The following is a 111,907-nucleotide window of genomic DNA, read 5'->3' as shown; positions in this document are numbered from 1 at the left end:
GCCGGCCGTCGAGGCCGAGGCCACCGAGGCCGAGACCGCTGAGGTCGAGACCGCGGAGACCGAGGAGAAGAAGGAGGCCTGAGCCTCCCTCCGATCGATCGGCTCGTGCCGCACGAGGGCCCCGCACCGTTGGTGCGGGGCCCTCGTCGTCCCTACGGTGGTGCCATGATCCCGGTGGTGCTCCTGCACGGCTCACGGACGTCGTCGTCCATGTGGCGCCGCCAGCTCGTGGCGCTGGGCGCCGCAGGCGTGCCCGCGACGGCCGTCGACCTGCCCGGCCACGGCGCTCACCGCGACGTGCGCTTCACGCTCGACGGCGCGGTCCAGACGGTGCAGGACGCCGTGGCGGACGCCGGCGGGCGGGCCCTCGTCGTCGGGCTGTCGCTGGGCGGCTACGTCGCGATCGAGCACCGGGCGCGTCGCCCGGAGCAGAGCGCGGGCCTCGTCGCGGCGTCGTGCTGCACCAACCCCGACACCCCGCTGCGGACGGGTTGGTTGCGGCTGGCCCGGTGGATCGAGCGCTGGCCCGACAGCGGGGAGCGTCTCAACCGGACGATGGTGCGGGGGCTGCTCGACGAGGCGTCCGGGCAGGACCTCGCCGCCGGTGGGTTCGCGCTGGACGCGATGGGTGACGTGCTGCTCGAGCTCGGACGGACGAACACCCGGGGGGCGCTGGCGGCCGCCGCCAGCCCCGTGCGGCTCGTCAACGGTCAGTGGGACCACTTCCGCGGCCACGAACGGTCGATGCTGACCGCGGCGCGGTCCTCCGGCGCCGACGCCCGGATCGTCGTGATCCCGCGGGCGCGTCACCTGGTCAGTCTGGACGCCCCGGTCGCGTTCACCCGCGCCGTGCTGGAGGCGCACGCCACTGCCACTGCCACTGCAGGGGGCCGTCAGCCGGTCAGCAGGTCCCACGCCCGCACGCCGCCGGTGAGCGCGGCGGAGTTCGGTACGACGACGACGTCGTCACCCAGGCGGTCCAGCGCCGTGGGAGTGAGGCGGCGCGAGTTGCCGCCGCCCAGGTAGAGCCGGTCCCACCAGAAGACGGCCCGCAGGCCGTCGACCATCGTCACGACGCGCCGCGACCAGAGGGCGTCCCCGAGCCGACGGCGTTCCGGCTCGCCGATGTAGGCGTCGTACGTCGTGCTGCGGCGCACGGGTGCGCGCGACCACTCCAGGTGCGGGGCCAGGCGCCCGCCGTCGAACAGGGCCGAGCCGAGGCCCGTGCCGAGGGTGAGGACGAGCTCGACACCGGAGGACGCGACCACGCCCGCGCCGTGGACCTCGGCGTCGTTGAGGACGAGGGCGGGGATGCCGAGCCGTGCGCGCAGCGCCGCCCGTACGTCGAAGCTGCGCCACCGGTCCACCAGGTCGGTCTCGACGCGGGTGCGGGGACCGGCACGCGTCACGTAGTGCGGGGTGTGCACCACCACGCCGTGACGGATCATCCCGGGCATGCCCAGGGTGAGCCGGCCCGCGTCCGGCAGCCGGGCGGCGATGTCGGCCACGGTCTCCACGAGCCGTTCGGGCGGCAGGGGATAGGGCGTCGGGACGCGCACGGGGTCGGCGTGCGCGGTGCCTGCGTCGTCGAGCACGTTGGCCTTGATGCCGCTGCCACCGCAGTCGACGGCGAGCGTCAGGAGGTCTGCCACCCGTCCATCATCCGGGGACAATGGCCCGATGAGCACCACGACACCTGCTGTGCCCCGCCCGGACGACGACGTCGTGCGGGTGCGTCTCGATCTCGCGTACGCGGGCACGCACTTCGCGGGATGGGCCACGCAGCCGCGGCTGCGCACGGTCCAGGGGGTGCTGGAGGGGGCGCTCGCCACGGTGCTGCGGACCGGGGCCGAGGTCGCCGCCCCGCCACGCCTGACGGTGGCGGGCCGGACAGACGCGGGCGTCCACGCCCGTGGTCAGGTGGCGCACGTCGACGTGCCGCGCCACCTCTGGGCGGTGCTGCCGGGACGGTCCGACCGCGCACCGGGCGACGCGCTCCGCGACCGGCTGGCCGGGGTGCTCCCGCCGGACGTCGTCGTGCACGGTGCGGCTCCCGCTCCGGCGGGGTTCGACGCCCGCTTCTCGGCGCGCTCGCGCACCTACCGCTACCGCGTGGCGGACGAGCACCGGCGGCGGGACCCGCTCGCACGGGAGTGGGTGCTGTGGAACCGGCGGGCCCTCGACGTCGCGGCGATGGACGCGGCGGCACGGCCGCTGACGGGCCTGCACGACTTCGCGGCCTACTGCAAGCCGCGCGAGGGCGCCACGACGATCCGGGAGCTGACGTCGTTCACGTGGGAGCGGCCCACCAGCGGACCGGACGCCGGTCTGGTGGTGGCCACGGTGCAGGCGGACGCGTTCTGCCACTCGATGGTGCGGGCCCTGGTGGGGATGTCGTTGGCCGTGGGGGAGGGGCGGCGCCCTGTCACCTCGGCGGGCGAGGTGCTCGCGGGGCGGGTGCGGTCGGCGGCGGCGGCGGTCGCGCCGGCGCGGGGTCTGACCCTGGAGGCCGTGGACTACCCGCCGGACGACGAGCTGGCGGCCCGGGCGGAGCGCATCCGGGCCCGACGCTCCCCCGACGAGGTGGCCGGCCCGGCCGACCCACCGACCGCGAGGTAGCACGCCACCTCGCGGGGCGGGTGCGGCCTGCCGCTGTGCCGTGCCACGTCGCGGGGCGGGGCGCATGTCACCTCGCGGGGCGCGTGCCACCTCGCGGGGCGCGTGCCACCTCGTGGGGTAGGGGTCAGGGTTCCTCGACCCAGTGGACAGCCGCCTCCTCCGCGGACGCTCCGGCGCCGTCGATGCCGGCGTCGGAGCCGTACAGGTCGTTGTCGCGGCGTCCCTCCGAGCTCGGATCCGCGTCGGGGTCCTCGACGAGTCGCCCCGCGCGGGTGGTGTCGGGACCGGGGGCGGCGTCGTCCTCCCAGACCTCGGGGGTCTCGCTCGCGAGGCGCTGGTCGTGGGGTTCGCCGGCTGACTCCTCCCACGGGGTCTCGCCCCAGTGGTTCTTGCGGGGGCGCTCCGGCGGGGAGTAGCCCTCGTCGAGGGTGTCGCGGGTCCCGCGGTCGTCGAGGGAGTCCTCGACGGGCAGCTGGTCGCTCGTGCCCTCGGCCGCGGACTCGGGGTCGGGTCGTGTGCTGGAGGTGTCCTCGCTCATGCCTCTACCGTGCACCCGCACCGCCGGTCGTGCAGGTCGACGACCGGGCGAGCGCCGGGGAGAGTCGTCGAGGCGCAGCGCGGCGGGAGCGGGCACGGGGCGGCTGCAGAATGGGCGCGCAGCGGGGTGCAGGGGGGTGCAGGGCGGGCGCGCAGTGGGCACAGCGTGGGCACAGCGTGGGCACAGCGTGGGCACCGGGCCGGGGGCGTGACGGACGTCGCTTTGACCCTCCGAGAAACACCGCGCTACACTGGTCAGTCGTTGTGCTTTAGCTCCGGTGTCCGGTGTCGTCAGCGTACCCACCGCCTCGACGACGCAAGGCCAGGACGCCATCTCAGGAGCACCCGCGCACAACGACCTGACTCTTCGGGCGCCGCTTCTCGCCCGACGACACCGAACACGAGAAGGTTACGAACCGTGCGTACGTACACCCCAAAGCCCGGCGACGTCCAGAGCACCTGGCACGTCGTCGACGCTACCGACGTCGTCCTGGGCCGCCTGGCCACTCAGGTCGCCACGCTCCTGCGCGGGAAGCACAAGCCGACCTTCGCCCCGCACGTCGACGGCGGTGACTTCGTCATCGTCATCAACGCGGACAAGGTCGCCCTGTCCGGCAACAAGCGCGAGACGAAGATGGCTTACCGCCACTCCGGCTACCCGGGCGGCCTCCGCTCCGTGAGCTATGGCGACCTGCTGGACAAGAACCCGGAGCAGGCCGTCGAGAAGGCCGTTCGCGGCATGCTTCCCAAGAACACGCTCGGGCGCCAGCAGCTCACCAAGCTGAAGGTCTACCGCGGTGCGGAGCACCCGCACGCGGCACAGCAGCCCCAGCCGTTCGAGATCACCCAGGTTTCGCAGCAGGCCTGAGCCGCTGCCAGACGCCGAGCGAAGGAACCACAGTGGCTGACACCACCGTCGACACCGAGCTGGACGAGAACACGCCCAGCAACTACACCACCGAGACCGCTGCCCCCGTGGCAAACGGCGGTCAGTCCATCACTGCCCCCGGGCAGGCGCTGGGCCGTCGTAAGGAGGCCGTGGCGCGCGTTCGCCTCGTCCCCGGGACGGGCCAGTGGAAGATCAACGGGCGCACCCTCGAGGACTACTTCCCGAACAAGGTGCACCAGCAGCTCGTGAACGACCCGCTGAAGCTGGTCGAGGTCGAGGGACGTTTCGACGTCGTCGCCCGCATCACGGGCGGTGGCCCCTCGGGCCAGGCCGGTGCGCTGCGCCTCGGCATCTCCCGGGCGCTCAACGAGATCGACCGTGAGGCGAACCGTGCCGCTCTGAAGAAGGCCGGCTTCCTCACGCGCGACCCGCGTGCCGTGGAGAGCAAGAAGGCCGGTCTCAAGAAGGCCCGCAAGGCTCCGCAGTACTCCAAGCGCTGATCTGCAGCGCCGTGCGCACGGCCCCGTCGGTTCTCCGGCGGGGCCGTCCGCATGTCCGGGCGGCCGACCCCACGACGGCGCCGACCATCCGGCCTGAGGACGATCACGACGCACCGGTCGCGACGCACCGGGTGCTGGACGAGGAGGACATCTGATGGGACGACTTTTCGGCACGGACGGCGTGCGTGGCCTGGCGAACCGGGACGTGACCGCCGCCCTCGCGCTGGAGCTGGGCGGCGCCGCCGCCCACGTGCTCGGCGCCGGCGACGAGAGCGCGACGCACCGCCCGCGGGCGATCGTCGCGCGCGACCCCCGGGCCTCCGGCGAGTTCCTGTCGGCTGCTGTCGCGGCGGGGCTCGCGAGCGCGGGCGTCGACGTCGTCGACCTCGGCGTCGTCCCCACCCCGGCACTGGCCTACCTCGTGGGTGCCATGCACGCGGACATCGGCGTCATGATCTCCGCCTCCCACAACGCGATGCCGGACAACGGCATCAAGTTCTTCACCCGTGGTGGGCTCAAGCTCGACGACGGCCTCGAGGACCAGATCGAGGCCAACCTCGCCGCGGAGCGCGAGCTGCCGGTCGGCGCCGACGTCGGCCGCATGCGCACCGACGCCGGGATCGCCGCGCAGCAGTACGTCGACCACCTGACCGCCAGCATCGGCACGTCGCCGGACCACCGGCCGCTCGAGGGCTTGCGCATCGCCGTCGACGCCGCCAACGGTGCGGCCAGCCAGATCGGGCCGGAGGCGCTGCGCGCCGCCGGTGCCGACGTCGTCGTCATCAACGCCAGCCCGGACGGGCGCAACATCAACGAGAAGGCGGGATCCACCCACCCGGAGCAGCTCCAGGCGGTGGTCGTCGCGGCCGAGGCCGACTTCGGTGTCGCGTTCGACGGTGACGCCGACCGCTGCCTCGCCGTCGACCACGGGGGCGTGCTGGTGGACGGCGACCAGATCCTCGGCATCCTCGCCCAGGCCCTCAAGGACGAGGGGCGCCTGGCGTCGGACACCCTCGTGGTGACCGTCATGAGCAACCTCGGCCTGCTCCTGGCGATGAAGAAGGCCGGCATCCGGACCGTGCAGACCGGCGTCGGCGACCGGTACGTGCTGGAGGAGATGCGGGCCGGTGGCTACGGGCTCGGCGGCGAGCAGTCCGGCCACATCATCCTGGCCGAGCACGCCACCACCGGCGACGGCATCCTCACGGCGCTGCACCTGGCCGCGCGCGTCAAGGCCTCCGGCCGTCGGCTCGCCGACCTCGCCGCGGAGATCCCGCGGCTGCCGCAGACGCTGGTCAACGTCAAGGGTGTCGACCGTGCGCGCGCCGGCGACGACGAGGGTGTGCTCGAGGCCGTCGCGCACGCCGAGTCCCTCCTCGGGGACACCGGACGGGTGCTGCTGCGCCCGTCCGGGACCGAGCCGGTCGTGCGGGTCATGGTCGAGGCCGCCACCCAGAAGCAGGCGGACGGCGTCGCCGAGACGCTGGCCGCTGTCGTCCGGGAGCGGCTCGCGCTGTGACCGGATGGCCCGGCGTCCCGGACGTCGAGCTGGCCGACGCCGTCGCCGGCCTGCTCGACCTGGTCGCCACCCAGCCCGAGAATCCCGGGGTCCTGCCGATCGTGCAGGCCGGGGACCCGGTGCTGCGCACGCCAGCAGCGCCGTACACGGGCCAGCTCGGCGACGTGCTGCCCCGGCTGCTGGAGGCGATGCGACGCACGATGCGTGCGGCGCCCGGCGTCGGTCTCGCGGCGCCGCAGATCGGCATCGGTCTCGCGATCGCCGTCTGCGAGGACGTCGGCGTGCCCGACGACCTGCGCGAGCGTGCGCCGCTGCCGTACCGGGTGCTCGTCAACCCGCGGTGGACACCGGTGGAGGACGCGGGCGAGGTCGCGTTCTTCGAGGGGTGCCTGTCGGTCGCGGGCTGGCAGGCCGTCGTCGCGAGGCCCCGCAGCGTGCGCCTCACCTGCCAGGACGAGCACGGCGACCACGTCGACGAGGTGCTCACCGGGTGGCCCGCGCGGATCGTGCAGCACGAGTCCGACCATCTCGCGGGCCGGCTGTACCTCGATGCCGCCGAGTCGCGGTCGCTCACCTCGAACGACAACCTCGCACGGTTCTGGGGTGCGGGCCCGGACCCGGCGCCGGCGGCGAGCCGCCTCGGCTTCCCGCTGCCGTGAAGCCTCCGGGCCGCGTCGTCGAGTGGCGGTCGTGCCGGTCCGGCCGCCGTCGGGCGTGCGCCCGTGCCGTCGTCGTGCGGCCCGGGTGAAACGACTGTGAACGTCTGCGGATGAGGGGACGACCCGGGACATCCCCGATGCACGCGGGGGGCGTCGCCCTCTACGCTGGTGCACGGCACCGTACGGTGCCGCCCGCAGCCGGGTCCGTCCCGGCGGACGAACCGAGGGACCGAGGCCGGGAATGACAGCGATGCTCGACATGGTCGAGGCCTGGATCCTCGACGTCGCCGCGTCCCTGTGGATCTATCCCGCGATGTTCGCCTCCGCCTTCATCGACGGGTTCTTCCCCCCGATCCCCAGCGAGTCCGTCCTGGTGACCCTGGTGATCTCCGCCCAGGCGACGGGCGTGCCCTGGATCTGGCTCATCGCGCCCATCGCCGGCATCGGGGCGTGGCTGGGCGACCAGGTCGCCTACGTGCTCGGCCGCAAGCTCGGCACGGAACGCATCGGCATGCTGCGATCGCGTCGCGGCCGCAAGGCCGTGTCGTGGGCGCGTCGCGCACTGTCCCGGCGTGGCGCCGTCTTCATCATCGCCGCCCGCTACATCCCCGTGGGCCGGGTGGCCGTCAACATGACCGCCGGAGCCGTCGGGTACCCGCAGCGTCGGTTCATGACCTTCTCCGGGATCGCGGCCGTGCTCTGGGTCGCCTACTCCACGGCGATCGGGCTCGTGGCCGCCGAGGTCCTCGGGCACAACACCCTGCTGGCGATGGTCGTCGGGGTGATCGGTGGTGGCCTGCTCGGGCTCGTCGTGGACCGGGTCGTGCAGATCTTCACGCCCCGCGAGGAGGTGCTCGACGAGATGCGCGAGCACGCGCCGCTGCCCACGGAGAAGTCCCCGCCGGAGCCCGCCGTCGAGGACGCGGTCGGCGCTGCCCGCCAGGACACCACGCGCTAGAGGGACCCGGCCGTCACAGCTTGCGCAGGCGCACGCGCTGCACGGAGTGGTCCGTGCCCTTGGTCAGCACCAGCGTGGCGCGACCACGCGTCGGCAGCACGTTCTCCTCGAGGTTCGGGGCGTTGATGGACTCCCAGATCGACAGCGCCCGCTCGGTCGCCTGCGCGTCGGTGAGCTCGGCGTACCGGCGGAAGTACGACTCCGGCCGGCTGAAGGCCGTACGCCGCAGCTTGAGGAAACGGTCCACGTACCACTGCCGGATGTTGCGGGTCCGGGCGTCCACGTAGATCGAGAAGTCGAAGAAGTCGCTGACGGCCAACGTCGTGCCGTCCGACGTCACGGGGCGCGCCGGCTGCAGCACGTTCAACCCCTCCACGATGAGGACGTCCGGCTTGCGCACCACGGCCTCCTCGCCCGGGACGATGTCGTAGACGACGTGGGAGTACACGGGTGCGCGGACCTCAGCCTGACCCGCCTTGACCCTCGACAGGAAGCGGATCAGCGCGCGCCGGTCGTACGACTCGGGGAAGCCCTTGCGTTCCAGCAGGCCGCGACGTTGTAGCTCCGCGTTCGGGTACAGGAACCCGTCCGTGGTGATGAGCTCGACGTGGGGGGTCTCCGGCCAGCGGGCCATCATCTCGCGCAGCACCCGTGCCGTCGTCGACTTGCCGACCGCGACCGAACCCGCCACCCCGATGACGTACGGGGTGCGCGGCGGGTCGTCACCGAGGAACGTGGAGGTCGCCCGGTGCAGGCCGGCCGTCGCACCGACGTACAGGTTGAGGAGTCGCGACAGCGGCCGGTAGACGGCGTCCACCTCGGGCAGGTCGATCGGGTCCCCGAGGCCTCGCAGGTGCTCCACGTCGGCGTCGGTGAGGGGCAGCGGCGTCTGCTCCGACAGGCGGCTCCACGCCGCCCGGTCGAAGTCGACGTAGGGGGACGCGGCCGCGAACCTGTCGACCACGTCACCTGTCGGGTGCGTCGACGGCGTGCGCCCGACGTCGGACCCGGGGGTCTCGCTCGCGGTGGTCACCCGCCGATTGTGCCCGAGCACCGGGGGCGGAGCGCAAACGCGTGCCACCGAGCGGGCGGAGCGGCGGGCCGTGCCTCGGGTCTGCCGGGAGCCGGGCGGTCGACCGTGCCGCAGGTCTGCACGCCTCCGCGGGTAGACTCCGGCGCATGTGTGGCATCGTCGGATACGCGGGAACAGGGTCGCTCCGGACCGAGGACGGTCAGGACGGCACCGGGGGGTCGCACCGTCCGCTGCAGGTCGCCCTGGGCGGGCTGAAGCGGCTCGAGTACCGCGGCTACGACTCCGCCGGGGTGGCGCTCGTGGGACCGGGCCGGGACCGCGCGGCGTTCGCGAAGAAGGCGGGCAAGCTCGACAACCTCGTCACCGAGCTGGCGGAGCGCCCGCTGCCCGTGGCGACCGCCGCCGTCGGGCACACGCGCTGGGCCACCCACGGGGGACCCACCGACCTCAACGCCCACCCGCACCTCGCGGACGACGGACGCCTCGCGGTCATCCACAACGGCATCATCGAGAACTTCAGCGCGCTGCGCGACGAGCTCTCCGGCGACGGTGTCACGTTCCTGTCGGACACCGACACGGAGGTCGCCGGCCAGCTCCTCGCCCGCGAGTACCGGAGCACGGGTGACATCACGGCCGCCATGGCGGCCACCGCCCGGCGCCTGGAGGGGACCTTCACGCTGCTGGCCGTCCACGCCGACGCCCCGGACACCGTCGTCGGGGCTCGGCACGACTCGCCGCTCGTCGTCGGTCTGGGTGACGGTGAGAACTTCCTCGGGTCCGACGTCGCGGCGTTCGTCGAGCACACCAAGGAGGCCCTCGAGCTCGGCCAGGACCAGATCGTGACGATCACGCCGACGTCGGTGACGGTGTGCGACTTCGACGGCGGGCCCGCGGAGGGCAAGCGGTTCAGCGTCGACTGGGACGCGGCGGCCGCCGAGAAGGGCGGCTTCGACTCCTTCATGGACAAGGAGATCCACGACCAGCCGAAGGCCGTGGCCGACACGCTCCTGGGTCGCACCGACGCCTCCGGGCGGATCGTCCTGGACGACCTGCGCATCGACGAGTCGGTGCTGCGCAGCGTCCACAAGATCATCGTCGTGGCGTGCGGCACCGCCGCCTACGCGGGACACGTCGCGAAGTACGCGATCGAGCACTGGTGCCGCATCCCCGTCGAGATCGAGCTGGCCCACGAGTTCCGGTACCGCGACCCCATCGTCGACGAGCGCACCCTGGTGGTGGCGGTCTCCCAGTCCGGGGAGACCATGGACACCCTCATGGCGGTGCGGCACGCCCGCGAGCAGGGCGCCAAGGTGCTGGCCATCGTCAACACCAACGGTTCCACGATCCCGCGCGAGTCGGACGCCGTGCTGTACACGCACGCCGGCCCCGAGATCGCCGTGGCGTCCACCAAGGCGTTCCTCGCCCAGATCACCGCCGCGTACGTCCTCGGTCTGTACCTCGCCCAGCTGCGGGGCAACAAGTACCCCGACGAGGTCGCCCAGCTGATGGACGAGCTGCGCGACATGTCCCGCAAGGTGCAGACCGTCATCGAGCGCGGCGAGTACGTGCGGGCCACCGCGCGATCCATGAGGGACGCCGACAAGGTGCTGTTCCTCGGACGGCACGTCGGCTACCCGGTCGCCATGGAGGGTGCGCTCAAGCTCAAGGAGCTGGCCTACATCCACGCGGAGGGCTTCGCGGCCGGCGAGCTCAAGCACGGGCCCATCGCGCTGATCGACGCCGGCCAGCCGGTGTTCGTCGTCGTGCCGTCCCCGCGCGGCCGCGACCACCTGCACTCCAAGGTGGTCTCCAACATCCAGGAGATCCGTGCCCGCGGGGCGCGGACCCTGGTGATCGCCGAGGACGGCGACGACGAGGTGCGCAAGTACGCCGACGAGGTGTTCTGGATCCCGCAGGCACCGTCGCTGCTGCAGCCGCTGCTGGCCGTGGTGCCCCTGCAGATCTTCGCGATGGCGCTGGCGACCGCCAAGGGTCTCGACGTCGACCAGCCGCGCAACCTGGCCAAGTCGGTCACCGTCGAATGACCCCGTCCCCGGCGAGCATGCCCTGGCGGCCCGTCCGCTCCGGCGGACGGGCCGCCAGGGCATGCTCGACCGCTCAGAGGGCATGGTCGAGCGATGCGGACCGACGCGGGACGACGCTCGCGGTGCCGGCTGGCGAGGTCGGCACCTTCTGCGCTCCGACCGCACCGTCGTGGGGTCGTGGGGGCTGGCCGGACGTGGCGGGGGTGCACCGGTGATCATCGGGGTGGGGATCGACGTCGTCGACGTCGCCAGGTTCATGGCGACCCTCGAGCGCACGCCACGACTGCGCGAGAAGCTGTTCACCGAGGCCGAGCGTGACCTCCCGGCGTCGTCCTTGGCCGCACGGTTCGCCGCCAAGGAGGCCATCGCCAAGGCCCTCGGCGCCCCCGGAAACATGCGGTGGCACGACGCCACCGTGCACCGGGTCGTCGGGGGGCCGCCCCAGGTGGAGCTGCGTGGGACCGTGCTCGCCCGCGCCCAGGAGCTGGGTGTCGCGCACTGGCACCTGTCGATCTCGCACGACGCGGGGATCTCCTCGGCCATGGTGGTCGCCGAGGGCTGACCCGCCAGGGGGTCGCCGAGCATGCCGTGGCGGCCCGTCCGGCGGCACGGACGGGCCGCCAAGGCATGCTCGATCGTCCAGAGGGCATGGTGGGCCCCGAGCAGCGGTCGTTCACCTGGCGAGGGCGCTGCGGACCGTCGACGCGATCGTGCCGAGATCGCGACCGGTGAACCGCAGCAGATCGACCGCGCCGGAACCGGTGAACAGGTTCTGGCGCCGGCGGTCGGCGAAGACGGCGGTCGGCGCGCCGTGCACGTCGACACCGTCCATCTCGACCACCAACCATCGGTGCGGACCACGGCGCCAGCCCAGGTCGCCGCGGGCCAGCGTCCGGCCGTCGCGGTCCGACAGCGGCAGCTGGAGCGTGTCCGGAGGAACCCCGCCCTCGATGCACTCCCACCGGGCGAACGACTCCAGCGGAGACTCCGACCGGCCGTCGGCGAGCGACCACAGGAGGTGTCGGGTCGCGACGCCGCGTCGTCCTCGAGCGAGCTCGTGCGACCTCGTCAGTCCGGCCAGGTCGAGCGACGTCGAGTGCAGCGCCGCGTCGAGCACGGCCAGCCCGTGGCGCACGGGCAGCTCGGGCACGGCCTGGGCGAGCGCCCAGTCCAGCGTGGCCACCCGTCGACCATCGATCTGCACCCAGGACAGCCCGTCGTCGAACTGCCGCACCCGCGAACCGGGGCGGTCGCGGCGGTTCTGCGCGTCCGGCAGCGCGGCCTCGGAGCGGATCGACGTCGGCAGCCCGGCGATCCCGTGCAGCGCCAGCGCGCACGCGCCGACGGCTACCGCCTCGGGGCCGTAGGTGAGCAGGGCCAGCCAGGCGGACCGCCGTCGTCGGGCCGGGAGGTCCGACGACGACGGTGCGGCCGCGCGGATCTCCAGGACGCGGTGCGCGACCCGCCGCCATCGACCACGGTCGACGAGACCACGGACCGCCTTGCGGCTGAGACCTGCGGCGTGGCACTGGTCGACGTCGACGAGTCCGCACTGGGTCCGGGCGGTGTGCAGCAGGTCGAGGGGCTCGACGGTGCGCGGATGCATGCCGACATCGCAGCAGGGCCGGCAGCGTCGAGGGCACGGAGGGGTGCGCGACGGTGGACGGCGTGCGGCTGTGGACGACGCCCGGCGGTGGCAGGGCGCGCCGTCGACCATGCCACCTGAACCACCGAACATGCCCTGGCGGCCCGTCCGCCGGAGCGGACGGGCCGCCAGGGCATGTTCGGCGAGAAGGGAGGGTGGTGGGAGGGGGTCAGTCCTGGAGCTCGGGGATGACCTGGCGCTGGAAGAGCTCGATCTGGTCCCGGTCACCGGCGGCGTTCGCGAAGTAGGTGATCGCGTACGTCATGCCACGGGAGCGCAGGTCCGTCAGCTTCTCGACGATCTGCTCCGGGGTGCCCACCAGCGGCCCGGTGCGCCAGCTGCGCACCTCTCGCTCCCCGGGCTCGCCCGGGGCGTGCCGGGCGAAGTGCGCGTCGATCCACGCGAGCTTGTCGTCGACCTCGGCCTGGTTCTCGCCGATGACGACGTTGTAGTTGGCCGATCGTGTGATCGCCCCGAAGTCGGTCCCGACGTCGGCGCAGTGCTGCTCCAGGATCCGCGACTTGTGGTCGAACGTCTCCGGGTCACCGGCGAAGTTCGTGTACTGGGCGTGCTGGGCGGCGATGCGCAGCGTCTTCTTCTCCCCGCCGCCCGCGATCCACAGCGGGATGCTCGGCACCTCGGCACCGCCGGCCCCGACGGGCAGCGTCTGCAACGGCTGCGGGTGGCAGAGGGCGCCGTCGACCTGGTAGCGCTCGCCGTCGAACCGGCCCGACGACCCGGTGCGCCACATGTTCGCCATGATCTGGACGCCCTCGTCGAGCGCGCGCAGGCGGTCGCCCGCACCGGGGAAGCCGTAGCCGTAGGCGCGCCACTCGTGCTCGTACCACCCGGCACCGATGCCCATCTCGACGCGGCCCCCCGAGATCGCGTCCACCGTGGAGGCGACCTTGGCGAGGTAGGTGGGCTCCCGGTAGGCCATGCAGGTGCACATCTGGCCGAGGCGCACCCGCTGCGACGACGCCGCGAACGCCGCCATGAGCGACCAGGCCTCGTGCGTCGCCTCGGTGCTCGGCACCGGCACGGTGTGGAAGTGGTCGTACACCCACACGCTCTCCCACGCCCAGGCCCCGCCCGGGACCGCCTCCCCGGCGGCGGCGTTGTCGGCGTAGTGAAGGAGGGAGAGCATGGTCTGCCAGTGCTGCTCCGGGGGCACGTCGGTCAGCGACATGCGCCAGCCCTGCGGGATGAAGAGTCCGAATCGCATGGCCCGACCCTATTCCTCTGACTGCGACGACGCCCGTGGCACGGCAGGATGCGTGCATGATCCGTGCCTGGTCCGCCGCCGACGTCCGTGCCGCCGAGGAGCCCCTCCTGGCTGCGGGCGAACCCCTCATGGCCCGCGCCTCGGCGGCCCTGGCCCGCATCGTCCAGGGCGACGTCAGGGCCCGTCGGCGCTCGCACCGCGGTGCGCGGGTCGCGCTGCTGGTGGGGTCCGGGAACAACGGCGGCGACGCCCTCTTCGCGGGCGCCGAGCTGGCCCGCCGGGGAGCCGTGGTGACGGCGGTGGCCGTCACGGACCGGACGCACCCGGACGGCCTGCGCGCGCTGCACGACGCCGGGGGCGCCGTCGTCGACCTGGCGGCGACCCCGGAGCGGCTCGGGGCGGTGGCCGACGACGTCGCCCGCGCCGACGTCGTCCTGGACGGGCTCGTGGGGATCGGCGCCCGGGGCGCGCTGCGCGGCCTCGCGGCCGACCTCGTCACCGCCGTCGCCGCCGCCATGGGCACGGGCCCGGGCGCGGCCACCGGTACCAGCAGCGGCACCAGCACCAGCCCCACTACCGGCCCCGACGCGGTCGCCGCTCCCGGTCCTGCCCGGCGCGGCGCACGGCCCTGGGTGGTGGCCGTGGACGTGCCCTCCGGCATCGGGGTCGACGACGGGACCTTGCCGGGACCGGTGCTTCCCGCCGACCGCACCGTGACGTTCGGCGCGGCCAAGCCCGGGCTCCTGCTGCCCCCGGCGGCGCGCCTCGCGGGCGAGCTCACCGTCGTCGACATCGGGCTCGAGCTGCCCGGCCCGCCCGCCGTGCAGCGGCTCGGGGCGGCGGACGTCGCCGCGGACTGGCCGGTGCCCGGACCCGACGACCACAAGTACACGCGCGGTGTGGTCGCCGTCGTCGCCGGGACCGCGACGTTCCCCGGCGCTGCCGTCCTGGCGTCGTCGGCCGCGGTCCGCACCGGGGCGGGCATGGTCCGCTACCGGGGCCCGGACGCCGTGGGGCGGGCGGTGCTCGCCGTGCGCCCGGAGGTCGTCACGGCCCCGGGCCGGGTGCAGTCGTGGGTGGTCGGCCCGGGCGTGCCGGGGGAGGGGGACGACGACGGGCAGCACGAGCGGGGTCGCGGTGGACTCGGTGCGGCCCGCGGCGACCTGCGGGGCTTGTCCCAGGAGCCGACGCCCGCCGTCGTCGACGCCGGTGGTCTGGCGCTCGTCGAGGCGCCGTGCCCGCCCTGGTTCGTGCTCACGCCGCACGCGGGGGAGCTGACGACGCTGCTGCGCCACCACGGCGAGGACGTCCGCCGCAGGCAGGTCGAGGCGGAGCCGCTGCGCTGGGCGCGGCGCGCCCACGAGCTCACCGGAGCCACGGTGCTGCTCAAGGGCGGCGTCACGGTCGTCGTCGGCCCGGGCGGGACCTTCAGCCAGGCGGACGGACCCGGCTGGCTCGCCACGGCCGGCGCGGGGGACGTGCTGGCCGGGGTGCTCGGGACGATGCTCGCCGCCCGGTCCGACGACGTCGTCCACGACCCGGCGCTCGCGGCCCGGATCGCGGCCGCGGCGGCCCTGGTGCACGGTCTGGCGGCCGGGCGGGCGAACCCCGGGGGGCCCGTCGCCGCGCTGGACGTCGCCGAGGCCGTGCCTGCCACGGTCGCGGCGCTCCTGTCCGATCGACCGCGGCCCTGACCGGCCCTGACCGGACCTGACCGGCCCTGACCGGCCCTGACCGGCCCTGACCGGCCCTGACCGGCCCTGACCGGCCTAACCGGCGCAGGCGCACAGTGGCCGGCCCTGACCGGCGCAGAGCGGCGCCCTGCCTGCCCGGCACAGTGACCGGGGCCCGCGCCGGGACGGTCAGCGGGGCAGGTGCGCCTCGATGGTCTCCACGATCGCCGGCGCGTCGGGGACGGTGCGCGGCGAGTACCGTCGCACCTCGCCGCCCGGCAGCACGAGGAACTTCTCGAAGTTCCACCGGATGCGGCCGTCGTGCCCGCCGGCGTCGGGAGTCTTCGTCAGCTCGGCGTACAGCGGGTGGGCGTTCTTGCCGTTGACCTTGATCTTGGACACCACGGGGAAGCTCACGCCGTACGTCGTCGAGCAGAACTCGGAGATCTTCTCGTCCGTGGACAGCTCCTGCAGGAACTGGTTGCTGGGGAACCCCACGACCGTGAAGCCGCGCTCGCCGTAGGTGCGCTGGAGCGTCTCGAGCGCCTCGTACTGCGGGGTCAGGCCGCAGCGGGAGGCCACGTTCACCACCATGACCACGTCGTCGCGGTGCTCGGCCAGGGTCGCCGACGTGCCGTCCATGCGGTCGAAGGGGATGTCGTAGATGTCCATGCGCCCCATCATGCCCCGTGGTCGGTGCGCTGCCGGGTGCGTCGCCGCCACCAGCCGGTGCCGGCGACGGCGGCCAGGACCACGACGAGCACCACGAGCAGCCCGACCCAGCCGAGGCTCTCCGCCGCCGAGGCCAGCCAGCGCTGCACCGACGCCGCGGCCTCGACCACCGGGTCGGCACCCGCGCCGCCGGCCAGCACCCGCAGCTCCCAGAACCCGTACCAGGCCACGTACAACCCGGCGACCAGCAGGATGCCGCCGCCGATCCGGGCGAGCACGGGCCCGGCGCCACGCGCCCGTCTCACGACACCGGCCCCGGCGGTCGCGACCACGACGGCGGCCGTGCCCACCAGCAGCGCCATGCCGGCGGCGTACGTGGCGAACAGGGCCACGCCCTGCCACACCGACCCGGCGCGGAACGCCGTCACCACCACGGCCAGGAACGGCGCGATCGTGCAGGTCAGCGAGGCCAGCGCGTAGGAGGCGCCGAACCCGACCACGGACCACCAGCGGTCCGTCAGGGGTTTGCCGCGCCCGGTGCGCAGCACCCGCAGACCGGGTAGCTCGCGCCCGGCCAGCACCCACGCACCCGCGGCGGCCAGCACGATGCCGAGGACGAGGGTGAAGGCGGGCAGGTAGCGCTGGACCGAGCTCGCCACCGGGGCCACGACGAGCCCGAAGACGCCGAAGACGGTCACGAAGCCGAGGGTGAGCGCCGCGGTCGACCGCAGCGCACGTCCGACGGCGGCGGCCCGGCCGTCGTCGGGCCGTACCAGGGTGGCCAGGTAGGCGGGCAGCAGCGCGAACCCGCAGGGGTTCACCGCGGCCACCAGGCCCGCACCCAGCGCGAGCGCGAAGGCGCCGTCGCCGAGCACCCGCTCAGCCCGCGAGGTCGGCGACGACCGACTCGAGCTCGGCCTCCGGGACCGAGCCCTCGACGACGACCTCGCCGTCGGCGTCGAGCACCACGAACGTGCTCTGCGCCGTCATGCCGAAGTGCTGCCACACCTCGCCCGAGTCGTCCACGAGGTGCGTGATCCCGGCGATGTTCTCCTCGGCCATGTCGGAGATCGTGTCGGCGTCGTCCAGACCACCCACCCCGACCACCTCGACGGCGTCGCCGTACTCCTCGGCGATCCCCGTCACGGTGGGGATCTGGCTGATGCAGGTGGGGCACCAGGGTGCCCAGAACCACAGCACGGTGGGGGTGCCCGCCAGCGAGGAGCCCTCGAACGTCTCACCGTCGAGGGTGGTGGCGGTGAAGTCGTAGACCGGGGCGACGTCGCCGTCTTCCGCCGCCATGTCGTCGTCCGCCGCCATGTCGTCGTCCGTGGCGGAGGACTCCTCGTCCATCGGTTCCTCGGAGGACGGTGCGTCCGCCGTGCCCCCGGTGGTGCCGGCGGGCTCGGTGGTCTCGGCGTCGGCCGCGCACCCGGCCAGGGCCAGGGCGGCAGCGGCGGTCAGGGCCACGGCGATGTGGTGCAGTCGGCGGTTCATGGCCCCAGTATCGCCCGGGGACCCTGCCGGGGGACAGGGGCCGGGGGGAACCGGGCGGGACAATGGCGTCATGCCCGTCGACCGACCGTCCCGCGCGGCGCCCCGTCCACCGCGGCGCGGGCCCACCCGGCACACGCCGCCGCTGCCCGTGCGCGACGGCCTCAACCCCACACGCCTGGTGCTCCCGCACGACGACGCCACCGTGGCCCGGCACACCACCGCGCTGGACTACCTGCTGGCCCGGTTCGTCGACGACGGCGAGCGCCTGCGCGCGAAGGTCGCCGCGGGCGAGGTCGTCACCGGCGACGGCACGGTGGTCACCGAGGACACGCCGTACGAGCCGCGCGGGTTCCTCTACCTCTACCGGGACCCGCCCGACGAGCCGCCCGTGCCGGCGCTCGCCGACATCGAGGTGCTGCACCGCGACGACGACCTGCTGGTCGTCGACAAGCCGCACCTCGTGGCCACCACCCCACGGGGCCGCTGGGTCACCCAGACGCTGCTCACGCACCTGCGACGCACCTTCGACCTGCCGGACCTCGTGCCCGCGCACCGCCTCGACCGGCCCACGGCCGGGGTGCTCGTGCTCACCGTGCGGCCGACCGCCCGCGGCCCGTACCAGACGGTCTTCCAGGAGCGCCGCGCGCGGAAGGTCTACGAGGCGGTCGCCCCGCTGCCCGAGGACCCGGCCGCGTTCCCGCGGACCGTGCGCTCCCGGATCGTCAAGCGTCGCGGCGTCGTGCGCGCCGAGGAGGTGCCCGGCGAGGCGAACGCCGAGTCGTGGATCGAGCTGGTCGAGGCGGACCCCGCGCGCGGACTGGGCCTCTACCGACTCACCCCCCGCACCGGCAAGACGCACCAGCTGCGCCTGCACCTCGCCTCGCTCGGCCTGCCCATCCTGCACGACCCGTTCTGGCCCGAGGTCCGCCCCGACGGTCCCGACGACCCCTCCCGGCCCCTGCAGCTCCTGGCGCGCTCCCTGGCGTTCGACGACCCGCTCACCGGGGCGCCGCGGCGGTTCGACTCGTGCCGTCGCCTCGCCGAGTGGAGCTCGCCGAGCAGGGTGGACCCGGTGAGAGAATCGCAGACGTGACCCTCCCCGCCTTCGACGACGGCGCCCCGGCGCGTGCCGTCGTCGACCTCGACGCGATCCGTGACAACGTGCGCGCCCTGCGCGGCCACGCACCGTCGTCGGCGCTGATGGCCGTCGTCAAGGCCGACGGCTACGGCCACGGGATGCTGCCCGCGGCCCGGGCGGCGCTCGCGGGCGGTGCGACGTGGCTGGGGGTCGCGACGGCGGGGGAGGCGCTGGCGCTGCGCGCCGGGCTGGGGCGCGGCGACGTGCCCGTGCTCGTGTGGCTCCTGACGCCGGGCGCGCCGTTCGCCGAGCTCGTCGCGGCCGACGTCGACGTCACGGTGGCGGCGCCCTGGGCGGTCGAGGAGGTGGCGGCGGGCGCGCGGGCCGCCGGTCGCGTCGCGCGCGTGCACCTCAAGGTCGACACGGGGCTGTCCCGCAACGGCGTCGCGCACGGCGACCTGCCCGACGTTGTGCGTCGGCTGGCCGCGCTGCACGCCGAGGGCGTGCTGCAGGTGGTGGGGCTGTTCTCCCACCTGGCCTGCGCGGACGAGCCCGGCCACCCCTCGATCGACCGGCAGGCGGCCGCGTTCGCCGAGGCGACCGAGGTGCTCGGCGCGGCGGGGCTGCACCCGCAGGTGCGCCACCTGGCGAACTCGGCGGCCACGTTGACCCGGCCCGACCTGCACCTCGACCTGGTGCGCCCCGGCATCTCCGTGTACGGGTTCTCGCCGGGGCCGCTCCTGGGGGCGCCGGGACGGTACGGGCTGCGGCCGGCGATGACGTTCCAGGCCCGGCTCGGGGCGGTCAAGCAGGTCGCGGCCGGGCAGGGCGTGTCCTACGGCCACCTGTACACCACGACGCAGGACACCGTGGTGGGCCTCGTGCCGGTCGGGTACGGCGACGGCGTGCCGCGCCACGCCTCGGGCGGTTCGGCGGGGCCGGGCGGGCCGGTCGCCGTCGGGACGGGGGAGCGCGCCCGCGTGCTGCGGGTCGCGGGGCGCGTGTGCATGGACCAGCTCGTCCTCGACCTCGGGCCGGGGGCCCGGGAGTCGGCGGGGGACGTCGTGACGCTGTTCGGCCCGTCCGACGGCGTGGCGCACGGGTCCGCGGTGCCGAACGCCCAGGACTGGGCCGACGCCGCGGGCACCATCAGCTACGAGATCGTCACCCGGCTGGGCGCACGCGTCCCCCGGGTGCACCTGAGCCGAGAAGGAGACCTGTCGTGACCGACGACGTCGTGCACCTCGACCTGCCGCAGGCGGAGACGACGCAGGCGCTGGGGGCCGCGCTGGCGGGCCTGCTGCGTGCGGGGGACCTGGTGATCCTCACCGGCGACCTCGGCGCGGGCAAGACGACCCTGACCCAGGGGCTGGGCTCGGCCCTCGGCGTGCGGGGGCAGGTGGCCTCGCCGACGTTCATCGTGGCGCGCGAGCACCCGCCGCTGCCGCGTCCGGACGGCTCGTGCGGGCCCGCGCTGGTGCACGTGGACGCCTACCGGCTCGGCAGCCTGGGCGAGCTCGACGCCCTGGACCTGGACTCGTCGTTGGACGAGTCGGTCACGGTGGTCGAGTGGGGGCGCGGGCTGGCGGAGACCCTGACCGAGGACCGGATCGAGGTCGACCTGCAGCGACCCCGCGGGGGCGAGGTCGACGTCGACGACCCCGGGGCGGGGACGCGGCACGCGACCGTCCGCGCGGTGGGTCCGCGCTGGCAGGGCGTCGACCTCGGAGTCCTGGTCCCGCGGTAGTCGGTGCCGCGTGGGCCGCCCCGCCGGGCAGCACGGTCGCACCGGCGGACGGCCTACTCTGGTGTCGTGGCAGTTCTCGCACTCGACACCTCAGCGGCCGTGTCCGTGTCCCTGGTCGACGACGGCGGCGGCCGGCTCGCCGCCCGCAGCGTCGACGAGCGCCGACGGCACGCCGAGTCCCTCGCGCCGCTCGTCTCGCAGGTCCTGCAGGAGGCGGGCGTGCAGCGGTCCGACCTGACCGCCGTCGTCGGCGGGACCGGTCCGGCTCCCTTCACGGGGCTGCGGGTCGGGCTCGTCACCGCGCGCACCCTCGCCCTGAGCCTCGGGATCGACGTCCTCGGCGTGCCCAGCATCGACGTGCTGGCCGTGCAGGCGGTGGCGGACCTCGGGCTGGACCCGGACGACGAGGTGCTCGTCGCGACCGACGCCCGTCGCAAGGAGGTCTACTGGGCGCGCTACCGCGTCGTCGCGCACGAGGGCCCGCACGGCGTCCCCGTGGTGGAGCGGCTGCGCGGCCCCGAGGTCGCGCGGGCCGCCGAGGTGGCCGCGACGGCGCTCGACGCACCGCAGGCTCCCGGCGCCCGTCTCGCCGTCGTGGGGGAGGGGGCCGTGCTGTACGCCGAGCACCTGCCGGTCGACGACGACGCCCCCTCCCAGCCGGACGCCACGGTCCTGGCGCGGCTCGCCCTGGCTCGGCGCGCCGCCGGGCAGGACCTGCCCACCGAACCGCTGTACCTGCGCCGCCCGGACGTGCAGGAGCCCGCGGCGGCCAAGCGCGCCACCGGGGCGGCGCCGTGAGCGCCGGGACGACGCCGGTGCGGCTGCGCCCGCTGGAGTCGCGGGACTTCGACCGCGTGCTGGAGCTGGAGCGTGAGCTGTTCGGGCCCGGGGCGTGGACGTACGGGATGCTCGCCGACGAGCTCGCCGGTCTGGGCCGCTGGTACGTGGTCGCCGAGGCGACCGACGTGCTCCACGGGTTCGGCCGCCACCCGGTGGTGGGGTACGCGGGCCTGTGGTTCGACGGCGACGACGCCCAGGTCATGACGATCGGCACCGCGCGCAGCCATCAGCACCGCGGCGTCGGGCGCACCCTGCTGCAGGCGCTGGTGGACCGTGCCCGCGCCCTCAGGGCCGGAGCGCTGTTCCTGGAGGTGGCGGTCGACAACGCGCACGCGCTCGCGCTCTACGAGCAGTTCGGGTTCGTCCGGCTCGGGATCCGCAAGCGGTACTACCAGCCCGAGGACAAGGACGCCTTCACGATGCGGATGGACCTGCGTGCGGCGGCGGCGTTCGACGACGCTGCCCCCGGGACGTCAGATCGCACGGCGGATCGCACGGCGGATCACGCGTCCGACGGCACCGCGTCCGCGGCCCGGAGCGTGCCGCCGGGCAGCACCGGGCAGCGCAGCACCGGGCAGCGCAGCACCGGGCAGGGGGACGCGGCATGACCGACCCGCGCTCGTCCGTCCTGGTGGACGCCGGGACCCTCGCCGCCGACCTGCAGCTCGGCGGCCTCCAGGACCCGTTCGGCGGCGCGCCGGTGCTGCTCGACGTGCGGTGGGAGCTGGGGCGCGACGACGGTCGCGAACGCTACGAGGCGGGGCACCTGCCCGGCGCGGTCTACGTGGACCTGGAGACGGAGCTGGCGGCGACGCCGTCGGCCGCGGAAGGACGGCACCCGCTGCCGTCGGCCGCGGAGTTCCAGCAGTCCGCGCGTCGGTGGGGCGTGTCCGCGGACTCCCGGGTCGTCGTCTACGACGCGGTCGGCGGTGCGTCGGCCGCCCGGGCCTGGTGGCTCCTGCGCTGGTTCGGCCACCCCGGCGTGCACCTGCTCGACGGCGGGCTCGCGGCGTGGGTGCGCGCGGGCTACCCGCTGGAGACCGGGCTGATCGAGCGGGCGCCGGGCGACGTCGTCGTGCACCCCGGCCGCATGCCGGTGCTCGACGCGGACGACGTGGCCGACCTGCCCGGCGAGGGCGTGCTGCTGGACGCCCGGGCGGCCGAGAGGTACCGGGGCGAGGTGGAGCCGGTCGACCCGCAGGCCGGGCACGTGCCGGGCGCGCTGAGCGCGCCGACGGCCGGCAACCTCGCCGACGACGGGACCTTCCGCCCGGCGGACGAGCTGGCGGAGCGGTTCGCGGCCCTGGGGGCGACCGCCGGGCGGCCGGTGGGGGTCTACTGCGGGTCCGGGGTGACCGCGGCCCACGAGATCGCGGCGCTGGCGACGCTCGGCGTCGAGGCGGCCCTCTACCCGGGGTCGTGGTCGCAGTGGTCGAACGACCCGAACCGGCCGGTCGCCACGTCCGGCTGAGCCTCGGCGGTGACGACGAAGGGCCGGGTCCGCGACACGTGTCGCGGACCCGGCCCTTCGTCCTGGGAGCGGGTGGGGCGTCGTTCAGAGGGTCTCGGCGACCTGCTCGAACGCGAGGCGCGGGAAGCGGGGGTACGTGGTGCCCTCGCCGTCGAGGTGGCCGGCGCGCACGACGAGGAGCGACTTCCAGCCGGTCTCGCCGAAGAACTCGGCGTCGACGCCGGCGAAGTCCATGCCGTCCATGGGGCCTGCGCCGAGACCGGCGGCACGCAGCCCGACGACGAGGTAGCCCGCCTGGATCAGCGCGTTCTTGCGGGCCATCTGCTCGCGGACCTCGGCCACGGGGTCCAGGTTCTCGCGGACGCCGGGGACGACGGGGAACAGGGTGTCCATGTGCTGGTGGAACGTCGGGTCGGCGGCGAGGACGAGCGAGACGGGGGCGTTGCGCACGCGGTCCGCGTTGGAGTCCGCCATGTGGGTGGCCAGGCGCTCCTTGGCCTCGTCGGAGCGCACGACCAGCACGCGCAGCGGCAGCGAGTTCATCGCGGTGGGGCCGAACTTCGCCAGGTCCCAGGCCGCCTCGAGCTCGGCGTCGGTGACGGGTCGGTCGGTGAACGCCTGCGCGGTGCGGGCCGTGCGGAACAGGTGGTCGGCGACCTCGTCGGCGATGGCCAGCGGTGCGGTCGGGGAGAGCGTCTCAGTCATGCCCCGGGCAACCAGTTCATCCAGACGGATCATTCCGTACACCGGTGTGCGATGCGACACACACTCAGAGCTCGGCGAGGAGGTCGAAGTCGTAGCCGTCGGCCCGTGCGAGGTAGAGGCGCTGCTCGGCGTGGTTGCCGCGGAACAGCATGCGGCCCCGCGGCCCCTCGTACTCCAGGCCGTCCACGGTCCGGTCGGTGGCCGCCACCGACGGGCTGCCCGCCCGCTCCACGATCGTGCGCAGCGCGAAGATCCCCTCGTAGCAGGCCTCCGCGGCGGCACCGACGGCGGGGGCGCCGTGGCCGTGGTGGGCGAGGTAGCGCCCCACCAGGTCCAGGGCCTCACCCGTGGCGAGGGAGCGGAACCAGCCACCGGCGGAGAAGAGGTTCGTCGTGGCGCCGCCGCCCGATCCCATGAGCATGTTCTCCTCCATGAGGGTGCTCAGCCGCACCGTGCGCTCGTGCAGCCCGCGGCGCGCGAACGCCCGGTTGAAGCGCACCCCGTTCTGCCCGACCATCAGCACCAGCACGCCGTGGGCGGAGCTGCGCTCGAGCTCGTCCAGGACCGCCGCGAGCTGGGCCGGCGTCGCGCCCTGCTCCGGCAGGAACCGCCCGCCCACGAACTCCACCCCGAGGTCGGCGACCTGCCGGGCGAGCACCTCCGCGGTGCGTCGGGGCCAGGCGTAGTCGTCGCCGACGACGTACCACCGGCGCGCACCCACCTCGGTGCGCAGCCGGGCGATCGCCGGGAACAGCTGCGCCGAGGGCACCTCGCCGGTGACGTACAGGCCCGGCCTCGTCTCCGCGCCCTCGTACGCCGCCGGGTACACGTAGGGCACGCGACGCTGGACCAGCGGGACCACCGCGTTGCGCACGGCCGAGGTGTGCCAGCCGGTCAGGGCGTGGATGCGTCCGCCGTCCAGGGCTCGGCCGAGCTGGTGGCGCAGCGCGGGGCCCGGCAGCCCGGCGTCGAGCAGCTCCGCCCGCACGGGGCGCCCGAGGATGCCCCCGGTCGCGTTGAGCTCCGCGACCGCGAGCTCGGTGACGGCCTGGCAGGACGGGCCGTAGATCCCGCCAGGGCCTTGGAAGTGCAGTAGCGCACCGACCACGAATTCCGACATGACGCCTCGCCATTGGATAGCCCGTCCGGGCTCGGTCCTGCGTTGGCGGGTAGTCTACGAGCGGGCACAAGAGCCCCGGCGACCCGGACGGCAGGTGAGACGGATGACGACGCGCAGCACGACGGCACAGGACGTGTCGGGTGCGGTCGACGTCGCCATGCTGCGCGAGACGGTGCTCGCCGCGCGGCGTGCCGCCCGCGACGCCTCCGTCGTCCTGGCGCGCGAGGGCGCCACCCTCGACGAGTGGATGATCCTGGACGTCCTCGGCGACGAGGACGGGCTCACGATGTCCCAGCTGCGCGAGTCGGTCGGCGTCGACAAGGCGACGCTCGGGCGGCGTGTGGACGCTCTGGTCACCCGCGCCCTGGTGTACCGCGAGGTCGACGGCCTCGACCGCCGCGTCATCCGCGTGCACCTGTCCTCACGCGGGCGTGACGTCCTGGTCCGGCTCACCGCGCGACTGGCGGCGCAGCACCAGCAGGCCGACACCCCACACGGCGACCAGTAGCACCGTCAGCACGAGCCCGTACGGGTCGAGGTCCGCCGACACCCCGGGCAGCGCGGCCGCGGCCGGGACGTTCTCCGCGAGGGTCTGCACCAGCGTGATGACCGCGATCCCGATGGCGGCCAGCGCGGACGTCCCGGTGACGACGACGTCGTAGCGCATCCGCGAGCGGCGGGCCGGCTGCCTCGCCGTGCCCGTGTAGACCCGGCGGGCGACGGAGCCCTGCGCGGAGTCGAGGAACGACATGCCCGCGGTGAAGAGCAGCGCCAGGGGGACGGCGGCGTACCAGCTCTGCTGCTCGATCGTCACCGCGGCGGTGGTGGCCAGCAGGCCGATCGACGTCGCCGTGTCGAAGCCGAGGCCGAACAGCAGCCCGACGGCGTACATCCGGCGCGGCCGGTCGGTGGCCCACTCGAAACGGCGCAGCGCCCAGGAGACGGGTCCGCCCGCACCGGCGGCGCTCTCGCGGTCGCCGGTGACCTGGTCGGTGCGCAGGGCGCGGCGCAGCAGCACGACGTTGATCGCCCCGACGACCAGCAGGAAGGTGCTGGCCACCAGCGGTCCCCACACGCCGGTGATGCGGCGCAGCAACGACCCGTCGTCGTCCATCATCGGCACGAGGGCGACGACGCCGACGGCCAGCAGCACCGCGGCCCCCACCACGACGGTGGAGTGCCCGAGCGAGAACCACAGGCCGACGCCGTGCGGGTTGCGGCCGGTGCGGACCAGCCGCCGGGTCGTGTTGTCGATGGTGGCGATGTGGTCGGGGTCGAACGCGTGGCGCAGTCCGAGCCCGTACGCCGTCAGCGCCATGGCCCAGGTCAGCACCCCGGCACCGCCGGCGACGAACGTCGCGGCGAGCGCGACGAGCGCCACGACGTGCATGCCGACGACGACGGGGAGGGTGACCGAGCGGTGCGCGGTCGTGGTGGTGGCGGTCATGGTTCCTCCGGGTGGTGGGTGGCGAGGCCCGGTCGGTCGAGGGGGCTGGCGTGCGTGGCCCGCCCGAGCCAGCGCACCAGGACGCCCCCGCGCTCCAGGCGCAGGGTGCTGAGTCCCGGGTCCGGGACGGTCCCTGCCAGGGCAGACTCCGCCGGAGCCGGTTCCTCGTCGGTACGGGTGCAGGTGCAGGTGTGGGTGTCGGTGTGCTCGCCGGTGCCGTGCAGGTCGCTGACGGTGTCCAGGACGCGGTGAGGGCCCAGCACCCCCGGCACGGGGCGCGCGCCGTCGGCGGCGAGCTCCTCGACGAGCACCGGGCCGTCGTCGTCGTGCACGTCGGACCGGACGACGACCCGCCCGCCGTGCTCGCCGGAGCGGCCCAGGACGGTGGTCTCGCGGAGCACGACGCGAGACCCCGCCCCCAGGCGCACGGAGGTGGTGCGGGTCAGGTCGGCGCCCGTGGCGACCACGAGCGGCAGGCCCGCCCAGGTGAGCCGTGCACCGGCACCGAGTCGGATCTCGACGTCCCAGCGGCACGGGTGCCCGGCGCCGTCGTAGGCGACGGTCCCGCCGACGTCGAGGAGCGTGAGGTCGAGGCCGTCGTCGACGTCGACCGACACCACGACGTGGTCGCCCCCGAGCAGCAGGGCACCCTGGGCGACGAGCGCGACCGTCGCCGACGTGGTCCCGCGCGCGACGACCCGCGAGGCGAGCAGGCCGTCCGCTGCGCCGACGCGCACGGGGGCGCCGGGCACCGCCGCGGCCCGGACGTGCACCGACGTCCGCAGCGGCAGCGCCGTGGGGCGGAGCACGACGGCGTCCTCAGTGGGCGTGCGCCGGGGCGCCGTCGTCGTGGCTGTGCACGTAGCCGCCGCCCTCGGCGTCCTCGTCCGCGTGGAAGTGCGGCGCCATCGGGCCCGGGTCCTGGGCGACGTGCCGCCCGGTGCGGAACGACGCCAGCACCCCGAGCACCCAGGTGCGCAGCTCGGCCACGGACGAGGCGTCGGTGCGCGACAGCGCGACGACGCCTCGTCCGTCACGGGCAGCGGTGGCGTCGGCGACCATCCGCACGACGTCCACCCCGACGTAAGGTGCCAGGTCGGTCTTGTTGACCACCAGCAGGTCGGCGCGGCCGATGCCGGGACCGCCCTTGCGGGCCACGTCCCCGCCACCGGCGACGTCGAGCACGAAGATCTGGGCGTCGACGAGAGCGGGGAGAACGTGGCGGTGAGGTTGTCCCCGCCGGACTCGATGACCACCAGGTCCAGGGGGTCGAAGTCGCGCTCGAGGTCCTCGGCGGCCAGGAGGTTCGCGGTGACGTCGTCGCGGATCGCGGTGTGCGGGCAGGCGCCCGTCTCGACGGCGCGGATCCGTTCCGGGTCCAGGACGCCCTCCGAGCGCAGGAAGCGGGCGTCCTCGTCGGTGTAGATGTCGTTGGTGATGACGCCGATGGCGAGCTCGTCCGCCAGGGCGCGGCAGAGGGTCGCGATGAGGGACGACTTGCCGACGCCGACGGGACCGGCGATGCCGAGGCGCAGGGTGCGGCGCGTGGGCTGGATGGTGTCGGGCTGGATGGTGTCAGGCACGGAACAACCTCTGGTTCGTCAGGGCGTGGGCCTGCGCCCAGCCTTCGGTCTGTGGAGCGCCGGAGGCGGGGATCTCCTCCGGGGTGGTGCACGCCGCGACCCGGAGCACGTGCTCCTCGGCCGCGGCGCACGCGTCCAGCACCCATCGCGCGGGGGCGAGGGGGTCGCAGGGCGCGAGCTTGAGGTACGCCGACGCCGCGGTCTGGGCGTCGTCGTACACGGTGAGCCGGACGACGTCGGCGGGCGCCAGCCCGGTGGCGGCCGCGACCGCCCCGAGCACGACGGCGCGTGGCAGCGGCCCCCGTGCCGCCTCGTGGGCGACGAGCGTGCGCACCGCCGTCGCCGTCGGCCACAGGGTCCGGGCCACCCGCAGGTAGCCGCGCCCGAGCAGCCGGGCGGCGTCGCGCAGGGCGGGCGCCGGGGTGCGCGCGGCCCAGGCCTGCACGACCTCGGCCACCTCGGCGCCGTCCGTCGCGCCCGGGCCGCGCGAGGCTCGCGGAACGGTCAGGACCCGGGACGTGACGACGGCCGTCCCCGCCTCCACGAGGCTGACCGTCGTCGCACGCCCGACCATCCAGGCCGGCACGTCGCGCTCCGGCATGCCGCCGAGCAGCGCCGGTTCCAGGCTCGCCGAGTGGGCGTGACCGCCGCCGGGGAGGCGGGCGTCCGCCAGGAGCATGGCGACCGAGAGCGCGTGGGGGGACGTCACGGGCGGCCTAGAACATCGAGTAGAGCTGGGCGAGCGGCAGCCGCACCGCGGGCGCCGGCTCCACCAGGTCGCCGTCGATGCGGATCGCGAACGTCTCGGGCTCGATGTCGATGCGGGGCATCGCGTCGTTGTTGAGCATGTCCGCCTTGCCGACGTCGCGGGTGGGGGCCACGGGGGCGAGCCGACGTCGCAGCCCGAGCCGGTCCGCCAGCCCGCCCTCGATCGCGGCGGGCGCCACGAACGCCAGGGAGGTGTCCGCGGCCAGCGCGTCGCCGAAGGCGGGCCGCATCAGCACCGGCTGCGGCGTCGGGATGGACGCGTTGGGGTCGCCGAGCGCCGCCCACGCGATGACCCCGCCCTTGAGGACGACGTCGGGCCGTACCCCGAAGAACCGCGGGTCCCACAGCACGAGGTCGGCGAGCTTGCCGGCCTCGACCGAGCCGATCTCGGCGTCGACGCCGTGCCCGATCGCCGGGTTGATCGTGTACTTGGCGACGTAGCGGCGCGCGCGCTCGTTGTCGGCCGGCTCCGCGCTGCTCAACGGGCCGCGACGGTGCTTCATGACGTGCGCGACCTGCCAGGTGCGGGTCACGACCTCGCCGATGCGGCCCATCGCCTGCGCGTCCGACGACGTGATGGAGATGGCGCCCAGGTCGTGCAGCACGTCCTCCGCGGCGATCGTCGTGGCGCGGATGCGGGACTCGGCGAACGCGAGGTCCTCCGGGACGGCCGGGTTGAGGTGGTGGCAGACCATGAGCATGTCGAGGTGCTCCGCGACGGTGTTCACCGTGTGGGGCAGCGTGGGGTTGGTCGAGCCGGGGATGACGTGCGGCAGCGCCGCGATGGTGAGGATGTCGGGGGAGTGGCCCCCGCCGGCCCCCTCGACGTGGAAGGCGTGGATGGAGCGCCCGCCGATCGCGTCGATCGTGGAGTCCACGAACCCGGCCTCGTTGAGGGAGTCGGAGTGCAGCGCCACCTGCAGCCCCCACTCGCCGGCCGCCGTGAGCGCGGCGTCCAGCGCGGCGGGCGTCGAGCCCCAGTCCTCGTGCACCTTGTACCCCGCCGCCCCGGCCAGCGCCTGCTCCGCGAGGGACTCCGCGCTGACCGTGTTGCCCTTGCCGAGCAGCAGCACGTTGAGCGGGACGGAGTCCAGGGCGCGCAGCACCTGGCGCAGGTGCCAGGCGCCCGGCGTCACCGTCGTCGCCTTGGACCCCTCCGAGGGGCCGGTGCCGCCCCCGGCGATCGTCGTGATGCCGGTGGCGAGCGCCTCGTGCAGCGCCGAGGGGGACAGCAGGTGCACGTGCGGGTCGAACCCGCCCGCGGTGAGGATGCGGCCCTCGCCGGAGATGACGTCCGTGGACGGCCCGATGACGAGGTCGGGGTGGACGCCGTCGGCGACGTCGGGGTTGCCGGCGCGCCCGAGCGCGACGATCCGTCCGTCGCGCAGCCCGACGTCGGCCCGCACGACGCCCCACCAGTCCAGCACGACGACGTTGGTGACGACCGTGTCGAGCGCGCCCTGGGCGCGGGTGCGCGTCGACTGGGCCATCGACTCCCGGATCGACTTGCCGCCGCCGAACACGGCCTCCTCCCCGCCGACGGTGAGGTCCTCGGTGATCTCGATCCACAGGTCGGTGTCCCCGAGGCGGACCTGGTCGCCGACGGTCGGGCCGTACAGGGCCGCGTAGCGCTCGCGGTCGATGCGCACCATCAGCGGGCCTCGGGATCGACGGGGCCGAGCTCCCCGCCGTCGGTCCTGCCGCGCTGCAGGCCGGGCACGCGGCGCGCCCCGCGGATCGTCACGACGTCGACCTCGCGGCTGGCACCGGGCTCGAACCGCTCCGAGGTGCCGGCGGGGATGTCGAGCCGGAACCCGTGGGCGGCGTCGCGGTCGAGGGCGAGCGCGCCGTTCGCGTCCGGCAGGTGCAGGTGGGACCCGACCTGGACGGGGCGGTCGCCGGTGTTGACGACGACGAGGCGGCGCCGTTCGTGGGGCGGGCGGTCGTTGAGGTCGAGGTGCCCGGGGGCGACGCGGATCGCGCCGGGCCCGGTCGAGGCGTGTGCGGACACGGGGATGCTCCTTACTGGACCGGGTGGTGCAGGGTCACGAGCTTGCGACCGTCGGGGAACGTGGCCTCGACCTGGACGTCGACGATCATGTCGGCCACGCCGTCCATGACCTGGTCGCGGTCGAGGACGTCGCGGCCGGTCTGCATGAGGGTGGCGACGTCGGCGCCCTCGCGCGCACGCTCGATCACCCAGCAGGACAGCAGGGCGACGGTCTCGGGATGGTTGAGCCGGATCCCGCGCGCGAGGCGGTCGCGGGCGACCATGCCGGCGACCGCCAGGAGCAGCTTCTCGGTGTCGGCGGGAGTCAGGTGCACGGCGGCTCCTCGGGGTGGCCGGACGGCGTCGTCACGGGGATGGGGGCGTTCACAGGGCGAGCGCCCGGCGGACGTCGGCGGCGGTGTCGGGGTGGCCTCCCGCCCCGCGGTGCGCCACACGGCCCGAGGTGAGGACGGCGTACCGGGTCGCGTGCTCCGTCGCGAAGCCGACGTGCTGCTCCACGAGCAGGACGGACAGGTCCCCGGCGGCCATGAGCGTCGAGATCGCCGCGTAGATCTCCTGCACGACGTTCGGCTGGATGCCCTCGGCGGGCTCGTCCAGCACGAGCAGGCGCGGCCCGGTGACCAGGGCGCGGGCGATGGCGAGCTGCTGGCGCTGGCCGCCGGACAGCAGGCCGGCCTGGCGGCCCAGCAGGTCGGTGAGCGCGGGGAACAGGTCGAGGGCCTCGTCGGTGCGGCGTCGCCCCTCCCTGCCGTGTGCGTCCGCGACGACCTGCAGGTTCTCCCGGGCGCTGAGCTGACCGAACGCCTGCTGTCCCTGGGGGACGTAGGCGACCCCGCGCCGCACCCGCCGGTGCGGGGAAGGGCGGTCACGTCGTGACCGTCGAGCAGGATCGTGCCGGACCGGGTCGGCAGGAGCCCGAGGACGGCGCGCAGCAGCGTCGTCTTGCCGGCCCCGTTGTGCCCGAGCACGGCGGTGAGCTCGCCGTCGCCCACGGTGAGGTCGACGTCGTGCACCACGGCCGTGCGGCCGTACCCGGTGCTCACGGCGGTCAGCTCCAGCATCAGGCCTCTCCTTGCGGTGCGGGGGTCGTGGTGGCGGGGGTCGTGGTGACGGGTGCGCCGAGGTACACCTCGACCACGGCGGGGTCGTTCTGGACCTCGGTGACCGTGCCCTCGGCGAGCACGCGCCCCTGGTGCATCACGGTGACCGAGTCGGCGAAGGAGCGCAGGAACTCCATGTCGTGCTCCACCACCACGACGACGCGCTGCGTGCCGATGCGGCGCAGGAGGTCACCGGTCTGCTCGCGCTCCTCGTGGGTCATGCCCGCCACCGGTTCGTCGAGCAGCAGGAGGTGGGCGTCCTGGACGAGCAGCATGCCGATCTCCAGCCACTGCTTCTGGCCGTGGGCGAGGACGCCGGCCTGGACGTCGCGCTGCGCCGTCAGCCCGATGGTCTCCAGCGCCTGCTCGACCGCGTCGGGCGTGACCGCCCGGCTGCGCAGCAGGGAGAGCGGACGACGGCGTGCGCCGGCCGCGATGTCGAGGTTCTGCAGGACGGTGAGCTCGGAGAAGACGCTCGCCGTCTGGAAGGTGCGTCCCACGCCGGCGCGGGCGATGCGGTGGGTGGCCCGGCCGAGCAGCTCGGTGCGCCCGAACCGCGCGGACCCGGTGCCGCGCACCAGGCCGGTGACGGCGTCGATCAAGGTGGTCTTGCCGGCCCCGTTGGGTCCGATGAGGAACCGCAGGTCGCCCTGGGTGACGGTGAGGTCGACGTCGCGCACGGCCACGAAGCCGTCGAACTCGACGCGCAGCCCGCGGACCTCCAGGTAGTCCTGGCGGAAGCGGGTGGTGTCGGTGCCGAGCAGCTCGGCCGCCGCCTCGAGGTCCGGGCCGGCGGGCTTGTCGGTGAGGTCCTCGCTCATGCCCTGCTCCCCTCTGGTGCTGGTGCTGGTGCTGGTGCTGGTGCGGGATCCGGTTCGGGTTCGGGATCGGGGTCGGGGTCGGGATCGGACCGCCGTCGTCGTCGGACCAGCGAGGCCAGACCGCCCGGCAGGAACGCGACGACGAGGATGAACAGGGCGCCCTGGAAGTAGATCCAGCCCGAGGGGAACTGCTCGGAGATGGACGTCTGCGCCCAGCTGACGGCGATCGACCCGAGCACCGGGCCGAGCAGGCTGGCCCGGCCCCCGATCGCGACGCCGATGAGGAACCCGATGGACGGCACGACCCCGACGTCCGCGGGGGAGATGATCCCGACGATCGGCACGAACAGCGCACCGCCGATCGCCGCCATGACGGCCGCGACCACGTAGGCGACCGTCTTGATCGCGGCGGGGTTGTAGCCGAGGAACCGGACGCGGTCCTCGGCGTCACGCACCGCCACCAGCAGCTCGCCGAAGCGGGACCGGTTGAGCTGGCGCACCACGGCCACCATCGCCAGGAGCACGCCGGCGGCGACCAGGTAGAGCATCCGCTGGTTGGCGGGGTCGGCCAGGTCGTAGCCGAAGAACCCGCGGAACCCGTTGAGACCGTTGGTCCCGCCGGTGGTCTGCTGCTGGCCGACGAGCAGGATCGCGAACGCCGCCGCGAGCGCCTGGGACAGGATGGCGAAGTAGGCGCCGCGGACGCGCCGGGTGAACACGGCCCAGCCGAGCAGCGCGGCGAGGGCGGCGGGGACGAGCACGACGAGCAGGACCGCCGCGAGGGGCGAGCGCAGCGGCTCCCACCAGGAGGGCACCTCGCCGGTGCCGTACAGGAGCATGAAGTCCGGCACGCCGTCGGGGCCGGCGTCGGTGAGCTTGAGGTGCATCGCCATGAGGTAGGCGCCCAGTCCGAAGTAGACGCCCTGGCCGAGGGTGAGCAGTCCGCCGCGCCCCCAGGCGAGCCCGATGCCGACGGCGACCATGGCCAGGCACAGGAACTTGGCCAGCAGTCCCAGCCGGAACGGGCCGAGCAGGACGGGGGCGACGGCGAACAGCAGCACGGCGGCGAGGGCGAAGCCGGCCAGGGCGCGGGTGCGGCCCGGTGCGAGGAGCTTGTCGAGGACGGTCATGCGAGGCTCCTCGTCCGGACCGAGACCAGTCCTTGGGGTCGTACCTGCAGGAAGGCCACGACGGCGACGAACACGAGCACCTTGGCCACGGAGGCGGTGGTGGAGAACTCGAGGAACGCCTGCATCATGCCGAGCGACATCGCGGCGATGACGGTGCCCTTGATCTGGCCGATGCCTCCGGCGACGACCACGAGGAACGCGTCCACGATGTAGTTGGTCCCGAGGGTGGGGCCGATCGATCCGAGCAGGGTCAGGGCGACGCCGGCGATGCCGGCGAGCCCTGACCCCAGGAAGAACGTGATCCGGTCGGTGGTCCGGGAGGAGATCCCGGAGGCCTCGGCCAGGTCGCGGTTCTGGACGACGGCGCGGATGCGCCGTCCGAGGGGTGTCACCTTGAGCGCGACGCCCAGGGCGACGACGCAGACGACGGCGAGAACGAGGATGAACAGGCGGGTCCTGGGCAGTGCCAGGCCCCCGATCTCCACGGCCCCGGACAGCCAGGCGGGTGCCCGGACGTCCACGTTGGGTGCGCCGAACACGTCCCGGGCCACCTGCTGCAGGACGAGTGCGACGCCCCAGGTGACCAGCAGCGTGTCGAGCGGTCGGGTGTACATCCGGTGGATGAGCGTCGCCTCGAGCAGGAGCCCGAGGAGCCCGCCGACGACGAACCCGAGGGGGAGCGCCACCAGGAGGCTGAGGCCGGCGTTGCCGACCACGCCCTGCACCACGAACGCCGTGTACGCGCCGGCCATCATGAACTCGCCGTGGGCCATGTTGATCACGCCCATCTGACCGAACGTCAGGGCGAGGCCGAGGGCGGCGAGCAGGAGCACCGAGCCGAGACTGAGCCCGGCGAAGAGCTGGGAGAGGATGTCCATCGTCGTTCCCTCGCGTCAGGAGAGGCCGTCGGCCCAGTCGTAGCCCTCGAGGTAGGGGTCGGGCTCGATCGGCTCGCCCGAGCTCCACTCGGTGTGGATGAGGCCGTCGTCGCCGATCTTGCCGACGAGCGAGGTCTTGGAGATGTGGTGGTTGTCGCCGTCGACCACGACGGTGCCCTCGGGGGCGTCGAAGGTCACGCCGTCGGCGGCCGCCTGGACGTCGGCGACGGCGAACGACTCGGCCTTCTCGACCATGGCGCGCCACAGGTAGAGCGAGGTGTAGGCGGCCTCCATCGGGTCGGACGTCGGGCGGTCCTCGCCGTACTCGGCCTTGAACGCCTCGACGAACGCCGTGTTCTCGGGGCTCTCGACGGTCTCGTAGTAGTTCCAGGCGGTGAGCTGGCCGACGACGTTCTCGACCCCGATGCCGCCGATCTCCTCCTCGGCGATGGACACGGACAGCACGGGCATGTCCTCGGCCGTGATGCCGGCGTTGGTGTACTCCTTGAAGAACGCCACGTTGGAGTCGCCGTTGAGGGTGTTGAAGACGGCGTCGGCGTCCGCGGAGCGCACCTTGTTGGTGATCGTGGAGAAGTCGGTGTGGCCGAGCGGGGCGTACTCCTCGCCGACGACCTCGATGCCGTGCGCGTCGGCGTACGCGTTGATGATCTTGTTGGCGGTGCGCGGGAACACGTAGTCGGACCCGACGAGGAAGAGGGACTCGACCCCCTGCTCGACGAGGTAGTCCAGCGCGGGGACGATCTGCTGGTTGGTGGTGGCGCCGGTGTAGAAGATGTTCGGCGAGGACTCCAGGCCCTCGTACTGCACGGGGTAGAACAGCAGCGAGTCGTTCGACTCGAAGACGGGCAGCATCGCCTTGCGGGAGGCCGAGGTCCAGCCGCCGAAGACGGCGGCGACGCAGTCGCTGGTGATGAGCTTGGTGGCCTTCTCGGCGAAGATCGTCGGTTCGGACTGGCCGTCCTCGGTGACGATCTCGAGCTGCTTGCCCAGGACGCCGCCGTCGGCGTTGATCTCGCTCGCGGCGAGCTGGAGGGAGTCGTGGACGGTCTGCTCGGAGATCGCCATCGTGCCGGACAGGGAGCTGAGGAAGCCGATCTTGACGGTGTCGCCGGAGGTGTCGACGCAGCCGGCGGCCGCGGAGCCGCTGGCGCTCGTGCCGGGGGAGTCGACCTGCGCGCCGCAGGCGGCGAGGGTGACGACACAGAGCGCGGCGAGCGAGGGGACGGCGAGTCGCACCGGACGGCGCGACGTCGAGCGTGGACGCATGGGAAAGCTCCGTTCGTGTCCGGCCCCGGGGACCGGGGCGAGTTAGGTTCAGATGAACCTAAGTACGCCGACGTGTCCGGCGCGGACCGTGCGTGTAACCATCGTGTTTCCCTTTTGTCCCGTCTCACCAGGCGGGACGGTGCGCCGTGAGGTCGCGCGGTGACATCATGGACGCCATGACGAACGGTGACCCCCTGGTCCTCGGCATCGAGACGTCCTGCGACGAGACCGGCGTGGCGCTGGTCCGCGGCGACACCCTCCTCTTCGACGCCGTGGCCTCCTCCATGGACGAGCACGCCCGCTACGGCGGCATCATCCCCGAGGTCGCCAGTCGCGCCCACCTGGAGGCGATGGTCCCCACCATCCGTCGCGCGCTCGGCGAGGCCGACGTCGACCTCGGTGAGATCGACGCCGTCGCCGTCACCGCCGGACCCGGCCTCGTCGGCCCGCTGACGATCGGCGCCAGCGCCGCCAAGGCGCTCGCGATCGGCCTGGACAAGCCGCTGTACGGCGTCAACCACATCATCGGCCACGCCGCCGTCAACCAGCTCGTCGACGGGCCCTTCACCGAGCGCTCGATGGCCCTGGTGGTGTCCGGCGGCCACAGCTCGCTGCTGCTCGTCGACGACATCGCCACCGGCGTCACCGAGCTCGGGTCCACGCTCGACGACGCCGCCGGCGAGGCGTTCGACAAGGTCGGGCGCCTCCTCGGCCTGCCCTACCCGGGCGGGCCGCACATCGACCGCCTCGCCCGCGAGGGCGATCCCGAGGCCATCCGCTTCCCGCGCGGCCTCACCGCCCGCAAGGACCAGGCGAAGCACGCCTACGACTTCAGCTTCTCCGGCCTCAAGACGGCCGTGGCGCGCTGGGTCGAGAACTGCCAGGACTCCGGCCGCGAGGTGCCCGTGGCCGACGTCGCCGCGTCCTTCGCCGCCGCCGTCGTCGACGTGCTCACCGCCAAGACCATCGCCGCGTGCCACGAGCACGACGTCTCCACCCTCATCATCGGCGGCGGGTTCTCCGCCAACAGCCAGCTCCGCGAGATGGCTGCCGAGCGCTGCGCGGCGGCCGGCATCGACCTGCGCATCCCCCCGATCCGCTACTGCACCGACAACGGCGCGATGATCGCCGCGCTGGGCTCCGCCGTCGTGCGGGCCGGGCTGCCGCCGTCGGACCTGGACATCGGCGTGGACTCCTCGATGCCGCTGAGCACCATCACCGTCTGAGAGCCCTGGCGCTCAGGGGCCGGGGACGTGGGCTGGTTCGCCCGCGCGACCCCTGGGGTCGAGGTGCTGCTCCGACGCCGATGGATCGGTGGGAGCGACGACGCCCCGACGGCACCCGCACCTGCGCCTTGCGCTTCAGCTCCGACGACCGGCTCTCATCGGGTCGAGCGGCCGTCCGGCGTGCAGCTCCGCCACGAGTGCGCCCACCACGGCCTCCAGGCCGCGCTGCCCACCACCGTGCGCGGAGGCCACGGCCCGCTGGCGCTGGTAGGACGCCCCGCCGGTGAGGATCTCGCGGACGCTCGCCAGCTCGGCCGCGCACCCGAGCCGCTCGGCCACCGGGGCGAGCTCGTCCAGGAGGCGGTCGGTCGCGTCGGTGACGAGCTCCTCGTTGCCGTCGGCGTCGAGGATGATGATCGCCTCCAGCCCGTACCGGGCCGCCCGCCACTTGTTCTCGTGCACGTACCACCGCGGCATCACCGGCAGGGGACGGCCCTCGTCGAGGAGCGTGGAGAGGTGCTCGACGAGGCAGTGCACCAGGGCGCCGAGCGCCGCCAGCTCGCGCAGGTTCGACGTCCCGTCGCAGATGCGCACCTCGATGGTGCCGAAGTGCGGGGCGGGCCGCACGTCCCAGCGCACCTCGGTGAAGTCGTCGATGACGCCGGTCCTGAGCATGTCGTCGACGTAGCGTTCGAGCTCGGACCACTCGGCGAACTGGTACGGCAGGCCGGCGGTGGGGAGCTGCTGGAACAGCAGCGCCCGCATGGACGCGTAGCCCGTGTCGTCGGCGTCCCAGAAGGGCGAGGAGGCCGACAGCGCCTGCAGGTGCGCGACGTAGACCAGCAGGGAGCGCACGATCGGCAGCACCTTGGCGCGGTCCTCGACGCCGACGTGCACGTGCACGCCGTAGACGACCTGCTGGCGGCCCCACACCTGGGTGCGGTCGACGACGGTGGCGTAGCGCTGCTTGTCCGTCACCTGCTGCTGGGACCAGTGGGCGAACGGGTGGGTGCCCGCGCCCATCAGCTCGGCCCGCATGGGGGAGATGACCTCCTGGATCACCTCGACGCCGGCGGCGAGGTCCGCGACGGCGCCGGGCACCGTGCCGGACACCCCGGAGACGACCTCCAGGGTGTTGCGCAGGAACTCCGGCTTGACGAAGCGGGCGCGGGGATCGTCCCCGAGCGCCTCCATGGCGGCCGGCGCCACCTGGCGCAGGTTGCCCGAGTCGGCGTCGACGAGGGCGAGCTCCCACTCGAGGCCGACGCTCGACCGGGGTGACGTTGCGAACTCCAGGACCATGCGGTCATCGTTCCACGGGCGCGCGCCCGGTGCCGACCGCTCGGCCCGGCGCTCCGGCCGGGGAAGGGGGCAGGTCAGGCGCAGGTCAGACGGCGAGCGGCTCGACGACGAGGACGTGCTGGCGTCCGGCCACGCGGGTGAGGACGACGGTGGCCTCGGCGTCGCCCTTGAGGGCGAGCTGTGCGCGCAGCTGCTCGGGCGTGACGGCGGTGCCGCGCTTCTTCACGGTGAGCCGGCCGACCCCGCGCTCGCGCAGGTACGCCTTGAGCCTCTTGAGGTTGAACGGCATGGCGTCGACCACGCGGTAGCCCGTCGCCAGGGGTGCGCCGGGCCCCGGGGCCGCCGGTGCGTCGGTCGTGACGTACGCGATGGTGCGGTCCACGAGCCGGCCGCCGAGCTCCGCCGCGGCGTGGGCGACCAGGCCCGCGCGGACGACGGCGCCGTCCGGTTCGTAGAGGTAGGCCCCGACCGAGCCCACCTCGGGCACCAGGTCGACGTCGTGGGGGCCGGAGCGCAGGACGCGCGACACGCTGCCGGAGCGTGTGGACCCCGGGCCCGCGCCGCCGTCGGGCACCTCGTCGACGGTCCGGAGCACGAGCGCGGACCGGCCGGGGCCCTCCGGGGCGAGTGGGCCGAACCAGAGCCCGGCCTCGACGACGTCGCCGTCGACCGACACCCACTGGGTCTCGGCATCGGCGGGGAGGCCCTGGTGCGGGATGCCGGGGCCGACCTTGATGCCGAGCGCCGGGACCTGGGAGCGCAGGTCCCACACGGCGTCGAGCGGGGGAGCGTAGGCCGCCGGGTCGAAGATGCGCCGGCCGCCGCGGGTGCGCCGCGCGGGGTCCGCGAAGACCCCGTCCACGCCCTCGGCGGCGAGGTCGAGCCCGAGGCCGTCGGCGTGGCGCACCTCGGCCTCGGGGAAGGCGCGCAGGTTGACGGTGGCGAGCGCGGCGGTGACCTCGTCGACGTCGGTGGCCAGGACCTGCAGGCCGACGCCCGCGAAGGCGAGGGCGTCGGCGCCGAGCCCGCTGGTGAGGTCGGCGACCTTCGTGACGTCGGCGGCGAGGTAGCGCCGGGCGTGCAGGGCGGCGACCACGAGCCGCGTGGCCTGCTCCAGGCCGTGCGGGGTGAAGAGCATCGCCTCGGCGAACGGCCCCAGCTTGGCGCGGGCGCGCCCACGCAGCCGGGACTGGGTGAGGGCGGCGGCCGCGAGGTCGGGGTCGACGCCGTCCGCCCGCAGCCGGGTGGCCAGCACCATCGCCTGCGACTCGTCGTAGGGCGGGAGGCTGTTGAGCAGCGCCCACCCCTCGGGGCTGAGCAGCTTGGTGAGCGAGGCCACGTCCATCGGGCCATCGTCTCAGCCCGTCGGCACCGGTGAGTGCAGCGTGATCCGGCTACTTCTGGCACTCGACTTGTCAGAGTGCTAACGGCTGCCTAGATTTGGACCCAGCGCACGCGCTGTGCCGGCACCCGCGACGACGGCCAGCTCAGGGCGCGTCCCAGTCCAGCTAGTCATCGCGAACAAGGAGGTCCGACGTGTCGGTCCCCATCAAGCCGCTCGAGGACCGGATCGTCGTCAAGGCCGTCGAGGCCGAGACCACGACCGCTTCCGGCCTGGTCATCCCGGACACCGCCAAGGAGAAGCCCCAGGAGGGCGAGGTCCTGGCCGTCGGTGAAGGCCGCTTCGACGACCAGGGCAAGCGTGTCCCGGTCGACGTGAAGGTCGGCGACAAGGTCATCTACTCCAAGTACGGCGGTACCGAGGTCAAGTACGGCGGCGAGGACTACCTCGTCCTGTCGTCGCGCGACATCCTCGCCGTCGTCGTCTGATCCCAGGTCGGACAACGAGGCCCCGCATCGTCTTCGATGCGGGGCCTCGTGCTGTCTGTGGGGCCGTTCCGTCAGGCGGGGCGTGCTGCCCGGAGAGCAGCGCGACCCGGCTGGGCGGCCCGCCGGGTCAGCCGGTCTTGCGGTCGCGGCCGGCGAGGATCGCCGAGCGCTCGTCCTCGCTGAGGCCTCTCCTCGCTGAGGCCTCCCCAGACGCCGTAGGGCTCGCGCACCCGCAGGGACTGCTCGCGGCACTCCATCATCACGGGGCAGCCGCGGCAGATCGCCTTCGCCGCCTCCGCCCGGCGGCGGCGCGTCGAGCCCCGCTCACCTTCCGGGTGGAAGAACAGGGTGTCGTCCGCGTCGCGGCACGAACCCTGGTACTGCCACTCCCACAGTTCCATCACCGGCCCTGGCAGCCTTGAGATCTCCGTCATGTCGAACAACGTACAAGTTGTGCAGAAGTTGTTCAACCCCCGGGAGCAAGTTGGGCATACGGGATCGTTGAATCGACTGACGAATCACCCGTGAACCGGTTCTTGGGATGGCTGACCTGGTTTGACGCGACCAAGCGCGCCGGATCGGGACGCGCCGGTCGGCGCGGTGGCGGCCCACCGGCGCCCTGGGCACAATCGACGCATGACGACAACACGGCCGGCCCAGGGTCCGGGCGGGTCGCGCCCCCACAGTCCAGGTCTCGCCGTCGCTGCCGTCGCCCGTCGGTTGGGCGTCGCACCGGCGACCCTGCGGACGTGGGACCGTCGCTACGGTCTCGGACCGTCCGGTCGTACCGCCGGATCGCACCGCCGGTACACCCCCGAGGACGTCGCCCGGCTGCTCGTCATGCGCCGCCTCACCCTGGAGGGCGTGGCCCCGGTGGACGCCGCCCAGGCCGCCCTCGAGGCGGACGTCGACGAGCTCGAGGCGGCGCGCGACGCCGTCCCGCCCGTCGGCGAGCGGTCGGCCGACGCCGAGGCGCGTCGGGCGGGCCAGACCGACGACCCCGACGACGCCGGACGCGGCAGGGCCCACCTGCGGGCGCTGCCCGGCGGCGGCCAGGGTGGACGGCCCGGCGGTCCCGGTCCGGGGGCGTCCGGCCAGTCGGCCCAGGTCGGATCCGGCAGGGTGTCCGCCGTCGTCGACTCGGCGATGTCCTACGACCAGTCCCGCTGCGACGACCTGCTGCGCATCCCCGTGAACGGCGACCCCGCGCTGTGGTGGTCCCAGCTCGTGGAACCGGCGTGGAGCCGCGTCGCCGAGCGCACGGTGCTCGCCGGTCCCGGTGCCGTGCCGGAGCTCGTGCTGGCCACCGCGGCGCTCCAGGCCCTGCGGTCCTTCACCGACGCCTTCGAGCAGGCCGTCGTGCAGAACGGTGGCCCGCCGGCGAACCACCCCAGCCGCATGCGCAACATCGTGCTGATCTTCGCGGCGCCCGACGAGGCCGTCCCGCTGTCCGCGCACGCCCTGGCGGCCGCGCTGACGTCCAAGGGCAAGACGGCGCGGATCGTCACCGGACCGGCGAGCACCCGCCGCTCGCTCGAGCTCGTGACGATGGTGCGCCCGGCGGCCCTGGTCCTCGCCACCATCCAGCGTCGCCCGGACCTGGACCTCGTCCACGCCGTGCACGAGGGCTTCCCCGACCTGCCGATCTTCGTCGGTCTGCGAAGGGACGACTCCGCCGCAGACCTGCCGCTCGCCCCGCAGGTCCAGCGTGTGCGGTCGTTCACGGGGTTGCTCCACGAGATCCTCGCCGTCGTCGGTTCCTGACCTCACGCCGTCCGCCCGTGGGTGTGATCGACGCCGCCTCGGACGGGGCCCGGCGGCCCGTAGACTCGTGCCATGACGGAGACGACCTCGCCTGCGCACGACCCGTTCGGATTCCTCGGCCTCACCTACGACGACGTGCTGCTGCTGCCGGGGTACTCGGACCTGGCCCCGTCCGACATCGACACCACCTCGCGCCTGACCCGTGAGATCTCCCTGCGGGTCCCGCTGGTCTCCGCGGCGATGGACACCGTCACCGAGTCGCGCATGGCGATCGCCATGGCCCGGCAGGGCGGCCTCGGGGTGCTGCACCGCAACCTGTCGATCGCCGACCAGGCGTACCAGGTCGACCTCGTCAAGCGGACGCAGACGGGCATCATCGACAACCCGGTGACGATCGGGCCCGACGTGACGCTGGAGCAGCTCGACCAGCGGGCCGGCGAGTACCGCGTCTCCGGGTTCCCCGTGCTGGACGAGTCGGGCAGGCTCGTGGGCATCGTCACCAACCGTGACCTGCGCTTCACGCCGGTGGCGCAGTGGGCCACCACCAAGGTCTCCGACGTCATGACCCCCCAGCCGCTCATCACGGGCCGCTCGGGGATCTCCCGCGAGGACGCGACCGCGCTGCTGCGCAAGCACAAGCTCGAGCGCCTCCCGCTCGTCGACGACGAGGGTCGGCTCGCCGGGCTCATCACCGTCAAGGACTTCGTGAAGTCCGAGCAGTTCCCGAACGCGTCGAAGGACGACCAGGGCCGGCTCCTCGTCGGCGCCGCCATCGGCTACTTCGGTGACGCCTGGGAGCGCGCGACGACGCTGGTCGAGGCGGGCGTGGACGTGCTCGTCGCCGACACCGCGCACGGCAACGTGCGGATGCTGATCGACATGGTCAAGCGGCTCAAGACCGACCCCGCCACGCGGCACGTGCAGGTGATCGGCGGCAACGTCGCCACCCGTGAGGGTGCCCAGTCGTTCGTCGACGCGGGCGCGGACGGCATCAAGGTGGGCGTCGGCCCGGGCTCCATCTGCACCACCCGTGTCGTCACGGGCGTCGGCGTCCCGCAGATCACGGCCGTCTACGAGGCGTCGCTGGCGGCGCGCGAGGCCGGCATCCCCGTGATCGCCGACGGCGGGATGCGCCACTCCGGCGAGATCGGCAAGGCGATCGTCGCCGGGGCGGAGGCCGTCATGCTCGGCTCGATGCTGGCCGGTACCGAGGAGTCGCCCGGCGACACCATCCTGGTCAACGGCAAGCAGTTCAAGGCGTACCGCGGCATGGGCTCGCTGGGGGCGATGTCGTCCCGCGGCAAGAAGTCCTACTCCAAGGACCGCTACTTCCAGGCGGAGGTCACCAGCGACGACCTCATCGTGCCGGAGGGCGTGGAGGGTCAGGTGCCGTTCAAGGGCACCCTGGCCACGGTCGCCCACCAGCTCGTCGGCGGTCTGCACCAGACGATGTTCTACGTCGGTGCGCGGACCGTTCCCGAGCTGCAGGCCAAGGGCCGGTTCGTGAAGATCACCTCGGCCTCGCTCAAGGAGTCGCACCCGCACGACATCGCCATGACGGTCGAGGCGCCGAACTACCGCGTGTCCTGACGGGCGGGACCCTGCGGGGCGGTCAGCCCGCCGCGCGCGGCTCGACAGGCCAGGCCGTCGAGGCACCCGGCCCCGGCAGGCCCTGGAGCGCCCGCCACGCGTTGAAGTTCTCCGCCCAGGCCTGGTGCGCGTCCCGCTGGGCGAGGTGCAGCGCGTCCAGCGCGACGGCGCGCAGGTCGGGGAACCGCAGCACCTGGGCCTCCAGGACGTCGAGGGTCGCCAGCACGTCCACGTCCGCGCTGTGCAGGTCGCCCTCGCCGGTGATGCCGTACAGCTCGCACAGGTCCCCGAGCCGGCGCTTGCCCCGACGGAACCTGTCCTGCCAGCGGTCGATGACCAGCGGGTCGAGGACGGGCGCGACGGGCCGGCCGAGCCGGTCCGGGAGCGTCGGCAGCCCGTGCCGGGCCAGCTCGGCGTCCAGCAGGGTGAGGTCGAACGCGGCGTTGTAGGCCACGACGGGGACGCCCTCGCGGGCGTGGCGGGCCAGGACGGCGGCGATCTCCTCCAGCGCCTCGCGGGGTGGGCGGCCGTGCGCGCGGGCGTGCTCGGTGCTGACGCCGTGGATCGCCGCCGCCTCGGCGGGGATCTCGACGCCCGGGTCGATCATCCAGGTGAGGACCTCCGTCGTGCGGGGGGTGCGTACGACCACGGCCGCCGTGACGATGCGGTCGGTGTGCACGTCGACCCCGGTGGTCTCGGTGTCGAAGCCGAGCAGCGGTCCGCCGGTCCAGCCTGTGTCGTCCATCGTGGTTCCTCTCCTGGGATGTCCTGGGGCGAACGTCCCACGAGCCACCGACACGGTCCGCCCCGGTAGGCTGGCCCGTGTGAGCAACGAGATCGAGATCGGACGTGGCAAGCGCGGTCGCCGTGCATTCTCCTTCGACGACATCGCCGTCGTCCCGTCGCGGCGCACCCGCGACCCGAAGGACGTCTCCACCGGCTGGCAGATCGACGCCTACCACTTCGACCTGCCGATCATGGCGGCACCCATGGACTCGGTGATGAGCCCGGACACCGCCGTCGCGCTCGGCAACCACGGTGGTCTCGGCGTCCTCGACCTCGAAGGGCTGTGGACGCGCTACGAGTCGCCCGAGCAGCTGCTCGCCGAGATCCGCGAGCTGCCCGCCGAGCAGGCGACCCGCCGCATGCAGGAGATCTACGCCGAACCGATCAAGCCGGACCTCATCACCCAGCGCCTCAAGGAGATCCGGGCCGCGGGCGTCACCGTCGCGGGAGCCCTGTCCCCGCAGCGGACGCAGGAGCACTACCAGACGGTGGTCGACGCGGGCGTGGACCTGTTCGTCATCCGCGGCACCACCGTGTCGGCCGAGCACGTCTCCGGCAACGCCGAGCCGCTGAACCTCAAGCGGTTCATCTACGAGCTGGACGTCCCCGTCGTCGTCGGCGGTGCCTCGACGTACACCGCGGCCCTGCACCTCATGCGCACCGGCGCGGCGGGCGTCCTGGTCGGCTTCGGCGGCGGGGCGGCGCACACGACGCGCGTCGGTCTCGGCATCCACGCGCCGATGGCCACCGCCGTGTCCGACGTCGCCGCGGCGCGGCGCGACTACCTCGACGAGTCGGGCGGTCGGTACGTGCACGTGATCGCCGACGGCGGCGTGGGGCACTCGGGCGACGTCGTCAAGGGCGTGGCCTGCGGTGCGGACGCGGTCATGCTGGGTGCGGCGCTCGCACGCGCCTCGGAGGCGCCGGGCAAGGGCTGGCACTGGGGCCCCGAGGCGCACCACGCGGAGCTGCCGCGCGGCGAGCGGGTCTCGGTCGGCACCGCGGGCACCCTCGAGGAGATCCTCTTCGGGCCGAGCGTCACGGCCGACGGCACCCTCAACCTCGTGGGGGCGCTGCGGCGCGCGATGGCGACGACCGGGTACTCGGACCTCAAGGAGTTCCAGCGGGTCGAGGTCGTGGTCTCCCCGTACCAGCCCCGGTGAGCACGCACCGTGACATCGCCGGGGCCGGCGCGGGCAAGGTGCGTCTGATGGTGCGCACGACCAACACGGCCGTGCTGGGGTTCTATGCGGCGCTCGGATACACGGACGTCGAGTGCACCGTGCTGGGGCGCGACCTGCTGTCACGCTGAGGGCGAAAGAGCCGGACATCCGGTGCAGAGTTCACCCCGGCGTCACCGGCCACGACTAGGGTGTCGCCCATGGCAACCGCGCACGAGAGCGACGGCGCTCTGGGTGATCTGATCGATCCCGAGCTCCCCGCGTCCACCTACGTCCTCGAGCCCGAGGTCGTGGAACCCCTGGTCCGGCGCGTCCACACGTCGCAGGACGCCGGGACGCACCGCAGCACGCTGCCGTTCACGGGCGCGCCGCTCGCCGCCGTGCCGTTCTCCTCGCCCGACGACGTCGCCGACGCGGTCGCCCGGGCACGGGCCGCCCAGCGGGACTGGGCGCACTCCTCGGTGGGCGAGCGGGCACGGGTGATCGACCGCGTCGGGGTGCTCGTGCTCCAGCGCCAGTCCGAGATCCTCGACCTGATCCAGATGGAGTCGGGCAAATCCCGGCGGTCGGCGTTCGAGGAGGTCGCGGACGTCGCGCAGACCTGCCGGCACTACGCCGTCCGGGGTCAGCGCTACCTCGCCGACCGTCGCGAGCCGGGCGCGCTGTCCATCCTGACGGGCGTGCGGGTGCACCGCCGCCCGGTGGGCGTCGTCGGTGTCATCGCACCGTGGAACTTCCCCCTCACGCTCGCGGTGTCCGAGGCGATCCCCGCGCTGCTGGCGGGCAACGCCGTCGTCCTCAAGCCGGACCCGCAGACGATGCTCTCCGCGCTGTGGGCGACCGAGCTGTTCTCCGAGGCGGGCCTGCCCGACGGGCTGCTCCAGGTGGTCGGCGGCGCCGGGGACGTCGGCGGTGCCCTCGTGGACCACGTCGACCACATCGCGTTCACCGGGTCCACGGCGACCGGACGCAAGGTCGCCGCCCGTGCCGGTGAGCGGCTCATCGGCGCCACCCTCGAGCTCGGCGGGAAGAACCCGCTGTACGTCGCCGCCGACGCCGACCTGGACGCCGCGGTCGACGGGGTCGCCCGGGCCTGCTTCTCCAACGCCGGTCAGCTCTGCATGTCGATCGAGCGGCTGATCCTGCACGAACGCATCGCGGAGGAGTTCCTGGAGCTCTTCGTGCCGGCGGTGCGCAAGCTGCGGCTCGGCGCCGGGCTGGACTACACCGCCGACGTCGGGTCGCTGGTCTCCGCCGACCAGCTCGCCAAGGTCAGCGGTCACGTCGACGACGCGCTCGCCAAGGGCGCCCGCGCGCTGACCGGCGGCGTCCACCGCTCCGACATCGGCCCCTACTTCTACGCACCCACGGTGCTCGACGACGTGCCCGAGGACGCCGTGTGCCTGCGCGAGGAGACGTTCGGCCCGGTCGTGGCGGTCTCCCGCGTGGCCAGCGACGACGAGGCGGTGGCCGCGATGAACGACACCGAGTTCGGGCTCAACGCCTCGATCTGGTCCCGTGACGTCTCCCGCGCCCGGCGGCTCGCCGCCCGGGTGGAGGCCGGCACCGTCGTCATCAACGACGGCTACCTGATGGCCTGGGGGAGCGCGGGTGCCCCGATGGGCGGCATGAAGGCGTCCGGCCTGGGCCGTCGGCACGGCCGTGAGGCCGTCGAGGCCGTCACCGAGGCGCAGAGCGTCGTGGCGCAGCGCGGCCTGGCGGCAGGGGTCTCCCTGGACACGCTGTACGCCATGGGCGGCGAGGCGCCGAGCAAGGCCCTCACCGTGGCGATGGGCGTCATGCGGCGCCTGCGCATGCCCTGAGCGTCCGCTCCGCCGGCCGGCGCGCTGCCAGGAGTACAGGGCGCGGCGCAGGTGATGGTCCTGGGTGACGACGACGGCACTGGTGAACCCGCCGGAAGCGGTCTCATGGGTCCGGATGCTGCCGGACGGCCCGCAGCGAGGCGAGCTCGGCGCGCAGGTTGGTCCCGGTCCGTGCGGCCCAGCGGGCCCGCCCCGACGTGGTGCGGAAGAGCCCCGGCCCGGTGTGCAGGGCGAGAAGCTGGTCGAGGACCGCGGCGCGGCCGGTGCGGAAGTCGGCCTCCCCGACGAGGGCGTACTCGGCCCGCACCTGGGCCGCGTAGCGACGGTAGCGGGCGGGCGGGCCGCCCAGGACGGCGAGGTCGGCGTCGCTGACCAGGGCTCCGGTGGTGTCGTCGGGGTCAGGGTCGTGGTCGACGGTCACCAGGACGAGCCGGGCCACCTCCGCGGCGTCGTCGGGGGTCGTCGGTGCGCCGCCGGGACGGGCCGGGATCCCGAGCAGCGGGACCAGCAGCTCGCGGGCGAGCGCCGCCGAACGTTCCTCGTCCGTCCCGGGGGCGCCGTCGTGCACCGCGTCGTGGAACCACAGCGCGACCGCGGCGTGCCGGCCGGATCCGGGCGCGCCGTCGCCCAGGAGGTCGTCGAGGCGGTCCAGGGCGTCGGCGAGGTGCAGGCGCGAGTGGTACACGCGGTGCGGTTCGCGCCAGCGGTCGACGAGCTCGGCGCCCACCTCGTCGACGGCGCGGCGCTGCTCGGGCGTCGAGGGTGCCCACAGGGTCGCCCATCGCGCCAGGAGCTCCGGGCGCTTCGCACGGCGGCGCTCGTGACCGGGGACCCGCAGGTAGGAGCGGGCGAGGCGGCGGGCCAGCGTGCCGCCGTCGACCGGCACGGCGCCGGCGGCGACGAGGTCGGCGTGCCGTTCGGCGGGGACGTCGTAGTGGTCGAGGTCGAACGCCCGGTCGGGGACGTCCACCCTGCGGGCCAGCTCGCGCAGCTCGAGCAGGGAGGTGTCGGACACGAGGTGGGACCAGAGCCTGCCGTGGGCGGGCCAGGCCGGGGGGTCGAGGTAGACCGTCATGGCGCCAGGGCGCGCCGCACCTCGCCGACGATCGCGCTCATCGCGGTCTCGGCGGCGGCGTCGTCACCGGCGGCGACGGCGCGGGCGACGGCCTCGTGCTGGGCGAGGGCCTCGGGCACGGGCGAGGGCGGCATGAGGCCGAGGTGCGTGCGGCCGGCGAGCACCTCGGCGACGACGTCGGCCAGGGCGCCGAACATCTCGTTGCCGCTGGAGCGCAGCAGCAGCTCGTGCATGCGCACGTCGAGGTCGAGGAAGTCCTCCAGGGCGCCCGCCTCGCCGGTGCGGCGCATCCGGACGGCGAGGTCCAGCAGCTCGCCGCGGACCTGGGGGGTGGCGTGCCGGGCGGCGCCCGCGGCGGCCAGGGGTTCGACGGCGTGCCGCAGCTCGGTGAGGGTGCGCAGCTGGTCGTCGCGGCCGGGGCCGCGCAGGCGCCAGCGGATGACGCGCGGGTCGAGGACGTTCCAGCGGTCCATGCCGAGCACGACGATCCCGACCCGACGGCGGGAGGTGACCATGCCGAGGCCTTCGAGCATCCGCATCACCTCGCGGGCGACGGTGCGGGACACGCCGTGCGCGGAGCCGATGCCGTCGAGGGTCAGCGGGGCGCCCGGCGGGACGTCGCCGCTGGTGATGGCGAGACCGAGCGCGTCGAGGACGCTCTCGTGCAACGCTGGGCCGGGCATGGGGTCGAGCCTACTGGGCGCGACTCTCGACGGCGATTGGTAGCACCATTCTTGCCAAAGGTGCTATCAATGGTTCATCCTCGAGGGGACGCGACGGCGGCGGAGCCGACGCGGACCCACCACTGACAGGGAAGTCGACAGACATGGACACTGACGTCACACCCACCGGGGCCACTCACGCGCGCACCACCGACCACGTCGTGGTGATGGGGGTCGCCGGATCGGGCAAGACCACGATCGCGGCGCTGCTCGCCGACCGCCTCGGGCTCGACCTCGCCGAGGCCGACGAGTTCCACCCCGAGGCCAACATCGCCAAGATGTCCGCCGGGGAGCCCCTGGACGACGACGACCGGCGGCCCTGGCTCGAGGCCATCCGTGACTGGCTGGACGAGAGGACCGACGCCGGAAGGTCCGCCGTCGTCACCTGCTCGGCGCTCAGGCGCAGCTACCGCGACGTGCTGCGCACCGCCCACGGCCACGTCCGGTTCCTGCACCTCGACGGCACCGGCGAGGTGCTCGCGCGACGGATGACGGGACGCACCGGCCACTTCATGCCGCCCGAGCTCCTGCCCTCCCAGCTCGCCACGCTCGAACCGCTGGACGACGACGAGGACGGTCTGGTGGTCGACATCACCACCGACCCGGCGACGATCGTCGCCGACGCCGTCGCCTGGCTCGCCCCGACCCGGGCGCGCTGAGCGCGCCCCCGACCCGAGGACCCACCATGACCGACGAATGGACCCAGACGCTCGGTGCCGGCCCCCTGCTGGCCATCGCCGCCGGCGCCGTCGCCCTCCTCCTCCTGCTCATCATCAAGGTCAGGCTGCACGCGTTCGTCGCCCTGATCCTCGTCAGCCTGCTGACCGCCGTCGCCGCCGGGCTCCCCACCGGCGGGATCGTCGACGTGCTGCTCGACGGTTTCGGTTCCACCCTGGCCGCCGTCGCGCTGCTCGTCGGGCTGGGCGCGATGCTCGGTCGGCTCATCGAGACCAGTGGCGGCGCGAAGGTGCTCACCGACGTGCTCATCGCCCGGTTCGGGGAACGGCGGGCGCCTCTGGCGCTGGGCATCGCGTCGCTGATGTTCGGCTTCCCGATCTTCTTCGACGCCGGACTCGTGGTCATGCTGCCCATCGTGTTCGCCGTCGCGCGGCGCCTGGGGGGCTCGGTGCTGCTGTACGGGCTTCCCGTGGCCGGCGCCTTCTCCGTGATGCACGTCTTCGTGCCGCCGCACCCCGGGCCGGTCGCCGCCGCGGAGTTCCTCGGGGCGAACGTCGGCGCGGTCCTGCTCGTCGGGCTGCTGGCCGCGATCCCCACCTGGTACGTCACCGCCTACCTCTTCGGCCGGTTCGCCGGCCGCCGGTTCGACCTTCCCGTGCCCGAGATCCTCGGCCGTGCCGATGACGCCCAGACCGCGAACCCGCCCCGCTTCGGGGCCGTGGTGGGCATCCTGCTGCTGCCGCTGCTGCTCATCTTCGCCAACACCGGTCTGGAGACCGCTGCCTCCGCGGGCTGGGCCGACGGCGACTCCGGCGTCGTGGCCGTCGCCGGTCTGATCGGGTCGACGCCGGTGGCTCTGCTCATCACGGTGCTGGTCGCGGCGTGGGTGCTCGGGCGCCGCCGCGGGATCGAGGGCACCGCCCTGGAGAAGACGCTGGACTCGGCGCTCGGCCCCGTCGCGTCGGTCATCCTCATCACCGGCGCCGGCGGCATGTTCGGCGGGGTGCTGCGGGCCACCGGTATCGGCGACGCCCTGGCCGACGTGCTCGGCGACCTGGGGCTGCCCGTCATCGTGGCAGGGTTCCTCATCGCTGCCGTGCTGCGCGTCGCGCAGGGGTCCGCGACGGTCGCCCTGACGACGGCGGCGGGGCTCGTCGCACCCGCCGTGGCCGCCGGCGGCTACGGCTCCGTCGAACTCGCCGCGATCGTCGTCGCCGTCGCGGCCGGATCCGTGGTGCTCAGCCACGTCAACGACTCGGGCTTCTGGCTCGTGGGCCGGTTCTTCGACATGGACGTGCGCACCACCCTGCGGACCTGGACCGTCATGGAGACCGGCATCGGCGTGATGGGGTTCGGGATCGCCTGCCTGGTGTTCGCCGTCGCGTAGCGGCCTGGAACGGGTTGCCGACCATGCCCTCTGAACCGCCGACCATGCCCTGGGGGGCCGTCCAACGACGATGAGGGGCCGCCAGGACATGGTCGGCGCCGGCGGTCCCGGGTGGGTCAGCCGGCGGTGACCGCCCGCGGCGGGTGCAGGCCGTCCACGGCCTCCACGCACTGCCGGGCGATCGCCAGCTCCTCCATCGTCGGCACCACCATCACCAGCGTCTTGGCCCAGTCGGGGGAGATGATGCGCTCCCCGCCACGACCGGCGTTGCGCTCGTCGTCGACGGCGATCCCCAGGCCCTCCAGGTCCGCGCACACCGCGGCACGCACCACCTGGTCGTTCTCGCCCACACCCGCGGTGAACGCGATGACGTCCACCCGGCCCAGCAGCGCCGCGTACGCACCCACGTACTTGCGCAGCCGGTGGACGTACACGTCGAACGCGAGCGCCGCGTCCGCGTCGCCGTCGTCGATCAGGGTGCGCAGCTCGCGGAAGTCGTTCACGCCGGACAGGCCCAGCATCCCGGACCGCTTGTTGAGCAGCGTGTCCAGCTCCTCGACGTCCATGCCGGCGTTGCGCGACAGGTGGAAGACCACCGCCGGGTCGATGTCGCCCGACCGCGTCCCCATGACCAGGCCCTCCAGCGGGGTCAGGCCCATCGACGTGTCGACCGGCACCCCGCCCTTCACCGCCGACGCCGACGCCCCGTTGCCCAGGTGCAGCACGATCGTGTTGAGGTCCTGCACGCGTCGACCCAGCACGCGGGCCACCTTGCCCGCCACGTACTGGTGGCTCGTGCCGTGGAACCCGTAGCGCCGCACGCCGTGCTGGGCCGCGACCTCCCGGTCGATGGCGTACGTGTACGCCGCCGCCGGCAGTGCCTGGAAGAACGCCGTGTCGAACACGGCCACGTGCGGCACGTCGCCCAGCAGCTCGCGCGCCACGCGGATGCCCTGGACGTTCGCCGGGTTGTGCAGGGGCGCCAGCGGCACCAGCGCCTCGATGCGGTCGATGATCGCGTCGTCGACCACCACGGGCCCCGAGAACTCCGCCCCGCCGTGCACCACCCGGTGCCCGACGGCGTAGATCCCCGCGTCCGCCAGGCGCGGCCCGATCTCGTCGAACAGGCCCAGGGCCAGGCGCAGCGCCTCCCCGTGGTCCGGCACCTCCAGCTCGCGACGCGTGCGGTTCCCCGCGTACGTGTGCGTCACGATGCCGGACGCCTCGCCGATCCGCTCGATCGTGCCCGCCGCGATCGCCTCCCCGCCCACCGGGTTGACCAGCTGGTACTTCAGGGACGACGACCCCGAGTTCAGCACCAGCACCGACCCGTGGGCGCCGTACGCGCTGTACGGGTTGGGACGCTCGACCTCGGGCACGATGCTCATGCGGACTCTCCGTTCGAGGCAGGCACTGTGGATTCTGTGGACCCGTCGGACTCCGTGGACCCGGTGGACCCGGTCTCCTGCGCCTGGATGGCGGTGATGGCGACGGTGTTGACGATGTCGGGCACGAGCGCCCCGCGGGACAGGTCGTTGACCGGCTTGTTCAACCCTTGCAGCACCGGTCCCACGGCGACGGCCCCCGCCGAGCGCTGCACCGCCTTGTACGTGTTGTTGCCCGTGTTCAGGTCGGGGAACACGAACACGCTCGCCCGGCCCGCCACCGACGAGTCCGGCAGCTTCGAGGCCGCCACGGAGGCGTCCACCGCCGCGTCGTACTGGATCGGTCCCTCGACGCTCAGGTCCGGGTGGCGCTCGCGGACCAGCTCGGTCGCGGTGCGCACCTTGTCGACGTCGGCGCCCGAACCGGACGCCCCCGTCGAGTAGGACAGCATCGCGACCCGCGGTTCGACACCGAACTGGGCGGCGGTCTGCGCGGACGACGCCGCGATGTCGGCGAGCTGCTCCGCCGTCGGGTCGGGGTTGACGGCGCAGTCGCCGTAGGCGAGCACCCGGTCGGGCAGGCACATGAGGAACACCGACGACACCACCGAGACGCCCGGGCGGGTCTTGATGATCTCGAACGAGGGCCGGATCGTGTGCGCGGTCGTGTGGGCGGCGCCCGAGACCATGCCGTCCGCGAGCCCCAGGTGCACCATCATCGTGCCGAAGTACGACACGTCGGTGACGATCTCGCGCGCCCGCTCGACCGTCATCCCCTTGTGCTCGCGCAGCCGGGCGTACTCGACGGCGAACCGTTCCACGTGCTCCGGGTCGGTGGGGGACAGGACCTGCGCGGCGGAGATGTCCAGGCCCAGCTCGGCGGCGCGCGCACGGATCGACGTCTCGTCGCCGAGGATCACCAGGTCCGCGACGCCGCGCGCCAGCACCGTGGAGGCCGCCCGCAGGATGCGGTCGTCGTCGCCCTCGGGCAGGACGACGCGGCGCCGGTCCGCGCGGGCCCGCTCGATCAGCTCGTGCTCGAACATCAGCGGCGTCACCACGGGCGTGCGCGCGACGTCCAGGAGGGCCAGCAGCTCGTCGCCGTCGACGCTCTGCTCGAACATGGCGCGGGCGATGTCGTGCTTGCGCTGCGCGTCGGCGGTCATCGCGCCGCGCGTGCGGCCCGCGACCTTCGCGACCTCGTACGTGCCGCGCTCGGTCGCGATGATCGGCACGTGCGGCTGCAGGGCGGCGGCGAGCTGCCCGGACCGCCCCGTCGGGTGGTGGCCACCGGTGAGGATGATCCCGGCGAGGGAGGGGAACCGTTGCGCCGCCTGCACGGACAGCAGGCCGAGGACGACGTCGGTGCGGTCGCCCGGCGTGATCACCACGGTGCCGTCGGCCAGGTGGCCGAGCATGTTCTCGAAGGTCATCGCCCCGACGATCACGTCGAGCGCCTCGCGGGACATCAGGTCCCGGTCGCCCAGCAGCAGGGTGCCGTCCACGGCCTCGGCGAGCTGCGCCACCGTCGGCGCGCCGAGGAACGGCTCCTCCGCGACGATCCACGTCGGCAGGTCGTCGCCGGCGATCGCCGCCCGGCGGGCACGGTCCGCGTCACGCACCTCGCCCTCGGCACGGTTGACGATCACGCCGATCGCCTGGGCGTGGTTCGCGCCGAGCTCGGCGAGACTGAGCCGCGTCAACGTCGTGACGTCGTCCAGGCCGCGCTCCCGCCCCGACACGACCAGCAGGACGGGGGAGTCGAGGTTCGCGGCGACGCGCGCGTTGAACGCGAGCTCCGTCGCACCGGACACGTCGGTGTAGTCCGTGCCCAGGACGACGACGGCGTCGCACTTCGCGGCGACCTGGTGGTACCGGTCCACGATCCGCGACAGCGCGCCGTCGGGGTCGGCGTGCACGTCGTCGTACGTGACGCCGACCGTCTCCGCGTAGGTGAGGTCCACGCCGTCGTGCGCGAGCATCAGCTCCAGGACGTGGTCCCGGACGGCGTCACCGCCCGACGCCGTCGGACGTTCCGGGACCCGTGAGACCGCGCGGAACACCCCGACCCGCTGGACCTGACGGACCAGCAGCTCCAGGACGCCGAGCGCGACCGTGGACTTGCCCGTGTCCCCCTCGGGGGACGCGATGTAGATGCTCCGAGTGCTCACTGCCTGCCTGTTCGTCCGTGCCGGCGGGTGGTCACACCCATTGCACCGCATCGGGGCGGGCGGCGCACCGGATCGACGACGTCGGGTTCGTCACGCCGGGGACGGGGGGTGCTGTGCGCCCGGCGGTCGTGCGCCGGGCATCACCGCTGCGACTCCAGCTCGGCCATGATCGCCTCGGCCACGGCGAGATCCCGCCCGACCCGCGTCGCCCCGGGGCGCGGGGCGACGCCGCGGAGGTCTCCGCTCCGTGCGACGTCACGAAGAACGACCGCGCCCTCCACCCGCAGGAGCGGGATGCGCAGCAGGCGCGCGACGAGCCGGATCTCGATGTGCACGTCGACTCACGGCCTGCCGAGCGTGATGTCGGCGTAGGGGTCGGTCCGCCGGGAGGACGTGCGCCCGGACCGCGCGGGTCCTGGCGTGTCCGTGCCCTCCTGGCCGACGTGGTCCCTGATCGTGGAGGCGACCGCGCGGGCAACTGCCTCGATCTGCGCGTACCGCTGCCTGCCCGCCCGCGTTCCCGCCAGGTAGCCCAGGCCGAAGAAGATCGCGCGTCCCCAGGCCCTACGCCCCATCATCGTGATCCGCCTCGACACGTCGCTCGCGGACGGCGGACACCACTGCACTGGCCGCGGTGACCGCCACCACGGCGCCCACGGCGACCAGGCCGGTACGGGCCGACGTGCCGGCCCGTCCGGGCCCGAGGCCCACCGCGCCGCCGATCCTGTCGAGGAGGGTCTTCCGGCGGAAGGGGTTCCTCATGACGACCTCCCGCGGCTGTGGTCAGCGTGCGCGTGCGCGTGCACCGCTGCCGCCACGTCCGCCTTGAGCGTGGAGCGGGGAACGTCCAGGCCCATCTCCTTCGCGAGCTCGAGCAGCTCGGCCTTGGTCATGTCGTCCAGGTCGAGCGGGCCGGTCTCGGCGTCGGCGCCCAGCCGTCGACCTTCCTCGGCGACGTCCTCCTGCCGCCCCTCGGCCTCCTCGACCCGACGTCGCGCGGCGTCGGCGTCCTGCTCCGCCTTCCCTGCCAGGTCCTCGGCACGGGCCCGGGCATCATCAGCAGCCTCACGCGCGGCCACGGCCGCCGACTCGGCCAGCTCGCGTGCACGGCTCATCTGCTCGCGGGCCCGTTCGATCGCCTGCTCCGCCCGAGCGCGTGCCCTCTCGGCGTCCTTGCGGGCCTGCTGCAGTCTCGACGCCGCCTCGGCACGAGCCTCTGCCACGCGTTCGGCGACGATCTGCTGTGCACGGTCCCGCTTCGCCGCGACGTACTCGTCCGCCTCCCGCTGCGCGTCGACCACGACGTCGGCGATCTCGCGCTCCCCGTCGTCGCGGGCCTCCTGCACCGCACGCTCGCCTTCGTCCTCGACCGCCGCGGCGTCGTCTGCCCGCTCCTTGGCGGACTCCGCCAGCTCGTGGGCCTCCGACTCGAGCCGGTGAGCTCGCTCCAGAGCGGCATCGACGCGGTCCAGCCGACCACCTGAACCGTCCGAGAACGGATTGACGTCCGCCAGCCTGGAAGCGGCCCGATCCCCGGCGCCCTTGATGCTGTCCCCGGCGGAGCCGACCGGGTTCCTGACGCCCGCGTCGAGCGCCCACACCACGTTGCGCGGAAGATCGGCCAGACCGCGCCGAGCATGTCGGGTCAACCACTGCACCGGCTTCGCCATCGAAGCCCCCTCTGCCGTGCGGCGCCTCCGGCCTCGCTGCTTGGGGCGGGGCACCTGTCTCTCAGAGAACGCCGGGTGCGACCATCACGCAACTCGACGACGCGGTGCCGGGCGTCCCCGCCCGGCACCGCATCGGCTCACTCGTTGTCGCCGCCGGTGTCGCCCGTGGCGAGCGACCCCTCGCCGACGACGTCGCGCGCGCCCGGCCAGACCCAGTCGCGCACCTCGGGGATGTCCTCGCCGTGCTCCCGGGTGTACTGGCGGGCGGCCAGGCGGGCGTCGACCATCCGCTGACGGAAGCCCGCGACCTTCGAGCCCAGGCCGGGCACCCGGTCGACGACGTCGAGCACCAGGTGGTACCGGTCGACGTCGTTCAGCATCGCCATGTCGAAGGGCGTCGTGGTGGTGCCCTCCTCCTTGTACCCGCGCACGTGGATGTTCGCGTGGTTGTTGCGCCGGTACGTCAGGCGGTGGATCAGCCACGGGTAGCCGTGGTAGTTGAAGATGACCGGACGGTCCGGGGTGAAGAGGCCGTCGAAGTCCTTGTCGGACAGTCCGTGCGGGTGCTCGCGGATGTCCTGCAGCCGCATGAGGTCCACCACGTTGACGACCCGCACCTTCAGGTCCGGCAGCTCGTGGCGCAGGATGTCGGCGGCGGCCAGCACCTCCAGCGTCGGGACGTCGCCGGCGCAGCCCAGCACGACGTCGGGGTCCTCGCCCGGCACCTCGGTGCCGGCCCACTCCCAGATGCCCAGACCCCGGGTGCAGTGCGCGATCGCGTCGTCCATCGACAGGAACTGCGGCGCAGGCTGCTTGCCCGCCACCACGACGTTGACGTACTGACGGCTGCGCAGGCAGTGGTCGTAGGTGCTGAGCAGGGTGTTGGCGTCCGGCGGCAGGTACACCCGCACGATCTCGGCCTTCTTGTTGACCACGTGGTCGATGAAGCCCGGGTCCTGGTGGGAGAACCCGTTGTGGTCCTGACGCCACACGTGGCTCGACAGCAGGTAGTTGAGGCTCGCGATCGGGCGCCGCCACGGGATGTGGTTCGTGACCTTGAGCCACTTGGCGTGCTGGTTGAACATCGAGTCGACGATGTGGATGAACGCCTCGTAGCTGGTGAACAGCCCGTGCCGCCCCGTGAGGAGGTAGCCCTCGAGCCACCCCTGGCACTGGTGCTCGCTCAGCATCTCCATGACGCGACCGGCGCGGGCGAGGTGCTCGTCGACGTCGGGTCCGTAGAAGTCCGCGTTCCACTGCTTGTCCGTGGTCTCGTAGACCGCCTGCAGGCGGTTCGACGCCGTCTCGTCCGGACCGAAGATCCGGAAGTTGTCCGGGTTGCGGCGCACCACCTCGTTGAGCAGCGTGCCGAGCACGCGTGTCGCCTCGGCGACGGCGCCGCCCGGTTCAGGCACGTCGACCGCGAAGTCGCGGAAGTCGGGCATCCGCAGGTCCTTGAGCAGCAGGCCGCCGTTCGCGTGCGGGTTGGCGCTCATGCGCAGCTCGCCCGACGGCGCCTGGGCCGCGATCTCGGCCCGCAGGGCGCCGCCGTCGTCGAAGAGCTCGTGGGGCCGGTAGGACTCCATCCAGCTGCGCAGCACCTCCAGGTGCTCCGGGGTGTCCCGGGCGCTCGCCAGCGGGACCTGGTGGGCGCGCCAGGAGTCCTCCGTCTTGTGCCCGTCGATCTCGGGCGGGCACGTCCATCCCTTGGGGGTGCGGAAGACGATCATCGGCCACGCGGGTCGCTCGTCGTTGCCGGCGGCCGCCTCGGCCTTGATCCGCGCGATGTGCTCCAGCACCTCGTCCAGGAGCTGGGCGAACCGGCGGTGCACGGCCGCGTGGTCCTCGCCGTCGAACCCGCCGACGAAGAAGTACGGCGTGTGACCGTAGCCGATCATCAGGTCGCGCAGCTCGTCGTCGCTGATGCGGCTCAGCACCGTCGGGTTGGCGATCTTGTAGCCGTTCAGGTGCAGGATCGGCAGCACCACGCCGTCGGTGCGCGCGTTGACGAACTTGTTCGAGTGCCAGCTCGTGGCCAGCGGACCGGTCTCCGCCTCGCCGTCGCCCACGACCGCCGCGACCAGCAGGTCCGGGTTGTCGAACGCGGCGCCGTAGGCGTGCGACAGCGCGTAGCCGAGCTCGCCGCCCTCGTGGATCGAGCCGGGCGTCTCGGGGGCCACGTGGCTCGGGATACCCCCGGGGAACGAGAACTGCCGGAACAGCCGGCGCAGGCCCTCGTCGTCGGTGGTGATGTCCGTGTAGATCTCGGAGTAGGTGCCCTCGAGGTAGGTGTTCGCCACGAGGCCCGGCCCGCCGTGCCCGGGGCCCGCGACGTAGATCGTGGACTGCTCGCGCTCCTTGATCGCGCGGTTGAGGTGCGCGTACAGGAAGTTCAGCCCCGGCGTCGTGCCCCAGTGGCCCAGCAGGCGGGGCTTGACGTCGTCCCGGTCCAGGGTGCGGCGCATCAGCGGGTTGTCGAGCAGGTAGATCTGCCCGATGGACAGGTAGTTGGCGGCCCGCCACCACTGGTCGAGACGTTCGACGTCGGTGTCCGTCAGCTCGGCGACGCCCGTGGCGCGCCAGGCTTCGGGGCTGGTGGACGTGGTGGTCGTGGACATCGCACACTCCCTGGGCTGCGGTGACTTGAGTCGATCGCTCTCATTCCACCCCAGGTGGGGGCGGACCGCAGCCTGACGGCAGGGTCGCGATTCGGAGCGTCCGCGGGGGCACGGATACCGTGGGGCCGTGCCCGACGCCCCACCTGTGCGCCGATCGTTCTGGTCGGTGGCCCGTCAGCCGCGCATGCTGACGATCCTGCTGCTCCTCCTGCTGGCCGCCGCCGTCTGCGGACGACTCGGCGTCTGGCAGATCGACCGGGCCTACGAACGGGCCACCCTCGCCGCCCAGCACGAGGCCGCCGAGGCCGAGTCGGCCGGGCCGGTGCCGCTCGGCGAGCTCGTGGCACCCCAGGAGCCGTTCCCCGGGGAGATGGTCGGACGGGAGGTGCGAGCGGTCGGCACCTACGAGACCGAGGGGCAGATGCTCGTCGCCGGCCGGTCGTTGGACGGCGTCGACGGCTACCTGGTCCTGACGCCGCTGCGGATCAGCGACGACGGCACCGGCGGGCAGTCGTGGGCGGCGCTGTCCGGGGAGCCCGTGCTGCCCGTGGTGCGCGGCTGGGTCGAGTCGCCGACTCCCGGCGCGGACGCCCTGGAGGTTCCCGACGCCGACGTGGAGGTGTCCGGCTGGCTGCAGGCCTCCGAGTCGACGCTGCGCACGGGCTCGGTGCCCGCGAACCCGGGCGGGCCGCCGCTGACGCAGGACATCGCCTCCTCCGCGCTGGCCAACACCTGGCAGGGCCCGATCTACACGGGCTACCTGGTGCTCACGTCCTCCGACCCGGACCAGACGGCGACCGCCGAGGGCGGCCCCGCGCCGCTGCCCCGTCCCGAGCTCGAGGGCGGCAGCGACGTCAACCTGCAGAACTTCTTCTACGCGCTGCAGTGGTGGGTGTTCGGGCTGTTCGCCGTCATGCTCTGGGTCCGGCTGGTGCGAGACGAGATGGCCGGTGGACGCCGGGACCGGCGTCGCGGTGCCGCGCAGGACCCGGTCGGCAGCGGCATCGCCGGCCTGCCCTCGGACTGACACGGCACAGGTGCGGAGCGGGCCCGGGGCCCGCTCCGCACCTGGTCGTACCGGGGTGGTCAGGAGTGCGTCAGCTGCAGGTCGTAGATGGTCGTCTGACCGTAGTTGGAGCTGTCGCACGGCGAGGAGTTCTCGCAGTTCGCCTGGGTGTAGGCGCCGGCCTTGAAGTAGTTGCCGGACGAGTCGTGCTCGATCGTGGTCTCGAGCTCGCCGTTGTAGTACGCCTTGATCTCACCGTCGGCGACGACGAACTTGGCCTCGAACTGGGTGCCGAGCTGGTAGTCGTCGGTCACCAGGTGGTGGTGGGTGTCGTCGCCCTTCGTGACGTAGAGGCTGGTGCCCTCCAGGCGGAACACGGTGACGTCGTCGTCGCTGTCGTGGATCTGCGCGCCGACGAGGTGCGGCTTCTCCTCGGGCAGGTGGTCGAACGACTGCACCACGGTCAGGGTGTGCGTGCCGGACGTCGCGTCCCAGGAGGCCTCGTCGCTGCCGTCGGAGATCATCTCGCGCAGCTCGGAGCGGGGGTAGCCCGAGCCCGAGGTGGTCACGCCGTCGACCGCGGCGCGGAACTGCACGCCGTCGCACGCGTCGTTCACCTGGAACCAGGTGTCGGCCGAGAAGGTGTCCAGGTCGGGCTGGGTGACCTCGGTCGGCGACTCGTCCGACCCGGTCGGAAGAGTCATCTTCCAGCTCTCCAGGTCCAGCTGCTGGGAGGGGTAGTCGCAGGGAGCGGCTGCGCTGGCGCTGCCGATCGTCGCGAGCTGGCCGGCGGTGAGGACCGCCGTCGCCAGCACTGCTGCCGTGATTCCGCGCTTCTGGTGGAGTCTCATCGTGCTGTGGTTCCTTTCGGATCGCCCTGGCTTCGAGGTCGTCCGCCGCCGTGGTGCCTGCGGCGCGTGCTCGTCAGCGTGTCTGCGCCGCCTGGCGGGCGACGGGTGGGGTGGGCACTCCCGCCTCTGACGACCTCTGCGTTGTCCGGAGCCTTCGGGGTGACATCCCTTCGTCGTCGGAGAGGTACTGGAACGGCTCCGTGGTGGTGGCCACGTGGTGCATCGATGCACCGAGATCTCGAAATTGAACGTATAGGCGCCCCAGGACACTGTCAACACATCCGGCGCCCCGGTAGCCCCGGAAGCGTCGCCGCAGGCCGGAGGCCAGAAACCCGTCTCATGCGCAGGATGTCAGGCCTCAGGGGGGTGGGGCTGAAGCGGTAAATCGTTGCATCAAAATTGGGGCCGATCCGACGGCTCGCGAGGCCCTGCGGGGCGCGCCGGCGGGTGCCGTGCCGGTGGGGCGGGTCGTGCGGTGCGTGCTCCGAGTGCTACTCGTGCTGCCAGCTGTGCCAGAGCCGTGCGTACTCGCCGCCGGCGGCCACCAGCTCGTCGTGCGGGCCGATTTCCGTGATCCGTCCGCCGTCCACCACGGCCACCCGGTCGGCGTCGTGCGCGGTGTGCAGCCGGTGCGCGATCGCCACGACCGTCCGACCCGTCAGCACCGCGTTGAGCGACCGCTCCAGGTGGCGCGCCGCCCGAGGGTCGAGCAGCGACGTGGCCTCGTCCAGCACCAGCGTGTGGGGGTCGAGCAGCACCAGCCGCGCGAGCGCGACCTGCTGGGCCTGGGCGGGCGACAGCACGTGCCCGCCCGAGCCGACCTCGGTACCGAGCGCCTCGGGAAGCCCGGACGCCCAGGCCCGCGCGTCGACCGCCTCGAGGGCCTGCCAGAGCTCCTCGTCGGTGGCCGTGCTGTCCGCCAGGCGCAGGTTCTCGGCCAACGTCCCGACGAACACGTGGTGCTCCTGGGTCACCAGCGCGACCTCGCCGCGCAGGTCGTCGAGCGGCAGGTCGACCAGCGGCACGCCGCCCAGCGTCACCGACCCGCCGGTGGGTGGGTGGATGCCCGCGAGCATGCGCCCGAGCGTCGACTTGCCCGCTCCGGACGGGCCGACGACGGCGAGCCGTTCGCCGGTCGCGAGGTCCAGGTCGATCCCGTGCAGGACGTCGTGCCCGGCGCGGTAGGCGTACCGCACGTCGCGGGCGCTCACCCGCCGGGAGCCCGGGACCGCCCCCGACGCCTGCCGGTCCGGTCCGACGAGCCCGACGCCGACGACGCGCGCCAGCGACACCGCGGCCACCTGCAGCTCGTCGAGCCAGAACACGAGCTCGAACACGACCCCGCCCATCTGGTGTCCGTAGATCGCGATGGTCGCGACGGTGCCGACCGTGGTGAGCCCCTGCGAGGCCAGCCACGCGCCCCACACCACCACGGCGACCGGTCCCAGCACGACGGCGGCGTCGAGCGCGGGGATGAGCCGCTGGCGCAGCCCGAGGGTGTAGCGCTCCGCCGCGAAGGTCTCGGCCAGGTCCCCGCGCAGCCGTCGGCGCAGCCGCTCGCCCAGCCAGAGCGCCTCCGTGGTCCGCGCTCCCTCGACGGCCTCCGTCACGGTGCCGTTCAGGGTCGCGTACGCCGCGGACTCCCGCAGGTAGCCGGGCGTGGCCCGGCGCAGGTACCACCGGGTGGCCACCACGATGAGCGGCGTGCCGACGAGCAGCCCGAGGGCCACGAGCGGCCCGGCGAGGAACGAGGCGACCAGCGTCAGGCTGATGGTGACGAAGCAGACGATCAGCTGCGGGACGCCGAACCGTACGGCGTGCTGGAGCTTGTTGACGTCGTTGGTGGTGCGGGCGACGAGATCACCGGTGCCCGCCTTCTCCACGGTGGACAGCGGCAGCCGCGTGACGGTCTGCATGAACTCCTCGCGCAGCTCCGCGAACACCCGCTCGCCGAACACCATGGACTGCCGCTGGGCGAACCGGCGCACCACCGCCTGCACCACCACGGCGCCCAGCAGCACCAGGCACAGGGTGTCGACGTGGCCCAGGGTGGTGCCGGCGGTCACCTCGTCGATGACGACGCCCAGGACGAACGGCCCGGTGAGGCCGGCGAGCGCCGCCAGGGTGTGCAGCGACGCCAGGGCGCCGAGCCCGCGGCGGTGCCGGCGGAACAGGCGGCCGACGGTGCGTCGTACCTCGGCCGGACCCGCGATGGGCAGGCTCCGGGACGTGTCCGTCGCGGGGGTGCCGGTGGCGCTGCTCATCGGGAGGCTCCTTCGAGGTCGGCCGCGGCTCCGCCGTCGTCGGACATGTCGCGTCCGACGACGGCGCGGTAGCGGGCGGCGTCGGCGTCGGTGCGGCCGAGCAGCTCGGCGTGGGTGCCCGACGTGACGACGCGGCCCTCGGGCGAGAGCAGCACGACGTCGTCGACGTGGTCGAGCACCAGCGGGCTGGCGGTCACCACGAGGGTGGTGCGGCCGGCGCGGGCACGGGCGACACGGGCGGCGATGCGGGACTCGCTGTGGGCGTCGACCGCGCTGGTGGGCTCGACCAGCACGAGCACCTCGGGGTCGGTGAGCAGGGCGCGGGCGAGCGCGACCCGCTGCCGCTGACCACCGGACAGGGAGCGTCCCTTCTCGGGGAGCTCGCCGTCGAGGCCGCCCGGCACGGAGTCGAGGACGTCGGCCGCGTCGGCGGTGAGCATCGCGGCCAGGAGCTCGTCGCGGGACGCGCGACCCCGCACGTCGACCGCGTCGGCGAGGACGCCGGAGAACAGGTGCGGGGTCGCCTCGGAGACGACGACCCGGCGGCGCAGGTGCTCCTTGTCGAGCTCGGTGAGCCCGACCCCGCCGAGGGTGACGACGGAGCCGGACTCGACGTCGTCGTCCAGGCGGCCGAACCGTGTGGCGACGGCGGCGGAGACGTCCGGGTCGGCGCACACGAGTGCGACGACGCGGCCCGGCGGCAGCACGAGGCCGCTCGCGGAGTCCGCCATCGGTGCCCCCGGCGCGGGGGCGGCGGCGGGCGACGCGGGCTGCGGGGTCGCGGACCGGACCCGCAGGACGGCGATGATCTTGCGGGCGGAGACGAACGCGTTCGTCGTGATCTGCAGCATCTGCATGACCATCTGCACCGGCCAGGCGAGGAACGCGGCATAGCCGTAGAACGTGACGAGCTCCCCGCTGGTGAGCTCGCCGCCCACCACGGCTCGGGCACCGAGCCAGAGCACCAGGACGGCCAGCAGCCCGGGCAGCAGCACCTGGAGCCCGTCGATGACGGACTGCACCACGGCGACCCGCACCCCGTGACGGCGCACCTCCTGCGACTGGCGCACGTACCGCTCGGTGAACACGTCCTCCCCGCCGATGCCGCGCAGGATGCGCAGGCCGGAGACGGTGTCGGCACCCAGCGACGTCAGCCGGCCGGACGCCTCGCGCTGCGCCCGCTGGCGCGTCTGCAGGGGCCGGACGCCGAGCGCGAGCACGACGGCCACGACCGGGATGCCGAGCGTCAGGACGAGTCCGAGGGTGAGGTCCTGCGTGAGCATGTAGCCCGCCGCCAGGACGTACGTCATCACGCCGCCGAACGTGCGCCCGGCCATCGCGTACATCTCGCCGACCCGGGGTGCGTCACCGGCGACCGTGGCCACGACCTCGCCGGTGGGGACCGTCGCCGTCAGGGAGTGCCCGGCGCGGGTGGAGCGGTCCCCGACGAGCTCGGCCATGGAGAACGCGGCGCGCATCCAGTTCTCGACGTCCCACGTGTGGGAGAAGATCCCCGAGCCGACGACGACGGCGCCCGCCACCAGCATCCAGGCGCACCACACGAACAGCTCGGTCCCGAACCCGCCCGCCAGGCCGGCGTCGATCGCCTGCCCCAGGAGCAGCGGGGACGCGGCCGCGGCCAGCATGGAGACGGTGCCGGCGAGCGCGGACAGCGCCAGGACGCCACGCTGGCGGCCCGCCTGCCACAGCAGCAGGCGCGACGCGGACGTCAGCGGCGGGGAACCCGGGTCGGGAAGAGGGAGGGGACGCACGTCGGTCAAGGGTAGGTGGCGTACCCGACACCGATCACCGCATCTCGGCCGCCTATCCTGTCGTGGTGAGCACCGAGCAGCCCTCCGCCCCGACCGTCTCCGCCGAGCAGGCGGCCACCGCGATCCGCAAGGCTCGTGGTTCGCTGACCCGCTACCGCGTGATGGCGCTGGTCACCGGTGTGATGCTGCTGGTCCTGTGCGTCGAGATGATCATCAACTACGGCATCGGCTACTTCGTCGACGTCGACCCGGTGATGGCCTACCTCAAGTGGATCCCGTTCGCCCACGGGTGGATCTATGTGGTGTACCTCATCACCGTGCTCGACCTGTGGGCCAAGATGCGCTGGGGCTACGGACGGCTCGCGACGATGGTGTTCGCCGGCGTCGTGCCGGTGATGTCCTTCGTGCTGGAGAAGAAGGTGCACGCCGACGCCGACGCCAAGCTCGCCGCGCTGGCCGAGCGGTACGGCGCGTGACCTCCACCCCGGACCGGCTCGCCCCGCTCGTGGACCCCGTCCGCGACCTCACCGACGACGAGGTCGCGCGGTACGCGCGCCACCTCGCGCTGCCCGGCCTCGGCCCCGACGGGCAGCGGCGCCTCGCCGCAGCGCGCGTGCTGGTCGTGGGCGCGGGCGGGCTCGGCAGCCCGGCCCTGCTCTACCTCGCCGCCGCGGGCGTGGGAACGCTCGGCATCGTCGACGACGACGTCGTGGACGTCACCAACCTGCAGCGCCAGGTCGCGCACGGGCAGTCCGACGTCGGCACCTCGAAGGTGGCCTCCGCCCGGGCCGCCGTCGGAGAGCTCAACGTGCACGTGGACGTCGTCGAGCACCCCGTGCGGCTCGACCAGCACAACGTGCTGGACGTGCTGCGCGGCTACGACGTCGTGCTCGACGGCGCCGACAACTTCCCCACCCGCTACCTCGTGTCGGACGCGGCCGAGATCCTCGGCCTGCCCGTCGTGTGGGGGTCGATCGACCGCTTCGACGGGCAGGTCAGCGTCTTCTGGGGCGCGCCCCGCTACCTGGGCCCGGACGCCGGAGCGCAGGGCCCCACGGTGACGGGTCGCGGCCCCACCTACCGCGACGTGTTCCCCGTGCCGCCACCGCCCGGCGTCGTGCCGGACTGCGCCACCGGGGGAGTGCTCGGCGCGATGTGCGGCACCATCGGTGCCGCGATGGCCACCGAGGCGGTCAAGCTGGTCACCGGGGTGGGACGTACCCTGCACGGGCGGCTCGCCGTCTACGACGCCCTCGGTCCCCAGTGGCGCGAGCTCACCGTCCTGCCCGACCCCACGCGCGACCCCGTCACGGACCTGCTGCCCGGCGACGACGCCTACGCCACGTTCTGCGGGCTCCGGGCCCCGGCCACCGAGGCGGCCCCCCGGATCACCCCGACCGAGGCCGCCGCGCTGCTCGCCGCCGACCCGCCCGCCCTCCTGCTCGACGTGCGCGAGGAGTGGGAGGCGCGGGCGCGTCCGGTCGAGGGCGCCCGGGTCGTGCCCAGCGGGACGTTCCTCGGGCAGGCCGCCGGGCGGCCCGACGACGTCGCCCGCGCGGCGCTCGCCGACCTGCCCGCGCAGCGCCCGGTCGTGGTGGTGTGCTCGGCGGGCGTCCGCTCGGCCCGGGTGGCCGAGGTGGCGCGGGCCGCGGGCGTCGACGCCCGCTCCGTCGTCGGCGGCCTGTTCTAGCCCGACCGACGCGGCCGGGTCACAGGGCGAGGTCGAGGCGGCCGTCGGGGGAGGAGCTCGCGAGGGCGCCCTCGCGGCGCGGGATGCGTCCCGCGCCCGCGGCCAGCCGGCCCGCCTCCACGGCCAGCCGCATGGCGTGGGCCATCCGTCGCGGGTCCTCCGCGCGGGTGACCGCCGTGGCCAGGAGCACGCCGTCGCACCCCAGCTCCATCGCCTGCGCGGCGTCCGAGGCCGTCCCGATCCCCGCGTCGAGGATCACCGGGACCCGCGCCGCCTGCGCGATCGCCTCGATGTTGCGGGGGTTGAGGATGCCGAGCCCGGTGCCGATCGGGGCGCCGAGCGGCATGACGGCCGCGCAGCCGACGTCCTCGAGGCGGCGGGCGAGGATCGGGTCGTCGTTCGTGTAGGGCAGGACGACGAACCCGTCGCGCACCAGCTCCTCGGCCGCCTCCACGAGGCCGAGCGGGTCCGGCAGGAGGGTGACGTCGTCGGCGACGACCTCGAGCTTGACCCAGTCGGTGCCGCACGCCTCACGGGCGAGCTGCGCGGTCAGGACCGCCTCGCGCACCGAGAAGCAGCCCGCGGTGTTGGGCAGGGCGCGGATGCCGAGCCGGTCCAGCAGGCCCCAGATCCCGGCGTCGCCGGTCGCCTCGCCCCCGGCGCGCGGTGCGACGCGGCGCATCGCCACGGTGGTCAGCGCCGTGCCGGACGCGATCAGCGCCTCCTCGAGGAGCATCAGGTTCGTGGCGCCGCCGGTGCCCATGACGAGCCGCGAGCCGAGCTCGGTGCCCGCGACGACCAGCGGGTCCAGGGGGTCGGTTCCGGCGGTCATGCTCAGCCTCCCTGGACGGCGGTGAGGATCTCGACGCGGTCGCCGGCCCGGACGACGACGCGGTCCCACGTGCCGCGCGGCACGACGACGTCGTCGATCGCGACGGCGACGCCGCGGGGTGCTCCGTCGGCGACGAACCCCGGCACGACGGCGCGCACGACGTCGGCCACGGGCGCGGACCCGGCGGGGCCGAGCGGGTACGGCTCGCCGTTGACGCGGGCGGTCGGGGCGGTCGGGGCGGTCGGTGTGCTCATCGGTGTGCTCATCGGTGTGCTCCGTCGGTGGTGCGGGCCTCGCCGAGCGGCGGTGCGAAGCGGCGCGGGTCGGTCGCGCGCAGGGCGGCGAGGACGCCCTGGGGGTTCGGGGTCGGCACCTGGACGTCGAACCAGGTGCCCGTGAGGCCGCCCACGACGACGGCCGCGGTGAGCGGCGCGAGGAGCACCCCGTTGCGGTGGTGGCCGGTCGCCAGGTGCAGGCCGGGGACCCCGGTGGGGCCGATGAGGGGAAGGTTGTCGGGGGTGGAGGGCCGGGCACGCGGGGTGACCTCGACCAGCGCGGCCTCGTCGACGGCGGGCAGCAGCGCGCGGGCGTCGCGCAGCAGCGCGAAGACGCCGCCCGCGGTGGCCCGGCGGTCGTCCGGGTTCTCCTCGGTGGTGGCGCCGACGACGAGCTCGGAGGACCCCGCCCACGGGCCCGACGCCGCCGGCTCCCGCGGGACCACGTACACGGGCCTGCCCTGCACGAGACCGCGCACGACGTGCGACGGCGCGAGGGACGGGTCGGTCTGCAGGCGCAGGGTCTGGCCCTTGACGGGACGGGTGGGGACGACGGCGCCGCGCACGTCGGCGAGGAGGGCGCCGGAGGACCACCCGGCCGCGACGACGGTCGAGCCGGCGCGGTGCAGGTGCCCGGAGTCGTCGACGACGCCGACGACCCGCCCCGCGGCGTCCTGCTCGACGTGGACCGCGCTGCGTCGCACGACGGCGCCGTGGGGGTGGGCGGAGATCGCCGTGAGCAGCGCGGTGTGGGCGGCGCGGGGGTCGACGGCGTGGTCGCCGGGGACCCAGGCGGCGCCGGCGAAGCGCTGGCCCAGCAGCGGCTCGTCGCGGCGGGCCTCGGCGACGGTGAGCTCGCGGGAGGTGACGCCGTGACGGGCGTGCAGGCGCAGGATCCGTTGCAGCAGGGCGAGGTCGGTGGCGTCGTGGGCGACGCACATCGTGCCGGAGGAGCGCAGCCCGATGGCGACGTCGCTCGCGGCCTCGAGGTCGGCGGCGAAGGGGAGCCAGCAGGCCGCCCCGGCGAGGTGGAGGTCGAGGGCGGCGTCCTCGGCGAACTCGGCCTCCGTGGCGGGGGCCAGCATGCCGGCGGCGGCGTGGGTGGACCCGTCGCCCGGGTCGGGGTCCAGGACGGTGACGTGCAGCCCCGCCTCGACGGCGCGCCAGGCGACGGCGAGACCGATGATGCCGGCGCCGACGACGACGAGGTCGCGCAGCCCGGGCGGCGGCGGTGCTGACAGGTCGTCCACTGGTTGCTCCCTTCGCCGGCATGACCCAGATCAGGTTCGACGGTCGGCGTCCCCGCCCTCTCAGCCCCGGCGGGGCTCCCGTGCACCTGGCACCCTACCGTGTGCGACCGCGCGGCCGGACGGCCGCGAGGGGGCGCACCAGGTCGACAACTAGGCTGGTGGGCCGTGACCGACGACGACACCCGCGCCCGCCTGGCCGACGCCCGCCTCTACCTGTGCACCGACGCCCGCTCCGAGCGTGGCGACCTGGAGGACTTCCTGCACGCCGCGCTCGCCGGCGGGGTGGACGTGGTCCAGCTGCGCGACAAGTCGCTCGACGTCGCCCGCGAGCTGGAGCTGCAGGCGCTGGTCGCCCGGGTGGCGGCCGAGCACGGTGCCCTGTGGGCGGTCAACGACCGTGCCGACGTCGCCTCCCTGGTCGGGGCACCCGTGGTGCACATGGGGCAGGGCGACCTGCCGACCGCGGCCGTGCGGACGCTGCTGGGGGACGGCCCCGCGCTGGGCCGTTCCACGCACGGGGCCGCCCAGGCCGCCGCGGCGGACGCCGACCCGGGCGTCGACTACTTCTGCGTCGGACCCCTCTGGGCCACCCCCACGAAGCCGGGCCGGGCCGCCGTGGGGCTCGACCTGCTGCGCGAGGTCGCCGCCACCGACCCGGCGACGCCGTGGTTCGCGATCGGCGGCATCGACGCCGACCGGCTCGACGCCGTCCTGGACGCCGGGGCGACGCGCGTCGTCGTCGTGCGGGCGATCACGCGGGCGCCCGACCCGGAGCGGGCCGCGCGCGAGCTGGCCGAGCGGCTCGCCGGATGACCGGCGGACCGCCGTCGGGGCACGCCCGTACGGCGACTATCCTGGGTCGGTGACGTCTCCCGCCACCACCCCAGACCCCACGCCCCGGCCCGTCCTCGTGGTCGACTTCGGCGCCCAGTACGCCCAGCTCATCGCGCGCCGCGTGCGCGAGGCCAAGGTCTACTCCGAGATCGTGCCGCACACGTTCACCACGGAGCAGATGCTCGCCAAGGACCCGGCGGCGATCATCCTGTCCGGAGGGCCGTCGTCGGTCTACGCCACCGGCGCGCCGTTCGTGGACCCGGCCCTCTTCGAGGCCGGGGTCCCGGTGCTCGGCATCTGCTACGGCTTCCAGGCGATGGCCCGCGCCCTCGGCGGCCACGTCGCGCAGACGGGCGCCCGCGAGTACGGCGGCACGGAGGTCGAGGTGTGCTCGGCGGGCGTGCTGCTCACCGGCACCCCGGAGCACCAGACCACCTGGATGAGCCACGGCGACGCCGTGCACGCCGCACCCGAGGGCTTCGAGGTCCTGGCGACGTCGTCCGGGTCGCCGGTCGCGGCGTTCGAGGACGCCGGTCGGCGTCTGTACGGCGTGCAGTGGCACCCCGAGGTGAAGCACTCGGCGCACGGCCAGGCCGTCCTCGAGCGGTTCCTGTACGACGGCGCCGGCCTCGCGCCGGACTGGACGCCGGGCAACGTCATCGCCGACCAGGTCGCCGCGATCCGTGCCCAGGTGGGCGACGCGCGCGTGGTGTGCGGGCTGTCCGGCGGGGTCGACTCCTCCGTGGCGGCGGCGCTCGTGCAGGAGGCGGTGGGCGACCAGCTCACCTGCGTGTTCGTCGACCACGGGCTGCTGCGCGAGGGCGAGGTGGAGCAGGTGGAGCGCGACTTCGTGGCGGCCACCGGCGTCAACCTCGTGGTGCGTGACGAGCGCAGGCGGTTCCTCGACGCGCTGGCCGGGCACAGCGACCCGGAGACGAAGCGCAAGATCATCGGTCGCGAGTTCATCCGGGTGTTCGAGGACGCCGCCCGGGACGTGGTCGCGGACGCCGGCGAGCACGGCCAGGAGGTCAAGTTCCTCGTCCAGGGCACGCTCTACCCGGACGTGGTGGAGTCGGGGGGCGGCGAGGGCGCCGCGAACATCAAGAGCCACCACAACGTGGGCGGGCTCCCGGACGACCTGCAGTTCGAGCTCGTGGAGCCGCTGCGCACCCTGTTCAAGGACGAGGTCCGTGCGGTCGGTCGCGAGCTCGGCGTGCCGGAGCCGATCGTGGCCCGCCAGCCGTTCCCCGGCCCCGGCCTGGGCATCCGCATCGTCGGTGAGGTCACCGCCGAACGGCTCGACATCCTGCGCAAGGCGGACGCGATCGCCCGCGCCGAGCTGACCAGGGCGGGCCTCGACGAGGAGATCTGGCAGTGCCCCGTGGTGCTGCTCGCGGACGTGCGCTCCGTGGGCGTCCAGGGCGACGGCCGCACCTACGGTCACCCGATCGTGCTGCGCCCCGTCTCCTCCGAGGACGCGATGACGGCGGACTGGACCCGGCTGCCCTACGACGTGCTGTCGGTCATCTCGACGCGCATCACCAACGAGGTGAGCGAGGTCAACCGGGTGGTGCTCGACGTGACGAGCAAGCCGCCGGGCACCATCGAGTGGGAGTGATCCCGCAGCGCTGACCTGCGGCTCGTCGTCGCCTCGCCGCGCCACGCGGCGACGTTCGGGTTACGTTGACCGTGAAAGTCCTCACAGATTCTTCACGTCGACGGAAGGTTGAGCCATGTCGAGTACCGTCACCGTCCGGCCGACCCGCGGAGTTCGCGGTATCGGCATGTTCTCCATCATCGCGGGCATCGTGCTGATCCTGGCCGGTGTCGGCGTGTGGATCGTCGTGTCGACGACGCTCTCCGACGAGGAGATCACCGTCTCGGACGACGCCAACATGTTCGCCGGGCAGCACGTCGCCGGACCCTTCACGGCGTACGCGCAGGCCGAGGTCATCGACAAGCACGCCCTGGAGGCCTCCGGCGGCGCCACCTACGCCGAGCTCGACCAGGACGACCCGACCCGCGACACGGTCATGAACGCCTCGTTCCTGCGCGCGTCCCTGTTCACCTCGGTCGTGGCGTTCGGCGTGTGCGCCCTGGTCATCGGTCTGGGCATCCTGTTCCTGCTGTTCGGGGTGGCGTTCCGACGACTCGCGGGCGGGTCGGAGGTCTCGGTGGAGCAGCCGACCCCCGCGGCTGCGGCACCTGCTGCGGCGGCTCCCGCCGCGGCGTCGTCGACCCCCGCCCGGCACTCGGTCCAGGAGTCGACCTCGACCGCTCCGCCCGTCGCCCGTCCCACCACGGCGCCGGACGCCGCCACGCCGGCCCCGGCCACCGACAGCGGCCGGCCCGCACCGGCGGCTCCCGCCGACCCGGCCCCGCCGACGACGCGCGACGACACCGAGCGCCCCTCCTGACGGACGGGCCCTGGCGGACGGGCACTGACGGACGGGCCCTGACGCACGACGGACGGTCCGGTCGCCACCTGGTGGCGACCGGACCGTCCGTGCGCGGGCAGGGTCAGGCGTCCGTGCGCTGCCGCGTGCGGCGGCGTGCCGCGCCGACCACGGAGGTCACCACGAGGAGCACCCCGGCCACGGCGAGCAGCACGATCGCCCCGAGCTGGGCGTCCACGCCGGCTCCGGCGGCCCGGGCCAGGAGGCCCAGGGCGACCGCGACGACGACGAACCCCCACACGACCGTGCTGCTGCGCGGTCCGGTGCGTACCGGTCGCCCGGAGGACGCTTCCGGGCCGGTGGTGCCGCTGTCGGTGGTACCGCTGGTGACGGTGTGGCCGCCGGTGGCCTCGCTGCTCGTGGCACCGCTGCTCGTGGCACCGCTGCTCGTGGCACCGCCGCTCGTGGCACCGCTAGAGGTGGCGTGGCTGCTCGGCGTGCCGGTGCCGGTGTCGGACGGCGTGGAGGTCGCCCAGGCGTCCGATTCCGCGGTCCCTGCGGACCGTGCGGACCCTGCGGATCCCGCCGACGAGGCGGGGTACGGGGCGGTGGGCGTCGGGATCTCGACCGTGGGGTGCACGGGCTCGGTGCCGCGGTAGGGGTTCTGCTCGGTGCTCATCAGCGCTCCTCGATGACGAGATCGCCGGCGCGGGCGTCGACCTCGAGCAGCAGCACGGCGCCGCCCCGGTCGCGGACCTCGTCGGTCTGGTAGGTGGCGGGGCCGCCGCTGAAGCCGTTGACCGTCAGGTGCTGACCGTCGACGTCCCAGGCGAAGCCGGCCGCGTTGACGTCCACGGACGCCTGGACGGCGGTACCGTCCGGGATCTCGACGACGGTGCGTCCGGCGGTCACGTCGATCGGCACGACGACGGGGTCGCCCGGCGTGACCTGGGACAGGTCGAGCTCGGTGAGGTCCACCGTGGCGTCGCCGAACCGCACGCGCACTCCCTGCTCGGCGCTGTCGACGCTGCGTGGCGTCACGGTCCCGCTGCTGAGGGTGGTGCCGCTCATGGTGGTGATCTGCTCGGTGGCGTCGTCACCCCACTCCTCCCAGCTCCAGGCGCGCCCGTCCGCGAACGGCCAGGTGACCACCGTGGCGACGAGCGCCAGGACCGCGAGGAAGGACAACCAGCCCCCGCGCCGGCCGCGCAGGCCGGAGACGACGATGGCGGCGCCCACGATCAGCGTGCTCAGCGCCAGCCACAGGGACCACACCGGAAGGGTCAGCCCGACGCTGAGGTCGGTCGCCAGCAGGCCGGCGCCGACGAGCAGGGAGAGACCGACGACGACGCCGACCGTGGTGAACCCGGCCGACGCCGAGGGGCGGCGCGGCGGTGGCGGCGGCTTCGGGGGAGCCAGGGGAGCCCGAGCGGACGCCCCGGGTCCGGCGGTGGCCGACGTCGTGCCCGGCGTGCCGCCCGTCGTCGTGCCCGTCGTCGTGCCCGACGTGCTGGTTGACCATGCGGCGGGCTCGGCCGCCGGGGCGTAGTGCGCGCGGGGAGCGGGGCTGAACCCGCCGGAGACGTCCGCGGAGGAACCTGCAGCGGGGCTCGCGGTGCCGCCGGACGTGCCGGGACCGGTGGTGGTCCACGTCCCGTCGGACTCGTCGCGGTCCGAGCCCCGGCGGGAGCGCACGAGCTTGACCACCAGCCACACGACCGCGACCCAGAACGCGATCCACAGCAGGACGGCGACCCATTCGGCCGGTCCTCGCCACCACGGCCAGATCCCGCTGTGCGAGACGAGACCGAACAGGATGAGCAGGCCCGCACCGAGGACGGCCACGTCGAACGTGCCGCGGAACGTCTCCTGCAGGTGGATGCGTCCGTCGGACCGTTCGGGCAGCAGGAGCCAGGCGATGCCGTAGAGAACCAGCCCGATGCCGGCGACGAAGACGCTCAGGATGAGCAGGCCGCGCACGAGCAGCGGGTCCAGGCCGTAGCGCTCGGCCACGCCGGCGGCGACGCCGCCGATCCACCGATCGTTCGACCGGGCGATGCCGGTGCGGCGGACGGAGTCGAAGAACCCGGCGCCGAAGCTGGGGTCGACGGGGCGCGGCGACGGCCCGGCGTCCGGCCCGGTGCTCGTGGGTCCTGCCGTGGATGGCCCCGCGGTGGAGGGGCCCGCCGTGGACGGACCCGCCGTGGACGGACCCGCCGTGGACGGTCCGGAGGCTGGCGCCTCGGGCTCCGGGGTGTCGTTCGTGGTCATGGATCCATCGTGGCCCGCCCGGCCCCGCGCCGGGATGGGGTGACCCCCTGAACCGACCCTGAAACCCGGGGTACGGCGCCCTGAACGAGGGCGTCCGAGCCCCCTGACGTGCCACGATCAGGTGTGACCACCGATCGCCCCGTGCGCCTCCCGCTGCGCCGCCCCCGTCAGGGGCGGCTGCTCGGCGGAGTCTGCGCCGGGCTCGCAGCCCATCTCGGGGTGCGGGTGTGGCCGGTCCGGGCCGTGATGCTCGTGCTGGTGCTCGTCGGGGGCGCCGGACTGGTGCTGTACGTGTTCTGGTGGGTCACGGTGCCCGCCGGGGACCCCCGCGACGCGGCCGCCGAGACGCGCCCCGCCGCGGTGGCGCGCCTCGCACCACGGCTGCGGCGCGGCGGCAGCGCTGCGGGGCTGTCCCGGCGGGACGTGATCCTGGGGCTCGTCCTGCTGGCCGGGGCGGCGCTGCTCCTGGCGGTCCGTGCCGGCTGGGACCTGCCGACGGCGTTGCTGCCGGCTCTGATCGTCGTGGGCGGCGTGGCGCTCGCGTGGAGCCAGCTCGACGCCGTGCAGCGCGCCCGGCCCGAGGACCTGCCCGCGCGCCGGTCCGGGGTGCTGCTGCGGCTCGTCGGTGGCCTGGTGATCGTGACGGCCGGGGTGCTGCTGCTGTTCCTGCAGGACACGCCGACGGCGGAGCTGCTGACCGTCACCCTGGCCTCCCTGGCGGTGCTCGTCGGTGTCGCGCTCGTGCTGGCGCCCTGGTGGCTGCGGCTGGTGCGCGAGCTCGGCGACGAGCGTGCCCTGCGCGCGCGGGAGGCGGAGCGGGCCGACATCGCCGCGCACCTGCACGACTCCGTCCTGCAGACGCTCTCGCTCATCCGGGCGCGCGCCGACGACGCCGAGCAGGTCGCGCGCATGGCTCGCGCCCAGGAGCGCGAGCTGCGCGAGTGGCTGTACGACGACCGCCCGCCGGCCGGTACGTCGCTGGCCGCCGAGCTGCGTGCCCTGGTCGGGGAGGTCGAGGACGGTCGAGCGACGGAGGTCGAGCTCGTCGTCGTGGGGGACTGCCCGCCGACGGAGGCCACCACCGCGCTGCTGCAGGCCACCCGCGAGGGCCTGGTGAACGCCGTCGTGCACGGGGGTGCTCCCGTGACCGTCTACCTGGAGGTCACGGACGACACCGCCGAGGTGTTCGTGCGCGACCGCGGCGACGGCTTCGCGATGGACGACGTCGCACCCGACCGGTTCGGGGTGCGCGAGTCCATCCTCGGGCGGGTGCGTCGCCGCGGCGGGACGGCCGACGTCGTGAGCAGGCCCGGATGGGGCACGGAGGTCCGCCTGCGCATGCCCCGTGCCGCTCGCGGTCGCACCGACTCCGCGGCGAGCCCGCCCGCACCGGGCGCCACCAGCCCTGACCGGACCAGCACTGACGGCGCCGGTCCGCCGGCGACCGCCGCGGACGAAGGAGCACGATCATGACCGACGCCGTCCCCGTCGTCCTCGTGGACGACCACCACATGTTCCGCACGGGCGTGCGCGCGAGCCTCGATGCGCGGGTGCACGTCGTGGGCGAGGCCGCGGACGTGGACGAGGCGGTCGCCGTCGTGCACGCCGAGCGCCCGCCCGTGGTCCTGCTGGACGTCCACCTGCCCGGCGGCAGCGGGGGCGGGGGCGCGGAGGTGGTGCAGCGTTGCGCGGACCTGGCCGGTACGACGCGGTTCCTCGCGCTGTCGGTGTCCGACGCGGCCGAGGACGTCGTGGCGGTGATCCGCGCCGGTGCGCGGGGCTACGTCACGAAGAACATCTCGGCGTCCGACCTGTCCGGAGCCGTGGTGCGCGTGGCGGGCGGGGACGCGGTGTTCTCGCCGCGGCTGGCCGGGTTCGTGCTCGACGCGTTCGGGACGTCGGCCGGGGACGTCGCCGTGGCCGACGACGAGATGGACCGGCTGTCCAAGCGTGAGCAGGAGGTCATGCGGCTCATCGCCCGGGGGTACACGTACCGCGAGGTCGGCAGCGACCTGTTCATCTCGGTCAAGACCGTCGAGACGCACGTGTCCGCCGTCCTGCGCAAGCTCCAGCTGTCCAACCGCAACGAGCTCACCCGGTGGGCGGCGGCGCGGCGGCTGCTCTGAGGTCTCCGTGCTGACCGGCGGTGTCGCCGGTGGTCAGGCGGTGACCCGGGCGGCGCGGTAGCGGTCCACGACGATGTCGACCATCTCGTCCGGCGCCTCGCCGTCGGGCAGCAGCAGGGGAGCGGCGGTGACGTCACCGCCCGCCTTCTCCGCGAGCGTCTGGAAGTAGCCGGGCGCGATGAGGTAGCTCGCCGTGACGACGCGGGCCTGCGGGTGCTGCGCCCGGGTGGCGGCGACGACGTCGGGCAGCGTCGGGGTGGCGTTCGCGATGTAGCCGACGCTCACCGGGTGCCCGGTGCGTTCGGCGAGCAGGGCGCCGGTGCGCTCGCAGTCGGCCACGGCCCGCGCGTCGGACGATCCTGCCGCCGCGAGCACGACGACGTCGCCGTCGGTGAGCCCCGCCTCGTGCAGCCGGCGCTCGAGGAGGTCGACGAGCCGGGCGTCGGGCCCCAGCGCCCCGGCGAGGAGCACGGCCTGGCCGTCACCGGTGGCGCGCTCGATGTGCTCGCGCAGGTCGACGTGCACGTGGAAGCCGGCGGACAGCAGCAGCGGGACGAGCACCGTGGTCGTCTCCCGCAGATCGGCCAGGCAGGCCGGCACGTCCGGCTGCTGGACGTCCACGAAGCCCGCGTGCACCGGTGCCTCGGCGGCCAGGCGGGTGGCGACGGCGTCGACGAGGGTGGCGACGGCGTCGGCACCCGTCGCGGACGAGGTGCCGTGGGAGATCGCGAGAAGGGTCGGGGCGGCCATGCCGTCCACGCTACGCGCCCGATCGGTCGAGGGGGTGTCGGCCAGGTGAAGCCGTGTCACACCTTGCTCACAGGGCCGCCGCCGGCCTCGTGAGCAGCCCAGCCGGGAGCGAGGCGGACCACGTCGCCGACGACCGTCACCGCCGGGGGGCGCACCCCGGCGGCCTCGGCCCGCGCGGCGATGTCCCCCAACGTGCCGAACGTGGCGCGCTGGCGCGGGCCGTACCCGTCCTCGACGACGGCGACGGGTGTGCTCGGGGGACGGCCCGCGGCCACCAGCGCCTCGGCGGTGACGGCCAGCCGGGTGACCCCCATGAGCAGCACGAGGGTGTGACCCGGCCCGCCGGGGACGTCGTCGACGGCCTCGTGGGCGGTCAGCACGCTGAACCCCGCCGCGACCTGGCGGTGCGTGACGGGGATGCCCACCGCTGCCGGCACCGAGATCGCCGAGGTCACGCCCGGCACGACCTCGACCTCGATCCCGGCCGCGCGGCAGGCGGCGACCTCCTCCCCGCCCCGGCCGAACACGTACGGGTCGCCGCCCTTGAGCCGCACCACGTCGCGCCCGGCGAGCGCGTGCTCCACCAGCAGCTCGTTGATGCGCTCCTGCGGCACCGGGTGGTTGCCGGCCGTCTTGCCGACGTCGATCACCTCGACGTCGTCGGCCAGGGTGGCCAGCAGGCCGCGCGGCCCGAGCCGGTCGACGACGACGACGTCGGCGCTCGCGAGGAGGCGCCTGCCGCGGGCCGTCACGAGTCCGGGCGCGGCCGGTCCGCCGCCCACGAGGGCGACGCGTCCCGGCCGGACGGCGTCGGCGGACGAGGTCCCGGCGGGACGGACGCGGCGCAGGGGAAGCTCGCCCGCCTCCAGCGACGCGGCCACGGCATCGCGCAGGCGCGTCGCGCGGCGCGGGTCGCGACCGGCGTGGACGGACATCACGACGTCGTCCAGACGGGCGACCGCCGGCACCCACGCGGTGGCGAGCTCGGCGTCCGACGCGACGACGCAGAACGTCCGGGACGACTCCGCGTCGGCCGCCACGGCGGCGTCCACGTCAGGATCGCCCGTCGCCGCGTGGACGAGCCAGGCGCCGTCGAGGTCGCCGGGCGCGTACGCGCGGGCGACGTGCTCGACGGCGTCCGCCACGGCGAGGGCCACCAGGTCGTCGGTGACGTCGGGGGCGACGACGCGCACGCGTGCGCCGGCGTCGAGCAGGCCACGGGTGCGGCGCGTGGCGACCGGTCCGCCGCCGACGACGACGACGAGCCGGTCGCCGACGCGCAGGCCCAGGGGGTACAGGTCGCTCACAGGAGGATCTTCGCGCACGACCGCATCAGATGTGCAGACCGCACTCGGTCTTGTCCACGCCGGACCAGCGGCCGGCGCGGGCGTCCTCCCCGGCGGACACGCGCCGGGTGCAGGGCTCGCAGCCGATCGACGGGTAGCCGTCGTTGAGCAGCGGGTTGACCGTCAGGCCGTGCCGCAGGGCGTAGCCGACGAGGCGGTCGTCGTCCCACGCGGCGATCGGGTTGATCTTCACCAGGTTGTTGTTGTGGTCGAAGGTCACCAGCGGCGCCTGGGCACGGGTGCCGGAGTCGGCACGCCGCAGGCCGGTGGCCCACGCCTCGTAGCCCCCGAGGATCTCCCGCATCGGCTCGACCTTGCGCATCCGGCAGCAGGCCTCCGGGTCGCGGGCGAACAGGTCGGCGCCGTAGGCCTCGTCCTGCTCGGCGACGCTGAGGCGCGGGCGTACGTCCACCACGGTGACGTCGATGGAGTGGGCCACGGCGTCCCGCGTGCCGAGGGTCTCGGCGAAGTGGTAGCCGGTGTCGCCGAACAGCACGTCCACCCAGGGCAGCTGCCGGCTGACCAGGTACGACAGCACCGAGTCGGTCATGGAGGACGCGACGGCCAGGGAGTCGCCGAACTGTTCGACCGCCCAGGCGATGACCTCCTCGGCGGAGGCCTCGTCGGGCGCCCCGATCCCGGAGCCGCCCAGCTCCGCCTGGCCGCGGCGGGCGATCTCGGAGAGCTCGGCGATGGAGCGGCGACGCCGTTCCCGACCGTCCACGCGCGCGTTGCGGCGCGCCTGGGACCGGCGGCGCTCGTCGACGCGGCGACGAGCGGCGGCGGCCGCCTCGGCCAGCGGCGACGCCGGGGCGTCGGCGTGCGTCGAGGGCGCGACGCCCAGCGGCACGGACACGGCCGTCATACGAGCACCTCCTCGTCGGCGCGCAGTGCCCACGCGGCGAACGTCTCGCCGGCGGTGCGCTGGTCGGCGAACCGGCGCACGATGCGCTCGACGTAGGCGGCGACGTCGGTCGCGGGGACCTTGAGGCCGCGCACCGTCCGGCCGAGGCCGCCCGCGTCCTGGCCCTGACCGGCGAGGCTGCCGCCCAGGTGCACCTGGAAGCCCGGCATCTGCTCGCCGTCGACGGTGATGATCTGCCCCTTGAGGCCGATGTCCGCCGTCTGGATGCGGGCGCACGAGTTCGGGCAGCCGTTGACGTTGAGCCCGATCGGCACGTCGAGGGTCGAGGTGACGTCCTGCAGACGCTCCTCGAGCTCCGCGATGACGCCGGCCGCCGTGTCCTTGGTGTCGACGATCGCGAGCTTGCAGAACTCGATGCCGGTGCAGGCGAGCGTGGTGCGACGGAACAGCGACGGGCGTGCGGTGAGCCCCAGCGGCTCCAACCCCTCGACGAACTCGTCGACACGGTCCTCGGGCACCCCCAGGACGACGACCTTCTGGTGGGCGGTGAGTCGCGCCGCGTCGGCCCCCACGGACTCGATGAGGTCGGCCAGGCCGTCGAGCGTGTTGCCCCCGACGCGACCGACGACGGGCGCGGCGCCCACGTAGAAGCGGCCGTCCTTCTGCTCGTGCACGCCGACGTGGTCACCCGGGCGGGTGGCCGGCGCGGGCGGGGGACCGTCGGGCAGCTCGTAGCCGAGGTACTCGTCCTGCAGCACCTGGCGGAACTTGGGAGCGCCCCAGTCGGCGAGCAGGAACTTCAGACGGGCCTTGTTGCGCAGCCGACGGTAGCCGTAGTCGCGGAAGATGCTCGTGACGCCCTCCCAGACCGCGGGCGCCTGCTCCGGGGTGACGAACGCGCCGAGTCGCTCGCCCAGGCGCGGAGCCGTCGAGAGCCCGCCGCCGACCCACAGGTCGAAGCCCGGGCCCAGCTCGGGGTGCACGACGCCGACCAGCGAGATGTCGTTGATCTCGTGCGCCACGTCGAGGCTCGGGTGTCCCGAGATCGCCGTCTTGAACTTGCGGGGCAGGTTCGCCAGCGCGGGGTTGCCGATGAACTGCCGCTTGATCTCCGTGATCACGTCGGTCGCGTCGAGGATCTCGTCGGCGGCGACGCCGGCGACGGGGCTGCCGAGGAACGGACGGGGCGAGTCGCCGCACGCGGTCGTCGTCTCCAGGCCCACCGAGTCGAGACGCCGCCAGATCTCGGGCATGTCCTCGACCTCGATCCAGTGGAACTGGATGTTCTGGCGGTCGGAGATGTCGGCGGTGCCGCGGGCGAACTCCGTCGAGATGCCGCCCAGGACGCGCAGCGCCTCCGGGGACAGGGCGGCGCCGTCGGATCGCACGCGCAGCATGAAGTAGCGGTCCTCGAGCTCGTGCGGCTCGAGCGTGGCGGTGCGGCCGCCGTCGATCCCGGGCTTGCGCTGGGTGTACAGGCCCCACCAGCGGAAACGTCCGTGCAGGTCGTCGCCGGGGATGGAGTCGAAGCCGTCGCGGGCGTAGATCGTCTCGATGCGCTCGCGCACCTCGAGCGGGGGCCCCTCCTGCTTGAACTCCTCGTTGTGGTTCAGCGGGGTGGTGCCGTCGATCTTCCACTGCCCGTTCGGGCGCGGGGCTCGCGCGGGGCGCGCCGGGCGGGCGCCGTCGGGCCGGGCGCCCGCGGGGGCAGCACCGTCGCCACGGGTGGCGCGTGCGGGGCGCTGGGTTGCCTCGGTGGCCTGCTCGTCAGGGGTCGTGGTGTGCGTCTGCGTCGTCATGGGGGAGAGATCCTCGGGTCCTCGGGGGCGGGACGCGCGACGACGGGTGCTCAGCGAGGGTGGGCCGAGACCAGCGGCGCGCGCCGGTGCTCAGGTCCGCAGGGCGCGGACGGGGCTGAGGTGGGGCGCGATCAGCGACAGCAGCACTGACAGCTGCGCAGGCACATGCGCATCGGGCACGCCGACATCTCGCGACGGGTGGTCGCGTGACGGGGGAGTGCAGCCGTGGTCATGCGCACGAATCTAACCCGCCGTCCCCGGGTGAGGAAACCCTGCGTCCGCATGGTGGGACGCTGCCCGCTGGTTGAGACGGTTGGGCGGGGTTTTCTGACGGCCGCGTCATCTCGTTAGTCTGGTGCCATGGAGTTCGTCTACAACCTTCTCGCCTTCCTGCACTTCATCGGCTGGGCGATCGTCTTCGGTGGATACCTCGCCTCCCTGCGCAGCCCCGGCCTGTACCGGGGCGTCTTCCACGGCGCGCTGGCCGCCCTCGTGGGCGGCGTCGGCATGGTCGGCGTCGCGGAGGCGAGCGGGATGTGGGACGACGGCGGTCCGGACATGGCCAAGATCGGCGTCAAGCTGACCTTCGCGCTGGTCATCGCCGTCCTCGCGTTCGTGGCCAAGCGCCAGGGCGCCAAGGGCGACAACGGCACCGGCGCCGTCGCGCCGGGCCTCAAGCACGCCATCGGCGGGCTCACCCTCGTCAACATCGCCATCGCGGTCTTCTGGCACTGAGCACCCCCCTCGCCCGCAGGGGGTCCGCCGCACCACGGCGTCTCCGCACCTCCGCACCTCTGCACCCCCCACCTCCGCACCGGCGCCCCGCGACCTCGTCGCGGGGCGTCGTCGTCCCGCCGCCGACGGCACGACGGCCGCCGGCGGCGGGCATCGCGCGGCGGGCGTCCCGCGGCAGGTGACCCTGCACCGGGCCCGAGCGTGGGGTCGGTCCCGGCCGAGCCCGGGACGTGGGACAGTTCCTCCGTGAGCGTCCTCGGTGAAGTCCTCGTCGGCCTGGCCATCGTTGTCGGGCTGGTCGGCATCGTCGTCCAGATCCTGCCCGGCAACGCCCTGATCTTCACCGCGATCCTCGTGTGGGCGTGGGTCACGGGCGGCACCGCCGCCTGGGTGTGCTTCGCCGTCGCGGCGGTCGCGATCGGGCTCGCCGAGCTCGGGCAGTGGCTGCTGGCCGGGCGGCACATGCGCCGGGCGGACGTCCCCTGGGCGGTGCTCGCCGTGGGCGGCCTGGCGGGCGTCGTGGGGTTCTTCGTGGTGCCCGTCGTGGGGCTCTTCCTGTTCTTCACCGTCGCCGTGATGATCCTGGAGTACCTGCGTCGCCGCGACGTCCGCGCCGCCTGGTCCGCCACCGTCGCCGCGCTCCAGGCGATGGCGATCACCATCGGCGTCCAGCTCCTGGGTGGTCTCGTCGCCACCGGGGTGTGGGTGGCCGGGCTGATCGCCACCTGACGGCCCGTCGCGCACCGCCCGCGGTGCGGCAGCCCTGATCCGCGCGGCACCTCGCCATCCGATCGGTACTTCGCGATCAACGCGGCACTTCGTGATCTGGTCGGCAGTCAGGAGTGCCGACCAGATCACGAAGTGCCGCGTAGACCGTGCCGGCCCGCGTAGGTTGAGCCGGTGCAGATCCTCGTCCAGCCCCTCGACCGCCTCGACCCCCGCACCGCCTACGGGATGTGGCGGCTGCGCCAGGACGTCTTCGTCGTCGAGCAGGACTGCGCGTACCCCGACCTGGACGGCCGCGACCTCGAGGCCGCGACCCGCCACGTGGTCATCCTGGACGACGACCGCGTGGTCGCCACGGCGCGCGTGCTCGACGACGGCGTCGAGCAGCGCATCGGCCGCGTCGTGTGCCATCCCGACGTGCGCGGCACCGGGGCGTCCGGCGATCTGATGCGCGCCGCCGTCGACGCCGCGACGCGGGCCGCGCCGGACCAGGACGTCGTCCTGGGTGCGCAGTCGCCGCTGGTGGGGTTCTACGGGCGCTTCGGGTTCGTCGTCGACGGGCCCGAGTACCTGGAGGACGACATCCGGCACACGCCGATGCGCCTTCGCCGCTGACCCTGTCGGGCCCGAGCCCGCCCCGGCACTCGCCCGCGATCGGCCGCCGGGCAACCGCTCGCCCGGCAACGGACCGGGTCGCCCCGCCCGCCGGCGGGTCCCGTCCGATCGCCTGATCGCGCGGTTTCGGTCTGCCCGGCGGGCCGCGCCCGATCGCGCGGTTTCGGTCTGCCCGGCGGGCCGCGCCCGATCGCGCGGTCTCGGTCCGGACATGCGCCGTCGACAGAACCCCTTGACCGCACCGCCCTCGTGTGTCACTGTATTAAGCACTTAGTACAGATCGGGGGAGGGCGCGTGCAGTTCGACAACGCCTCACCGATCTGGGCCCAGCTCGTCACCGAGTTCTCCCGGCGGATCGTCACCGGCGAGTGGCGCCCCGACGGCCGGATCGCCGGTGTGCGCGACCTCGCCGGCGAGCTGGGGGTCAACCCCAACACCGTCCAGCGGGCGCTGGCCGAGCTGGAACGTCAGGGACTGTGCCGCTCGGAACGCACCGCGGGACGGTTCGTCACCCCTGACACCGCACGTATCGACGACGCCCGTGCCGGCCTCGCCCGCCAGGCCGCCGACGACTACGTCCGCCGGGTCCGAGGGCTCGGCATGCCGGCCGACCACGCAGGTCGCCTGATCGAGGAGAGATGGGATGACCACCACACCGACCCTGCACCAGGAGAGTGACCCGGCCATGACCGAGCAGCCCGCACTCGTCAGCGTCCGTGGCCTGACGGTGCACTACGGCTCGCGCACCGCGCTGGACGGCCTCGACCTCGACCTGCCCGGCGGCCAGATCGTCGGCCTGCTCGGTGAGAACGGGTGCGGCAAGTCCACGCTGATGAAGGTGCTCGCCGGGGTGTACGCCGACCATCGCGGCGAGGTGCGGGTGGCCGGGCTCCCGCTCGGCCCGGCCACCAAGGCGGTCGTGTCCTACCTGCCCGACCGCAGCGCCCTGCCCGAGCGTGCCCGGGTTCGCTACTGCCTCGAGCTGTTCGAGGACTTCTACCCCGACTTCGACCGGGCGAAGGCCGCCGAGCTGATCGCTCGCTTCCGCCTCGAGGAGTCGACGCGGCTCGAGGAGATGTCCAAGGGCATGCGCGAGAAGGTGCACATCGCCCTCGCCATGGCCCGCCGCGCGCGGGTGTTCCTGCTCGACGAACCGATCTCGGGCGTCGACCCCGCGGCCCGCGACGGCATCCTCGACGGCATCCTGCGCACGCTCGACGACGACTCGCTGCTCGTCATCGCCACCCACCTGGTCCACGACCTGGAACCTGGGCTCGACTCGGTGGTGATGATGCGCCACGGCCGGGTGCTGCTGACCGGTGCTGCGGACGAGCTGCGCGCCGAGCACGGCGAGAGCCTGGAGCAGATCTTCCGAAAGGTGTACGGCTCATGATCACCCTGCTCAAGCACGAGATCCTCCGCACCCGAGCCGTGCTCGGCCTCGTCACCGGGGTGGCCGTGCTCCTCGCCCTCGCGGGGGCGCTGCTCGGCGCCACGGGGTGGCCCGTGCTCGCCTCGCTCGGCACGGTCCTCGCGTACGGGGCCGCCTTCGTCCTGGTGCCGGTCGCGCAGATCCTGCTCGCGGTCCACTACTGGCGGTCGAGCTACGGCCGCACCGGCTACCTCACCCAGACGCTCCCGGTGAAGGGCTCCACGATCTACTGGTCGAAGATGCTGTGGGCGTGGCTGGTCTCGCTCGTCGGCGTCGTGGTGGCCGTGGGCATCGCGCTCGGCGCCACCCGCCTGATCGCCCTCGGCGGCGGACCGCTGGCCGTCGAGGTCTCCCTGCGTGACGGGTGGCGCAGCCTCGTCGACGTGGCGTCCTGGTGGGGAGCCGTCGCGCTGGTCCTCGCCGTGCTGAGCCTCGTCCTCATCTGGCCCACGCAGTACTTCTTCGCCGCGTCGCTCGGCAGCGAGGCGCCCCTCAACCGGATGGGGGCGGGCGGTCCGATCGTGGTGTGGCTCGGGGTCTACCTGGCGATCCAGGTCCTCACCTTCGCCTCGTTCGCCGCCGTCCCGCTGGCGATCGGGGTCGAGGGCGACGGCCTCGCCCTGGTGCACTTCGACCTGTTCGCGGAGATGCTCGCCGGCTCGGACCCGCAGGTCGTGCCGATCGGCTTCCTGCCGGCGCTGCTGCTGACCACGCTGGTGTGCCTGGCCTGGTCGGTGCGGTCCTGGGGGCGCCGGGTCTCGCTGGTCTGACCGGGGCGTGGTCGGCCCGAGTCGGCCGAGCCGGCCTCAGCCGGCCTCACTCGGACGCCGGCAGCCGGTGGGTGACCACGGGCGTCACCGACACCTCGACGGCGACGGGCGCTCCGAGCGCGTCGCCGAGCGAGGACTGCAGCTCGTCGAGCGGAGGCAGGGAGTCCGAGGTCCCGGTGAGGGCCACGGCCACGGTGCCCGTGTCGACGGACACCTCCGAGACGGCCAGGTCCGGTGTGTCGTCGAGCCACTCGGTCACCACCTCCTGCGCGGTGCCCCGCTGCGACGTCGTGGTGAGCAGGCCGTCGGTCGTGAGCAGCAGCGGCAGCAGGATGAGCAGGGCCGCGGTGACGAACGGCGCGAGCGTCAGGACGATCTGGCGTCCGCCACGACGCAGCGCGTCCGGGTCCGCCACACCGGCGAGCACGAACACCACGGCGGCGGACAGCACGATGGACACGAAGTTGGTGCTGAAGAGCAGCAGCGCGCCCGCGGCGTCCTCGGGCCGCCCTGCGCTGAGCGCCACGCCGACGACGGACAGCGGCGGCACGAGCGCGACGGCGATCGCCACCCCGCCGAGCGAGGACGCCACGCGGCGGTCCGCCGTGGCGAACGCCCCGGCGGCACCCGCTGCGAGCGCGACGAGCATGTCCAGCAGCGTGGGGTTCACGCGCGAGGAGATCTGGGAGTTGGTGTCGAAGGGGACGACGCTCGGCACCCACGTCGAGATCACGAACGCGAGGCCGACGGCGACCACCACGCCGGCGATGATGAGGGCCAGCGAGCGCAGGGACCGCACGGCCCACCCGCTGACCAGTGCTGCCGCCAGGCCGAGGATCGGGGTCATGAGCGGGGCCACGAGCATCGCACCGATGACGACGGCGGTGGAGTCTTGGAGCACCGCGAGGGTCGCGATGGCGACGCTGAGCACGAGCATCGTCCACCAGGCGATCCGTTTGCCCACGATCTCGGGGCGCTCCAGGTAGAGCTGGTCGGCCAGCTCGGTGCGACGGTCGGCGCCGACGTCGGTGTGCTCGACCCACGACCAGAGGATCTCGGTGAACGACGGGTAGAGGCCTTCGGGCCGCTCGTGGTGCCCGGAGGCGATCCGGTAGCCGTACGCCAGCGTGATGGTGCCGCCGATGACGGCGAGGAGGCCGACGCCGGCCGAGATCCAGTCGGTGTAGACGTCCGGGGTGGCGATCACCAGGACGGACAGCGCCAGCCCGACGGTGCCGCCGGCGTAGCGGGGCGCCCGGCGGGTCCTGTCTCGGCTCACCACGGCGAGCAGCAGGGTGAGCAGGCTGCGTACCAGCAGGTAGGCGGCGCCCAGCACGATGGTGGCGGCCAGTGCGTCCTGCGTCCACACCAGGAAGACGGCGGCGAGCGCGAGCGACACGGCTCCGCGCAGCGCCGCCGCGACGCGGGCCGTCATCCGCAGGTGCCGTCGGCGGGTGGTGGTCCACAGGTCGTTGATGCCGGAGGTGAGCAGCCCGAGGCCGACGACGAACTCCGTGAGCTCGTGGGACAGGGCCGGTACAAGGACGAGGACGAGCCCGATGACGAGCGCCACGGTCCCGCCGACGGTGGACGGGTTGACCAGGCGGGCCGGGTGGGCCAGCAGGTCCGCGAACGTCACCGGCGTCGTGGTGACGGCCGTGTCGCCGGTGTCCGTCGCTGCCTTCTCCATGGCCGAAAGATAGCCGCGCGGCGTCGGGTCGGCGCGTCCAGATGTCCCCGGCAGCGCCTACGCTGGGTGCGCCATGACTTCGCTCTTCGACAGCCTCTCCCTGCCCGGTCTCGACGCGCCCGCTGCCGGCGCCACCGCGCGCCTTCCCACCACGGCGCCCCGCTGGGACGACGACGCGGCCCCGGACTGGGCGCGACGTTCCGACGACGGCGCCGGTGACGGCGTCGACCGAGCCTCTGACGACGCTCGTGAGGAAGCTCGCAAGGAGGCGGCGCGAGCGCTGCTCGACGGCCTCAACGAACCCCAGCAGGACGCCGTCGTGCACGAGGGCTCGCCGCTGCTCATCGTGGCGGGCGCCGGGTCCGGCAAGACCCGGGTGCTGACCCACCGCATCGCGCACCTGCTCGCGACGGGCCGCGCCCGGCCCGGTCAGATCCTGGCGATCACGTTCACCAACAAGGCGGCCGCGGAGATGCGCGAGCGCGTCCAGCAGCTCGTCGGCCCCGCCGCGGGGCGCATGTGGGTGTCGACGTTCCACTCGGCGTGCGTGCGGATCCTGCGTCGCGAGGCCAAGACGCTGGGGCTGCGCTCCAGCTTCTCCATCTACGACGCCGCGGACTCCCAGCGGCTCATCACGCTGGTGTGCCGCGAGCTCGACCTCGACGTCAAGAAGTACCCGGCGCGCTCCCTGGCGAACAGGATCAGCGACCTCAAGAACGAGCTCGTCAACCCCGAGACGTACGCGCAGCGCGCCGGGGCGGACGTGACGACGGACGGGTGGCGCGAGCGGGCGGCCGCCGGCGGCGGCATCGCGGACGCGAGCACGGGGCAGCACGACGCCGTGCTGGCGGACGTCTACCGCCGCTACCAGGCGCGCCTCGCCCAGGCGCACGCGCTGGACTTCGACGACATCATCATGACGACCGTCAACCTGCTGCAGGCGTTCCCGGCCGTGGCCGAGCACTACCGGCGCCGGTTCCGGCACATCATGGTCGACGAGTACCAGGACACCAACCATGCGCAGTACGTGCTGGTGCGCGAGCTCACGGGCACCCCGGACGCGGGGCTGGACCCGGCCGAGCTGACCGTCGTCGGCGACGCCGACCAGTCCATCTACGCGTTCCGCGGGGCCACGATCCGCAACATCGTGGAGTTCGAGGAGGACTACCCGGACGCGCGCACGATCCTGCTGGAGCAGAACTACCGCTCGACGCAGAACATCCTGTCGGCGGCGAACGCCGTCATCGACCGCAACACGGCTCGCCGTCCGAAGCGCCTGTGGACGGACGCCGGTCCGGGGAGAAGATCGTCGGCTACGTCGCCGACGACGAGCACCACGAGGCGCGGTTCGTGGCGCAGGAGATCGACCGGCTCGGCGACGACGACGGCGTGCGGCCCGGGGACGTGGCGATCTTCTACCGCACCAACGCCCAGTCCCGGGCGCTGGAGGAGGTGCTCATCCGTGTCGGGCTGCCCTACAAGGTGGTCGGCGGGACGCGCTTCTACGAGCGCAAGGAGGTCAAGGACGCGGTCGCCTACCTGCGCGCCCTGTCCAACCCCGACGACGACGTGTCCGTGCGGCGTGTCCTCAACGTCCCCAAGCGGGGCCTGGGCGACCGTGCCGAGGCGCTGGTCGCGGGCTTCGCCGACGGTGAGCGCATCTCGTTCGGTGCCGCGCTCGACCGCGTGGACGACATCGCCGGGATGACGACGCGCACCCTGCGCCCGCTGCGTGCCTTCGCGGAGATGATGGCGGAGCTGCGTGCGCTCGTGGACTCCGGGGCCACCCCGGCGGAGGTGCTCGGCGCCGTGCTGGACCGCACCGGCTACCTCGCCGAGCTCCGGGCGAGCGACGACCCGCAGGACGCCACCCGGGTGGAGAACCTCGCCGAGCTGCACGCCGTCGCCGCGGAGTTCACCGAGATGGACCCGGAGGGCGACCTGGGCGACTTCCTCGAGCGGGTCTCCCTCGTGGCGGACGCCGACCAGATCCCCGACGAGGACGTGGTCGACGGTGGCGCGGAGCACGAGGCGGAGGCCGAGCCGGTCGAGGACCCCGGCGTGGTCACCCTGATGACGCTGCACACGGCCAAGGGGCTGGAGTTCCCCGTGGTGTTCCTCACCGGGATGGAGGACGGCACGTTCCCGCACATGCGGTCCCTGCACGACGACGGCGAGCTGTCCGAGGAGCGCCGGCTCGCCTACGTGGGCATCACGCGCGCCCGCCAGCGGCTCTACCTGTCGCGGTCGGCGACCCGCTCGGCGTTCGGCATGTCGAACGAGTTCCCGCCCAGCCGGTTCCTCGACGAGATCCCCACCGACCTGATCGACTGGCGCCGGGCGGAGTCCGCGACCCAGACGTTGCGGCGCGGTGGCTCCGCCTGGGGATCGTACGGCGGTCCGCGTGCCGGCCAGGGCCGCCGGCCCGTCGCCCGGCCGGGCGGCTCGGGCGCGACGTCGGGGCGGGTCATCACGCGCCGTGACGCCGCTTCCCCGACGGCGGCACCGGGCGGGGCCTCGTCGTTCGGCTCGGCGACGCCCCGCCAGGACTCCGACATCCCGACGCTCGACGTCGGGGACCGGGTGACGCACGACGCCTACGGCGTCGGCACCGTCGTGGCGGTGGAGGGTGCGGGGCACAACGCGGTGGCGAAGATCGACTTCGGGGCGGACGGCACCAAGCGGCTGCTGCTGCGCTTCAGCCCGGTCACCAGGCTCTGAGACCGCGCCCGCCGCGCCTCCGCGTGCGAAGGGCCCGCCGGGTCTAGCCTTCCCGCAGAGACACGCCAGGGGGCGTGCCACCCGCGGGAGCGCACATGGCGACGCAGACGGAGTCGGGGCAGGGGCTGCAGGGTCGCACGCCCGCGGCACCTGCCACGCCAGGTGGGGCGCGACGGACGACCGACCCGCACCGCCGTCGTCGGGCGTCGGGCTCGCGCGAGCGTGTCGTCGGTCTCGACGCGCTGCGCGCGCTGGCCGTGCTGCTCGTCATCGCCTACCACGTCTCCCCGACGACCCTGCCGGGCGGGTTCCTCGGCGTCGACGTGTTCTTCGTGGTCAGCGGGTTCATCATCACCACGCTGCTCGTCCGCGAGATCCAGGGCTCCCGCCGCATCCGGCTGGCCGAGTTCTGGCGACGCCGTGCCCGGCGGCTGCTGCCGGCCCTCGCCGTCGTCGTGGTCGTCTCGGTGGTGGCGGCCCGCATCGTCTCGCCCGACCTCCTGGTCGGCATCGGGCGGCAGGTGCTCGGCGCCGCGACGTTCTCGAGCAACTGGCTGGAGATCTCCGCCGGGACGAGCTACTTCGACGAGACCGCACCCCAGCTCTTCCAGACGTTCTGGTCGCTCGCCGTGGAGGAGCAGTTCTACCTGCTCTGGCCCGTCGTCCTCGTGCTGCTCATCGTGCTGACGCCGGCGGGACGGGCGCGCGAGGTCGTCGTCGCCGCCGGCGCGCTCGCCTCCGCGGTCGCGATGGCCGTGATGTACGTCCCGGGGGGCGACCCGACGCGGGTCTACTACGGCACCGACACCCACTGCTTCGGGCTGCTGCTCGGGGCCGCCGCGGCGCTGCGGTGGAGCACGGGGGGTCGGCTGCTGCCGGAGCGCGCCTGGTGGGCGGTCCCGGTCGGGCTCGGGGGCCTGGCCGCCCTCGTGGCCGGCCTGCACGCCGACTCCGCGTGGGCGTACCGCGGAGGAATCCTGCTGGGCAGCGTCCTGGCGCTCCTGCTGGTGGCACGCTGCGCCGACGTCACCGAGGTCGGACGGCGGACGTTCGGCGTCCGGCTGGCGGAGTGCCGCCCCGTGGTGTGGGTCGGTGCGCGCTCCTACGGGCTCTACCTGTGGCACTGGCCCGTGCTGCTCCTCGTCGATGCCGCGGTGGGTGCTCAGCCGGGCACCCCGCAGTGGTGGCGTGGGGTGGCGCTCGCGACGGGGATCACGCTGCTCGCCTCGCCGGCCTCGTACCGGTGGGTCGAGACGCCTGTGCGCCGGGACGGGTTCCGGGCGACGGTCCGTCGGGTGGCCGGGGCGCTGGGTGCGTTCGCGCCGCGGCCGGTGGCCGCGCGCGTCCTGGCCGGGACGGCCGCGCTGGTGGTGCTCGTGGCCGGGGTCGCCGTGGCGACCGCCCCGCAGGTCTCCCAGGCGCAGCTCGCGGTCGAGCGGGGCCAGGCGCTGCTCGCCCAGCAGGCGGAGTCCGGCGCGGTGTCGGAGCCGGTGTCGAACGAGGGGGACGACGGGGCGGACGACGCCGCGCCCGTGCAGGACGAGGACGACGCCGACGGAGCGGACCAGGGCGACGAGGCCGTCGAGGAGGACGGGGCGAAGGAGGCGGACGAACCGGCCGACGACGCCGCGAGCGACGAGACGGACGAGGCCGCGGCCGAACCTGCCCAGGAGAAGATCACGGGCGACCGGATCTCGGCGTTCGGGGACTCGGTGCTCTCCGGCGCGGCACCGGCGCTGCTCGACAGGTTCCCGGGGATCGACGTGGACGGCCTGCCGATCCGCAAGTGGGTCGACGCCCCGGAGATCGTCCGCGCGGCCGAGCGGGACGGCGACCTGCGGGAGGTGGTGGTGCTGCAGTTCGGCACCAACGGCGGGTTCGCGTGGAACGGTGCCGTCGAGGCGCTGGAGGAGATCATCGACCTCGCCGGCCCCGACCGGACCGTCGTGGTGGTGTCCACGGTCGGGGTGAGCAGCTGGGTGCCCGAGACGAACAAGACCCTCGACAAGATCGCGGCCAAGCACGACAACGTGTACGTGGCCCCGTGGGCCGATGCCGTCCGCGACCGCCCTGGCCTGCTCTACGACGACCGGACCCACCCGAACGTCGAGGGCATCGAGGTGTACGCGAAGGTTCTCAAGAAGACGCTCGCGCAGATCGGCTGACCCCCTCAGGCCCGGACCTGCTCGACGGTGTCCCGCAGGGTAGGGACGTCGGTGCCGGCGTCGTGCAGGGCGGACTGCAGGACGCGGCCGCCCGGGCAGTCGGCGCGCAGCACACCGAGCAGCAGGTGGCGCCTCCCGATGCTCTTCTCGTGGAGCCGGACCGCCTCCCGCAGGGACAGCTCGAGCGCCTTCCTGGCGTCCTTCGCGAACGCGTGGTGCCCGCCGCGTCGGGCCGTGCGCCGTCCGGCACGGTCCAGCGAGCCGGGGCCGAACACCTGGTCGGCCTGCTGCCTCACACGGTCCACGTCGACCCCGACGGCGGCCAGCGCGGCGCCGTCGAGCGGGTCGCCGGCGGCGAGGTCGCGCCGGGCGCTCGCCGCGACGTCGTCGGGGTCCGCGCCGACGGCGCGCAGGGCGGTGGCGACGGGGCCGGGGCCCTGCGCGAGGGCGACCACGAGGTGGCGGCTGTCGATGGTGGGTGAGCGGAGCTCGCGGGCGACCTGCTGGGCGTCGACGACGACGGAGCGTGCGTCGCGGGTGAACCTCTCGAACATCAGAGCCTCCTGGCGTGCTTCTTGTGGACGGCCTGGCGGGACACCCCGAGCGCGGCGGCGATCTCCTGCCAGGACCAGCCGAGCGAACGGGCACGTTCGACCTGGAGCGTCTCCAGGCGGTCGGCGAGGTCGCGCAGCGCCCGCACGGCACGCATCCCGGCGCCGGGGTCGTCCCCGGCCGCTGCGGTGATCGTCTGGTCCGTCATGGTGTCAACCTAGATTGACGCACGCCACGTGTCAACACTGGTTGACGGCTCGTCCGTGCCGCCTCGCGCACCGGTACGACGGCGCGGAAGCGCTCGAGCGCCTGTGCGATCCGTCACGTCGGGAGGCCAGATCGTCGACGGGCGTAGGACCGGCGGCGGCCTGCGGGCTACTCTGGACGAGATGTCTTGACGTCGAGACATCGCTCAGGCCGGCCTCTGCCGACCCAGGGGCACAACCGATGGAAGGACGCAGCAGGGTGGACCTGTTCGAATACCAGGCTCGCGACATCTTCGAGAAGCACGGCGTGCCCGTGCTCGGGGGCGTCGTCGCGACGACGCCCGAGGAGGCTCGCGCAGGCGCAGAGAAGCTGGGCGGCGGAACCGTTGTCGTCAAGGCCCAGGTCAAGACCGGCGGCCGTGGCAAGGCCGGTGGCGTCAAGCTCGCGCACTCGCCGGCCGAGACGCAGGAGAAGGCCGAGGAGATCCTCGGCATGGACATCAAGGGCCACACGGTCCACCGCGTGATGATCGCGGAGGGTGCCAAGATCGCCGAGGAGTTCTACTTCTCCGTGCTCCTGGACCGCTCGAACCGCAACTACCTGGCGATGTGCTCGGTCGAGGGCGGCATGGAGATCGAGCAGCTGGCCGTCGAGCGTCCCGAGGCCCTCGCCAAGGTCGCCGTCGACCCGATCGTCGGCATCGACGAGGCCAAGTCCATCGAGATCGTCACCGAGGCCGGCTTCTCCGCCGAGCTCCAGGCCCCGGTCGCCGACGTCATCCGCAAGCTCTGGACCGTGTTCACCGCCGAGGACGCCACCCTCGTCGAGGTCAACCCGCTGGTCCGCACCGAGGACGGCGCGATCATCGCCCTCGACGGCAAGGTCACCCTCGACGAGAACGCCTCCGAGGTCCGTCACCCGGACCACGCGGCGCTCGAGGACGCCGAGACGGCCGACCCGCTGGAGGCCAAGGCCAAGGCGAACGGCCTCAACTACGTCAAGCTCGACGGCGAGGTCGGCATCATCGGCAACGGCGCGGGTCTGGTCATGTCGACCCTCGACGTCGTCGCCTACGCCGGCGAGGCCCACGGCGGCGTCAAGCCCGCCAACTTCCTCGACATCGGTGGCGGCGCGAACGCCCAGGTGATGGCGAACGGCCTCGACGTCATCCTGGGTGACCCGCAGGTCAAGAGCGTGTTCGTCAACGTCTTCGGCGGCATCACCGCGTGCGACGAGGTCGCCAACGGCATCGTCGGCGCGCTGAAGATCCTCGGCGACGAGGCCACCAAGCCGCTGGTCGTGCGCCTGGACGGCAACAACGTGGCCCTGGGCCGCGAGATCCTCGCCGAGGCGAACCACCCGCTCGTCACGCTGGCCGAGACCATGGACGGCGGCGCCGACAAGGCTGCCGAGCTGGCCAACATCTGACCGCCCGCGGACCCTAGAGAGCAGAGACAAGAACAACCATGTCGATCTACCTGAACTCCGACTCGAAGATCATCGTCCAGGGCATCACGGGCGGGATGGGTGCCAAGCACACCGCCCTCATGCTCGACTCCGGCGCACAGATCGTGGGCGGCGTGAACGCCCGCAAGGCCGGCACCACCGTGGAGCACAAGGACCACGAGGGCAACGACGTCACCCTGCCGGTCTTCGGCACGGTGAAGGAGGCCATGGCCGAGACCGGGGCGAACGTCTCGGTGCTGTTCGTGCCGCCGGCCTTCACCAAGGACGCCGCGATCGAGGCCGTCGACGCCGAGATGCCGCTCATCGTCGTCATCACCGAGGGCGTGCCCGTCCAGGACACGGCCGAGGTGTGGGCCTACCTGCAGGGCAAGTCCACGCGCATGATCGGCCCCAACTGCCCGGGCATCATCACGCCGGGCGAGTCGCTGGCGGGCATCACCCCGCACACGATCACCGGCAAGGGCCCGGTGGGCCTGGTGTCCAAGTCGGGCACGCTGACCTACCAGATGATGTACGAGCTGAAGGACTTCGGCTTCTCGACCGCCATCGGCATCGGCGGCGACCCGATCGTGGGCACCACCCACATCGACGCGCTCGAGGCCTTCGAGAACGACCCCGAGACCAAGGCGATCGTCATGATCGGCGAGATCGGCGGCGACGCCGAGGAGCGTGCCGCGGCCTACATCGCCGAGCACGTGACCAAGCCGGTCGTGGGCTACGTCGCGGGCTTCACCGCCCCCGAGGGCAAGACGATGGGCCACGCCGGCGCGATCGTGTCCGGCTCGGCCGGCACCGCGCAGGCGAAGAAGGAGGCCCTGGAGGCCGTCGGCGTGAAGGTCGGCAAGACGCCGTCCGAGACCGCCGCGCTCATGCGGGAGATCCTGCAGGCCCTCTGAGCCCTGCGTCCCTGACGCCGAGGCACCAGGTCTGCCCCGAGCCGCCCCCGCGAAGGCCGGCTCCCGGCAAACCTGGTGCCTCGGCGTTTTGGTGCCCGACGGCGGTGCCCGGCCGGGAGACGATGGGGCCGTGAGCCCGCCCAGTCGCCCCAGCACCGCCCGCGTCGTCGAACCGGAGGGCCCGGTCCCGGCCGTGGGCCGGGTGCGCGAGCGGTTCGCGATCGCGTCCAGCGGCGTGTGGGCGGCGCTGCAGGCGCTCGCCCTGTCCTACGCCGTCGTCGCGCTGACGGCGGTCGTCGTCGTCCTGGACGCGCCCTCGACCTCGGGCGCCGACGGCGGTCTCGGCGCGGGCGTGTCGGTCGCCACGGGTCTGTGGCTGCTCGCCCACGGTGTACCGCTGACGGCCGGACCCGCCGCCGTGACGGTGGTGCCGCTCGGGCTGACCGCTCTGGTGGTGTTCACCCTGCACATCAGCGCGAAGCGCTCCGCCGCGCCCACGCTGGCCGCGTGGGTCGGGGGGACGGTCGCCTACGCCGCCGGGACGACGGCGCTGGCGATCGTCCTCGACCTCGGCGCGACGGCGACGCCCCGCGACGGCGTCGGCCTCGTCGTCCAGGTCGGTGCGGCGGTGGTCGGCGGGCTGGTGGTCGGGGGCGGCGGTCTCGCGCTCGGGATGTTCTCGGCGCCGGACGGCCCGCTGCTGGCCGGGCTGACGCCGCGGCTCGATCCGTACCTGCCCGACACGTTGCGGCTCGGGCTGCGCGCCGGCGTCGTGGGCGTCGCGCTCGCCACCGGCCTGGGTGCCCTGCTGACGGGCGTGTGGCTGGTGCTGGGACGCACCACGGCCGCGGAGGTCGGTGCCGGTCTCGGCGGGAGCTGGATCGGCTCGGTGATGCTCGTGCTCGCCCAGGTGCTGCTGGTGCCGAACCTGGTGCTGTGGGCGACCGCGTGGCTGGCCGGCCCGGGGTTCGCCGTGGGGACCGGCAGCACGTTCTCCGCGTCGGCCACGCAGTCGGACCTGCTGCCCGCCGTCCCGCTGCTGGGTGCGCTGCCCGGCGAGTCGTGGTCGACGCCGTACGCGCTGTGGGCGCCGGTGCTGCTGGTCGGCTGCGGGGCCGTGGGCGGGTGGTTCGCGTGGCGCAACCTCGAACCCGCACTGGTGCGCGGCGTGGACCTGGCGTGGATCGCCGCGGGCGGGGTCCTGGCCGCGGGCGGGATCACCGTGGTGCTGCAGTGGCTGGCGGGCGGCGCGGCCGGCGGGGGACGGTTCGCCGTGGTCGGGGCCGACCCGTGGGTGACCGGGGCGCTCGTGGCCGCCGAGGTCGGCGGGGGAGCCGCGGTGACGCTCGCCGTGTGCTGGGGTCGTGAGGTCGCCGGTCGCCGGAGATCGGACGCCGGACCCGACGCATAGGGTGTTCCCGTGCAGACACCTTCCGGTCACCCCGTCGCCCCGGCACCCGGCGCTCGTCTCGTCGTCCTGGCCTCCGGCGGTGGTTCCAACCTGGCGGCGCTGCTCGCCGCGCACGACGACGGCGCGTACGGCGCGCGGGTCGTCGGCGTCGTCTCGGACAAGCCGGCCGCCGGCGCCCTGGACCTGGCACGGGACGCCGGGGTGGCGTCCGTCGTGGTCGCTCCCGGCGACTTCGACGACCGGGCCGCGTGGAACGTCGGGCTGGCGGACGCCGTGGACGTGTTCCGGCCGGACTGGGTGGTGCTGGCCGGGTTCATGCGGATCCTCGCGCCGTCGTTCCTGACGAGGTTCCCGGGCCGGGTCGTCAACACGCACCCGGCGCTGCTGCCGTCGTTCCCCGGCGCGCACGGCGTGCGCGACGCGCTGACCTACGGCGTCCGGGTCACGGGCTGCACCGTGCACGTCGTGGACGACGGCGTGGACACCGGGCCGATCATCGCCCAGGCCACCGTGCCGGTGCTGGACGACGACGACGAGTCCTCGTTGCACGAGCGGATCAAGGTCGCCGAGCGTGCGCTGCTGGTCGAGACCGTCGGGCGGGTGGCTCGCGAGGGGCTCCGGGTCGACGGCCGTCGCGCCCTGGTGGGCTGACGGCCCCGACGCGTCGGGTCAGCCGGCGGAGGCGCTCGCGGCGTCGGGGTCGTCGCGGGGGCCGATGACGTTGAGCACCTGGTAGGCCTGCCGCGGGACGTCGGGCGTCTCGCGCGCACGGGCGAGGTTGCGCTGCGACCAGCGGTCCATGAGCTCGGTGACCTCCTCGGCGAACGCGTCGGCCTCGTCCTTGGTGAGCAGGACGGACGTCAGCAGGAACTGCCGGCGGGCGGTCCCGTCGTCCTGTTCGCCGTGCCCGAACACGTCCCTGGTCCAGCGCAGCGCGGGACGCAGGATCGCCTCGTTCGCGCCGGGGGAGTCGCCCTTGAGGCTGTAGGCCTCGGCGACGTTGGTCCACACGCGGTCGCGCTTGTCGCGGGCGTGCTCGGGCGCCTCGACGATGAGGCCCGCCCGGGCGAGCACCCGCAGGTGGAAGCTCACGGAGTTGGCGGGCTGACCGATCGCCTCGGCGAGGTCGGCGGCGCGGGCGTGCCCGGTCACGGCGAGCTGCATGAGGATCCGCTGCCGCACGGGGTTGGCGAGGGCGCGCAGACCGTCGGGGTCGCTGATCTCCAGGGCTTCCAGCACGTGACGAGCCTAGCAACATCGCGCAACGGGGGATGCGCAACATTCAACGCGCAAGGACTATTGCGCAACTACGGTTGCGGGACTACCGTCGTCCTCATGACCCAGCCCCCGGGCGCCACCACTCCCGCCACCACTCCCAACACCACTTCCGCCGTCACGGCGAGCATCGCCTGCGATGCTCGCCGTGACGGTGCCCCGGAGGGCGGGGGACCCCTGCGGCGCAACCGTCCCTACCTGCTGCTCATGTCGGGCCTGACCGCCGAGTCGGTCGGGGGAGGGGTCGCGCGGTTCGCCGTGCCGCTGCTGGCCCTGCAGCTCACCGGTTCCGCGACCGCGGCGGGCGTCGTCGCGGCGATCGGGCACACCGGTGCGCTGCTCGCAGCCCTGCCCGCCGGCGTCGTCGCCGACCGGACGGACCGTCGCCGGCTGATCGTCGTGGCGGCCACCACGGCGACGGTCCTGTGGGCCACCGTCGTCGTCGCGGGCGCCACCGGGTCGCTGACGGCCTGGCACCTGGCCGCGGTGCTCTGCGGCGCAGCCGTCGCGGCGGCCTTCCTCGACCCCGCGATCAGCGGGGCGTTCCGCTCCGTCGTCCCCGTGGCGCAGCTCCCGACCGCCTACGCCGTCGCGGAGGGTCGCGACGCCACCGCGTCGATGATCGCCGGCCCCGTCGGCGGTCTGCTCTACGCCGTCGGGCACGTCGTGCCGGTCGTCGGCGCCGTCGTCGGGCACGCCGCCACCGCGCTGGCCGCCCTGCTCGTGTGCGCACCCCTCAACGGCGACGTCGCCGCGGCGCGCGCCACGCGCCCGGTCGCGGCGCTGCGCGAAGGGCTGCGCTACGTCTGGTCGGTGCCGCTGTTCCGCGCCAGCCTCGGGATGTTCGTCGTCGTGAACGTCGCCCTGAGCGGCATGATGATCGCCGTCAACCTCCAGCTGGCGGGCGAGGGGACGCGGCCGGTGCTGATCGGCGTCGTCAACATGGTCGCCGCCGGCTCGATGCTCGCCGGCGCGGTGGTCGCGCCGGCGCTCGTCGCGCGCCTCCGCCTCGGCGTCGTCACCGTCCTGGCGCTCGGGCTCGTGGTGGTCGCGTTCGCCGTGATGGCGGCCGTGCAGACCTACGCCGGCTACGTGGTCCTCGTCGGTGTCGGGGTGTTCCTGGTGCCCGCGGTGAACGCGGCGATGGCCGGCTACGTCGCGGCGATCACGCCCGCCCAGATGCAGGGACGGCTGTCGTCCGTGCTGGGGCTGAGCGGGATCGCCGCGATGCCGCTGGCGCCGCTGGTCGGTGGGTCGTTGCTCGACGCCGGCGGCATCGGCCTCGTGCTGTGGACGCTCGTCGCCCTCCTGGCGGTGACGGTCGTGGCGCTGTGCCTGGTGCGTCCGCTGTGGCGGGTCGGCACCCCGGACACGTGGTCCGACGACGCGGTCGCCGTCCCGGGTCAGGCGGCGGACCAGCCGCCGTCGGACGCCAGGACCTGACCGTTGACGTTCGTCGAGTCCTTCGACAGCAGGAACGTGATCGACGCCGCGAGCTGCTCGGGCATCGCGATGTCGGCCATGATCCCCATGCCGGCCTGGACGCGGTCCATGCCGAACTCGTCGACGTCGTGCGGCTGCATGCCCGTGGCGACGCCGCCGGGGGCGACGGCGTTCACACGCACGCCGGTGCCCGTGTACATGTAGGCGGCGTTCTTCGTCAGGCCCACCACGGCGTGCTTGGAGGCCGTGTACGCGGCGCCCGCGGCGGACCCGCGCAGCCCGGCCTCGGAGGCGACGTTGACGACGCGGCCCTCCGCGGCGGCGAGCATGGCGGGCACGACGGCGCGCATGAGCTTCATCGTCCCGGTGACGTTGACGGCGAGCACCCGGTCCCAGGTGGCGTCGTCGACGGTGTGCACGGCGGCGAAGCGGTCCATGATGCCGGCCACGTTCGCCAGGGCGTCCACGCGGCCGCCGGCGGCCGCGAGGACGCGGGCCACGGCGTCGTCGTCGGTGATGTCCGCGACGACGGGCAGGATCGCGGCGCCGTCGGGCACCGCGGTCTCGGCGGTCAGGTCGGCGAGACCGGGCTCGGTCATGTCGACGGCGACGACGGTGCCACCCTCACGGGCCACCCGCGTCGCGGTGGCGCGACCGATGCCGGACGCGGCGCCGGTGACGATCACGGTCTGGCCGGTGAACCGCCCGGGGGTGATCGACTCGACCCACTCGGCAGGCTCGGGAGCGGCCGGGGCGGACGCGCCCGGGGCGGGGGTGGCGGCTACCGGCGTGGCGGCGATCTCGGTGGCGGAGGCGGTCTCGGTGGCGGAGGCGGGCTCGGTGGCGGCGCCCGGGGCGCGCAGCTCGGCGGCGCGCACGACCATGGCGTCGGCCGCCTCCTGGGAGAACTTGCCCCGGGAGAGCTTGACGAGCTTGCCCAGCCTGAACCGCTTGGCGGGCGCCAGCGACTTCGTGGAGCTGCCCGCCTCGGCGAGCATCTCGCTGAGCACCCGCTCGCCGACGGGGTCGGCCAGCCACTCGGCGACGGTGTTGTTCAGGGTGAGCTCGGTCATGCTGTCCTCCGTCATGCACCGGACACTGTTGTCCGGTTGGTCGCCCTAGACTAGCACCGTGAGCACCGAGAGCCCCCGGACGTCGCGCCGCACCAACGCCGGCCCCCGCGCCGCCGCCCGCAACCGTGCAGCCCTGCTGGCGGCCGCCCGCGAGATCTTCGCCCAGCACGGCGCGCACGCCCCGCTCAACGCCGTCGCCCGCCGTGCGGGCGTGGGCCAGGGCAGCCTCTACCGCCACTTCCCCGACCGCGTGGCGCTCGTCGTCGCGCTGTTCGAGGAGCAGGTCGTCACCGTCGAGCAGCGCGCCGCGGAGCCCGACGTCACCCTCGCCGACCTCCTCGGCCTGATCACCCGGCACGCCATGGAGTCCGTCGTCAGCATCGACCTCGCCTCCTCCCGGCCCGAGGAGCGCCCCGACCCCCGGCTGGTCGACCTGCGGGCACGGGTGGTCGACGTCCTGGCGCCGCACCTGGACGACGCCGTCGCCGCAGGCTCCGTCCCGCCCGGCACGACGGTCGAGGACGTCCTGCTCGGCGTCGAGCTGGTCGCGGCCGGGCTCACGCGTCGCGCCGCCGCCGACCGGCCGGCCTTCGCCGCACGCGCCTGGGCGCTGATCGGGTTCGAGGTCACACCCGACGCGTGATCCGTCGGGGGGACTGCCGGTAGGATCGTGGCGGCCGTGACTGGCGAAGGTGGACAACCACCGGGGAGCGGCCGCCCCGACCAGGTCGGCCCGGTACGGCGCCGCCCAGGGTCGGGACACGCCGTGCGCGCCGCCCGCCTGGGCGCCAGGGTTTCCGCGAAGACCTACCCGCGAGGAGACCACACGATGTCAGCCGCACCCACCACCCCGGACGTCCAGATCGCCGACGACGCGCAGCGCCCGGTGCGCCGCGCCCTGCTGAGCGTCTACGACAAGACCGGCCTGGTCGAGCTCGCCACCGCCCTGCACGCCGCCGGCGTCGAGCTCGTCTCCACCGGGTCGACCGCCGCGCGGATCGCCGACGCCGGCGTGCCCGTCACCCCCGTCGAGGACCTCACCGGGTTCCCCGAGTGCCTCGAGGGACGCGTCAAGACGCTGCACCCGCGCGTGCACGCCGGGATCCTGGCGGACACCCGCAAGGCGGACCACCTCGCTCAGCTCGCCGAGCTGGAGATCGACACGTTCGAGCTCGTCGTGGTGAACCTCTACCCGTTCGCGGCCACCGTCGCCTCCGGCGCCGGCCCGGACGAGGTCGTCGAGCAGATCGACATCGGCGGGCCGTCCATGGTCCGCGCCGCCGCGAAGAACCACCCGAGCGTCGCCGTCGTCGTCGACCCCGCCCGGTACGACGACGTCGTGGCCGCGACCACCGGCGGCGGCTTCACGTTCGCGCAGCGCAAGCGCCTCGCCGCCGCCGCGTTCGCCCACACCGCCCAGTACGACGTCGCGGTGGCCGCCTGGTTCGCCTCCGTCTACGCGCCCGACGCGGACGCCGTCGCCTCCGGCCTGCCGGACGTGACCGGCGCCGCCTACGAGCGTGCCGACGTCCTGCGCTACGGCGAGAACCCGCACCAGCAGGCCGCGCTGTACACGCGCACCGACGGCGCTGCCGGACTGGCGCAGGCCACCCAGCTGCACGGCAAGGCGATGAGCTACAACAACTACGTGGACGCCGACGCCGCCTGGCGCGCGGCCCACGACCACACCGAGCCCGCCGTCGCGATCATCAAGCACGCCAACCCGTGCGGCATCGCCGTCGGCGCCGACGTCGCCCAGGCGCACGCCCGCGCCCACGCCACCGACCCGGTCTCCGCCTACGGCGGCGTCATCGCCGCCAACCGCGTGATCACGAGGGCCGCGGCGGAGCAGATCGCCCCCGTCTTCACCGAGGTCGTCGTCGCGCCGGGCTTCGAGCCCGAGGCGCTCGAGGTGCTGCAGGCCAAGAAGAACGTCCGCCTGCTCGTGATCGACACCCCGACCGCCGCCGCCGTCGAGACCCGGCCGATCTCCGGGGGGCTCCTCGTGCAGGAGGTCGACCGATTCCAGGCCGAGGGCGACGACCCGTCCGCGTGGACCCTGGCCGCCGGGGAGCCCGCCGACGAGGCCACGCTCGCCGACCTCGCCTTCGCCTGGCGGGCCGTGCGTGCCGCGAAGTCGAACGCGATCCTGCTGGCCGCGGACGGCGCCGCCGTCGGCATCGGCATGGGACAGGTGAACCGGGTCGACTCGTGCCGGCTGTCGGTGGAGCGTGCCAACACGCTCGCCGACGACGCCGAGCGTGCCCGTGGGGCCGTCGCCGCGTCGGACGCGTTCTTCCCGTTCGCCGACGGGCTGCAGGTGCTGCTGGACGCCGGCGTGCGCGCCGTCGTCCAGCCCGGCGGATCGATCCGTGACGAGGAGGTCGTCGAGGCGGCCCGGGCCGCGGGCGTGACGATGTACCTCACCGGGACGCGCCACTTCGCCCACTGATCCCGCCCCGCGCCGCCGAACGGGCGGGACGGACCGCCGTGGCCGACCGTTGCGGTCCGTCCCGCCCGTTCGTCGCAGCGACGGGTCAGGCGGGGGCGGCCAGGGCGTCGCGGAGCCGGACGGCGGGATCGGCCACCCGGGCCGGGTCCACGACCAACGCCCGGGGCCGGTTCATCGCCTTGCGCACCGCGCCGACATCGCGCGGGGAGTCGACCAGCAGCACCGCCCGCACGACGGCGTGGCCCCCGGTCCCGGTCGGCACGGCGTTCCCGGCGTCACCTGCGTCACCTGCGTCACCTGCGTCCGTGGTCGCCGGCGTCGTCCAGAACGCGGCCCACGCTCCGGCGCCCGGGGTGCCGCGCAGCAGGTCCGGGTCGCCCTGCGGCAGACCGAAGAGCGCCAGGTCGTGCCCGAGCTGGCGAGAGAAGACGTACGGCGCGTGCGCCGCCTCCGGCGGCTGGCCCAGGACTGCGGCCGCGGTGGCCTCCGGATCGTGCAGCGCCGACGACCAGTGCCCGCCCGGCACCCGGCCCAGCACCGGGTGCGGCCGGGCGGCGACGTCGCCCACCGCCCACAACCCCGCAGCACCGGGTACCGCACCGTGGGCGTCCACCAGGAGCGACCCGGCGGCGTCGAACGCCTCGGGGGGAGCGCGGCGCGCAGCCATCCGGTCGCCGGACGCGCACCCACCGCGGCCAGCACGACGTCCGCCCCCAGCACCTCGCCCGAGGCGAGCGTCACCCCGTCCGGGCGGACCTCGGTGGCCACCGCGTCGAGCAGCAGCCGCACTCCCGCCTCGTCGAACCAGCCGGCCAGCTCGGAGCCCGTGCGCGTGCCCAGCTGGCGGGCCAGGGGAGCGGGTCCCGCCTCCACGACCGTGACCTGCGCACCGGCGGCCGCGGCCACTCCGGCGATCTCCGCGCCGACCCAGCCGGCACCCACGACGACCAGCCGCACACCCGGCCCCAGGTCACGGCGCAGCCGCGCGGCGTCGTCCGCCGTGTGCAGCACGTCGGCACCCCACCCGGGCGGCACGACGGGCCGCGACCCGCACGCGAGCACCACGGTGCCGGCGTCCAGGACGTCGCCCGAGCGGGTCGTCACCGTGCCCGGCGCCCAGGCCACCGCCGGGTCCGCCAGCCGGACCTCGTCGGCCAGGGTGTCGACGTCGACTCCGAGATCGGCGCTCAGCCAGACCGGCTCCGGGCGGGTGAACAGGTCCTTGGACAGCGGCGGACGGTCGTAGGGGGGCACGCCCTCGTCGCCGAGCAGGACGATCCGCCCGTCGAAGCCGTGGGAGCGCAGGGCGGCCACCGTCCGGGCGCCGGCCAGGCCTCCGCCGACGACGACGACGGATCCGGGCACGGCGGGCGAAGGGCGGTCCGCCGCTCCGGTCGCTGTCGAGTCGGTGAGGGCCACGAGGGCGACCATACCGGCGCTCGGACCGTGCCGGCCCGGTCCCGGCCCGGTCTCGGCCCGGTCTCGGCGAGGTTCCGGCCCGGCGTCGGCCCGGTAGGCTCGGGCGCGTGGCACCCGACTCCCCGAAGCCCGCCGCGCCGCAGTGGCACGCCGTCGACGCGGTCGCGGACGGCGACCGACCCGCACCGAACCCCGTGCCTGCCATCCTCGTCTCGCTCACCGGGATCCTGGTGGCCGTGGTGCTGGGGCTGACCGTCGGGGCGCGCGAGGGGTCGTTCGCGATCGCGGCGACCCTGGGCGTCGCCGGCGCCTGGCGCGCGACGTCGCCGTCCGGTCCGGCCGGTCTGGCGATCCGCAGCCGCGGGTTCGACGTGTTCCTCTGCTGGGGAGCGGCGACCGCCGTCAGCGTCCTCGCGCTGACCGCCCCCGGCGTCTGACGAGGTCTCGACGTCTTCAGACGCCAGAACGCCGCGAGCGACCAGGTCGCTCGCGGCGTTCTCACGTGTGCCGGACGATCAGGGACGGGCGGGCGGTTCCGTGCCCTCGTCCGTGTCCGTGACCGGTGCGTCGTCGGCGACGGGCTCGGCGACGGGCTCGACCGGCTCGGCGACCGGCTCGGCGACCGGCTCGACGACGGGCTCGGCCCGCTCCGCCTCGACGGCGGCGGCCGTCGCGGTCGCCGTGGCGGCGATCGCGGCCGCCTCGGTGGCGGCGGGAGCGGTGCCCGGCTGCTCGTCCCACTCGGGGTCGAGGGCGCTCGGGGCGGCGGGCACCGGCGCGAAGGCCCGGGCGAACAGCGCGGCCAGGGCGGCACCCACGAGGGGCGCGACGATGAACAGCCACACCTGGCGTCCCACGCCGCCCTCGGCCCAGGCGTCCGGCGAGATGACCGACGCCAGCGAGCGGGCGGGGTTGAACGAGGTGTTCGTCACCAGCCACGAGATGATGTGCAGCGCGCCCAGCGTCAGACCGATGATCACGGCCGGGTAGGTGATCTTCGCCCGGCTGTTGGTCACGCCGAGGATGACGCCCACGAAGATGGCGGCGATGACGATCTCGACGATCGCCGCCGACATCAGGTCGAAGGTCACCTGGCCCTGGGAGATCGTGAACATCGGGGAGTGGTCGCCGAAGCCGTTCGCGGTCGCGGCGAGGACCTCGCCCTTGGAGCCGGAGCCGACGAGCGCGCCGAACGTGTCGGGGATGATGAGGAGCATCAGCGCACCCGCGGCCAGGGCGCCGACGATCTGCGCGACCCAGTAGGGCACCAGGTCCGCCCAGGAGGCGCGCCCGGCGAGGGTCAGGCCGAACGTCACCGCGGGGTTGAAGTGCCCGCCGGACAGGTGCCCGACGGCGCCGATGCCCGCCATGAGGGCGATGCCGCCGGCCAGCGCCACGGTGAGGATGGAGCCGCCGTTGGCGGCGTTGAAGGTCGCCGTGCCCACGATGCCGAAGACCAGCAGGAACGTGCCGAAGGCCTCGGCCGCCATGCGGGTGAAGAGTCGGGGTGGCGCTGCCGTCTCGATCTCGGCGACGGTCGCGGTCTGCTCGGCCATGATGGTCCTTTGCTGGTCGTCGGGTGAAGAACTCGGGTGCCCGCCGGGCACCGCGGTGATGCTGGCACCGGTTCCTGTGACTTGCCTGGGTGTCGGGCGTCACAAGGGTTCAACGCCTCGCACGTTACCGTGCGAGGGCGCCGTCGCACGTCAACCGGGCCGCCGCCGTGAACGGTGGCCCGTGGTGGCGTGCCTTGCGGTGTCCGGTGCTCGACGCCGTCCCGGGGGTGACGGGGCGGTCCGCGTACGTCAGAGTAGGGGTCATGACGACTCCTGTGAACGTCACCGTGACCGGTGCCGCCGGACAGATCGGGTACGCGCTGCTCTTCCGCATCGCGTCGGGCGCGATGCTGGGACCCGACACCCCGGTGCGACTCAAGCTGCTCGAGATCCCTGCGGCGGTGAAGGCGGCCGAGGGGACGGCGATGGAGCTGTCCGACGCCGCCTTCGGGCTGCTGGACGGCATCGACGTCTACGACGATCCCGCACAGGGGTTCGCCGGGACCAACGTCGCCCTCCTGGTGGGTGCGCGCCCGCGCGGTCCCGGGATGGAGCGCGGCGACCTCCTGGAGGCCAACGGCGGCATCTTCGGGCCGCAGGGCCGGGCGATCAACGACGGCGCGGCCGACGACGTGCGGGTGCTGGTGGTCGGCAACCCCGCGAACACGAACGCGCTCATCGCCGCGGCGAACGCCCCCGACGTCCCCGCCGAGCGGTTCACGGCGATGACGCGGCTGGACCACAACCGGGCGCTGTCCCAGCTCTCGGCGCACGCCGACGTGCCCGTGGCCGACATCCGCCAGGTCACGATCTGGGGCAACCACTCCGCGACCCAGTACCCCGACATCTTCCACGCCACCGTCGGACCCCGCAGCGGTGCGGAGCTCGCCGCCGACGCCCCCTGGCTGACGGACGAGTTCATCCCGACCGTCGCCAAGCGCGGCGCCGCGATCATCGCGGCACGGGGTGCGTCGTCGGCGGCCTCGGCGGCGTCCGCGGCGATCGACCACGTCCGCGACTGGGTGCTGGGCACCCCGAGCGGCGACTGGACCAGCGCCGGCGTGGTGTCCCACGGCGAGTACGGCGTGCCGGAAGGCCTGGTCTCGTCGTTCCCCGTGACGTCGTCGGGCGGCGACTGGCAGATCGTCGAGGGGCTCGAGATCGACTCCTTCTCACGCGAGCGCATCGACGCCAGCGTCGCGGAGCTGGAGGCCGAGCGGGACGCGGTGCGCGAGCTCAACCTGATCTGACGCCCCACCCCCCTCCGGCCGACCATGCCCTGGCGGCCCGTCCGATGCCGCGGACGGGCCGCCAGGGCATGGTCGACGGCCCGGAGGGCATGCTCGGCGGTGAATAAACCGTGGGTGATCGACACCGGTCGAACGTAGGCTCGACTGGCCATGATCGATGCACCCTCATCCCTCGAACCACGCCGTGCGGACGTCGACCCGTCCGCACGCGACGTCGTGGACCCCTCCCGCCGTCTGGACTGGCGCCGGTTGCGTGCGCCGCTGTCCGCCGTCGCGCTGACCGCCCTGACGGTCGGTGCCGTCGGCGCCGCGCTCGGGACCGTCATCGCCGGTGGCCTGGCCGAGGACCCGACCCTGGGCGCGCTGCTGGTGCTCGCGCTCTGCATCGTGGGTGCCGCGCTGCTCGACTCCGTCGGTCAGGTCGTCTGGGCCGGTGTGGTGGACCGGGCCGAGGGCAGGCTGCGCGGCGACCTGCTGACCTCGGCCCTGCACCAGCCCCTCGCGACGCTCACCGAGCAGGCCGTGGGGGAGATCCTCGACCGCGTCGACGACGACACCCACGCCGTCGGCACCCTCGTGCGCCGCCAGCTCTGGGGAGCCGGGCGAACCGTCGTCGGTGTCGTGCCGATGTGGGTCGTGGCGGGCCTGACCTGGTGGCCGGCCTGGCTGCTGTTCCCTGCCCTGGCCGCGCTCGCGGGGTTCCTGGTGCGGCCCATGCTGGGCGAGATCGCCCGTCGCAAGGTGGTCGAGGAGGCCTCCTGGACGGACCACGCCGCCGCGTTCGAGGAGTCGGTCGCCGCGCGCGACGACCTGCGCACGAGCCTCGGCCAGGCCTTCGCGATCCGCCGTCTGGCCCAACGCTCCGCCGAGGTGCACGCCAGGTTCCGGGCGGTGGTGAGCGTCGAGTCCCGGATGGTCCGGCTGGCGGGCCTCGTGCTCGCCGCGCTCCTGGCGGGGGTCGCCGTGACCGGCGCCGCGCTCGCGTCCGGCGGGGACCTGCCGGTGGCGAACCTGGTCACCCTGTTCCTCGTCACCGCGATGTTCGTCGGCCAGGTCGACAACCTCGTCCACCACCTGCCGGACATCCAGGAGGGCGTCGGCGCGGTGACGCGCATCCGGCAGATGCTCGACGTCGCCCCGGAGCCCGCGGGCGGCGACCCGGTCCCCTCGGGACCGGTCGGCCTCGACGTGCGGGACCTGCACTTCTCCTACGCGGAGGGCACTTTCGCCCTGGCCGGGGTCTCCCTGCGCGTCCCGGCCGGGCAGACGATCGCGCTGGTGGGCCGAACCGGGTCCGGCAAGTCGACCCTGGCGTCGCTGCTGTCGCGGGCCGTCGAGCCCGAGCGGGGCAGCGTGTTCGTCGGCGGCGCCGACGTGCGCGACCTCGACCTCCAGGCGCTGCGCGCCGCCGTCGGCGTGGTCACGCAGCGCACCGAGATCCTCGCGGGCACGCTCGCCGAGAACATCGCCCTGTTCGCCGACGTGCCGCGCGACGACGTCGAGGCGGCGGTACGCGAGCTGCGGCTCGACGACTGGGTCGCCGGGCTCCCGGACGGCCTCGACACCCTGCTCGGCCCGGGTGGCACCACGCTGTCCGCCGGGGAGGAGCAGCTCGTGGCGTTCGCGCGGCTGCTGGTCCGCGACGTGCAGGTGGTGGTGCTCGACGAGGCGACCGCCCGCATGGACCCGCTCACGGAGTCCCGGGTCGTCGCCGCGGCGGAGCGGCTGCTCACCGGCCGCACCGGCGTGCTCGTCGCGCACCGGCTGTCCACGATCGAGCGGGCGTCCCTGGTGGCGGTCCTCGACCACGGGCGTGTCGTGCAGCAGGGGCCGCGGACCGAGCTCGCCGTCGTGCCCGGTCGCTACCGCGACCTGCTGGCGGCCGGTGCCGCCCACGGTGACGTGCTCGACGACGAGAGCGACGGCCCGGCTGCCGACCCCGCCGACGCCGAGGCGACCGACGGGACCGGTGCTGACGGGACGGCGGCCGACGACGGGCGCGCGCAGGCGGTCGGCGGTCGTCGTCGCCGCGGCACCCCGCCGCCCCGGCGGGACCCGGGGGACGGGCCCAGCCTGGCGCGCGGTGTGCTGCACTCGCTGGTGGTCCGCCCCGCGTGGGGCCTCTTCGGCGCCGTGCTGTTCCTGGTGGCCAGCCTGGTGTCCGCTCAGGGTGCGCTGACCGGGTTCCTCTGGGGCCGCGCCGTGCAGGGAATCGAGGACGGCTTCCCGACGGCGCTGCTCGTGGCGTTCGTGCTGCTGCTGCTCCTTGCTCCGCTGTGCCTCGCGCACGCGATCTACGTCTACCCGCGGTGGTGGATCGAGATCCTGCTGCGCGTGCGGATGTCGGTCATGACGGGCCAGACGCGCCAGCACCGGCTCGTCGCCACCCCGCCGGGCGAGGTGGTCGCGCGGGCGATGGACGCCGACCGGTTCGTGCGCTACGCGGACCGCTGGGTCGACTTCGTCAACGGCCTGCTGATCGCCGGCGTCACCGCGCTCATCAGCGGGTCGTGGCTCGCCGGTGCGGTGCTGCTGGCGATCATGGCGGTCTCGGCCGGTGCGTCGGCGGTCGGTCGTCCGATCGCCGGGCGTTCGGCGACCCGGTCGTCGGCCGCCCGGGCGCAGTTCGGGCGGGCGCTGGTCTCGGCGCTGGACTCGGCCCGCACGGTCAAGCTCGCCGCCCGCACGCCGCAGGTGCACGCGCACCTGCACGAGGTGGACGGCGGGCGCGTGCAGGCCGCCGTGTTCGAGCACCGGGTGCAGGCGGCCCTCGACGGCGTCCCGATGGTGATGATCCAGCTCGGCGTGGTCGCCGCGTGGGGCGGGCTGCTCGCCGGCGCGTGGGACCTGGCCACGGCGCTGCTGGTCGCGAACGCGGCCATCGGCTTCGGCTGGTTCGGCACGGTCGCGGGTGCGGTGGTCACCGAGGCCCCGGGCACGCGGTCGTGGCAGCGTGCCACGAGCCGGTTCGCCGGCGGCGCGGACCTCGTGGACCTGCCCGACGGCGTCGACCTCCTCACGGGGGAGGCGCCCGCGCCGGTGGCGGGGTCGCGCCGGCCCCTGCAGCACCTGGAGCTGGCGGGGATGTCGGCGCTGCACGACGACGGCACCGTCGGCGTGTCCGACGTGGACCTGTCGGTCCGGCGGGGCGAGCTCGTCCTGCTGCTGGGTCAGGTGGGCTCCGGCAAGTCGAGCATGCTGTCCGCGCTGGCCGGGCTGGTCCCGCACACGGGTGCCATCCGGTGGAACGGCACCGACGTCGTGGAGGCGGAGTCGTTCCTGCGCCCCGGTCAGGTGGCGCACGTCGCGCAGCTCCCGCGTGTCCTGTCGGGCACGTTCGCGGACAACGTGCGCCTCGACCACGAGCGGGAGGTGCACGGCCCGGTCGCGGCGGCCCGCCTGGAGCAGGACGTCTCGGAGGCGGGCGGTCACGACGCGTTCGTCGGTCACCGTGGCGTGCGGCTGTCGGGAGGTCAGGTGCAGCGTCTCGCGCTGGCGCGCGCTCTCGCGGCGGACGCGGAGCTGCTGCTCGCGGACGACGTGTCGAGCGCGCTGGACGCGGCCACGGAGATCGAGCTGTGGGCGGCCCTGCGCGAGCGGGGGACCACGGTGGTCGGGGCGACGTCGAAGGGTGCGGCCCTGGCGCGGGCGGACCGCGTGGTGGTGCTCGTCGAGGGCCGCGTGGCCGAGGTCGGTGCGTGGCGCGACCTGGCGCGGCGGTGGGGGCACCTGGCGGGCTGACCTGCCCGCCTGCCCGAGCATGGAAGGCCCCGTCCGGACGTCCGGACGGGGCCTTCGTCGTCGGCCGTCGATTGTCCGCCACCCATTGCTGCAAGGTTGCAGCAACGGATACAGTCGGTCGAGGTCGCGACGCGCGCCCCCGGTCGACGAAGGAGTCCCCGCCATGGTCCGTCCCCTGCCCCTGCCCCTGCCACGCTCACGGAGCCTGGTCGCCGCGCTGGCGGCGCTCGCTCTCGCCGCTCCCGTCGTCGGGGGTGCCGTGGCGCTCACGACCCCCGCGGCCGCCGTCGACCGCACCGCCGCCCTCGTGGGCGACCTCCAGGACGAGCTCGGGTGCGCCGCCGACTGGGACCCCGCCTGCGCGGACACCGAGCTGACCGCCGTCGGGGACGGCACCTACACGGGAGAGTTCGACCTCCCGGCCGGCACGTACGAGTACAAGGTCGCCCTCGACGACGCCTGGGACGAGGCCTACGGCCGCGAGGGCACCGACGCGAACGCCCCGCTCGTGCTGGGCGGCGACACCCGCCTGCGCGTCACCTACGACGACGCCACGCACCTGACCGCGCTCACCCCGCTGGGCCTGGCGGGGGAGTACGACGACGAGGCGGACGCCGCGCTCGTCGTGCCCCCGGTGCGCCAGGCCGGGTCGGACGAGCGGTTCTACTTCGTCATGACCGACCGGTTCGCCAACGGCGACCCGACCAACGACACCGGCGGCATCGAGGGCGACCGGCTCGACCACGGGTTCGACCCGACGGACAAGGGCTTCTACTCCGGCGGCGACATCGCGGGGATCCGGGACCGCCTGGACTACGTGGAGGGTCTCGGCACGACGGCGATCTGGCTGACGCCGTCGTTACTCAACCGCCCGGTGCAGGGCACGGGCGACGACGTCTCGGCCGGCTACCACGGCTACTGGATCACCGACTTCACGCGCATCGACCCGCACCTGGGCACCAACGACGAGCTGCGCGGGCTCATCGACGACGCGCACGAGCGCGGCATCAAGGTGTACTTCGACATCATCACCAACCACACCGCCGACGTCGTGGACTACGCCGAGGGCACCTACGGCTACGTCGACCAGGCGACCTCGCCCTACACCGACGCCGCGGGGAACGCATTCGACCCGGCGGACGTCGCCGGCAGCGACGACTTCCCGGCGCTCGACGCCGCGACGTCGTTCCCGTACACGCCGGTGATCGACCCCGAGGACGCCGACGTCAAGGTCCCGGCCTGGCTCAACGACCCCACCCTCTACCACAACCGCGGGAACTCGACGTGGTCCGGGGAGTCGGTGACCTACGGCGACTTCG

105 protein-coding genes, 5 pseudogenes and 1 riboswitch (2 of these 111 running past the window's edge) are annotated in these 111,907 nt (G+C 73.9%); of the genes and pseudogenes, 54 read left to right on the top strand and 56 right to left on the bottom strand.

What is annotated here, in order from left to right:
* Together rplQ and ACNHYB_RS07715 are read left to right on the top strand one after the other, a co-directional pair.
* Positions 1–82 carry the 3' end of a 50S ribosomal protein L17 gene (gene rplQ / locus ACNHYB_RS07720; protein ID WP_418277849.1) on the top strand. Its footprint begins 443 nt before the window's first position, so 82 of the gene's 525 nt are visible here — the last part of the coding sequence; its start codon lies off the left edge, out of view; it ends in the stop codon at positions 80–82.
* 83 nt (positions 83–165) lie between these two features.
* A pseudogene (locus ACNHYB_RS07715) lies at positions 166–831 on the top strand (alpha/beta fold hydrolase); the annotation flags it as partial.
* Positions 832–893: 62 nt separating this feature from the next.
* Here the strand turns inward: ACNHYB_RS07715 and ACNHYB_RS07710 are convergent.
* Entirely contained in the window at positions 894–1,652 is a 759-nt protein-coding gene (locus ACNHYB_RS07710; RefSeq protein ID WP_418277848.1) for an ROK family protein, read from the bottom strand.
* Positions 1,653–1,680: 28 nt separating this feature from the next.
* On the opposite strand from ACNHYB_RS07710, the gene truA reads away from it, so the two are divergent.
* Complete coding sequence (gene truA, locus ACNHYB_RS07705; RefSeq protein WP_418277847.1) at positions 1,681–2,619, top strand: tRNA pseudouridine(38-40) synthase TruA; 939 nt, start codon at positions 1,681–1,683, stop codon at positions 2,617–2,619.
* Positions 2,620–2,743: 124 nt separating this feature from the next.
* Here the strand turns inward: truA and ACNHYB_RS07700 are convergent, their stop codons facing one another.
* Positions 2,744–3,157 carry a DUF5709 domain-containing protein gene (locus tag ACNHYB_RS07700; RefSeq protein ID WP_418277846.1) on the bottom strand — a complete coding sequence of 138 codons (414 nt, stop codon included), beginning with the start codon at positions 3,155–3,157 and terminating at the stop codon, positions 2,744–2,746.
* A gap of 417 nt (positions 3,158–3,574) precedes the next feature.
* On the opposite strand from ACNHYB_RS07700, the gene rplM reads away from it, so the two are divergent.
* From rplM to ACNHYB_RS07675, 5 genes are all read left to right on the top strand, one after another.
* A complete protein-coding gene (gene rplM / locus ACNHYB_RS07695) occupies positions 3,575–4,024 on the top strand; it encodes a 50S ribosomal protein L13 (protein WP_418277845.1) in 450 nt (149 codons plus the stop codon).
* 32 nt (positions 4,025–4,056) lie between these two features.
* A complete protein-coding gene (rpsI, locus tag ACNHYB_RS07690; RefSeq protein WP_418277844.1) occupies positions 4,057–4,545 on the top strand; it encodes a 30S ribosomal protein S9 in 489 nt (162 codons plus the stop codon).
* A 154-nt stretch (positions 4,546–4,699) separates the two neighbouring features.
* Positions 4,700–6,064 carry a phosphoglucosamine mutase gene (glmM, locus tag ACNHYB_RS07685; RefSeq protein ID WP_418277843.1) on the top strand — a complete coding sequence of 455 codons (1,365 nt, stop codon included), beginning with the start codon at positions 4,700–4,702 and terminating at the stop codon, positions 6,062–6,064.
* Complete coding sequence (locus ACNHYB_RS07680) at positions 6,061–6,723, top strand: peptide deformylase (protein ID WP_418277842.1); 663 nt, start codon at positions 6,061–6,063, stop codon at positions 6,721–6,723. Before glmM ends, ACNHYB_RS07680 begins: the two co-directional genes overlap by 4 nt.
* A gap of 241 nt (positions 6,724–6,964) precedes the next feature.
* Positions 6,965–7,681 (top strand): DedA family protein, encoded by a 717-nt coding sequence (locus tag ACNHYB_RS07675; protein WP_418277841.1) that lies wholly within the window; start codon positions 6,965–6,967, stop codon positions 7,679–7,681.
* Between the two features lie 13 nt (positions 7,682–7,694).
* Here the strand turns inward: ACNHYB_RS07675 and coaA are convergent, their stop codons facing one another.
* Positions 7,695–8,645, bottom strand: a complete 951-nt coding sequence (gene coaA, locus ACNHYB_RS07670) for a type I pantothenate kinase (protein WP_418278013.1) — start codon at positions 8,643–8,645, stop codon at positions 7,695–7,697.
* A gap of 215 nt (positions 8,646–8,860) precedes the next feature.
* On the opposite strand from coaA, the gene glmS reads away from it, so the two are divergent.
* Both glmS and ACNHYB_RS07660 read left to right on the top strand, forming a co-directional pair.
* Positions 8,861–10,759 carry a glutamine--fructose-6-phosphate transaminase (isomerizing) gene (glmS, locus tag ACNHYB_RS07665; RefSeq protein WP_418277840.1) on the top strand — a complete coding sequence of 633 codons (1,899 nt, stop codon included), beginning with the start codon at positions 8,861–8,863 and terminating at the stop codon, positions 10,757–10,759.
* Positions 10,760–10,970: 211 nt separating this feature from the next.
* Positions 10,971–11,321 (top strand): holo-ACP synthase, encoded by a 351-nt coding sequence (locus tag ACNHYB_RS07660; RefSeq protein WP_418277839.1) that lies wholly within the window; start codon positions 10,971–10,973, stop codon positions 11,319–11,321.
* A gap of 111 nt (positions 11,322–11,432) precedes the next feature.
* Here ACNHYB_RS07660 and ACNHYB_RS07655 read toward each other — a convergent pair whose 3' ends face one another.
* Entirely contained in the window at positions 11,433–12,365 is a 933-nt protein-coding gene (locus ACNHYB_RS07655; protein ID WP_418277838.1) for a type IV toxin-antitoxin system AbiEi family antitoxin domain-containing protein, read from the bottom strand.
* Positions 12,366–12,573: 208 nt separating this feature from the next.
* On the bottom strand, positions 12,574–13,629 hold the full coding sequence (locus tag ACNHYB_RS07650; RefSeq protein ID WP_418277837.1) for a TIGR03560 family F420-dependent LLM class oxidoreductase: 1,056 nt from the start codon (positions 13,627–13,629) through the stop codon (positions 12,574–12,576).
* A 56-nt stretch (positions 13,630–13,685) separates the two neighbouring features.
* Between ACNHYB_RS07650 and ACNHYB_RS07645 the strand changes: the two genes are divergently transcribed.
* Positions 13,686–15,323, top strand: a complete 1,638-nt coding sequence (locus tag ACNHYB_RS07645; RefSeq protein WP_418277836.1) for a bifunctional ADP-dependent NAD(P)H-hydrate dehydratase/NAD(P)H-hydrate epimerase — start codon at positions 13,686–13,688, stop codon at positions 15,321–15,323.
* Positions 15,324–15,491: 168 nt separating this feature from the next.
* Here the strand turns inward: ACNHYB_RS07645 and ACNHYB_RS07640 are convergent, their stop codons facing one another.
* From ACNHYB_RS07640 to ACNHYB_RS07630, 3 genes are read right to left on the bottom strand one after another with little or no spacing between them, the layout of a single operon-like run.
* The gene (locus ACNHYB_RS07640) at positions 15,492–15,974 is read right to left on the bottom strand and encodes a glutathione peroxidase (RefSeq protein WP_418277835.1); all 483 of its coding nucleotides are present in this window, start codon (positions 15,972–15,974) and stop codon (positions 15,492–15,494) included.
* A gap of 8 nt (positions 15,975–15,982) precedes the next feature.
* The gene (locus ACNHYB_RS07635; protein ID WP_418277834.1) at positions 15,983–16,849 is read right to left on the bottom strand and encodes a cytochrome c biogenesis CcdA family protein; all 867 of its coding nucleotides are present in this window, start codon (positions 16,847–16,849) and stop codon (positions 15,983–15,985) included.
* Between the two features lie 4 nt (positions 16,850–16,853).
* Positions 16,854–17,471: a TlpA family protein disulfide reductase gene (locus ACNHYB_RS07630; protein ID WP_418277833.1), complete on the bottom strand. Its 618-nt coding sequence runs from the start codon at positions 17,469–17,471 to the stop codon at positions 16,854–16,856.
* A 70-nt stretch (positions 17,472–17,541) separates the two neighbouring features.
* On the opposite strand from ACNHYB_RS07630, the gene ACNHYB_RS07625 reads away from it, so the two are divergent.
* The 6 genes from ACNHYB_RS07625 (at position 17,542) to ACNHYB_RS07600 (ending at position 22,607) form a co-directional block, all read left to right on the top strand.
* Positions 17,542–18,564: a pseudouridine synthase gene (locus ACNHYB_RS07625; RefSeq protein ID WP_418277832.1), complete on the top strand. Its 1,023-nt coding sequence runs from the start codon at positions 17,542–17,544 to the stop codon at positions 18,562–18,564.
* On the top strand, positions 18,561–19,775 hold the full coding sequence (gene alr, locus ACNHYB_RS07620) for an alanine racemase (protein ID WP_418277831.1): 1,215 nt from the start codon (positions 18,561–18,563) through the stop codon (positions 19,773–19,775). Before ACNHYB_RS07625 ends, alr begins: the two co-directional genes overlap by 4 nt.
* On the top strand, positions 19,772–20,296 hold the full coding sequence (gene tsaE, locus ACNHYB_RS07615) for a tRNA (adenosine(37)-N6)-threonylcarbamoyltransferase complex ATPase subunit type 1 TsaE (protein ID WP_418277830.1): 525 nt from the start codon (positions 19,772–19,774) through the stop codon (positions 20,294–20,296). The genes alr and tsaE overlap by 4 nt, the downstream gene beginning before the upstream one ends.
* A gap of 66 nt (positions 20,297–20,362) precedes the next feature.
* Positions 20,363–21,094, top strand: coding sequence for a tRNA (adenosine(37)-N6)-threonylcarbamoyltransferase complex dimerization subunit type 1 TsaB (tsaB, locus tag ACNHYB_RS07610; RefSeq protein ID WP_418277829.1), 732 nt, complete (start codon positions 20,363–20,365; stop codon positions 21,092–21,094).
* Complete coding sequence (rimI, locus tag ACNHYB_RS07605) at positions 21,091–21,744, top strand: ribosomal protein S18-alanine N-acetyltransferase (RefSeq protein WP_418277828.1); 654 nt, start codon at positions 21,091–21,093, stop codon at positions 21,742–21,744. Before tsaB ends, rimI begins: the two co-directional genes overlap by 4 nt.
* Positions 21,741–22,607 (top strand): sulfurtransferase, encoded by an 867-nt coding sequence (locus tag ACNHYB_RS07600; RefSeq protein WP_418277827.1) that lies wholly within the window; start codon positions 21,741–21,743, stop codon positions 22,605–22,607. The genes rimI and ACNHYB_RS07600 overlap by 4 nt, the downstream gene beginning before the upstream one ends.
* A gap of 84 nt (positions 22,608–22,691) precedes the next feature.
* Here ACNHYB_RS07600 and ACNHYB_RS07595 read toward each other — a convergent pair whose 3' ends face one another.
* Together ACNHYB_RS07595 and ACNHYB_RS07590 are read right to left on the bottom strand one after the other, a co-directional pair.
* Positions 22,692–23,312: a malonic semialdehyde reductase gene (locus ACNHYB_RS07595; protein ID WP_418277826.1), complete on the bottom strand. Its 621-nt coding sequence runs from the start codon at positions 23,310–23,312 to the stop codon at positions 22,692–22,694.
* A 64-nt stretch (positions 23,313–23,376) separates the two neighbouring features.
* Complete coding sequence (locus tag ACNHYB_RS07590; protein WP_418277825.1) at positions 23,377–24,432, bottom strand: substrate-binding domain-containing protein; 1,056 nt, start codon at positions 24,430–24,432, stop codon at positions 23,377–23,379.
* Between the two features lie 103 nt (positions 24,433–24,535).
* On the opposite strand from ACNHYB_RS07590, the gene ACNHYB_RS07585 reads away from it, so the two are divergent.
* Positions 24,536–24,940, top strand: a complete 405-nt coding sequence (locus ACNHYB_RS07585) for a MarR family transcriptional regulator (protein WP_418277824.1) — start codon at positions 24,536–24,538, stop codon at positions 24,938–24,940.
* On the opposite strand, the gene ACNHYB_RS07580 is transcribed toward ACNHYB_RS07585, so the two are convergent.
* The 13 genes and pseudogenes from ACNHYB_RS07580 to urtA all read right to left on the bottom strand — a co-directional run bounded on the left by ACNHYB_RS07580 (position 24,854) and on the right by urtA (position 35,457).
* Entirely contained in the window at positions 24,854–25,879 is a 1,026-nt protein-coding gene (locus ACNHYB_RS07580) for a HoxN/HupN/NixA family nickel/cobalt transporter (protein ID WP_418277823.1), read from the bottom strand. The genes ACNHYB_RS07585 and ACNHYB_RS07580 overlap by 87 nt on opposite strands.
* Positions 25,876–26,688, bottom strand: a complete 813-nt coding sequence (locus tag ACNHYB_RS07575) for an urease accessory protein UreD (protein WP_418277822.1) — start codon at positions 26,686–26,688, stop codon at positions 25,876–25,878. The genes ACNHYB_RS07580 and ACNHYB_RS07575 overlap by 4 nt, the downstream gene beginning before the upstream one ends.
* Positions 26,689–26,698: 10 nt before the next feature.
* Positions 26,699–27,450: pseudogene (gene ureG / locus ACNHYB_RS07570) on the bottom strand (urease accessory protein UreG).
* Positions 27,451–27,454: 4 nt separating this feature from the next.
* Complete coding sequence (locus tag ACNHYB_RS07565) at positions 27,455–28,171, bottom strand: urease accessory protein UreF (RefSeq protein ID WP_418277821.1); 717 nt, start codon at positions 28,169–28,171, stop codon at positions 27,455–27,457.
* 7 nt (positions 28,172–28,178) lie between these two features.
* On the bottom strand, positions 28,179–29,882 hold the full coding sequence (locus tag ACNHYB_RS07560) for an urease subunit alpha (protein WP_418277820.1): 1,704 nt from the start codon (positions 29,880–29,882) through the stop codon (positions 28,179–28,181).
* Positions 29,882–30,241: an urease subunit beta gene (ureB, locus tag ACNHYB_RS07555; protein ID WP_418277819.1), complete on the bottom strand. Its 360-nt coding sequence runs from the start codon at positions 30,239–30,241 to the stop codon at positions 29,882–29,884. Before ureB ends, ACNHYB_RS07560 begins: the two co-directional genes overlap by 1 nt.
* Positions 30,242–30,252: 11 nt before the next feature.
* Entirely contained in the window at positions 30,253–30,555 is a 303-nt protein-coding gene (locus tag ACNHYB_RS07550; RefSeq protein ID WP_418278012.1) for an urease subunit gamma, read from the bottom strand.
* A 49-nt stretch (positions 30,556–30,604) separates the two neighbouring features.
* Positions 30,605–31,084, bottom strand: coding sequence for an ATP-binding cassette domain-containing protein (locus ACNHYB_RS07545; protein ID WP_418277818.1), 480 nt, complete (start codon positions 31,082–31,084; stop codon positions 30,605–30,607).
* Positions 31,085–31,161: 77 nt separating this feature from the next.
* Positions 31,162–31,302: pseudogene (locus ACNHYB_RS07540) on the bottom strand (ATP-binding cassette domain-containing protein); the annotation flags it as partial.
* Complete coding sequence (gene urtD, locus ACNHYB_RS07535) at positions 31,302–32,162, bottom strand: urea ABC transporter ATP-binding protein UrtD (protein ID WP_418277817.1); 861 nt, start codon at positions 32,160–32,162, stop codon at positions 31,302–31,304. The pseudogene ACNHYB_RS07540 and the gene urtD, both read right to left, overlap by 1 nt.
* Entirely contained in the window at positions 32,159–33,292 is a 1,134-nt protein-coding gene (gene urtC / locus ACNHYB_RS07530) for an urea ABC transporter permease subunit UrtC (protein WP_418277816.1), read from the bottom strand. Before urtC ends, urtD begins: the two co-directional genes overlap by 4 nt.
* Positions 33,289–34,170 (bottom strand): urea ABC transporter permease subunit UrtB, encoded by an 882-nt coding sequence (urtB, locus tag ACNHYB_RS07525; RefSeq protein WP_418277815.1) that lies wholly within the window; start codon positions 34,168–34,170, stop codon positions 33,289–33,291. Before urtB ends, urtC begins: the two co-directional genes overlap by 4 nt.
* A 15-nt stretch (positions 34,171–34,185) precedes the next feature.
* Entirely contained in the window at positions 34,186–35,457 is a 1,272-nt protein-coding gene (gene urtA, locus ACNHYB_RS07520) for an urea ABC transporter substrate-binding protein (protein WP_418277814.1), read from the bottom strand.
* Positions 35,458–35,633: 176 nt separating this feature from the next.
* Between urtA and tsaD the strand changes: the two genes are divergently transcribed.
* Positions 35,634–36,683, top strand: a complete 1,050-nt coding sequence (tsaD, locus tag ACNHYB_RS07515; protein ID WP_418278011.1) for a tRNA (adenosine(37)-N6)-threonylcarbamoyltransferase complex transferase subunit TsaD — start codon at positions 35,634–35,636, stop codon at positions 36,681–36,683.
* Between the two features lie 135 nt (positions 36,684–36,818).
* Here the strand turns inward: tsaD and ACNHYB_RS07510 are convergent, their stop codons facing one another.
* A complete protein-coding gene (locus ACNHYB_RS07510; protein ID WP_418277813.1) occupies positions 36,819–37,985 on the bottom strand; it encodes a glutamate--cysteine ligase in 1,167 nt (388 codons plus the stop codon).
* A gap of 85 nt (positions 37,986–38,070) precedes the next feature.
* Positions 38,071–39,330 carry a class I SAM-dependent methyltransferase gene (locus ACNHYB_RS07505; RefSeq protein ID WP_418277812.1) on the bottom strand — a complete coding sequence of 420 codons (1,260 nt, stop codon included), beginning with the start codon at positions 39,328–39,330 and terminating at the stop codon, positions 38,071–38,073.
* A 191-nt stretch (positions 39,331–39,521) separates the two neighbouring features.
* On the opposite strand from ACNHYB_RS07505, the gene groES reads away from it, so the two are divergent.
* Positions 39,522–39,815, top strand: a complete 294-nt coding sequence (groES, locus tag ACNHYB_RS07500; RefSeq protein WP_418277811.1) for a co-chaperone GroES — start codon at positions 39,522–39,524, stop codon at positions 39,813–39,815.
* 71 nt (positions 39,816–39,886) lie between these two features.
* Here the strand turns inward: groES and ACNHYB_RS07495 are convergent, their stop codons facing one another.
* Positions 39,887–40,249: a WhiB family transcriptional regulator gene (locus ACNHYB_RS07495; protein WP_418277810.1), complete on the bottom strand. Its 363-nt coding sequence runs from the start codon at positions 40,247–40,249 to the stop codon at positions 39,887–39,889.
* 202 nt (positions 40,250–40,451) lie between these two features.
* On the opposite strand from ACNHYB_RS07495, the gene ACNHYB_RS07490 reads away from it, so the two are divergent.
* Positions 40,452–41,579, top strand: a complete 1,128-nt coding sequence (locus ACNHYB_RS07490) for a MerR family transcriptional regulator (RefSeq protein WP_418277809.1) — start codon at positions 40,452–40,454, stop codon at positions 41,577–41,579.
* Positions 41,580–41,651: 72 nt separating this feature from the next.
* Entirely contained in the window at positions 41,652–43,169 is a 1,518-nt protein-coding gene (guaB, locus tag ACNHYB_RS07485) for an IMP dehydrogenase (RefSeq protein ID WP_418277808.1), read from the top strand.
* 22 nt (positions 43,170–43,191) lie between these two features.
* Here guaB and ACNHYB_RS07480 read toward each other — a convergent pair whose 3' ends face one another.
* Positions 43,192–43,914 carry an exonuclease domain-containing protein gene (locus ACNHYB_RS07480; RefSeq protein WP_418277807.1) on the bottom strand — a complete coding sequence of 241 codons (723 nt, stop codon included), beginning with the start codon at positions 43,912–43,914 and terminating at the stop codon, positions 43,192–43,194.
* A 79-nt stretch (positions 43,915–43,993) separates the two neighbouring features.
* Between ACNHYB_RS07480 and ACNHYB_RS07475 the strand changes: the two genes are divergently transcribed.
* The 3 genes from ACNHYB_RS07475 to ACNHYB_RS07465 all read left to right on the top strand — a co-directional run bounded on the left by ACNHYB_RS07475 (position 43,994) and on the right by ACNHYB_RS07465 (position 46,959).
* Positions 43,994–45,118, top strand: coding sequence for a GuaB3 family IMP dehydrogenase-related protein (locus tag ACNHYB_RS07475; protein ID WP_418277806.1), 1,125 nt, complete (start codon positions 43,994–43,996; stop codon positions 45,116–45,118).
* Positions 45,115–45,267, top strand: coding sequence for a hypothetical protein (locus ACNHYB_RS07470; RefSeq protein WP_418277805.1), 153 nt, complete (start codon positions 45,115–45,117; stop codon positions 45,265–45,267). The genes ACNHYB_RS07475 and ACNHYB_RS07470 overlap by 4 nt, the downstream gene beginning before the upstream one ends.
* A gap of 69 nt (positions 45,268–45,336) precedes the next feature.
* On the top strand, positions 45,337–46,959 hold the full coding sequence (locus ACNHYB_RS07465; protein ID WP_418277804.1) for a succinic semialdehyde dehydrogenase: 1,623 nt from the start codon (positions 45,337–45,339) through the stop codon (positions 46,957–46,959).
* A gap of 103 nt (positions 46,960–47,062) precedes the next feature.
* Here ACNHYB_RS07465 and ACNHYB_RS07460 read toward each other — a convergent pair whose 3' ends face one another.
* Both ACNHYB_RS07460 and ACNHYB_RS07455 read right to left on the bottom strand, forming a co-directional pair.
* Positions 47,063–48,034, bottom strand: coding sequence for a DUF4031 domain-containing protein (locus tag ACNHYB_RS07460; protein WP_418277803.1), 972 nt, complete (start codon positions 48,032–48,034; stop codon positions 47,063–47,065).
* A complete protein-coding gene (locus ACNHYB_RS07455) occupies positions 48,031–48,717 on the bottom strand; it encodes a FadR/GntR family transcriptional regulator (RefSeq protein ID WP_418277802.1) in 687 nt (228 codons plus the stop codon). The genes ACNHYB_RS07460 and ACNHYB_RS07455 overlap by 4 nt, the downstream gene beginning before the upstream one ends.
* 143 nt (positions 48,718–48,860) lie before the next feature.
* Between ACNHYB_RS07455 and ACNHYB_RS07450 the strand changes: the two genes are divergently transcribed.
* Together ACNHYB_RS07450 and ACNHYB_RS07445 are read left to right on the top strand one after the other, a co-directional pair.
* Complete coding sequence (locus ACNHYB_RS07450) at positions 48,861–49,415, top strand: gluconokinase (RefSeq protein ID WP_418277801.1); 555 nt, start codon at positions 48,861–48,863, stop codon at positions 49,413–49,415.
* 26 nt (positions 49,416–49,441) lie between these two features.
* The gene (locus ACNHYB_RS07445) at positions 49,442–50,821 is read left to right on the top strand and encodes a GntP family permease (protein WP_418277799.1); all 1,380 of its coding nucleotides are present in this window, start codon (positions 49,442–49,444) and stop codon (positions 50,819–50,821) included.
* 116 nt (positions 50,822–50,937) lie between these two features.
* Here ACNHYB_RS07445 and ACNHYB_RS07440 read toward each other — a convergent pair whose 3' ends face one another.
* The 7 genes from ACNHYB_RS07440 to ACNHYB_RS07410 form a co-directional block, all read right to left on the bottom strand.
* On the bottom strand, positions 50,938–52,209 hold the full coding sequence (locus ACNHYB_RS07440; protein ID WP_418277798.1) for an acetate/propionate family kinase: 1,272 nt from the start codon (positions 52,207–52,209) through the stop codon (positions 50,938–50,940).
* Complete coding sequence (gene pta / locus ACNHYB_RS07435) at positions 52,206–54,428, bottom strand: phosphate acetyltransferase (protein ID WP_418277797.1); 2,223 nt, start codon at positions 54,426–54,428, stop codon at positions 52,206–52,208. The genes ACNHYB_RS07440 and pta overlap by 4 nt, the downstream gene beginning before the upstream one ends.
* Before the next feature lie 89 nt (positions 54,429–54,517).
* The gene (locus ACNHYB_RS07430; protein WP_418277796.1) at positions 54,518–54,712 is read right to left on the bottom strand and encodes a hypothetical protein; all 195 of its coding nucleotides are present in this window, start codon (positions 54,710–54,712) and stop codon (positions 54,518–54,520) included.
* Between the two features lie 6 nt (positions 54,713–54,718).
* Entirely contained in the window at positions 54,719–54,955 is a 237-nt protein-coding gene (locus tag ACNHYB_RS07425) for a hypothetical protein (protein WP_418277795.1), read from the bottom strand.
* Positions 54,942–55,139, bottom strand: coding sequence for a hypothetical protein (locus tag ACNHYB_RS07420; RefSeq protein ID WP_418277793.1), 198 nt, complete (start codon positions 55,137–55,139; stop codon positions 54,942–54,944). Before ACNHYB_RS07420 ends, ACNHYB_RS07425 begins: the two co-directional genes overlap by 14 nt.
* Positions 55,136–56,047: a hypothetical protein gene (locus tag ACNHYB_RS07415; protein WP_418277792.1), complete on the bottom strand. Its 912-nt coding sequence runs from the start codon at positions 56,045–56,047 to the stop codon at positions 55,136–55,138. The genes ACNHYB_RS07420 and ACNHYB_RS07415 overlap by 4 nt, the downstream gene beginning before the upstream one ends.
* Positions 56,048–56,184: 137 nt before the next feature.
* Complete coding sequence (locus tag ACNHYB_RS07410; RefSeq protein WP_418277791.1) at positions 56,185–58,665, bottom strand: phosphoketolase; 2,481 nt, start codon at positions 58,663–58,665, stop codon at positions 56,185–56,187.
* A gap of 127 nt (positions 58,666–58,792) precedes the next feature.
* Here ACNHYB_RS07410 and ACNHYB_RS07405 point away from each other — a divergent pair, with 127 nt between their 5' ends.
* Positions 58,793–59,692, top strand: a complete 900-nt coding sequence (locus ACNHYB_RS07405; RefSeq protein ID WP_418277790.1) for an SURF1 family protein — start codon at positions 58,793–58,795, stop codon at positions 59,690–59,692.
* A gap of 59 nt (positions 59,693–59,751) precedes the next feature.
* Here the strand turns inward: ACNHYB_RS07405 and ACNHYB_RS07400 are convergent, their stop codons facing one another.
* The 3 genes from ACNHYB_RS07400 to ACNHYB_RS07390 all read right to left on the bottom strand — a co-directional run bounded on the left by ACNHYB_RS07400 (position 59,752) and on the right by ACNHYB_RS07390 (position 64,558).
* Positions 59,752–60,522, bottom strand: coding sequence for a polysaccharide lyase family 7 protein (locus tag ACNHYB_RS07400; protein WP_418277788.1), 771 nt, complete (start codon positions 60,520–60,522; stop codon positions 59,752–59,754).
* A gap of 491 nt (positions 60,523–61,013) precedes the next feature.
* Positions 61,014–62,786, bottom strand: a complete 1,773-nt coding sequence (locus ACNHYB_RS07395) for an ABC transporter ATP-binding protein (protein ID WP_418277786.1) — start codon at positions 62,784–62,786, stop codon at positions 61,014–61,016.
* Positions 62,783–64,558: an ABC transporter transmembrane domain-containing protein gene (locus tag ACNHYB_RS07390; protein WP_418277785.1), complete on the bottom strand. Its 1,776-nt coding sequence runs from the start codon at positions 64,556–64,558 to the stop codon at positions 62,783–62,785. Before ACNHYB_RS07390 ends, ACNHYB_RS07395 begins: the two co-directional genes overlap by 4 nt.
* Positions 64,559–64,623: 65 nt before the next feature.
* Between ACNHYB_RS07390 and ACNHYB_RS07385 the strand changes: the two genes are divergently transcribed.
* Together ACNHYB_RS07385 and ACNHYB_RS07380 are read left to right on the top strand one after the other, a co-directional pair.
* Entirely contained in the window at positions 64,624–65,034 is a 411-nt protein-coding gene (locus ACNHYB_RS07385) for a DUF3817 domain-containing protein (protein ID WP_418277784.1), read from the top strand.
* The gene (locus ACNHYB_RS07380; RefSeq protein ID WP_418277783.1) at positions 65,031–66,248 is read left to right on the top strand and encodes a ThiF family adenylyltransferase; all 1,218 of its coding nucleotides are present in this window, start codon (positions 65,031–65,033) and stop codon (positions 66,246–66,248) included. Before ACNHYB_RS07385 ends, ACNHYB_RS07380 begins: the two co-directional genes overlap by 4 nt.
* 19 nt (positions 66,249–66,267) lie before the next feature.
* Here the strand turns inward: ACNHYB_RS07380 and ACNHYB_RS07375 are convergent, their stop codons facing one another.
* The 3 genes from ACNHYB_RS07375 to thiO form a co-directional block, all read right to left on the bottom strand.
* The gene (locus tag ACNHYB_RS07375; RefSeq protein ID WP_418277782.1) at positions 66,268–67,080 is read right to left on the bottom strand and encodes a thiazole synthase; all 813 of its coding nucleotides are present in this window, start codon (positions 67,078–67,080) and stop codon (positions 66,268–66,270) included.
* 2 nt (positions 67,081–67,082) lie between these two features.
* Complete coding sequence (gene thiS, locus ACNHYB_RS07370) at positions 67,083–67,346, bottom strand: sulfur carrier protein ThiS (RefSeq protein WP_418277781.1); 264 nt, start codon at positions 67,344–67,346, stop codon at positions 67,083–67,085.
* Entirely contained in the window at positions 67,343–68,605 is a 1,263-nt protein-coding gene (gene thiO / locus ACNHYB_RS07365; RefSeq protein ID WP_418277780.1) for a glycine oxidase ThiO, read from the bottom strand. The genes thiS and thiO overlap by 4 nt, the downstream gene beginning before the upstream one ends.
* Positions 68,596–68,697: riboswitch (TPP riboswitch) on the bottom strand. It overlaps the preceding gene by 10 nt.
* Before the next feature lie 73 nt (positions 68,698–68,770).
* On the opposite strand from thiO, the gene thiE reads away from it, so the two are divergent.
* The 3 genes from thiE to ACNHYB_RS07350 all read left to right on the top strand — a co-directional run bounded on the left by thiE (position 68,771) and on the right by ACNHYB_RS07350 (position 71,856).
* Positions 68,771–69,418 (top strand): thiamine phosphate synthase, encoded by a 648-nt coding sequence (gene thiE / locus ACNHYB_RS07360; protein WP_418277779.1) that lies wholly within the window; start codon positions 68,771–68,773, stop codon positions 69,416–69,418.
* 49 nt (positions 69,419–69,467) lie between these two features.
* A complete protein-coding gene (gene guaA, locus ACNHYB_RS07355) occupies positions 69,468–71,057 on the top strand; it encodes a glutamine-hydrolyzing GMP synthase (protein ID WP_418277777.1) in 1,590 nt (529 codons plus the stop codon).
* A 115-nt stretch (positions 71,058–71,172) separates the two neighbouring features.
* Positions 71,173–71,856 carry an aromatic ring-opening dioxygenase LigA gene (locus tag ACNHYB_RS07350; protein ID WP_418277776.1) on the top strand — a complete coding sequence of 228 codons (684 nt, stop codon included), beginning with the start codon at positions 71,173–71,175 and terminating at the stop codon, positions 71,854–71,856.
* 103 nt (positions 71,857–71,959) lie between these two features.
* On the opposite strand, the gene ACNHYB_RS07345 is transcribed toward ACNHYB_RS07350, so the two are convergent.
* The gene (locus ACNHYB_RS07345) at positions 71,960–72,514 is read right to left on the bottom strand and encodes a hypothetical protein (protein ID WP_418277775.1); all 555 of its coding nucleotides are present in this window, start codon (positions 72,512–72,514) and stop codon (positions 71,960–71,962) included.
* Entirely contained in the window at positions 72,514–74,106 is a 1,593-nt protein-coding gene (locus ACNHYB_RS07340) for a PspC domain-containing protein (protein WP_418277773.1), read from the bottom strand. Before ACNHYB_RS07340 ends, ACNHYB_RS07345 begins: the two co-directional genes overlap by 1 nt.
* Before the next feature lie 123 nt (positions 74,107–74,229).
* Between ACNHYB_RS07340 and ACNHYB_RS07335 the strand changes: the two genes are divergently transcribed.
* Complete coding sequence (locus ACNHYB_RS07335; protein WP_418277772.1) at positions 74,230–75,579, top strand: PspC domain-containing protein; 1,350 nt, start codon at positions 74,230–74,232, stop codon at positions 75,577–75,579.
* Positions 75,576–76,232 (top strand): response regulator, encoded by a 657-nt coding sequence (locus ACNHYB_RS07330; protein ID WP_418277771.1) that lies wholly within the window; start codon positions 75,576–75,578, stop codon positions 76,230–76,232. Before ACNHYB_RS07335 ends, ACNHYB_RS07330 begins: the two co-directional genes overlap by 4 nt.
* A gap of 33 nt (positions 76,233–76,265) precedes the next feature.
* Here the strand turns inward: ACNHYB_RS07330 and ACNHYB_RS07325 are convergent, their stop codons facing one another.
* The 4 genes from ACNHYB_RS07325 to ACNHYB_RS07310 are packed head-to-tail and all read right to left on the bottom strand — an operon-like array spanning position 76,266 to position 80,992.
* Entirely contained in the window at positions 76,266–76,982 is a 717-nt protein-coding gene (locus tag ACNHYB_RS07325; RefSeq protein WP_418277770.1) for a sirohydrochlorin chelatase, read from the bottom strand.
* A 56-nt stretch (positions 76,983–77,038) separates the two neighbouring features.
* Positions 77,039–78,289: a uroporphyrinogen-III C-methyltransferase gene (cobA, locus tag ACNHYB_RS07320; RefSeq protein WP_418277769.1), complete on the bottom strand. Its 1,251-nt coding sequence runs from the start codon at positions 78,287–78,289 to the stop codon at positions 77,039–77,041.
* A 25-nt stretch (positions 78,290–78,314) separates the two neighbouring features.
* Positions 78,315–79,193, bottom strand: a complete 879-nt coding sequence (locus ACNHYB_RS07315) for a phosphoadenylyl-sulfate reductase (protein ID WP_418277768.1) — start codon at positions 79,191–79,193, stop codon at positions 78,315–78,317.
* Positions 79,190–80,992 (bottom strand): nitrite/sulfite reductase, encoded by a 1,803-nt coding sequence (locus ACNHYB_RS07310; protein ID WP_418277767.1) that lies wholly within the window; start codon positions 80,990–80,992, stop codon positions 79,190–79,192. Before ACNHYB_RS07310 ends, ACNHYB_RS07315 begins: the two co-directional genes overlap by 4 nt.
* A gap of 360 nt (positions 80,993–81,352) precedes the next feature.
* Between ACNHYB_RS07310 and ACNHYB_RS07305 the strand changes: the two genes are divergently transcribed.
* The 6 genes from ACNHYB_RS07305 (at position 81,353) to ACNHYB_RS07280 (ending at position 85,270) form a co-directional block, all read left to right on the top strand.
* Positions 81,353–81,727 carry a hypothetical protein gene (locus tag ACNHYB_RS07305; protein WP_418277766.1) on the top strand — a complete coding sequence of 125 codons (375 nt, stop codon included), beginning with the start codon at positions 81,353–81,355 and terminating at the stop codon, positions 81,725–81,727.
* 246 nt (positions 81,728–81,973) lie between these two features.
* Entirely contained in the window at positions 81,974–82,456 is a 483-nt protein-coding gene (locus ACNHYB_RS07300; protein WP_418277765.1) for a DUF456 domain-containing protein, read from the top strand.
* Between the two features lie 171 nt (positions 82,457–82,627).
* Positions 82,628–83,068 carry a GNAT family N-acetyltransferase gene (locus ACNHYB_RS07295; RefSeq protein ID WP_418277764.1) on the top strand — a complete coding sequence of 147 codons (441 nt, stop codon included), beginning with the start codon at positions 82,628–82,630 and terminating at the stop codon, positions 83,066–83,068.
* 294 nt (positions 83,069–83,362) lie between these two features.
* The gene (locus ACNHYB_RS07290; RefSeq protein ID WP_418277763.1) at positions 83,363–83,746 is read left to right on the top strand and encodes a GntR family transcriptional regulator; all 384 of its coding nucleotides are present in this window, start codon (positions 83,363–83,365) and stop codon (positions 83,744–83,746) included.
* On the top strand, positions 83,712–84,461 hold the full coding sequence (locus tag ACNHYB_RS07285) for an ABC transporter ATP-binding protein (protein ID WP_418277762.1): 750 nt from the start codon (positions 83,712–83,714) through the stop codon (positions 84,459–84,461). Before ACNHYB_RS07290 ends, ACNHYB_RS07285 begins: the two co-directional genes overlap by 35 nt.
* Positions 84,458–85,270 (top strand): hypothetical protein, encoded by an 813-nt coding sequence (locus ACNHYB_RS07280; protein WP_418277761.1) that lies wholly within the window; start codon positions 84,458–84,460, stop codon positions 85,268–85,270. Before ACNHYB_RS07285 ends, ACNHYB_RS07280 begins: the two co-directional genes overlap by 4 nt.
* Before the next feature lie 46 nt (positions 85,271–85,316).
* Here the strand turns inward: ACNHYB_RS07280 and ACNHYB_RS07275 are convergent, their stop codons facing one another.
* Entirely contained in the window at positions 85,317–86,960 is a 1,644-nt protein-coding gene (locus ACNHYB_RS07275; RefSeq protein ID WP_418277760.1) for a DUF389 domain-containing protein, read from the bottom strand.
* 73 nt (positions 86,961–87,033) lie between these two features.
* On the opposite strand from ACNHYB_RS07275, the pseudogene pcrA reads away from it, so the two are divergent.
* Both pcrA and ACNHYB_RS07265 read left to right on the top strand, forming a co-directional pair.
* Positions 87,034–89,681, top strand: a pseudogene (gene pcrA / locus ACNHYB_RS07270) (DNA helicase PcrA).
* A gap of 95 nt (positions 89,682–89,776) precedes the next feature.
* Positions 89,777–91,846 (top strand): acyltransferase family protein, encoded by a 2,070-nt coding sequence (locus ACNHYB_RS07265; RefSeq protein ID WP_418277759.1) that lies wholly within the window; start codon positions 89,777–89,779, stop codon positions 91,844–91,846.
* Between the two features lie 5 nt (positions 91,847–91,851).
* On the opposite strand, the gene ACNHYB_RS07260 is transcribed toward ACNHYB_RS07265, so the two are convergent.
* Together ACNHYB_RS07260 and ACNHYB_RS07255 are read right to left on the bottom strand one after the other, a co-directional pair.
* Complete coding sequence (locus ACNHYB_RS07260; RefSeq protein ID WP_418277758.1) at positions 91,852–92,400, bottom strand: Clp protease N-terminal domain-containing protein; 549 nt, start codon at positions 92,398–92,400, stop codon at positions 91,852–91,854.
* Entirely contained in the window at positions 92,400–92,606 is a 207-nt protein-coding gene (locus ACNHYB_RS07255; protein ID WP_418277756.1) for a helix-turn-helix domain-containing protein, read from the bottom strand. Before ACNHYB_RS07255 ends, ACNHYB_RS07260 begins: the two co-directional genes overlap by 1 nt.
* Before the next feature lie 257 nt (positions 92,607–92,863).
* Between ACNHYB_RS07255 and sucC the strand changes: the two genes are divergently transcribed.
* The 4 genes from sucC (at position 92,864) to purN (ending at position 97,030) form a co-directional block, all read left to right on the top strand.
* Positions 92,864–94,033: an ADP-forming succinate--CoA ligase subunit beta gene (gene sucC, locus ACNHYB_RS07250; RefSeq protein WP_418277755.1), complete on the top strand. Its 1,170-nt coding sequence runs from the start codon at positions 92,864–92,866 to the stop codon at positions 94,031–94,033.
* A 38-nt stretch (positions 94,034–94,071) separates the two neighbouring features.
* Positions 94,072–94,968 (top strand): succinate--CoA ligase subunit alpha, encoded by an 897-nt coding sequence (gene sucD, locus ACNHYB_RS07245; protein WP_418277754.1) that lies wholly within the window; start codon positions 94,072–94,074, stop codon positions 94,966–94,968.
* Positions 94,969–95,098: 130 nt separating this feature from the next.
* Positions 95,099–96,379 carry a DUF6350 family protein gene (locus tag ACNHYB_RS07240; RefSeq protein ID WP_418277753.1) on the top strand — a complete coding sequence of 427 codons (1,281 nt, stop codon included), beginning with the start codon at positions 95,099–95,101 and terminating at the stop codon, positions 96,377–96,379.
* Positions 96,380–96,388: 9 nt separating this feature from the next.
* A complete protein-coding gene (purN, locus tag ACNHYB_RS07235) occupies positions 96,389–97,030 on the top strand; it encodes a phosphoribosylglycinamide formyltransferase (protein ID WP_418277752.1) in 642 nt (213 codons plus the stop codon).
* A gap of 18 nt (positions 97,031–97,048) precedes the next feature.
* Here purN and ACNHYB_RS07230 read toward each other — a convergent pair whose 3' ends face one another.
* Positions 97,049–97,618 (bottom strand): ArsR/SmtB family transcription factor, encoded by a 570-nt coding sequence (locus tag ACNHYB_RS07230; protein ID WP_418277751.1) that lies wholly within the window; start codon positions 97,616–97,618, stop codon positions 97,049–97,051.
* Positions 97,619–97,714: 96 nt separating this feature from the next.
* Between ACNHYB_RS07230 and ACNHYB_RS07225 the strand changes: the two genes are divergently transcribed.
* The gene (locus ACNHYB_RS07225) at positions 97,715–99,097 is read left to right on the top strand and encodes an MFS transporter (RefSeq protein WP_418277750.1); all 1,383 of its coding nucleotides are present in this window, start codon (positions 97,715–97,717) and stop codon (positions 99,095–99,097) included.
* On the opposite strand, the gene ACNHYB_RS07220 is transcribed toward ACNHYB_RS07225, so the two are convergent.
* A complete protein-coding gene (locus ACNHYB_RS07220; protein ID WP_418277749.1) occupies positions 99,058–100,170 on the bottom strand; it encodes an SDR family NAD(P)-dependent oxidoreductase in 1,113 nt (370 codons plus the stop codon). The two genes, ACNHYB_RS07225 and ACNHYB_RS07220, sit on opposite strands and share 40 nt — an antisense overlap.
* 58 nt (positions 100,171–100,228) lie before the next feature.
* On the opposite strand from ACNHYB_RS07220, the gene ACNHYB_RS07215 reads away from it, so the two are divergent.
* Entirely contained in the window at positions 100,229–100,813 is a 585-nt protein-coding gene (locus tag ACNHYB_RS07215) for a TetR family transcriptional regulator (protein WP_418277748.1), read from the top strand.
* A gap of 186 nt (positions 100,814–100,999) precedes the next feature.
* Positions 101,000–102,622, top strand: a complete 1,623-nt coding sequence (gene purH, locus ACNHYB_RS07210; RefSeq protein WP_418277747.1) for a bifunctional phosphoribosylaminoimidazolecarboxamide formyltransferase/IMP cyclohydrolase — start codon at positions 101,000–101,002, stop codon at positions 102,620–102,622.
* An 85-nt stretch (positions 102,623–102,707) separates the two neighbouring features.
* Here purH and ACNHYB_RS07205 read toward each other — a convergent pair whose 3' ends face one another.
* Positions 102,708–103,289, bottom strand: coding sequence for a hypothetical protein (locus tag ACNHYB_RS07205; protein WP_418278089.1), 582 nt, complete (start codon positions 103,287–103,289; stop codon positions 102,708–102,710).
* Positions 103,290–103,336: 47 nt separating this feature from the next.
* A pseudogene (locus ACNHYB_RS07200) lies at positions 103,337–104,053 on the bottom strand (FAD-dependent oxidoreductase); the annotation flags it as partial.
* 95 nt (positions 104,054–104,148) lie between these two features.
* Here ACNHYB_RS07200 and ACNHYB_RS07195 point away from each other — a divergent pair.
* Positions 104,149–104,478: a DUF3017 domain-containing protein gene (locus ACNHYB_RS07195; RefSeq protein ID WP_418277746.1), complete on the top strand. Its 330-nt coding sequence runs from the start codon at positions 104,149–104,151 to the stop codon at positions 104,476–104,478.
* Between the two features lie 78 nt (positions 104,479–104,556).
* On the opposite strand, the gene ACNHYB_RS07190 is transcribed toward ACNHYB_RS07195, so the two are convergent.
* Positions 104,557–105,597, bottom strand: a complete 1,041-nt coding sequence (locus ACNHYB_RS07190; protein ID WP_418277745.1) for an aquaporin — start codon at positions 105,595–105,597, stop codon at positions 104,557–104,559.
* 263 nt (positions 105,598–105,860) lie between these two features.
* Between ACNHYB_RS07190 and ACNHYB_RS07185 the strand changes: the two genes are divergently transcribed.
* The 3 genes from ACNHYB_RS07185 to pulA form a co-directional block, all read left to right on the top strand.
* Positions 105,861–106,847, top strand: a complete 987-nt coding sequence (locus ACNHYB_RS07185; protein WP_418277744.1) for a malate dehydrogenase — start codon at positions 105,861–105,863, stop codon at positions 106,845–106,847.
* Positions 106,848–106,997: 150 nt separating this feature from the next.
* The gene (locus ACNHYB_RS07180; protein WP_418277743.1) at positions 106,998–110,588 is read left to right on the top strand and encodes an ATP-binding cassette domain-containing protein; all 3,591 of its coding nucleotides are present in this window, start codon (positions 106,998–107,000) and stop codon (positions 110,586–110,588) included.
* 163 nt (positions 110,589–110,751) lie between these two features.
* Positions 110,752–111,907, top strand: partial view of a pullulanase-type alpha-1,6-glucosidase gene (gene pulA / locus ACNHYB_RS07175; protein ID WP_418277742.1) — the 5' portion only. 4,694 nt of this gene lie beyond the right edge of the window; the window shows 1,156 of its 5,850 coding nt (coding positions 1–1,156); it begins with the start codon at positions 110,752–110,754; its stop codon lies beyond the right edge, outside the window.

The organism is Isoptericola jiangsuensis, from assembly GCF_048320105.1.
GTDB classification, from domain to species: Bacteria; Actinomycetota; Actinomycetes; order Actinomycetales; family Cellulomonadaceae; genus Isoptericola; species Isoptericola jiangsuensis_A.
This window is presented reverse-complemented; position numbering and strand designations above follow the sequence as displayed.

Excerpts from the sequence above, each read along its gene's own strand:
- purH (WP_418277747.1), top strand. The coding sequence starts at position 101,000 with ATGTCAGCCGCACCCACCACCCCGGACGTCCAGATCGCCGACGACGCG.
- urtB (WP_418277815.1), bottom strand. The coding sequence starts at position 34,170 with ATGGACATCCTCTCCCAGCTCTTCGCCGGGCTCAGTCTCGGCTCGGTG.
- ACNHYB_RS07600 (WP_418277827.1), top strand. The coding sequence starts at position 21,741 with ATGACCGACCCGCGCTCGTCCGTCCTGGTGGACGCCGGGACCCTCGCC.
- ACNHYB_RS07410 (WP_418277791.1), bottom strand. The coding sequence starts at position 58,665 with ATGTCCACGACCACCACGTCCACCAGCCCCGAAGCCTGGCGCGCCACG.
- ACNHYB_RS07700 (WP_418277846.1), bottom strand. The coding sequence starts at position 3,157 with ATGAGCGAGGACACCTCCAGCACACGACCCGACCCCGAGTCCGCGGCC.
- urtD (WP_418277817.1), bottom strand. The coding sequence starts at position 32,162 with ATGAGCGAGGACCTCACCGACAAGCCCGCCGGCCCGGACCTCGAGGCG.
- ACNHYB_RS07255 (WP_418277756.1), bottom strand. The coding sequence starts at position 92,606 with ATGACGGACCAGACGATCACCGCAGCGGCCGGGGACGACCCCGGCGCC.
- ACNHYB_RS07275 (WP_418277760.1), bottom strand. The coding sequence starts at position 86,960 with ATGGAGAAGGCAGCGACGGACACCGGCGACACGGCCGTCACCACGACG.
- ACNHYB_RS07455 (WP_418277802.1), bottom strand. The coding sequence starts at position 48,717 with ATGCCCGGCCCAGCGTTGCACGAGAGCGTCCTCGACGCGCTCGGTCTC.
- ACNHYB_RS07480 (WP_418277807.1), bottom strand. The coding sequence starts at position 43,914 with ATGGACGACACAGGCTGGACCGGCGGACCGCTGCTCGGCTTCGACACC.
- ACNHYB_RS07395 (WP_418277786.1), bottom strand. The coding sequence starts at position 62,786 with ATGAGCAGCGCCACCGGCACCCCCGCGACGGACACGTCCCGGAGCCTG.
- ACNHYB_RS07445 (WP_418277799.1), top strand. The coding sequence starts at position 49,442 with ATGACCGACGAATGGACCCAGACGCTCGGTGCCGGCCCCCTGCTGGCC.
- ACNHYB_RS07400 (WP_418277788.1), bottom strand. The coding sequence starts at position 60,522 with ATGAGACTCCACCAGAAGCGCGGAATCACGGCAGCAGTGCTGGCGACG.
- ACNHYB_RS07630 (WP_418277833.1), bottom strand. The coding sequence starts at position 17,471 with ATGAACCGCCGACTGCACCACATCGCCGTGGCCCTGACCGCCGCTGCC.
- ACNHYB_RS07465 (WP_418277804.1), top strand. The coding sequence starts at position 45,337 with ATGGCAACCGCGCACGAGAGCGACGGCGCTCTGGGTGATCTGATCGAT.
- ACNHYB_RS07460 (WP_418277803.1), bottom strand. The coding sequence starts at position 48,034 with ATGACGGTCTACCTCGACCCCCCGGCCTGGCCCGCCCACGGCAGGCTC.
- ACNHYB_RS07425 (WP_418277795.1), bottom strand. The coding sequence starts at position 54,955 with ATGATGGGGCGTAGGGCCTGGGGACGCGCGATCTTCTTCGGCCTGGGC.
- ACNHYB_RS07190 (WP_418277745.1), bottom strand. The coding sequence starts at position 105,597 with ATGGCCGAGCAGACCGCGACCGTCGCCGAGATCGAGACGGCAGCGCCA.
- ACNHYB_RS07415 (WP_418277792.1), bottom strand. The coding sequence starts at position 56,047 with ATGGCGAAGCCGGTGCAGTGGTTGACCCGACATGCTCGGCGCGGTCTG.
- ACNHYB_RS07510 (WP_418277813.1), bottom strand. The coding sequence starts at position 37,985 with ATGGTCCTGGAGTTCGCAACGTCACCCCGGTCGAGCGTCGGCCTCGAG.
- ACNHYB_RS07325 (WP_418277770.1), bottom strand. The coding sequence starts at position 76,982 with ATGGCCGCCCCGACCCTTCTCGCGATCTCCCACGGCACCTCGTCCGCG.
- ACNHYB_RS07205 (WP_418278089.1), bottom strand. The coding sequence starts at position 103,289 with ATGGCTGCGCGCCGCGCTCCCCCCGAGGCGTTCGACGCCGCCGGGTCG.
- ACNHYB_RS07340 (WP_418277773.1), bottom strand. The coding sequence starts at position 74,106 with ATGACCACGAACGACACCCCGGAGCCCGAGGCGCCAGCCTCCGGACCG.
- truA (WP_418277847.1), top strand. The coding sequence starts at position 1,681 with ATGAGCACCACGACACCTGCTGTGCCCCGCCCGGACGACGACGTCGTG.
- ACNHYB_RS07640 (WP_418277835.1), bottom strand. The coding sequence starts at position 15,974 with ATGGACATCTACGACATCCCCTTCGACCGCATGGACGGCACGTCGGCG.
- ACNHYB_RS07505 (WP_418277812.1), bottom strand. The coding sequence starts at position 39,330 with ATGGACGTGGCCTCGCTCACCAAGCTGCTCAGCCCCGAGGGGTGGGCG.
- ACNHYB_RS07225 (WP_418277750.1), top strand. The coding sequence starts at position 97,715 with ATGACCCAGCCCCCGGGCGCCACCACTCCCGCCACCACTCCCAACACC.
- ACNHYB_RS07260 (WP_418277758.1), bottom strand. The coding sequence starts at position 92,400 with ATGTTCGAGAGGTTCACCCGCGACGCACGCTCCGTCGTCGTCGACGCC.
- ACNHYB_RS07315 (WP_418277768.1), bottom strand. The coding sequence starts at position 79,193 with ATGACGGCCGTGTCCGTGCCGCTGGGCGTCGCGCCCTCGACGCACGCC.
- ACNHYB_RS07330 (WP_418277771.1), top strand. The coding sequence starts at position 75,576 with ATGACCGACGCCGTCCCCGTCGTCCTCGTGGACGACCACCACATGTTC.
- thiS (WP_418277781.1), bottom strand. The coding sequence starts at position 67,346 with ATGAGCACACCGATGAGCACACCGACCGCCCCGACCGCCCCGACCGCC.
- ACNHYB_RS07350 (WP_418277776.1), top strand. The coding sequence starts at position 71,173 with ATGTCGAGTACCGTCACCGTCCGGCCGACCCGCGGAGTTCGCGGTATC.
- ACNHYB_RS07305 (WP_418277766.1), top strand. The coding sequence starts at position 81,353 with ATGGAGTTCGTCTACAACCTTCTCGCCTTCCTGCACTTCATCGGCTGG.
- ACNHYB_RS07650 (WP_418277837.1), bottom strand. The coding sequence starts at position 13,629 with ATGCGATTCGGACTCTTCATCCCGCAGGGCTGGCGCATGTCGCTGACC.
- ACNHYB_RS07310 (WP_418277767.1), bottom strand. The coding sequence starts at position 80,992 with ATGACGACGCAGACGCACACCACGACCCCTGACGAGCAGGCCACCGAG.
- ACNHYB_RS07655 (WP_418277838.1), bottom strand. The coding sequence starts at position 12,365 with ATGCATCCGCGCACCGTCGAGCCCCTCGACCTGCTGCACACCGCCCGG.
- ACNHYB_RS07375 (WP_418277782.1), bottom strand. The coding sequence starts at position 67,080 with ATGACCGCCGGAACCGACCCCCTGGACCCGCTGGTCGTCGCGGGCACC.
- ACNHYB_RS07645 (WP_418277836.1), top strand. The coding sequence starts at position 13,686 with ATGATCCGTGCCTGGTCCGCCGCCGACGTCCGTGCCGCCGAGGAGCCC.
- glmS (WP_418277840.1), top strand. The coding sequence starts at position 8,861 with ATGTGTGGCATCGTCGGATACGCGGGAACAGGGTCGCTCCGGACCGAG.
- ACNHYB_RS07625 (WP_418277832.1), top strand. The coding sequence starts at position 17,542 with ATGCCCGTCGACCGACCGTCCCGCGCGGCGCCCCGTCCACCGCGGCGC.
- ACNHYB_RS07450 (WP_418277801.1), top strand. The coding sequence starts at position 48,861 with ATGGACACTGACGTCACACCCACCGGGGCCACTCACGCGCGCACCACC.
- ACNHYB_RS07280 (WP_418277761.1), top strand. The coding sequence starts at position 84,458 with ATGATCACCCTGCTCAAGCACGAGATCCTCCGCACCCGAGCCGTGCTC.
- pta (WP_418277797.1), bottom strand. The coding sequence starts at position 54,428 with ATGCGGTGCAATGGGTGTGACCACCCGCCGGCACGGACGAACAGGCAG.
- ACNHYB_RS07420 (WP_418277793.1), bottom strand. The coding sequence starts at position 55,139 with ATGAGGAACCCCTTCCGCCGGAAGACCCTCCTCGACAGGATCGGCGGC.
- ACNHYB_RS07580 (WP_418277823.1), bottom strand. The coding sequence starts at position 25,879 with ATGACCGCCACCACCACGACCGCGCACCGCTCGGTCACCCTCCCCGTC.
- guaB (WP_418277808.1), top strand. The coding sequence starts at position 41,652 with ATGACGGAGACGACCTCGCCTGCGCACGACCCGTTCGGATTCCTCGGC.
- urtA (WP_418277814.1), bottom strand. The coding sequence starts at position 35,457 with ATGCGTCCACGCTCGACGTCGCGCCGTCCGGTGCGACTCGCCGTCCCC.
- ACNHYB_RS07595 (WP_418277826.1), bottom strand. The coding sequence starts at position 23,312 with ATGACTGAGACGCTCTCCCCGACCGCACCGCTGGCCATCGCCGACGAG.
- ACNHYB_RS07675 (WP_418277841.1), top strand. The coding sequence starts at position 6,965 with ATGACAGCGATGCTCGACATGGTCGAGGCCTGGATCCTCGACGTCGCC.
- ACNHYB_RS07590 (WP_418277825.1), bottom strand. The coding sequence starts at position 24,432 with ATGTCGGAATTCGTGGTCGGTGCGCTACTGCACTTCCAAGGCCCTGGC.
- ACNHYB_RS07220 (WP_418277749.1), bottom strand. The coding sequence starts at position 100,170 with ATGACCGAGCTCACCCTGAACAACACCGTCGCCGAGTGGCTGGCCGAC.
- ACNHYB_RS07345 (WP_418277775.1), bottom strand. The coding sequence starts at position 72,514 with ATGAGCACCGAGCAGAACCCCTACCGCGGCACCGAGCCCGTGCACCCC.
- ACNHYB_RS07585 (WP_418277824.1), top strand. The coding sequence starts at position 24,536 with ATGACGACGCGCAGCACGACGGCACAGGACGTGTCGGGTGCGGTCGAC.
- ACNHYB_RS07180 (WP_418277743.1), top strand. The coding sequence starts at position 106,998 with ATGATCGATGCACCCTCATCCCTCGAACCACGCCGTGCGGACGTCGAC.
- ACNHYB_RS07560 (WP_418277820.1), bottom strand. The coding sequence starts at position 29,882 with ATGGTGCGCATCGACCGCGAGCGCTACGCGGCCCTGTACGGCCCGACC.
- ACNHYB_RS07265 (WP_418277759.1), top strand. The coding sequence starts at position 89,777 with ATGGCGACGCAGACGGAGTCGGGGCAGGGGCTGCAGGGTCGCACGCCC.
- glmM (WP_418277843.1), top strand. The coding sequence starts at position 4,700 with ATGGGACGACTTTTCGGCACGGACGGCGTGCGTGGCCTGGCGAACCGG.
- ACNHYB_RS07495 (WP_418277810.1), bottom strand. The coding sequence starts at position 40,249 with ATGACGGAGATCTCAAGGCTGCCAGGGCCGGTGATGGAACTGTGGGAG.
- ACNHYB_RS07490 (WP_418277809.1), top strand. The coding sequence starts at position 40,452 with ATGACGACAACACGGCCGGCCCAGGGTCCGGGCGGGTCGCGCCCCCAC.
- ACNHYB_RS07440 (WP_418277798.1), bottom strand. The coding sequence starts at position 52,209 with ATGAGCATCGTGCCCGAGGTCGAGCGTCCCAACCCGTACAGCGCGTAC.
- ACNHYB_RS07185 (WP_418277744.1), top strand. The coding sequence starts at position 105,861 with ATGACGACTCCTGTGAACGTCACCGTGACCGGTGCCGCCGGACAGATC.
- sucD (WP_418277754.1), top strand. The coding sequence starts at position 94,072 with ATGTCGATCTACCTGAACTCCGACTCGAAGATCATCGTCCAGGGCATC.
- urtC (WP_418277816.1), bottom strand. The coding sequence starts at position 33,292 with ATGACCGTCCTCGACAAGCTCCTCGCACCGGGCCGCACCCGCGCCCTG.
- ACNHYB_RS07285 (WP_418277762.1), top strand. The coding sequence starts at position 83,712 with ATGACCACCACACCGACCCTGCACCAGGAGAGTGACCCGGCCATGACC.
- tsaD (WP_418278011.1), top strand. The coding sequence starts at position 35,634 with ATGACGAACGGTGACCCCCTGGTCCTCGGCATCGAGACGTCCTGCGAC.